The organism is Actinoplanes solisilvae (assembly GCF_003999975.1).
GTDB classification, from domain to species: domain Bacteria; phylum Actinomycetota; class Actinomycetes; order Mycobacteriales; family Micromonosporaceae; genus Actinoplanes; species Actinoplanes solisilvae.
On the sequence record NZ_RJAC01000024.1, the window covers coordinates 1 to 110,267 of the forward strand.

Annotated in this window: 87 protein-coding genes; 34 read left to right on the forward strand and 53 right to left on the reverse strand. The window is 71.1% G+C overall.

The window, feature by feature from the left end:
* Positions 1-562: 562 nt before the first annotated feature.
* From EER30_RS37890 to EER30_RS37945, 11 genes are all read right to left on the reverse strand, one after another.
* The gene (locus tag EER30_RS37890; RefSeq protein ID WP_127506128.1) at positions 563-1,729 is read right to left on the reverse strand and encodes a dihydrodipicolinate synthase family protein; all 1,167 of its coding nucleotides are present in this window, start codon (positions 1,727-1,729) and stop codon (positions 563-565) included.
* The gene (locus EER30_RS37895) at positions 1,729-3,336 is read right to left on the reverse strand and encodes a GMC family oxidoreductase (RefSeq protein ID WP_127506130.1); all 1,608 of its coding nucleotides are present in this window, start codon (positions 3,334-3,336) and stop codon (positions 1,729-1,731) included. Before EER30_RS37895 ends, EER30_RS37890 begins: the two co-directional genes overlap by 1 nt.
* Before the next feature lie 15 nt (positions 3,337-3,351).
* Positions 3,352-5,037, reverse strand: coding sequence for an acyl CoA:acetate/3-ketoacid CoA transferase (locus EER30_RS37900; RefSeq protein ID WP_205650593.1), 1,686 nt, complete (start codon positions 5,035-5,037; stop codon positions 3,352-3,354).
* Entirely contained in the window at positions 5,034-5,768 is a 735-nt protein-coding gene (locus EER30_RS37910; protein WP_127506132.1) for an SDR family NAD(P)-dependent oxidoreductase, read from the reverse strand. Before EER30_RS37910 ends, EER30_RS37900 begins: the two co-directional genes overlap by 4 nt.
* The gene (locus EER30_RS37915; protein ID WP_127506134.1) at positions 5,765-7,288 is read right to left on the reverse strand and encodes an aldehyde dehydrogenase family protein; all 1,524 of its coding nucleotides are present in this window, start codon (positions 7,286-7,288) and stop codon (positions 5,765-5,767) included. The genes EER30_RS37910 and EER30_RS37915 overlap by 4 nt, the downstream gene beginning before the upstream one ends.
* Positions 7,285-8,076: an enoyl-CoA hydratase/isomerase family protein gene (locus EER30_RS37920; protein WP_127506136.1), complete on the reverse strand. Its 792-nt coding sequence runs from the start codon at positions 8,074-8,076 to the stop codon at positions 7,285-7,287. The genes EER30_RS37915 and EER30_RS37920 overlap by 4 nt, the downstream gene beginning before the upstream one ends.
* A gap of 30 nt (positions 8,077-8,106) precedes the next feature.
* A complete protein-coding gene (locus EER30_RS37925) occupies positions 8,107-9,102 on the reverse strand; it encodes an ABC transporter permease (RefSeq protein ID WP_127506138.1) in 996 nt (331 codons plus the stop codon).
* Between the two features lie 30 nt (positions 9,103-9,132).
* Positions 9,133-10,620 carry a sugar ABC transporter ATP-binding protein gene (locus tag EER30_RS37930; protein WP_127506140.1) on the reverse strand — a complete coding sequence of 496 codons (1,488 nt, stop codon included), beginning with the start codon at positions 10,618-10,620 and terminating at the stop codon, positions 9,133-9,135.
* A 7-nt stretch (positions 10,621-10,627) separates the two neighbouring features.
* Positions 10,628-11,707 (reverse strand): sugar ABC transporter substrate-binding protein, encoded by a 1,080-nt coding sequence (locus tag EER30_RS37935; RefSeq protein ID WP_127506142.1) that lies wholly within the window; start codon positions 11,705-11,707, stop codon positions 10,628-10,630.
* A 78-nt stretch (positions 11,708-11,785) separates the two neighbouring features.
* On the reverse strand, positions 11,786-12,880 hold the full coding sequence (locus EER30_RS37940) for a LacI family DNA-binding transcriptional regulator (RefSeq protein ID WP_164842628.1): 1,095 nt from the start codon (positions 12,878-12,880) through the stop codon (positions 11,786-11,788).
* 280 nt (positions 12,881-13,160) lie between these two features.
* Positions 13,161-13,553: a VOC family protein gene (locus tag EER30_RS37945; RefSeq protein ID WP_127506147.1), complete on the reverse strand. Its 393-nt coding sequence runs from the start codon at positions 13,551-13,553 to the stop codon at positions 13,161-13,163.
* A 112-nt stretch (positions 13,554-13,665) separates the two neighbouring features.
* Between EER30_RS37945 and EER30_RS37950 the strand changes: the two genes are divergently transcribed.
* On the forward strand, positions 13,666-14,004 hold the full coding sequence (locus EER30_RS37950; RefSeq protein ID WP_127506149.1) for a VOC family protein: 339 nt from the start codon (positions 13,666-13,668) through the stop codon (positions 14,002-14,004).
* 318 nt (positions 14,005-14,322) lie between these two features.
* On the forward strand, positions 14,323-15,015 hold the full coding sequence (locus tag EER30_RS37955) for a DUF4389 domain-containing protein (RefSeq protein WP_127506151.1): 693 nt from the start codon (positions 14,323-14,325) through the stop codon (positions 15,013-15,015).
* A 142-nt stretch (positions 15,016-15,157) separates the two neighbouring features.
* Here the strand turns inward: EER30_RS37955 and EER30_RS37960 are convergent, their stop codons facing one another.
* The 3 genes from EER30_RS37960 to EER30_RS37970 all read right to left on the reverse strand — a co-directional run bounded on the left by EER30_RS37960 (position 15,158) and on the right by EER30_RS37970 (position 33,399).
* Positions 15,158-15,370, reverse strand: a complete 213-nt coding sequence (locus tag EER30_RS37960; protein WP_127506153.1) for an MbtH family protein — start codon at positions 15,368-15,370, stop codon at positions 15,158-15,160.
* Positions 15,367-31,938 (reverse strand): non-ribosomal peptide synthetase, encoded by a 16,572-nt coding sequence (locus EER30_RS48155; protein ID WP_127506155.1) that lies wholly within the window; start codon positions 31,936-31,938, stop codon positions 15,367-15,369. The genes EER30_RS37960 and EER30_RS48155 overlap by 4 nt, the downstream gene beginning before the upstream one ends.
* 63 nt (positions 31,939-32,001) lie before the next feature.
* Positions 32,002-33,399: a lysine N(6)-hydroxylase/L-ornithine N(5)-oxygenase family protein gene (locus EER30_RS37970; protein WP_127506157.1), complete on the reverse strand. Its 1,398-nt coding sequence runs from the start codon at positions 33,397-33,399 to the stop codon at positions 32,002-32,004.
* 202 nt (positions 33,400-33,601) lie between these two features.
* Between EER30_RS37970 and EER30_RS37975 the strand changes: the two genes are divergently transcribed.
* On the forward strand, positions 33,602-34,549 hold the full coding sequence (locus EER30_RS37975) for a methionyl-tRNA formyltransferase (protein WP_127506159.1): 948 nt from the start codon (positions 33,602-33,604) through the stop codon (positions 34,547-34,549).
* Positions 34,550-34,682: 133 nt separating this feature from the next.
* Here EER30_RS37975 and EER30_RS49495 read toward each other — a convergent pair whose 3' ends face one another.
* The 7 genes from EER30_RS49495 to EER30_RS38005 form a co-directional block, all read right to left on the reverse strand.
* The gene (locus tag EER30_RS49495; protein ID WP_255437087.1) at positions 34,683-34,808 is read right to left on the reverse strand and encodes a hypothetical protein; all 126 of its coding nucleotides are present in this window, start codon (positions 34,806-34,808) and stop codon (positions 34,683-34,685) included.
* Entirely contained in the window at positions 34,805-35,185 is a 381-nt protein-coding gene (locus EER30_RS37980) for a BlaI/MecI/CopY family transcriptional regulator (protein ID WP_240670558.1), read from the reverse strand. Before EER30_RS37980 ends, EER30_RS49495 begins: the two co-directional genes overlap by 4 nt.
* Before the next feature lie 109 nt (positions 35,186-35,294).
* A complete protein-coding gene (locus tag EER30_RS37985; protein WP_127506161.1) occupies positions 35,295-35,939 on the reverse strand; it encodes a DedA family protein in 645 nt (214 codons plus the stop codon).
* A gap of 121 nt (positions 35,940-36,060) precedes the next feature.
* Complete coding sequence (locus tag EER30_RS37990) at positions 36,061-37,245, reverse strand: ABC transporter permease (protein ID WP_127506163.1); 1,185 nt, start codon at positions 37,243-37,245, stop codon at positions 36,061-36,063.
* Positions 37,242-37,928, reverse strand: coding sequence for an ABC transporter ATP-binding protein (locus tag EER30_RS37995; protein WP_127506165.1), 687 nt, complete (start codon positions 37,926-37,928; stop codon positions 37,242-37,244). Before EER30_RS37995 ends, EER30_RS37990 begins: the two co-directional genes overlap by 4 nt.
* Entirely contained in the window at positions 37,925-39,019 is a 1,095-nt protein-coding gene (locus EER30_RS38000; RefSeq protein WP_127506167.1) for an efflux RND transporter periplasmic adaptor subunit, read from the reverse strand. The genes EER30_RS37995 and EER30_RS38000 overlap by 4 nt, the downstream gene beginning before the upstream one ends.
* Positions 39,016-39,582 carry a hypothetical protein gene (locus EER30_RS38005; protein ID WP_127506169.1) on the reverse strand — a complete coding sequence of 189 codons (567 nt, stop codon included), beginning with the start codon at positions 39,580-39,582 and terminating at the stop codon, positions 39,016-39,018. Before EER30_RS38005 ends, EER30_RS38000 begins: the two co-directional genes overlap by 4 nt.
* A gap of 128 nt (positions 39,583-39,710) precedes the next feature.
* On the opposite strand from EER30_RS38005, the gene EER30_RS38010 reads away from it, so the two are divergent.
* From EER30_RS38010 to EER30_RS38030, 5 genes are all read left to right on the forward strand, one after another.
* Entirely contained in the window at positions 39,711-41,024 is a 1,314-nt protein-coding gene (locus EER30_RS38010) for a sensor histidine kinase (RefSeq protein WP_127506171.1), read from the forward strand.
* On the forward strand, positions 41,021-41,686 hold the full coding sequence (locus EER30_RS38015; RefSeq protein ID WP_127506173.1) for a response regulator: 666 nt from the start codon (positions 41,021-41,023) through the stop codon (positions 41,684-41,686). Before EER30_RS38010 ends, EER30_RS38015 begins: the two co-directional genes overlap by 4 nt.
* A gap of 78 nt (positions 41,687-41,764) precedes the next feature.
* Positions 41,765-42,373 carry a PadR family transcriptional regulator gene (locus tag EER30_RS38020; protein WP_127506175.1) on the forward strand — a complete coding sequence of 203 codons (609 nt, stop codon included), beginning with the start codon at positions 41,765-41,767 and terminating at the stop codon, positions 42,371-42,373.
* Entirely contained in the window at positions 42,370-43,092 is a 723-nt protein-coding gene (locus EER30_RS38025) for an ABC transporter ATP-binding protein (RefSeq protein WP_127506177.1), read from the forward strand. The genes EER30_RS38020 and EER30_RS38025 overlap by 4 nt, the downstream gene beginning before the upstream one ends.
* A complete protein-coding gene (locus EER30_RS38030; RefSeq protein ID WP_127506179.1) occupies positions 43,089-45,515 on the forward strand; it encodes an FtsX-like permease family protein in 2,427 nt (808 codons plus the stop codon). Before EER30_RS38025 ends, EER30_RS38030 begins: the two co-directional genes overlap by 4 nt.
* Positions 45,516-45,850: 335 nt before the next feature.
* Here the strand turns inward: EER30_RS38030 and EER30_RS38035 are convergent, their stop codons facing one another.
* Positions 45,851-46,333: a hypothetical protein gene (locus EER30_RS38035; RefSeq protein ID WP_127506181.1), complete on the reverse strand. Its 483-nt coding sequence runs from the start codon at positions 46,331-46,333 to the stop codon at positions 45,851-45,853.
* Positions 46,334-46,496: 163 nt separating this feature from the next.
* Between EER30_RS38035 and EER30_RS38040 the strand changes: the two genes are divergently transcribed.
* From EER30_RS38040 to EER30_RS38050, 3 genes are all read left to right on the forward strand, one after another.
* On the forward strand, positions 46,497-47,078 hold the full coding sequence (locus EER30_RS38040) for a hypothetical protein (protein ID WP_127506183.1): 582 nt from the start codon (positions 46,497-46,499) through the stop codon (positions 47,076-47,078).
* A gap of 158 nt (positions 47,079-47,236) precedes the next feature.
* Positions 47,237-47,989: a class I SAM-dependent methyltransferase gene (locus tag EER30_RS38045; RefSeq protein WP_127506185.1), complete on the forward strand. Its 753-nt coding sequence runs from the start codon at positions 47,237-47,239 to the stop codon at positions 47,987-47,989.
* A 247-nt stretch (positions 47,990-48,236) separates the two neighbouring features.
* Positions 48,237-49,364 (forward strand): nucleotide disphospho-sugar-binding domain-containing protein, encoded by a 1,128-nt coding sequence (locus EER30_RS38050; RefSeq protein ID WP_164842629.1) that lies wholly within the window; start codon positions 48,237-48,239, stop codon positions 49,362-49,364.
* 84 nt (positions 49,365-49,448) lie between these two features.
* Here the strand turns inward: EER30_RS38050 and EER30_RS38055 are convergent, their stop codons facing one another.
* The 3 genes from EER30_RS38055 to EER30_RS38065 all read right to left on the reverse strand — a co-directional run bounded on the left by EER30_RS38055 (position 49,449) and on the right by EER30_RS38065 (position 55,705).
* Positions 49,449-49,805, reverse strand: a complete 357-nt coding sequence (locus EER30_RS38055; RefSeq protein ID WP_127506189.1) for a response regulator — start codon at positions 49,803-49,805, stop codon at positions 49,449-49,451.
* 57 nt (positions 49,806-49,862) lie between these two features.
* A complete protein-coding gene (locus EER30_RS38060) occupies positions 49,863-55,235 on the reverse strand; it encodes an AAA family ATPase (protein WP_164842630.1) in 5,373 nt (1,790 codons plus the stop codon).
* 71 nt (positions 55,236-55,306) lie between these two features.
* The gene (locus EER30_RS38065; RefSeq protein WP_127506193.1) at positions 55,307-55,705 is read right to left on the reverse strand and encodes a VOC family protein; all 399 of its coding nucleotides are present in this window, start codon (positions 55,703-55,705) and stop codon (positions 55,307-55,309) included.
* Positions 55,706-55,805: 100 nt separating this feature from the next.
* Here EER30_RS38065 and EER30_RS38070 point away from each other — a divergent pair, with 100 nt between their 5' ends.
* A complete protein-coding gene (locus EER30_RS38070) occupies positions 55,806-56,762 on the forward strand; it encodes a helix-turn-helix transcriptional regulator (protein ID WP_127506195.1) in 957 nt (318 codons plus the stop codon).
* Positions 56,763-56,962: 200 nt separating this feature from the next.
* Here EER30_RS38070 and EER30_RS38075 read toward each other — a convergent pair whose 3' ends face one another.
* Positions 56,963-57,289 (reverse strand): winged helix-turn-helix transcriptional regulator, encoded by a 327-nt coding sequence (locus tag EER30_RS38075; protein WP_127506197.1) that lies wholly within the window; start codon positions 57,287-57,289, stop codon positions 56,963-56,965.
* A 109-nt stretch (positions 57,290-57,398) separates the two neighbouring features.
* On the opposite strand from EER30_RS38075, the gene EER30_RS38080 reads away from it, so the two are divergent.
* Positions 57,399-58,061, forward strand: coding sequence for an alpha/beta hydrolase (locus EER30_RS38080; RefSeq protein WP_127506199.1), 663 nt, complete (start codon positions 57,399-57,401; stop codon positions 58,059-58,061).
* 88 nt (positions 58,062-58,149) lie between these two features.
* Here the strand turns inward: EER30_RS38080 and EER30_RS38085 are convergent, their stop codons facing one another.
* The 6 genes from EER30_RS38085 to EER30_RS38110 form a co-directional block, all read right to left on the reverse strand.
* The gene (locus tag EER30_RS38085) at positions 58,150-58,686 is read right to left on the reverse strand and encodes a hypothetical protein (RefSeq protein WP_127506201.1); all 537 of its coding nucleotides are present in this window, start codon (positions 58,684-58,686) and stop codon (positions 58,150-58,152) included.
* Complete coding sequence (locus EER30_RS38090; RefSeq protein WP_205650594.1) at positions 58,683-60,770, reverse strand: galactose oxidase early set domain-containing protein; 2,088 nt, start codon at positions 60,768-60,770, stop codon at positions 58,683-58,685. The genes EER30_RS38085 and EER30_RS38090 overlap by 4 nt, the downstream gene beginning before the upstream one ends.
* A complete protein-coding gene (locus EER30_RS38095) occupies positions 60,767-61,930 on the reverse strand; it encodes a glycosyltransferase (protein ID WP_127506203.1) in 1,164 nt (387 codons plus the stop codon). The genes EER30_RS38090 and EER30_RS38095 overlap by 4 nt, the downstream gene beginning before the upstream one ends.
* A complete protein-coding gene (locus EER30_RS38100) occupies positions 61,927-63,441 on the reverse strand; it encodes an ArnT family glycosyltransferase (protein WP_127506205.1) in 1,515 nt (504 codons plus the stop codon). Before EER30_RS38100 ends, EER30_RS38095 begins: the two co-directional genes overlap by 4 nt.
* Complete coding sequence (locus EER30_RS38105; RefSeq protein ID WP_240670559.1) at positions 63,438-64,694, reverse strand: glycosyltransferase; 1,257 nt, start codon at positions 64,692-64,694, stop codon at positions 63,438-63,440. Before EER30_RS38105 ends, EER30_RS38100 begins: the two co-directional genes overlap by 4 nt.
* A gap of 276 nt (positions 64,695-64,970) precedes the next feature.
* Positions 64,971-65,159, reverse strand: coding sequence for a hypothetical protein (locus EER30_RS38110; protein WP_127506207.1), 189 nt, complete (start codon positions 65,157-65,159; stop codon positions 64,971-64,973).
* Positions 65,160-65,412: 253 nt separating this feature from the next.
* Between EER30_RS38110 and EER30_RS38115 the strand changes: the two genes are divergently transcribed.
* Positions 65,413-70,449, forward strand: a complete 5,037-nt coding sequence (locus EER30_RS38115) for a diguanylate cyclase (protein ID WP_127506208.1) — start codon at positions 65,413-65,415, stop codon at positions 70,447-70,449.
* Positions 70,450-70,593: 144 nt separating this feature from the next.
* On the opposite strand, the gene bla is transcribed toward EER30_RS38115, so the two are convergent.
* The 3 genes from bla to EER30_RS47565 all read right to left on the reverse strand — a co-directional run bounded on the left by bla (position 70,594) and on the right by EER30_RS47565 (position 73,708).
* Positions 70,594-71,586: a class A beta-lactamase gene (bla, locus tag EER30_RS38120; RefSeq protein ID WP_127506210.1), complete on the reverse strand. Its 993-nt coding sequence runs from the start codon at positions 71,584-71,586 to the stop codon at positions 70,594-70,596.
* Positions 71,587-71,647: 61 nt separating this feature from the next.
* Complete coding sequence (locus EER30_RS38125) at positions 71,648-73,477, reverse strand: carboxylesterase family protein (protein ID WP_127506212.1); 1,830 nt, start codon at positions 73,475-73,477, stop codon at positions 71,648-71,650.
* A gap of 78 nt (positions 73,478-73,555) precedes the next feature.
* Positions 73,556-73,708, reverse strand: coding sequence for a hypothetical protein (locus EER30_RS47565; RefSeq protein WP_164842631.1), 153 nt, complete (start codon positions 73,706-73,708; stop codon positions 73,556-73,558).
* Positions 73,709-73,971: 263 nt separating this feature from the next.
* On the opposite strand from EER30_RS47565, the gene EER30_RS38130 reads away from it, so the two are divergent.
* Positions 73,972-75,954, forward strand: coding sequence for a hybrid sensor histidine kinase/response regulator (locus EER30_RS38130; protein WP_240670560.1), 1,983 nt, complete (start codon positions 73,972-73,974; stop codon positions 75,952-75,954).
* Positions 75,955-76,036: 82 nt separating this feature from the next.
* On the opposite strand, the gene EER30_RS38135 is transcribed toward EER30_RS38130, so the two are convergent.
* Genes EER30_RS38135 through EER30_RS38155 form a run of 5 tightly spaced genes read right to left on the reverse strand, consistent with a single transcriptional unit; the run spans position 76,037 to position 79,620 of the window.
* Positions 76,037-76,462 (reverse strand): hypothetical protein, encoded by a 426-nt coding sequence (locus tag EER30_RS38135; protein WP_127506214.1) that lies wholly within the window; start codon positions 76,460-76,462, stop codon positions 76,037-76,039.
* On the reverse strand, positions 76,459-77,691 hold the full coding sequence (locus EER30_RS38140; protein ID WP_127506216.1) for a molybdopterin-dependent oxidoreductase: 1,233 nt from the start codon (positions 77,689-77,691) through the stop codon (positions 76,459-76,461). The genes EER30_RS38135 and EER30_RS38140 overlap by 4 nt, the downstream gene beginning before the upstream one ends.
* Positions 77,664-78,332, reverse strand: coding sequence for a class I SAM-dependent methyltransferase (locus EER30_RS38145; RefSeq protein ID WP_127506218.1), 669 nt, complete (start codon positions 78,330-78,332; stop codon positions 77,664-77,666). The genes EER30_RS38140 and EER30_RS38145 overlap by 28 nt, the downstream gene beginning before the upstream one ends.
* Complete coding sequence (locus tag EER30_RS38150) at positions 78,329-78,964, reverse strand: TIGR04282 family arsenosugar biosynthesis glycosyltransferase (RefSeq protein WP_127506220.1); 636 nt, start codon at positions 78,962-78,964, stop codon at positions 78,329-78,331. Before EER30_RS38150 ends, EER30_RS38145 begins: the two co-directional genes overlap by 4 nt.
* Positions 78,961-79,620, reverse strand: a complete 660-nt coding sequence (locus EER30_RS38155; RefSeq protein WP_127506222.1) for a glycosyltransferase family 2 protein — start codon at positions 79,618-79,620, stop codon at positions 78,961-78,963. Before EER30_RS38155 ends, EER30_RS38150 begins: the two co-directional genes overlap by 4 nt.
* A gap of 144 nt (positions 79,621-79,764) precedes the next feature.
* On the opposite strand from EER30_RS38155, the gene EER30_RS38160 reads away from it, so the two are divergent.
* From EER30_RS38160 to EER30_RS38180, 5 genes are all read left to right on the forward strand, one after another.
* Entirely contained in the window at positions 79,765-80,805 is a 1,041-nt protein-coding gene (locus EER30_RS38160; RefSeq protein WP_240670561.1) for an NAD-dependent epimerase/dehydratase family protein, read from the forward strand.
* Positions 80,802-82,100 carry a hypothetical protein gene (locus EER30_RS38165; RefSeq protein WP_127506224.1) on the forward strand — a complete coding sequence of 433 codons (1,299 nt, stop codon included), beginning with the start codon at positions 80,802-80,804 and terminating at the stop codon, positions 82,098-82,100. The genes EER30_RS38160 and EER30_RS38165 overlap by 4 nt, the downstream gene beginning before the upstream one ends.
* Before the next feature lie 65 nt (positions 82,101-82,165).
* Positions 82,166-82,849, forward strand: a complete 684-nt coding sequence (locus tag EER30_RS38170; RefSeq protein WP_127506226.1) for a response regulator transcription factor — start codon at positions 82,166-82,168, stop codon at positions 82,847-82,849.
* Positions 82,842-83,894, forward strand: coding sequence for a sensor histidine kinase (locus EER30_RS38175; RefSeq protein WP_127506227.1), 1,053 nt, complete (start codon positions 82,842-82,844; stop codon positions 83,892-83,894). Before EER30_RS38170 ends, EER30_RS38175 begins: the two co-directional genes overlap by 8 nt.
* Before the next feature lie 128 nt (positions 83,895-84,022).
* The gene (locus EER30_RS38180; protein WP_127506288.1) at positions 84,023-84,571 is read left to right on the forward strand and encodes a DM13 domain-containing protein; all 549 of its coding nucleotides are present in this window, start codon (positions 84,023-84,025) and stop codon (positions 84,569-84,571) included.
* 226 nt (positions 84,572-84,797) lie between these two features.
* On the opposite strand, the gene EER30_RS38185 is transcribed toward EER30_RS38180, so the two are convergent.
* Both EER30_RS38185 and EER30_RS38190 read right to left on the reverse strand, forming a co-directional pair.
* Complete coding sequence (locus tag EER30_RS38185) at positions 84,798-86,432, reverse strand: ABC transporter permease (RefSeq protein ID WP_127506229.1); 1,635 nt, start codon at positions 86,430-86,432, stop codon at positions 84,798-84,800.
* On the reverse strand, positions 86,429-87,319 hold the full coding sequence (locus tag EER30_RS38190; protein WP_127506231.1) for an ABC transporter ATP-binding protein: 891 nt from the start codon (positions 87,317-87,319) through the stop codon (positions 86,429-86,431). Before EER30_RS38190 ends, EER30_RS38185 begins: the two co-directional genes overlap by 4 nt.
* 413 nt (positions 87,320-87,732) lie before the next feature.
* On the opposite strand from EER30_RS38190, the gene nhaA (EER30_RS38195) reads away from it, so the two are divergent.
* On the forward strand, positions 87,733-89,004 hold the full coding sequence (gene nhaA / locus EER30_RS38195) for a Na+/H+ antiporter NhaA (protein WP_127506289.1): 1,272 nt from the start codon (positions 87,733-87,735) through the stop codon (positions 89,002-89,004).
* Positions 89,005-89,268: 264 nt separating this feature from the next.
* On the opposite strand, the gene EER30_RS38200 is transcribed toward nhaA (EER30_RS38195), so the two are convergent.
* Positions 89,269-89,688: a nuclear transport factor 2 family protein gene (locus EER30_RS38200; protein ID WP_127506233.1), complete on the reverse strand. Its 420-nt coding sequence runs from the start codon at positions 89,686-89,688 to the stop codon at positions 89,269-89,271.
* Between the two features lie 67 nt (positions 89,689-89,755).
* Here EER30_RS38200 and EER30_RS38205 point away from each other — a divergent pair, with 67 nt between their 5' ends.
* Positions 89,756-90,367 carry a TetR/AcrR family transcriptional regulator gene (locus EER30_RS38205; protein ID WP_127506234.1) on the forward strand — a complete coding sequence of 204 codons (612 nt, stop codon included), beginning with the start codon at positions 89,756-89,758 and terminating at the stop codon, positions 90,365-90,367.
* 306 nt (positions 90,368-90,673) lie between these two features.
* Positions 90,674-91,360, forward strand: coding sequence for a hypothetical protein (locus tag EER30_RS38210; protein ID WP_127506236.1), 687 nt, complete (start codon positions 90,674-90,676; stop codon positions 91,358-91,360).
* 14 nt (positions 91,361-91,374) lie between these two features.
* On the opposite strand, the gene EER30_RS38215 is transcribed toward EER30_RS38210, so the two are convergent.
* Complete coding sequence (locus EER30_RS38215) at positions 91,375-91,680, reverse strand: BON domain-containing protein (protein WP_127506238.1); 306 nt, start codon at positions 91,678-91,680, stop codon at positions 91,375-91,377.
* Between the two features lie 725 nt (positions 91,681-92,405).
* On the opposite strand from EER30_RS38215, the gene EER30_RS38220 reads away from it, so the two are divergent.
* Both EER30_RS38220 and EER30_RS38225 read left to right on the forward strand, forming a co-directional pair.
* Positions 92,406-92,690: a GlsB/YeaQ/YmgE family stress response membrane protein gene (locus EER30_RS38220; RefSeq protein WP_127506240.1), complete on the forward strand. Its 285-nt coding sequence runs from the start codon at positions 92,406-92,408 to the stop codon at positions 92,688-92,690.
* 115 nt (positions 92,691-92,805) lie between these two features.
* The gene (locus EER30_RS38225) at positions 92,806-93,279 is read left to right on the forward strand and encodes an STAS domain-containing protein (RefSeq protein ID WP_127506242.1); all 474 of its coding nucleotides are present in this window, start codon (positions 92,806-92,808) and stop codon (positions 93,277-93,279) included.
* Between the two features lie 43 nt (positions 93,280-93,322).
* Here EER30_RS38225 and nhaA (EER30_RS38230) read toward each other — a convergent pair whose 3' ends face one another.
* A complete protein-coding gene (gene nhaA, locus EER30_RS38230) occupies positions 93,323-95,188 on the reverse strand; it encodes a Na+/H+ antiporter NhaA (RefSeq protein WP_127506244.1) in 1,866 nt (621 codons plus the stop codon).
* 206 nt (positions 95,189-95,394) lie between these two features.
* Positions 95,395-96,660: a cation:proton antiporter gene (locus EER30_RS38235; RefSeq protein ID WP_127506246.1), complete on the reverse strand. Its 1,266-nt coding sequence runs from the start codon at positions 96,658-96,660 to the stop codon at positions 95,395-95,397.
* 597 nt (positions 96,661-97,257) lie between these two features.
* On the opposite strand from EER30_RS38235, the gene EER30_RS50255 reads away from it, so the two are divergent.
* A complete protein-coding gene (locus EER30_RS50255) occupies positions 97,258-97,419 on the forward strand; it encodes a DUF8730 family Cys-rich protein (RefSeq protein WP_489884463.1) in 162 nt (53 codons plus the stop codon).
* Positions 97,420-97,773: 354 nt separating this feature from the next.
* Here EER30_RS50255 and EER30_RS38240 read toward each other — a convergent pair whose 3' ends face one another.
* Together EER30_RS38240 and EER30_RS38245 are read right to left on the reverse strand one after the other, a co-directional pair.
* Positions 97,774-98,136 (reverse strand): carboxymuconolactone decarboxylase family protein, encoded by a 363-nt coding sequence (locus tag EER30_RS38240; protein WP_127506248.1) that lies wholly within the window; start codon positions 98,134-98,136, stop codon positions 97,774-97,776.
* Between the two features lie 357 nt (positions 98,137-98,493).
* Positions 98,494-98,763, reverse strand: a complete 270-nt coding sequence (locus EER30_RS38245) for a metal-sensitive transcriptional regulator (RefSeq protein ID WP_127506250.1) — start codon at positions 98,761-98,763, stop codon at positions 98,494-98,496.
* 260 nt (positions 98,764-99,023) lie between these two features.
* Here EER30_RS38245 and EER30_RS38250 point away from each other — a divergent pair, with 260 nt between their 5' ends.
* The gene (locus EER30_RS38250) at positions 99,024-100,382 is read left to right on the forward strand and encodes an MBL fold metallo-hydrolase (RefSeq protein WP_240670562.1); all 1,359 of its coding nucleotides are present in this window, start codon (positions 99,024-99,026) and stop codon (positions 100,380-100,382) included.
* Positions 100,379-101,290, forward strand: coding sequence for a sulfite exporter TauE/SafE family protein (locus tag EER30_RS38255; protein WP_127506254.1), 912 nt, complete (start codon positions 100,379-100,381; stop codon positions 101,288-101,290). The genes EER30_RS38250 and EER30_RS38255 overlap by 4 nt, the downstream gene beginning before the upstream one ends.
* A gap of 402 nt (positions 101,291-101,692) precedes the next feature.
* Here the strand turns inward: EER30_RS38255 and EER30_RS38260 are convergent, their stop codons facing one another.
* The 3 genes from EER30_RS38260 to EER30_RS38270 are packed head-to-tail and all read right to left on the reverse strand — an operon-like array spanning position 101,693 to position 103,467.
* Entirely contained in the window at positions 101,693-101,938 is a 246-nt protein-coding gene (locus EER30_RS38260; protein WP_127506256.1) for a thioredoxin family protein, read from the reverse strand.
* Positions 101,939-101,959: 21 nt separating this feature from the next.
* Positions 101,960-103,033 (reverse strand): permease, encoded by a 1,074-nt coding sequence (locus EER30_RS38265; protein ID WP_127506258.1) that lies wholly within the window; start codon positions 103,031-103,033, stop codon positions 101,960-101,962.
* Positions 103,033-103,467: an ArsR/SmtB family transcription factor gene (locus EER30_RS38270; RefSeq protein WP_127506260.1), complete on the reverse strand. Its 435-nt coding sequence runs from the start codon at positions 103,465-103,467 to the stop codon at positions 103,033-103,035. The genes EER30_RS38265 and EER30_RS38270 overlap by 1 nt, the downstream gene beginning before the upstream one ends.
* On the opposite strand from EER30_RS38270, the gene EER30_RS38275 reads away from it, so the two are divergent.
* Positions 103,438-104,277 carry a hypothetical protein gene (locus tag EER30_RS38275; RefSeq protein ID WP_127506262.1) on the forward strand — a complete coding sequence of 280 codons (840 nt, stop codon included), beginning with the start codon at positions 103,438-103,440 and terminating at the stop codon, positions 104,275-104,277. The two genes, EER30_RS38270 and EER30_RS38275, sit on opposite strands and share 30 nt — an antisense overlap.
* A gap of 77 nt (positions 104,278-104,354) precedes the next feature.
* Here the strand turns inward: EER30_RS38275 and EER30_RS38280 are convergent, their stop codons facing one another.
* Positions 104,355-105,884, reverse strand: coding sequence for an NAD(P)-binding domain-containing protein (locus EER30_RS38280; protein ID WP_127506264.1), 1,530 nt, complete (start codon positions 105,882-105,884; stop codon positions 104,355-104,357).
* A gap of 280 nt (positions 105,885-106,164) precedes the next feature.
* Entirely contained in the window at positions 106,165-107,601 is a 1,437-nt protein-coding gene (locus tag EER30_RS38285) for an FAD-dependent oxidoreductase (RefSeq protein ID WP_432417588.1), read from the reverse strand.
* 83 nt (positions 107,602-107,684) lie between these two features.
* On the opposite strand from EER30_RS38285, the gene EER30_RS38290 reads away from it, so the two are divergent.
* From EER30_RS38290 to EER30_RS38310, 5 genes are all read left to right on the forward strand, one after another.
* The gene (locus EER30_RS38290) at positions 107,685-108,047 is read left to right on the forward strand and encodes an ArsR/SmtB family transcription factor (RefSeq protein WP_127506266.1); all 363 of its coding nucleotides are present in this window, start codon (positions 107,685-107,687) and stop codon (positions 108,045-108,047) included.
* A gap of 65 nt (positions 108,048-108,112) precedes the next feature.
* Positions 108,113-108,802 (forward strand): arsenate reductase/protein-tyrosine-phosphatase family protein, encoded by a 690-nt coding sequence (locus EER30_RS38295; RefSeq protein WP_127506268.1) that lies wholly within the window; start codon positions 108,113-108,115, stop codon positions 108,800-108,802.
* 106 nt (positions 108,803-108,908) lie between these two features.
* Complete coding sequence (locus tag EER30_RS38300) at positions 108,909-109,643, forward strand: aquaporin (protein ID WP_127506270.1); 735 nt, start codon at positions 108,909-108,911, stop codon at positions 109,641-109,643.
* Positions 109,644-109,672: 29 nt separating this feature from the next.
* Complete coding sequence (locus tag EER30_RS38305; protein ID WP_127506272.1) at positions 109,673-110,086, forward strand: arsenate reductase ArsC; 414 nt, start codon at positions 109,673-109,675, stop codon at positions 110,084-110,086.
* The coding region (locus EER30_RS38310; RefSeq protein WP_127506274.1) for an NAD(P)/FAD-dependent oxidoreductase at positions 110,083-110,267 on the forward strand (185 nt) is incomplete at its 3' end. The genes EER30_RS38305 and EER30_RS38310, both read left to right, overlap by 4 nt.

Below are 110,267 nucleotides of genomic sequence, written 5' to 3' on the forward strand. Positions count from 1 at the left end.
GAGCGCACGGCCGCGCCCGCAGAGCTCCGGAACCTCGTCCCCATCCATCAACCCAGTGTAGGTCGAATACCAGGTACCAGTCCGGCCGGTATCGCCAGGCATACCAAGTCATCTCAAAGCGCCCTCTTGTCGGTCCTGTTTTCCCGATGCAGTATCGCCTTGATACCAGGTACGAGAGGGGAACTTTAGAAATGCGTGCTGTGGGCTTGTCCGACTTCGGTGGCCCCGACGTCCTGCGGGTCGTGGAGCTTCCCGAACCGCACGCCGGCTACGGCGAGATCCGGATCCGGGTACGCGCCGCGGCGGTTCGCGACCAGCTCCACCGCGTCCTAGCTGGTCACCCACGGCGGACCGGCGGCTCCGGCCCTTGTCCACGGCTACTCGGCGGCCTACTGGCTCGCGGCCGCCTTCGTCGTCGCGGCCGCCGTGGTGTCCGCGGTCCTGGTCAACGCCGGCGCCCCGAAGCACTCACCCGACTCGGACGCCGTTCCCGTGTCGGCCCACTGAACTATCCCGCCGGGCGAGATCCGCGGGACCTGAAACCGGAGCACACGCCCTGACCTCAGTTCGCCCAGCCGGCCACCGCCAGGAACTGCCGCATCCGGTGGACCGCCAGCCCGGGGTCGGCCAGCGCGCCGGCCTCGTCGGCGAGTTCGAAGAGGCGTACGAGGTGGCCGACCGACCGGGCACTCTGGGCGCCGCCGAGCAGGTGGAAGTGGCGCTGGTGGCCGTTGAGCCAGGCGAGGAAGACCACCCCGGTCTTGTAGGCCGAGGTCGGGGCCGCGAACAGGTGCCGGGCCATCGGGACGGTCGGCGCCAGCACCGCGGAGAAGCCGTCCGGGTCGCCGGCGTCGAGCCGGGCGATCGCGGCCCGGGCCGGGGCCGCGATCGCGTCGAAGACACCGAGCAGCGCGTCGCTGTGGCCGAGCTCGTCACCACGGATCAGGGTGTCGTAGTGGAAGTCGTCGCCGGTGAGCATCCGCACGCCGGGCGGAAGGCGGCGGCGCAGGGCGACCTCGCGTCCGGCGTCCAACAGGGACACTTTTATCCCGGCGACCCGGCCCGGGTGCGTGCGCATCACCCGCAGCACCGTCTCGGTGGCGACGTCGAGGTCCGCGTCGCCCCAGTAGCCGGTCATGGCCGGGTCGAAGGCCGCGCCGAGCCAGTGCAGCAGCACCGGGCCGCCGGCCTGGCCGAGCACGCGGTCGTAGACGTACAGGTAGTCGTCGGGACTTTTGGCGGTGGCGGCCAACAGGCGGCTGCCCATCAGTACGGGGACGCCGCCGGACTGCTCGATGAGTGCGGCCTGCTCCAGGTAGGCGTCCGCGATGTCGTCCAGGCTCCATGCCGTGAACGGGTCGAGCTGGTCGGTCGCCGCGCCGAAGGCCAGGGCCGCACCGCTGCCGCGGGCCTCCGCCCCCGATCGTACGATCAGCTCTCTGGCTTGTGGCCAGGTGAGGCCGCCGCCGCGCTGGGCCGTGTCCATGCCGTCGGCGACGCCGAGACCCAGGCTCCACACGTGGCGCCGGAAGGCCAGCGTGGCGTCCCAGTCGATGACCGCGGGCGTGCCCGGCTCGGCCTCGGCGAACGGGTCGATCACCACGTGCGCCGCGGCGTAGACCGTCCGGGACACCGGCGGCGGGCCGGTGAAGTCGTGCAGGGCGAGGCGCTCGCGAGTCCGGTGGGTGCGGGCGCCACCGCCCGGCGACGGCAGGCTCAGCTCGGGCATCAAGAATGCTCCTCGCCGAGCACGAGGGCGGCGCCCTTCTCCCCGATCATCATCGACGGCGCCTGCGTGTTGCCGCTGATGATGTTCGGCATGATCGACGAGTCGATGACCCGCAGCCCGGCCAGACCGTGCACGCGCAGCTCCGGATCCACGACGGCCATGTCGTCGATGCCCATCTTGCAGCTCCCCACCGGGTGGTAGTCGGTCTTGCCCCAGGTGGTGATGAACTCCCGGATCTGTTCGTCGGTCTCGACGTCCGGGCCCGGCATCCGCTCCTGCTTGAGGTAGGGCCGGAACGCCTCGGCGGCGAGCACCTTGCGGATCCACCGGAAGCCCTGCACCGCGACCGCCATGTCGTCGGGGTGGGACAGGTAGTTCGGGTCGACCGACGGCGGCACGGCCGGATCGGCGCTGGTCAGCTTCACCTCGCCCCGGCTGCGGGGCCTGATGTGGCAGGCCAGGATCGTGATGCCGTGACCCGGCACCTTGTCGGCGCTGCGCGCCAGATCCTTCCAGACCACGTACGCCGGAAGCATGTGCAGTTGAATGTCGGGGTACGCGACATCGTCGCCGCTGCGCACGAACGCGCCCGCCTCGGTGATGGTCGCCGTGGCTGGACCCGTGCGGTAGAGCAGGTATTGGAGCCCGTGCAGCGCCGCCCGATATGGACGGTCCTCGCCGGTGTAGGTGACCGGCTGGGCGGCCTCCGCCGTGATGTAGACCTCGAGCTGGTCGTGCAGGTTCTTGCCGACGCCGGGCAGTTCGTGCACGGGCTCGATGCCGACTGCCCGCAGCTCGTCGGCCGGGCCGATGCCGGAGAGCAGCAGCAGTCGCGGCGAGTTGATCGCGCCGGCGCTGAGGATCACCTTCCGGCGCGCGGTGACGGTGACCGGCTTGCCCGCACGGCTGTAGGTCACCCCGGTCGCCCGCCCGTCGGAGACGTTGACTCTGGTCACCTCGGCGCCGGTGCGTACGGTCAGGTTGCGGCGCTTGCGCACCGGGTGGAGGAACGCCGTGGCCGCACTCTCGCGGCGGGCCTTGCGCTGCGTGACCTGGTGATAGAAGACGCCCTCCTGCTCGGCGCCGTTGGGGTCCGCGGAGAAGGGGACGCCCACCTGCTGCGCGGCCCGGACGAAGGCCTGCGACATCGGGTTGTGCTGCACCTGGTCGGCGACATTGAGCTCGCCCGAGACGCCGTGGTAGTCGTCGCCGAGGCGCTCGTTGCGCTCGTGCGTTTTGAAGTAGGGCAGGACGTCGTCGTAACCCCAGCCCTTGTTGCCGAGGTCGCGCCAGGTGTCGTAGTCACCCCGATTGCCTCGTACGTACAGCATCGCGTTGACCGACGTGCTGCCGCCGAGCAGCTTGCCCTGCGGCAGGAACATCCGCCGCCCGCGCATGAATCTCTGCGGGACCGTGTCGAACAGCCAGTTGGCCTTGGTGCCCATCAGCATGCCGAAGCCGGCCGGGATGTGCACCAGCGGCGACACGTCACGCCCACCGGCCTCGAGCAGGAGCACCGAGGTGCCCGGGTCGGCGCTGAGCCGGTTGGCCAGCACGCATCCGGCGGCGCCCGCTCCGACGATGATGTAGTCGTATGTCTTGGGCACGGAGGTCCCTCCTTCTCAGGTCCGGCCGGGGCGCCAGTCAGCGCCCAGAGCCCGCTGGTCGAAGATGGCGCGGTCCATCGTCCGGACGTCGGCGGCCACCTCGACCTGCCGGTCCAGCAGCTTCAGGACGTCGGTCTCGAGGTCGATGCCCGGGGCCACCTCGACGAGCACGAGGCCGCGAGGTCCCAGTTCGAAGACCGCGCGCTCGGTGACGTAGAGGATCCGCTGGCCGCGCCGGCGGGCCTCGTGCGCGCTGAAGGTGATCTGGTCGACGGCCGGGACGAACTTGCGGTTGCGGCCCTCCTGGCGCAGGGTCAGCCGGCCGTCACCGGGCACGGCGTCAAGCCCGCCCGCGGTGAACGTGCCGCAGAAGACGACCGTGCTCGCGTTCTGCGAGATGTTGACGAAACCGCCGGTGCCGATCACCCGGCTGCCGAACTTCGACACGTTTACGTTGCCCTCACGGTCGATCTGAGCGAAGCCGAGAAACGCGATGTCGAGGCCGCCGCCGTCGTAGAAGTCGAACTGTGCGGGCTGATCGAGGATCGCGTCGGCGTTGGTGGCGACCCCGAAGATGACGCCGCGGGCCGGCACCCCGCCCACGAGGCCCTGCTCGATGGTGAGCGTGAAATGCTCCGACCAGCCTTCCTCGGCGGCGACCGCGGCCACGCCGTCGGCGATGCCCACCCCCAGGTTGACCACGTCACCGTCACGGATCTCGGCCAGCGCGCGCCGGGCGACGACCTTGCGCTGGTCGAGCGGGAAGACCTCGAGCGAGCTGAGCGCCGCCTTGAGCTCGCCGGAGAAGGCCGGGTTGTAGGCGTGCGAGACGACCTGCCGCTGCTCGGGGTGCACGACCACCACGTCGACGCAGATGCCCGGGACCACCACCAGGCGAGGGTCCAGCGAGCCGCGCCGGGCGACCTGTTTGACCTGGGCGATCACCAGACCACCGCGGTTTCGGGTGGCCTGGGCCATGGCCAGCGTCTCCAGGCGGGCACCCTCCTGCTCCAGCGAGATGTTGCCGTTCTCGTCGGCGGTCGTGCCGCGGATGAAGCAGACGTCGAGATCCATCGACGGGTAGAACAGCCATTCCCGGCCGGCGAGCTCCACCACCTGGACCAGGTCCTCGGTGGTGACGTGGTTGAGCTTGCCACCCTCGACCCGCGGGTCGCAGAAGGTGCCGATGCCGACGTGGGTCACGACCCCGGGACGACCGGCGGCGATCTCCCGGAACAGCTGGCTCAGCACGCCCTGCGGGAAGTTGTACGCCTCGAAGGCTCCCTGGTCGGCCAGTTCGCTCATGCGCGGGGCCATGCCCCAGTTGCCGGCCACGATCCGCCGGGCCAGGCCGGGCTGGGCGAGGTGGTCCATCCCGCCGCCGGCCCGGTCGCCGATGCCGGTCGTGTGCACCAGCGTCAGAGCGGCCGGCGCCGCGGTGTCGCGGAAGCGGCGGCCGAGCGCCTCCAGCAGCAGATCGGGTTCGAGCAGGCCGCCGCCGGAACCACCGATGGCCAAGGTGTCACCCGGCTGGATGCGGGCGACCGCCTCGTCGGCGCTGAGGAAGGCGGGCCCGCCGCGGATCCGGCGCGACGGGGTGGTCGGCGCGGTGCCGGGCGCGGTGGTCGGCGCGGTGCCGGGCGCGGTGGTCGGCGCGGTGCCGGGCGCGGTGGTCGGCGCGGTGCCGGGCGCGGTGGTCACAGCATCACCCCGCCGCCGTTGAGGTGCAGGGTCTGCCCGTGCAGCAGGGTGGCGCCGGGGCCGGCCAGGAAGACCACGGCCGGGGCCACCTCGTGGGCCTCGCCGAGCCGACGGATCACCAGGTCGCGGGTCCGCTGGTCGACCCACTCGGGAGTCTTGTCGGGAGCGATGAACGGGGTGTCGATCGGGCCGGGCGCGATCGCGTTGACCCGGACGGCCGGGCCGACCTCGCGGGCCAGGGCCCGGGTCAGGCCGACCACTCCCGCTTTGGCGGCGCAGTAGCTGACGAAGTCGTGCGCGCCCTTGAAGGCGAGCTGACTGGACATGTTGACGATCACTCCTTCGCCGCGCTGCAGCATGCCGGGAATCACGTGCCGGCAGGCCAGGAAGACGCCGGTGAGGTCGGGTTCGACGGTGCGCCGCCAGTCGGCCAGCGACAGTTCGGCGAAGCGCCCGGCCCGCTGGTAGCCCGCGTTGTTGACCAGGACGTCGACCGTTCCGACCTCGGCGACCATCCGTTCGACCTGGTCCCAGTCGGTGATGTCGGCCTCGACGGCAACGGCGTCGGGCAGCCGCTTCACGGTCTCGGCGGCCAGGTCTGGCTGGCCGAGGTGATGCACCGCGACCCTTGCTCCGGCGGCGGCGACGGCCTCGACGATGGGGGCGCCCAGGCCGCCCAGCGCGCCGGTGACCAGGACCGTCTTGCCCGCCAGCGGCTTGTCCACGCTCATCGGGCGTACCAGGCCGGGGCGGCGGCGCGGCGCATCTGGACGGTCTTCAGTTCGGTGAAGAACTCCAGGCCCTCGCGTCCGAACTCGGCGGCGTAACCGCTGTCGCGGCGTCCGCCCAGCGGTAGCTCGGGGAACGCGTCGGTGGACCCGTTGACCCACACGGTGCCGGTGCGCAGGGCGAAGGTGAGATCCAGGGCCTCGTCGAGGTCGGTGGTCCAGACCGAGGCGGCCAGGCCGAACGAGGACCGGTTCGCCCGCCGGGCCACGTCCACCACATCCTCGTACGGCTGGACCACGACGACGGGACCGAACAACTCCTCCCGTACGCCGTGATTGGTGTCTTCCTCGCTCCAGAGCACCGTGGGACTCAGGAACGGAGCGGCGGCGGTGCCGGCCACCTCCGCGGGCGCGCCGCCGGAGACCAGGGTGGCACCCTGCGAGACGGCCTTGCCGACGCCGGCGAGCACGCCCTCGTAGTGGGCGGCGGAGACCAGCGGGCCCATCTCGGTCGCGGCGTCGTAGGGGTCGCCGAGCCGCATCGTGCTCGCCCGGGCGGCCATCCGGGACGTCAGTTCCTCGGCGATGCGCGCGTCGGCCAGAATCCGGGAACCGGCGACACAGACCTGGCCCTGGTTGAAGAACGACGCGAACAGAAGTCCTTCGACGGCCTCGTCGAGGTCGGCGTTGCGGGTGACGATCACCGGGGTCTTGCCGCCGGCCTCCATGGCGACGCGTTTGAGCCGCTGCGAACCGGCTGCCGCCGCGATCCGGCGGCCGGTGCCGGTGGAGCCGGTGAAGCTGATGACGTCGCTGTCGGGGTGCGCGACCAGGGCGGCCCCCGCGGCCCCGTCGGCGACGACCACCGACATCACCCCGGGATCGAGCCCGGCCTCGGAGAGCAGCGCTGCGACGGCCAGTGTGCTCAGCGGGGTCAGCGGGCTCGGCTTGACGACGACCGTGCATCCGGCGGCGAGCGCCGGCGGCAGCTTCTGCCCGAGAATGGCGAGGGGGAAGTTCCACGGGATGATCAGCCCGGCGACGCCCGCCGGTTCGCGGACGGTGAACGCGAACAGGTCGGGGCTGATGTCGCGCAGGGTGCGGCCGTTGAGGTCGCGGGCCAGGCCGGCGAAGTACTCGAAGGCGTTCACCGTCGCGGCGACCTCACCGCGGGCCTCGCGGATCGGCTTGCCCGTCTCGAGCACCAGCATCTCGGCGAACCGCTCGGCGCGCTGCTCGAGCAGCATCGCCGTCCGGGCCAGCACCCGGCCCCGGTCGCGGCCGGTGGCCCGGCCCCAGGGGCCGTCGTCGAACGCCGCACGCGCCGTCGCGAGGGCGTCCTCGACGCCGCCTTCGCCTTTGTCACCGCCGTGGAACAGCACGGTCCCGGTGGCCGGACTGATCCGCGGGTCCAGCTCGTGCTCGGCGGCGACACCCCGGCCGGCGATGAGCGAGCCGATCACGGGCACCCCGTCGCGCTCGGCGACGACGGCGGGTCCGATCAGGTCGGTCCAACTGGTCATGACGCGGCTCCGATGCGGGTGGTGGTAACGGCCCGGCCGCGGCGGGCGGCGGCTCTGCGGTCGAGGAAGGCCTGCTTGCGACTGCGTGAGGACTCCAGCCCGGCGGTGAAGGCGGCCAGCGCCGGTTCCAGCGGCAGGTCGTGGTGGTAGCCGGCCAGCACCTGTTTGGCCAGCGTCAGCGCGGTCGGCTCGCAGGCGAGGAAGCCGTCGACGACCTCGGCCAGTTTCCGGCTCAGCCCGTTCGATTCGGCGACGGCGGTGACGATGCCGAGAGCACCGGCCCGCTCGCCGTCGACCAGCTCTCCGGTGAGCAGCAGGTGCCGGGCGACGCCCAGACCGGTGATCTCGACCAGGCGGGCGAGCCCGCTCCAGGCCGGCAGGTTGCCCAGCCGCAGCTCGGGGAAGCCGAGCAGAGCGTCGTCCGCCGCGACCCGCACATCGCAGGCCAGGGCCAGCTCGAAACCGCCACCGACGGCGGCGCCCTCGATCAGGGCGACACTGGGCACGGGCAGCGCGGCGACGGCGGCGAAGGCCGACCGGCCGAGCCGGGACAGGTCGGCGGCCACCGGGCCGCTCGGGTTGACCCACTCGGCGATGTCGGCGCCCGCGCAGAAGGTTCCGCCGGCGCCCCGCACGACCACGGCGCGTATGTCGCCGCGCCGCTCGAGATCCGAGGTCACGTCGAGCAGGGACTCGAGCATCGGCCGGTCCAGGGCGTTGCGTTTGGCCGGGCGGTCCAGGGTCAGGGTGGCCACCGAGCGGTCGTCGACCTCGAGGGTCACTGGCATGACGTACTCCTGTTTCTGCTTCGGCTTCGGTCAGGCCCGGCGGCGTTTGGTGAGCTGATCGATGACCAGGGCCAGGATGATCGCGCCGCCGACCGCGACCTGCTGATAGAAGGCCTGCACGTTGAGCGTGGTCAGCCCGGCGGTCAGCGTCGCGATGAGCACGGCCCCGAAGGCGGCGCCCACCATGCTGGCCTCGCCGCCGGCGAGCTTGGTGCCGCCCATCACCGTGGCGGCGATGGCGGTCAGCAGCAGGTCGCCGCCGAGGGTGGGGTCGGCGGCGCCGAGGCGGGCGGTGAGGACGGCGCCGGCCAGGCCTGCGGTCGCGCCGGCCACCACGTACGCCATCGCGGTGTTGCGGCCCACCGAGATGCCGGCCAGCCGGGCCACCTCGGAGTTGCCGCCGATGGCGGTCAGGTATTCGCCGAAGGTGGTGAATTTGAGGACCAGCGCGGAGCCGACCGTCAGCAGGATGAACAGCAGCACCGGGATCGGGATGCCCACGACACCGCCGGCGAGCAGGTCGGCGAAGCCGGTCGGGATGCCGTAGACGGCCTGGCCGCCCGCGATGATCAGGGCCAGGCCGGCGAAGATGCCCATGGTGCCGAGGGTGATGATGAACGGGGTGATCCGGGTGATGGTGATCAGCACCCCGTTCGCCAGCCCGCAGAGCGCGCCGACGGCGATGGCCCCGAGGACGGCGATTCCCGCCGGCAGCGTGTGCGACATGAGTCCGCTGCACACCGCGGCCACGGCGACCACCGAGCCGATGGACAGGTCGATGCCGCCGGTGAGCAGCACATAGGTCTGACCCAGGGCGAGGATGCCGACGACGGACGCCTGCAGCAGCACGTTGAGCATGTTGCCGCCGTCGAGGAACAGCGGCCGGGCGATGCCGAACCCGAGGCCCAGGACGACGATCACCCCGAGCAGTCCGGCCTGACGGGCGATACGGCTGATGAAGTCACGGGCGGGCGTGACCGCGCTGGGTGGTGGCAGGGTCTCCGGAAGTGTCTCGGTGGTGCTCATGGGCGTTCTCCTTGGGTGCGGTGCAGGCCGTCACTCGGCGGCGGCATGACGGACCACCGTCTCCTCGGTGGCCTCGGAGCGGGCGAGCTCGGCGACTATCCGGCCGCGGCGCATGACCAGGACGCGATCGCTCATGCCGAGGACCTCAGGCAGGTCGGAGGAGATCATCAGAATGGCCTTGCCCTCGTCGGCGAGGTGGCGCATCAGCGTGTGGATCTCGCCTTTGGCGCCGACGTCGATGCCGCGGGTGGGTTCGTCGAAGATGAAGACGTCGCTGTCGGAGAGCAGCCAGCGGCCGAGGACGACCTTCTGCTGAGTGCCTCCGGAGAGCTTGCCGACCGGCATCTCGGCCCGCATCTTGGTGTTCAGCGGTCGCAGGACCTTCTCGGTCATGCTGCTCTGGCGCCGGCGGTCCAGAAAGCCGAACCGGGTGGGCGGGCGCATCAGCGTGGTGTTGGACGCGGTGGTCATGCCCAGCACCAGGCTCTGGTTCTTGCGGTCCTCGGTGAGCAGGGCGATGCCGGCCTTGATGGCGTCGCTGGGCCGGCGGATCGAGGCACGCTTGCCGCGCACGTAGATCGTGCCCGCGCTGGGCCGGTCGGCGCCGAAGATGGCCCGGGCCAGTTCCGTGCGCCCGGCTCCGACCATCCCGGCCATGCCGACGATCTCGCCGCGGCGCAGCACCATCGAGCAGTCGTGCAGCACCCCGGGACGGCACAGCCCCTCGACCCGCAAGGCCTCCTCCCCCACCGGCGCGTCGCCGCGGGGCACACCGATCGCCGCCAGCTCCCGGCCCACCATCAGACGAACCAGGTGCTCCTCACCCGAGACCTGCGTACGGGTGAGCGAGTCGACGCGCTTGCCGTCGCGCAGGACGGTGACCCGGTCGGAGAGGTCCATGACTTCCCGGAGCCGGTGCGAGACGTAGATGATCGCCTTGCCGGCGGCCCGGAGCGAGTCGATGATCGCGAACAGCCGGTCGCACTCCTGCGTGGTCAGCGAGGCCGTCGGCTCGTCCATGATGATGATCCGGGCGTCCACGCTCAGCGCCCGGGCCAGCTCGATCATCTGCTGGTGCGCGACACTGAGCGTGGACACCGGAACGTCCGAGCGGGCGTCGAAACCGAGCCGGGACAACGCCGTACGGGCCCGCCGCCGCGCCTCGGCCCAGTCGATGACCCCGGCCTTGGTCCGCTCCTGGCCGAGCACGACGTTCTGCACGGCCGTCAGCTGGGGCACCAGGTTCAGCTCCTGGTGCACCATGGCTATCCCGGCGCGCATCGCGTCGGCCGGCCGGCCGAAGTGGGCCGCTTCGCCGTCGACCAGGATCTCGCCCGAGTCTGCCGGCTGCACCCCGAAAATGATCTTCAGCACGGTGGACTTGCCGGCGCCGTTCTCACCGAGCAGGGTGTGCACCTCGCCCGGGTGGACCGTCAGGCTGACATCTTGCAGGGCCTTGACCCCGGGAAAGGTCTTGGTGATGTCCCGGAGCGCGAGGACCGCGGCGCGGTCGGACATGGTGCTCCTACTTGTAGAGAGTGGTCAGGACCTGGCCCTGCGCGTCGTAGTAGTCGTCAACCGTGTCCTTCGTGATCAGCTGGGCCGGGGCGACGACCCACTGCGGGACCTGCTGGCCTTCGAGCAGCCGTACGGCCGACTCGACGGCCCAGAAGCCCTCGTAGTACGGCAGCGGGCTGACGGTCGCGGTGATCGCGCCCGACCGCACACTGGCCACCGCTTCCGGGACACCGTCGGTGCCGATCACGGCGATCTTCTTGCCGGAGGCCTGCACGGCCTTGGCCACGCCGATCGCCATGGTGTCGTTGTTGGCGTAGATGCCCTTCAGGTTCGGGTTCTGCCGGATGATCTGCTGGGTGGCGGCATAGGACTTGTCCGCGTCCCAATCGCCGGGCACGCTCGCCACGAGCTTGAGCTTGGCGTCCTTGGCCACCCCCTCCTTGAAGCCCTTGATACGCAGGATCGCCGCGCTGGAGCCGGCCTGCCCCTCGATCTGGGCCACCTCTCCACCTTCGGGGAACAACTTCGCCAGTTCCGTCGCCGCCTGGCTGCCGTCGAGCTCGTGGTCGGGGCCGACATAGGTGGTCGCGGCGATCCGGGCGTCGTCGACGTTGACGACCGGTGCGCCCTGGCCCTGCATCTGCATGAGGGCGGGCGTGAGGTTGGAGGTGCTCTCCGGAGCGATGACGTAGGCGTCGAACTTCTGTCCGACCAGGGTCTGCGCGATGGTGAGCTGCTCGGTCTGGGCACTCTCGCTGCTGGCCGCCTGCACGGTGATGTCGACCCCGAACTGCTGGCCGGCCGCCTGCGCGCCCTTCTGGATGCCCTGCCAGTACTGGTTGGTCAGCGACTTGAGGACGATCCCGACGCGGTACTTCTTCTGGGCGGTCAGGTCGCCGAGCTGGCTGTTGAGCTTGACCCCCTCGACCTGGCTGACGCCTTCCTTGTCACTGCCGTACGAGTACTTCGCCGTGGTGGTGTTGGCCTGCCCCCCGCTGGCGACCTCGCTGGCCGAGCTGCACGCGCCGAGAGCCAGGGCTGCCGTGGACGCTACGGCGACGGCCACCGTTCCTTTGGAAATCCTCATGTCGGTTCCGTTCTGCTGAAGTTTTCTACCTTTACGCTTTGTTTCGGCAATGGTGCCGGAAACCGGTTTCCGACACGGTCAAAAAAAGAGTGGAACAATCTCGTCGTCGTCATTTTCGGTCGATTCACAACCGCACGAGCGGCGAACGACGAGATCCGGTCTCAGCACCACCCGCTCGGGCGGCGCGACCACCGACTGGTCGGCGTGCCGCGCCCGCATGCGCCGGGCCAACGTCTGGGCGGCGGTGCGGCCGACCGCCCGGGCCCGGCTGTCGACCGAGGTCAGCCCCACTCCCGACAGCCGGCCGACCCAGATGTTGTCGAAACCGACCACGGCCAGGTCGGCGGGGACCCGGATGCCGCGAGCGGCGCAGAACTCGAGCACGGCGATCGCCATGCGGTCGTTGGCCACGAACACCGCGGTGGGCGGATCGGGAACGGCGAGCACCGCGGTCATCGCCGCGGCGGCGCCGGACTCGGTGGTGGCGTCGCACACCAGGCGCTCGTCGACGTCGAGCCCGGCCGAGCGCAAGGCTTCGAGGTAACCGTCGCGACGCAGCCGGAACGGCACGACATTGAGAGGCCCGGCCAGGTGGGCGACGCGACGGTGGCCGTGGCCGAGCAGATGCTCGACCGCCAACCGCGCGCCCAGGACGTTGTCGATCACGACGGTGTCAGCCGGGGTGGCGTCGAGGGCCCGGCTGGCCAGCACGACGTCGACGTCCGACTCGACCAGGCGGGCGACGGCCTCGTCCTCCATCGTGACGGCAGCCATGATCAAGCCGTCGACCTGCCGCTGCAACATGGACCGCACCAGGTCGGCCTCTTTGGCCGGCCGCCCGTCGGTGCTGCCGAGAAGCAGCGTGTATTCGCTCTCGCCGATGACCTCCTCGACCCCGGCGATTAGCTCCGGATAGAAAGGGTTCGTGATGCTGGCGACGATGACGCCGACCGTGTTGCTGCGCCTGTTCGAAAGGCCCTGGGCGATGGCGTTGGGCTGGAACTCGAGCTCGCGGACCGCCGCCGCGATCCGCTCACGGGTCTCGGCGGAGATGTAGTAGCCCTTGTCGCCCAGGAATTTGGAGACGGTCGCCTTGGACACCCCGGCGGCGGCGGCGACGTCACTGATCGTCGCGCGCTGCGTGCCGCGTCGTGTCGGAAACCGGTTTCTCACGCCTCCGATCGTGCCGTCGCACGATTCACATGTCAAGACCGTTGCGGCCATGTTTCCGCTGCTCAGCCGCTTGGCCGAGCCGGTCCGGCACCGACCCATCCATCAATGACGATGCAGCCGTCACCAGGTTCACCGCCGTGCGACCGAGGTTCGGCGGCTGTCTCCGGACCGGACCCCGTTGAGCTTGAGCGCGTCGACCACGAGATGGAACCCGTTGGTCACCACCGGGGGAGGCCGGACGGGTACACGGGTCATTTGACTCGGGGAGGCGTGACAGCGGTCATGAGCCCCCGGCTTCGCCGGATTCGCCGCTCACGTCGGGACGACCTCCGGTGACCACGACGAGTTCGTAGACGTTCCCGTCCGGGCCCCGGAAGTGCTGCCACGTCGGGCCGCTCTCGCCGAGAAGCTCGACGCCGGCCGTCCGCAGCTCGGCCACCGCGGCTGCCAGATCACGTACGGCGAAACCGGCGACCGGACCGGTGTCGAAATGCTCCTTGCCCGCGAAGCCGACGCCGAAGATCTCGACGTTGCTGCCGTCGGGAAGCTGGAACACCCGGAACCCCGGCTCCTCGTGTATCAGACGCAGGCCCAGCACCCGTGCATAGAAGTCGGCCAGCGCGTCGGCCTCCCCGGTCCGCACGCCGAGCCAGCCCAAGCCCGTGATCTCCATGACCACCTCCCACCGCCCATGGAACACCTCTGTCGCCCGGTGTCGCCGTGCGGCCGCGACGTGGTGGCGCGAAAATGATCCGTTCGCCGAGCGGGCTCGTAGAGTTGGCGGCATGACTGTGAGCTGGTATGCGGTCGAGTTCGACTGCCGGGACGCCCGCAAGGTGGCCGAGTTCTGGAACGCGGCGACCGGATGGGCGATCGTCGAGGACGCCTCGGTCAAGGGCCACCTCGTGGTGCGGCCCGGTGGTGGGCTCCCGCAGATCACGTTCAACGAGGTGCCCGAGCCCAAGACGGTCAAGAACCGCGTGCACCTGGACATCACGTCCGACGACTTCGACGCCGACGTGCGGCGGCTGCTCGAGCTGGGCGCCACCCGCCTGCACGACTTCGACGGCTGGACGACGTTCCGGGACGTCGAGGGCAACGAGTTCGACCTCGTGGCGGTCTGAGGGCCGCGCCCGCACGGCCGAAAGGGCTCGACGGACAAGCGTGACGAGCGACGCTGCCGGAACTCGGTACCGCCGAGCGCCTCGAACGAGCGTAGGCTCGGTGGCGGATCAGTTCGTCAGTGCGTTGACGGGCCAGCGCCCACCGGGCGTGCTGCCCCCAGACCTCGGCAGTCCCACAGGGCCACTCTCTGAGTCAAGGGCCGAGCGCTGCCAGACGATCCGTTCGCGAGTTTCGTCATTGACGTCATCCACCGGGTGACCGGGCCTACGCCGTGTCCCTCCCGGGCGACCACGGTCGCCGGTGGAAGGTGAACCGTCATGACCGCGACAACGAGCTATCCCGTACGCGTGAACGCGCGCATGGACCCCCACCTGTCACGTTGGCTGTGGCTGGTCAAATGGATCCTGATCATCCCGCACTACATCGCGCTCGTCTTCCTGTGGATCGCGTTCATCGCCCTGTCCGTGGTGGCGTTCTTCGCGATCCTGTTCACCGGTAGATACCCCCGGCCTGTGTTCAACTTCAACCTCGGGGTGATGCGCTGGACCTGGCGTGTCAACTACTACGCCTACAGCGCCCTGGGCACCGACCGGTACCCGCCGTTCACCCTGGCCGAGGTGCCCGACTACCCCGCCCAACTGCACGTGCCCTACCCCGAACACCTCTCCCGCGGGCTGGTCCTGGTCAAGTGGTGGCTGCTCGCCATCCCGCACTACCTGATCGTCGCGTTCTTCGCCGGCGGCGGCACGTGGCTCGCCACCCGTGACGACACGCAGAACTACACGTGGGCCAGCAACGGCCTCATCGGACTCCTGGTCCTCATCGCCGCGATCATCCTGACGGTGACGGGCCGCTATCCCGACGGTCTCTACAACCTGATCCTGGGCCTGAACCGGTGGGTGCTGCGGGTCGCCGCGTACACGTCCTTGATGACCGACGCCTATCCGCCGTTCCGGCTGGACACCGGCGGCACCGACCCGGGCGAGCCGCTCATCGTCCCGGCACGCTGACCGAAAGCGGTGTCCTCTCCGGTCCACCGCCGGGCGGATCCTGGAGACCGGCACCCACGCCGAACTGCCGACCCGCCCGGACGGCCACTACGCGGCGGTGTGGCGCGCCCGGGCGGACCACCGACCCGAGAGCTGGGACGGCTCAGGTCGTGCTCATCCACTCCCGCAGCGACCGGGGGCGCAGGTCGGTCCAGGTGCGCTCCACGTAGTCGAGGCACGCGGCGCGCGACTCCTCGCCGAACACGACCGTCCAGCCGGCCGGCACGTCGACGAAGGAGGGCCACAGCGAGTGCTGGTCCTCGTCGTTGGTCAGCACCAGGTAGCGGCCGTCGGGGTCCTCGAACGGGTTGGTCATCGGGTCGTCCTCTCCACATCGTCGATCAGGTCGGTCAGGGGTCGATCGGGGTCGGCCACGGCCGCCGTCAGCAGACGCCGGAACCGCTCGCCGAACGCGGCCGCGCTCGCGTGGTCGAACAGGTCGGCGTCGTACTCCACGTCGCAGTGGACCGGGCGGTCGCCGGCCGGTTCGTAGAAGCTCAGCGTCAGGTCGGCGCGGAGCGCCCCGGTGGTCAGCGACGCGATCCGGACGCTGTCACCGCCGAGCGGCGCCAGCCGGGCCTCCTCGTGGTGCACGATCATCACGGGTGGCGGCGTCAGCCCGTCCACCTCGGCCAGCAGCGCGTCGAACGGCAGGTCCTGCCGGTCCAGCGCCCCGAGATCGGTCTCCCGCACCCGGCCCAGCAACTCGGCGAACGTGGGGTTCCCGGCGGTGTCGGTGCGCAGCACCACCGTGTTGAGGAAACTGCCCACGAGGTCGGCGAGGACCGGTTCGGCCCGGCCGGCGACCAGCGCGCCGATGGGCAGGTCGGTCCCGGCGCCCGAGCCGGTCAGCAGGGCCGCCATCGCGGCGTGGAAGATCATGAACATGCTGGTGCCGGTACGCCGGGCCAGCTCGTCCACGGCGCGGTGGGTCGCCACGTCGAGCACGATCGGGACCAGACCGGCGCGGTGGGTCGCCTCGGCCGGCCGCGGCCGTGCTCCGGGCAGGTCGACCCGGCTGGGCATCCCGGCCAGGGTCGAGCGCCACTGGCCGAGCTGACGGGCTCGCCGACCGGCCGGATCGGCGGGGTCGCCGAGCAGCGCGTACTGCCATCGCGTGTAGTCGGCGTAGTCGACCGGCAGCGGCGTCCACTCCGGTTCCCGGCCGGCAAGCCGGGCCTCGTACGCGGTGGCCAGATCGCGGATCAGCGGCACCACCGACCATTCGTCGACCGCGAGGTGATGCAGCGTCAGCAGCACCTCCTGCGCGCCGGAGCCGTCGGTGAGCAGCCGTGCCCGCAGCGGTGCCCGCCCGGCGACATCGACCGGTTCCCGGCTGAGCGTGTCGAGCAGCTCGTCCAGCGAACCGCCGGTCGCGGCCGTGCGTTCCAGCACCGGCCGGTCCACGTCCACGCGCCACAGGTCTCCGTCGGCCCAGCGGTATCCGGTGCGCAGCGGCGCGTGCCGTTCGACCACGTCGTCAAAGGCCGCCGCGAAGGCGTCACCGTCCAGGCCGTCGCCACTGATCGCGAAAGCGAGATCCCAGCCGCCGTGCGGTGCCGTCGCCTCGTGCGCCCGCCACAGATACCGCTGCACCGGCGCACCCCGGCGGTCGGCTTCCGGCCCGGCCGGGCGCGCGGCCAGCTCGGGCCGGTCAGCCGCCGGCCGGTCCACCAGCCGGGCCAGGCCGGCCACGGTCGGCGTGTCGAAGACGTCCCGGACCGTCAGGTCGGCGCCGAGCGCGGACCGCACGCGGCCGATCAGCCGCATGCACGACATCGAGTGCCCGCCGAGGGCGAAGAAGTTGTCGTGCACGCCCACCCTGGGCAGCCCGAGAATCTCGGCGAACAGCTCGGCCAGCCGCGTCTGCGCCTCGGTGATCGGCGCCGCGTCACCGACCAGCGCCGTCCAGTCCGGAGCGGGCAGCCTCCGCCGGTCGACCTTGCCGTTCGGGGTGCGCGGCAACCCGCCCTCCACGGCCACGACCAGCGCCGGAACCAGATAGCTGGGCAGGCGGGCGGCCAGGTCGGCGCGCACCGCGGCCGGGTCGACGGTGCCGGCCGCCGCGACGACGTAGCCGACCAGGCGCGTCGAGTCGCCGGACCCGTCCACGACGACGACCGCCTGCGCGACGTCCGGGTGGGCGGCGAGCGCGGTCTCGACCTCGGCCGGCTCGATCCGGTGGCCGCGGATCTTGACCTGGTCGTCGACCCGTCCGAGGAAGTCGATCAGGCCGTCGGCGCGCCATCGCGCCCGGTCACCGGTGCGGTACATGCGTGCGCCGGGCGGACCGTACGGGTCGGCGACGAACCGCTGCGCGGTCAGCTCGGGCCGGCCGAGGTAGCCCCGGGCCAGGCCCCGACCCGCGATGTAGAGCTCGCCGACCGCGCCGGGCGGCACCGGGCGCAGGCGGCGGTCGAGGACGTAGGCCACGGTGTTCGGGTCGGGCCGGCCGATCGGCACCGCACCGGTCCAGTCCGGCTCGGCCCGCCACAGCGTCGAGTTCACCGTCGCCTCGGTCAGGCCGTACGCCACGAACAGCCGCAGCGTGGCCGCCCAGCGCGCGATGACCTCGGGCGGCACCTGCTCGGTGCCGACTAGCACGGTGAGCCCGGCCGGCAGCTCGCACCCCGGCGGCAGCGCGGCCACCAGCGACGGCGGCAGGATCGCGTGGCTGACCTCGTGTTTGGTCAGCAGCTCGGTCAACGCGGGCCCGGGCGTCCGCGCCTCGTCGGGGGCGATCACCAGCCGCGCCCCGGTGCACATCGACATCGCCAGCTCGAACGCGAACACGTCGAAGCCGATCGAGGCGAACTGCAGGATCCCGCTGGCCGCGGTCACCCCCATCGGGTCGACGGCGGTGGCGACCAGGCTGCCGATCCCCTCGTGGGTGACCGTGACGCCCTTGGCCCGGCCGGTGGAGCCGGAGGTGTAGATGACGTACGCGGCGTGGTCGAGGCTCTCCGGCGCCGCCGGGAACGGGGCAACCGGCTCGTCGGAGTCCACCAGCACCCGGGCGACCCCGTCGACCGTGGGCAGCGCGCAGGCCACCGCTTCGGTGGTGAGCACGTGCCGGGTGCCCGAGTCGGTGAGCATGAACGCCAGCCGGTCGGCCGGGTGCTGCAGGTCGAGTGGCAGGAACGCGGCGCCGACCTCCAGCACGGCGAGCACCGCCACGATCGTTTCGAGCGACCGGGGAGTGGCCACCGCGACGACGTTTTCGTGCCGTACCCCGCGGGCGGCCAGCACTCCGGCGAGCCGGTGGGCCCGGTCGGCGAGCTCGGCGTAGGTCAGCGTGCGGTCGCCGTCGACCACGGCGAGCGCGTCGGGCCGCTCGGCGACCCGGGCCGCGAACGCGGCGGAAAGGCTCACTTCCTCGACCGTACGGGCGGTGGTGTTGAACTCGCGTAGGACCCGGCGCCGTTCGTCGTCGACCAGCACGTCGAGCGAGCCCAGCGGGACAGCCGGCGTGGCAACCGCGGCGGACGCGAGCGCGACCAGGCGGCGGGCCAGCAACTCCACCGTCGACCGGTCGAACAGCTCGGTCCGGTAGGTCAGGCGGCACGTCACCGCGTCGCCGCCCCGCTCGGCCAGCTCGACCACCAGGTCGAAACGGGCCGTGCCGGCGTTCAGCGGCTCGTCGGAGACCTCGAGCCCGGCGAGCGCGAAGGCGTCGGCCACGTGGTTGCGGTGCACGACCATCACCTGGAACAGCGGATGGCGCGACAGCGACCTCGGCGGGTTGACCACCTCCACGACCGACTCGAAGGGCACGTCCTGGTGCGAGAACGCGGCCAGGTCGCCGTCGCGGACGCGGGCCAGCAGGTCGGCGAAGCTCGGCTCCCCGCTCAGGTCGGTCCGCAGCACCAGGGTGTTCACGAAGAACCCGACGAGGTCGTGCAGGCTCTCCTCGGTGCGCCCGGCGATCGGCGCGCCCAGCGCGATGTCGTCGCCCGCCCCGATGCGGTGCAGCAGCGCCGCGGTCAGCGCGTGCGCGACCATGAACGGGCTGGCGCCGGCGTCGGCCGCGAGCCGGCGCAGACCGCGGACCACGTCGGCGGGCAACTCGACGCTCACCTCGTCGCCGGCCACGCCCGCCTCGGCCGGTCGGGGCCGGTCGAACGGCAGCGACAGCTCCTCCGGCGCGCCGTCCAGGGTGGTGCGCCAGAAGGTGTGCTGCTCCTCGGCGACCTGGTCGAGCAGCGCACGATGCCACAGGGCGTAGTCGGCGTACTGGACCGGCAGCGGCGCCCAGTCCGGTTCCCGTCCTTCGCGCGAGGCCGCGTACGCGGTGGACAGGTCGGCCAGGAACGGCGCGTCCGACCACTCGTCGGTGACGATGTGATGCAGCAGCAGGACCAGCACGTGCTCGTCGTGTCCGGCCCGGATGACCGTCGCCCGCAGCGGCAGGTCGGTGCTCAGGTCGAACGGGCGGCCGGCCACGTCGGCCACGTCGGCGTCGTCCAGCACCTCCAGCGGCGGGCGGGCCTGGTCGACCGGCAGAATCCGCTGGTACGGCTCCCCGTCCGCCGACTCGATGACGGTACGCAGCACCTCGTGCCGGCCGACGACCGCGTGCAGCGCGTCGTGCAGGAGGGCGACGTCCAGCGGGCCGCGCAGCCGCAGCGTCAGGGGGAAGTTGTAGGCCGCCGACGGGCCCTGCATCCGGTCGAGGAACCAGAGGCGGCGCTGCGCGAACGACAACGGCAGCCGCTCCGGCCGAACCGCGGGCCGCAGCACCGGACGGGAACCGGCGGCCTGGGTTACCCGGGAGACCAGTTCGGCGACGATCGGCGCCTCGAACAGGTCGCGCAAGGACAGCTCCGCCCCCAGCACCGTACGGGCCCGGCTGACCAGCCGGATCGCCAGCAGCGAATGCCCGCCGAGCTCGAAGAAGCTGTCGTCGATGCCGACCGCCGGCACACCCAGCAGGTCGGCGTAGATCTCGCAGAGCGCGGCCTGGGCCGGAGTCTCGGGCGGCCGGGTGGCCGCCGAGGTCTGCACGGTCGCGGCCGGCAGTGCCCGGACGTCGAGCTTGCCGTTGACGGTGAGCGGCAGCCTGTCCACCGCGACGAGGGCGGCGGGCACCATGTAGTCCGGCAGGCGCTCCTTCAGATGGGTGCGCACCTGCCGCAGCACGGCGTCGTCCTCGGACGGGCTCCACCCCGGGCCGCGGACGAGATAGCCGGCCAGACGCTTCGCGGTGTCGACCACCACGGCGGCGTGCGTCACCAGCGGGTGCCCGGCGATCGCCGACTCCACCTCGCCCAGTTCGACCCGGTAGCCGCGGATCTTCACCTGGTCGTCGGTGCGGCCGAGGAAGTCCAGGTTGCCGTCCGGGCGACGGCGGACGAGGTCCCCGGTGCGGTACATCCGCTCCCCCGGCTCGCCGTACGGGTCGGCGACGAACCGCTCCGCGCTCAGTCCGGCCTGCCGGTGATAGCCGCGGGCCAGGCCGATCCCGCCGATGTACAGCTCGCCCGGCGCTCCGGGGGCGGCCGGCCGCAGGAACGGGTCGAGGATGTAGGCCCGGGTGTTCCAGATCGCGGTGCCGACCGTCGGGGTCGCGCTGTCCTCGGTCCCCCCGCCCAGGGTGTTGATCGTGTACTCGGTCGGGCCGTACAGGTTGTAACCGGTCACACCGTCGGTGTCGCGCAGCGTCGTCCAGACCTGCTCGGGTACGGCCTCCCCGCCGAGCAGCACGAGCGGCGGCCGGTGCCGGCCGGGACCGGTCTCGAGCAGGCCCTGCTCGATGAGGTGGTGGGCGTAGGTCGGCGTCACGTTGACGACGTCGATGCGGTGGGTGTCGCAGTAGGCGACCAGCCCGGCCGCGTCCCGGCGCAACTGCTCGTCGCAGACGTGCACCTCGTGGCCCTCGACGAGCCAGAGCAGCTCTTCCCAGGACATGTCGAAGGCGAACGAGACGGTGTGCGCGATGCGCAGCCGCCGCCCGGCCGCCGCGACCACCGGGCCAAAGATCGCCTCGCGGTGGTTGAGCTGCATGTTGGTCAGGCCCCGGTACGGGGTGACGACGCCCTTGGGCCGGCCGGTCGACCCGGAGGTGTAGATGATGTACGCCGGGTGGTCGAGACGCCGCCGGTCGCCGCGCAGGAACATGGGTGTCTCGTCGGCCGCGAGCGGGCCCCCGGCCAGCTCGTCAAGTTCCGCGACCACCTCGGCCGCGTCCAGCACCACCGCCGGCACGGACGACGTCGGCAGCAGCCTGGCCGCGGAGCCGACGGTGAGCACACACATCGGCTCGGTGTCGGCGAGCAGCAGGCCGAGCCGTTCCGCCGGCAGGTCCAGTTCGAGCGGCAGGTAGGCAGCACCGGTACGCAGCACCGCGAACAGTGCCGCCACCATGTCCAGGCTCCGCGGCAACGCCAGCGCCACCACGGTCTCCGGCCCGGCGCCGCGGGCCAGCAACAGCCGCGCGATCCGGTTGACCCGCTCGTCGAACTGGGCGTAGGTGAGCCGCTGCTCGCCCGCCACCAGCGCGACCGCGTCGGGGGTCCGCGCGGCCTGGTCGGCGAGCAGGTCCGCGACGGTGTCGGCGCCGACCGGGTTCCGCGTGCTGTCCCAGTCGTCGCGCAGGGCCCGCCGGTCGTCGGCGGTGAGCAGGTCGAGCGACCCGACCGGCCGCCGCGGGCCGGCCGCGATCCGGTCGAGGACGTCGGCGAGACGGTCGAGCAGGGCCCGTGCGGTCGCGCTGTCGACGACCTCGGGCCGGTGGTCGAGGGCCAGCCGGAACCGGGTGCCCGGGGTGACGACCAGGGTCAGCGGGTAGTGGGTGGCGTCCACGCCCTCGACGGCCTCGATGCCGTGCCGGCTCTGCAGGTCGGCCGACTCGGTCTCGTCGACGAAGTTCTGCATCACGTAGAGGGTGTCGAACAGCTGGGGGTGCCCGGCCGCCCGCTGGATGTCGGCCAGGCCGAGGTGGTCGTAGTCCATCAGCGTGAGGCGCTGGTCCCGTACGCGCAGCAGCAGGTCGAGCACGGACTCGCGGGGATCGGGCGCCACCCGCAGGGGCACGGTGTTGAGGAACAGCCCGATGATGCTGTCGACCAGGGGGACGTCGCCGTGGCGTCCGGCGACCGTCATGCCGAAGACGACGTCGCCGCGTCCCATCAGGCCGCCGAGCACGAGACCCCAGGCCGTGCTGAACACGGTGTTGAGGGTCAGTCCGTGCGAGCGGGCGGCGTCGCGCAGCCGGTCGCCCAGCGCCGCCGGCAGCTCGATCGTCTGCCGGTCGGGCAGCGCGGGGGCGAGGCTGCGGTCGGCCGGTCCGACCATCGTCGGCTCGGTGAGCCCGGCCAGCGCGGCACGCCACTGCTCGATCGCGGCACCGGTCTCCTGCCCGGCGAGCCAGGCCAGGTGGTCCCGGTAGGAGCCGGCGGGCGGCAGTCCGGTGTCGTCGCCGTCGCGTTCGTAGAGCGTGAACAGCTGCTCGACGAACAGCTCCTCGGACCAGCCGTCCCAGAGGATCAGGTGGTGGCTGACCACGAGCCGGTCCCGGCCGCCGGGCAGCCGGATCAGGGTGAGCCGGCACAGCGGCGGGTCCGCGAGGTCGAACTGGCGGGCGCGGTCGGCCGCCATCACCTCGGTGAGCGCCGCGGCACACGCCTGGTCGTCGAGGCCGCTCAGGTCGACCTCGGTCACCGGCAGCGCGAGGCCGTCGGCGACGAACTGCGCCGGACGGCTCAGCCCGTTGCTGGTGAACCCGGCGCGCATCCCGTCGTTGCGGGCCAGCAGCGCGGCCCCGGCGCGGCACAGCCGCTCGACGTCGACCCGGTAGGCCAGGTCGAAGGCGTCCTGGCCGGTGTAGACGTCGAGGGCGCCAGTGTCGTAGCTCGCGTGGAAGTACAGGCCCTCCTGCAGCGGCGACAGCGGCCAGATGTCGCTGACCGGTGCCGGGCTGACCTCGCGGACGTGGGCGACCTCGTCCGGTGAGAGCGCGAGCAGCGTGGGAGCGCCGGCGCCGGCCAGTTCACGAAGGGTGGCGGCCCAGCCGTCGGCGACGGCGGCGATCTCGTCCTCGGTGAGGTGCCCGTCCGGCCAGGTCCAGGTGGCGACGAGCTGCGGGCCGCGGTCGGTCTCGGCGCACACGACGTCGACCTGCAGCAGGTGGGCCGGCGCCAGTCCGCCGTTGACCTCGGTGACCAGCTCGTCGCCGGCCGGCGTCCACGGTTCGCCGGTGCCGGCGGGGAACCGGCCGTAGTAGTTGAACAGCACCTGCGGCGCGGCGAGGCGGGCCAGGATCGGGGCGGTCTGGGCGTTCAGGTGGCGCAGCAGGCCGTACCCGAGACCACCGTCGGGCGCGGCCCGCAGCAGGTCGCCGGTGCGGGCGGCCAGGGTGGCCAGGTCGCCGTCGGCGCCGGACAGTCGGACCGGCTGGACGGCGGTGAGCCAGCCGACCGTACGGGCGAGGTCGAGACCGGGCTCGATCTCCTCGCGGCCGTGCCGTTCGATCTCGACCAGCAGGTCGGCGCCCTCGTCGCGGCCGGTGGCACGTCGCCACCCGTGGACGCCGCGGTGCAGGGCCGCGAGCAGGACCGCGGTGATCTCCGCGGGGGCGGCGGCGAGCAAGGCGCGGGTCTCGGTGACGGTGAGCCGGCTGGTGTGCCGGCGGGCCACGGCGGCCGGACCGGTCACCTGGCCGGGCAGCAGTTCCGCGCCCGGGGCGAGCACCCGGATCCAGTGCTCCAGCTCGGCGAGCCGATGCGGCGCCTGGGCCTGGGCCTCCACGGCCTCGGCGTACCGGCGCAGCGACGTGCCGACGGCGGGCAGCGGAGTTCCGGCGGCGGCCACCGCGAGGTCGTCGAGCAGGATCCGCCAGGACACGCCGTCCACCGCGAGATGGTGGGCGGCGAGCAGCAGCCGGCCCGGCCGGTCGCCCGCGTCGAACCAGACGGCCTGCAGCATCCGCCCCTCGTCGGGGTCGAGCCGGTCGGTGGCCGCGGCCGTCTCCGTGGCGACGACGTCGGCGAGCCCGTCCTCGGCCAGCGCCGACACGTCGACGCGGCGGATCAGGTCGCCGGCGGCAACCGTCCCGGCCGGTGTGGTCTCGAGGCTCCACAGCACCGACGCGATCCGACGCAGTCGCAGCCGCAGACCGTCGTGGCGGTCGAGGACGGCTTGCAGGACGGCCGTCAGTGCGGGCAGGTCGGTTGTTCCGGGCACGGTCAGCAGCACGGGCAGGGTGAACCGGTCGATGGGCGCCCCGGTGTCGCGCAGCCAGTGCACGATCGGCAGCAGGGGCACGTCGCCGACGCCGTCGGAGTCGGCCGGAGCCTGCGGGACCGGCGCCGGGGCGGCGTTGGCCGCCAGCGCCCGGGGTGTGCGCAGGGTGAGCACGTCGCGCGGCGCGATGGGCAGGCCGAGGCGACGGGCCCGGCTCGAGACGGTGATGGAGAGGATGCTGTCCCCGCCGAGGGCGAAGAAATCCCCGTCCGCGTCCACCCGAGGCAGGCCGAGAACGGCGGCGAAGACCTCGGCGATCGCCTGTTCGCGGGGGTCGACCGGCCGGACGGCGGCGGCCGGCGCGGCCGGGACGCCACCGGTCGCCGGCCCGCGGGTGATCGCGGCCCGGTCGACCTTGCCGTTCGGGGTGAGCGGCAGCGCGTCGAGGACGATCACCTCGGACGGGACGAGGGCCGCGGGCAGCGCGGCGCGGGCCGCGGCGATCAGGGCCGCGGTGTCGGGCGTGGGCGCCCCGGGGGTGGGCACGACCCCGCCGACCAGCCGGGTGGCGCCCGCACCGGTGACCTTCACCGCGACCGCCGCCTGAGCCACACCCGGCTGGGCGGCCAGCCAGGACTCGATCTCGGCCGGGTCGATCCGGGCGCCGCGCACCTTGATCTCGTCGTCGGCACGACCGAGGTACGTCAGTGTGCCGTCGCGGTCGCGGCGGACGAGGTCGCCCGTGCGGTACATCCTCGTCCCGGGCGCGCCGAACGGGTCGGCGACGAGCCGCTGCGCCGTGGAGCCGGGCGCGTCGTGATAGGCGCGGGCCAGTTGTTCGCCGGCGACGTACAGCTCGCCGGCGACGTCCTCGGGCACCGGCTGGAGGCACTCGTCCAGCACATAGAGGCTGGTGTTGCCGACCGGTCCGCCGATCGGTACGGCCGAGCCGTGCTCGCCGTCGTTCGGCCACCAGGTGACCTGCACAGCGGTCTCGGTCGGACCGTAGAAGTTGTCGAGCCGGGTGCCCGTGGCTGCGTGCCACCGCCGGGCGAGGTCGCCGGGGAGCGCCTCCCCTCCGCAGGACACCCAGCGCAGCGTGGCCGCCCAGCTCGGGTCGTCGCGCACCTGGTCGGACAGCAGGAAACCGGAGACCAGGGACGGCACCAGCGTGATCGCGGTGACCCGGTGGCGCCGGATCAGCGCGGCCAGGTCGGCCGGGTCCTGGGCGGCATCCGGCGGCGGGAGGACCACTGCGGCCCCGGCGTACAGGGGCCAGAAGATCTCCCAAACCGAGACGTCGAAGCCGACCGGGGCGAGCTGCAGCATGCGGTCGTCGCCACCGAGCCGGAACTGCCGCTGCGACCACTCCAGCTGGCTGACGATCGCCCGGTGGCTGACGACCACACCCTTGGGACGCCCGGTCGAGCCGGACGTGTAGATCAGGTAGGCGGCGTGCTCCGGCGACACGGCGACCGGCGCCGGCGCCGGGCCCGCGACCGGCCGGTCCCCGACCAGCACATACGACAGTCCCTCGCGTCGCGGAAGACGGGCGACCAGGTCGGCGGTCGTCACGACGATCCGCGCCCCGGAGTCGTCGAGCAGCGCGGCGAGACGGTCGTCGGGATGGGCGGGGTCGAGCGGCAGATAGGCGGCGCCGGACCGGAGCACACCGGTCAGCGCGACGACCAGCTCCGCGCGGCGCGGCACCGCCACGGCCACGATCTGCTCGGCTCCGGCGCCGCGAGCTCCCAGCCGGGCGGCCAGCTCGGCGGCCCGGTCGTCCAGCTCGCGGTAGGTCAGGCTGCGCTCGCCGGCCAGCACGGCGACCGCGTCGGGGGTCCGTGCGGCCTGCGCGGCGATCGCCGCGGGCAGAGTCGTTTCCGGTACGTCGAACCGCGTCCCGGTCAGCGCGGGCACGGTGGCGTCGTGCAGGGCGACCCGTCCGACCGCGCCGGTCGGCGCGTCGGCGAGGGCGGTGAGCAGCCGGGCCAGCCCGGCCCGCATCCGCTCGACGGTGGCCGGCGCGATGCGGGCGGGGTCGTACTCGAGGGTGAGCCCGAGCCGGGGCCCGGGCGCGACGAGCAGGCTGACCGCGTAGTGGGTGGCCTCGCGGAACTCCACGCCGGCGACACGCACCGAGCCGCTGGGATCCCGCAGACCGCTGTGGTCGGGGTAGTTCTCCAGGACGACCAGCGAGTCGAACAGGTCCCCGGTCCCGGCCAGCCGCTGGATCGCCGCGAGCCCGAGGTGCTGGTGGTCGAGCAGGGCCGCCTGCTCGTCGGCCAGCCGCCGCAGCAGCGTCGCGAACGGCTCGTCCGCGCGCCACCGCAGCCGCACCGGCACGGTGTTGATGAACAGACCGATCATCGACTCGATCCCGGCGACGTCGGCCTGCCGGCCCGAGACGGTGCTGCCGAAGGTCACGTCCCGCCGTCCGGTCAGCCGGCCGAGGAGCAGGCCCCAGGCCCCGTGCAGGGCGGTGGCGAGGGTGATTCCGTGGTCGCGGACGCGCTGGGGCAGTGCCGTCGCGACGGCGCCGGGCAGCTCGACGGTGACCCGCCGGACCGGCGCGGTCCCGGTCGCGGGCTCGGGCTCGGGCTCGGGCTCGGGCTCGGGCTCGGGCTCGGGCTCGGGCTCGGGCTCGGGCTCGGCGAGCAGGGTCGGCCCGTCGAGGCCGGTCAGGGCCTGCCGCCAGGCGTCGGTGGCCGCCTGCTGGTCGCGGCCGCCCAGCCATTCCAGGTAGCGGCGGTAGGGGGTGACCGCGGTCAGCCTCGGCGGTTCCCCGTGCACGGTGTACGCGGCGAGCAGGTCGCGCAGGAACACCGCCACCGACCAGCCGTCGGTGACGATGTGGTGGTGGGTGAGGACCAGCGTGTGCCGGTCGTCGGCGTGCCGCACCAGCAGGCACCGCAGCAGGGGCGGGGCGGCGAGGTCGAACCCGGCGGCGCGTTCCTCGGCCTCGACGTCCACGGTGGACGCGTCGACCACCCGCCACGGAAGTTCGGGGCCGTCCACGATGAACTGCACGACCCGGCCGTCGGCGAGCTCCTGGAAACCGGCCCGCAGCGGGGCGTGCCGGTCCAGCACGGCCTGGGCGGCCCGGCGCAGCGCGTCGGTGTCCACCGGCCCGTCCAGGGTGACGAGCTGCTGCACCTCGTACCGGTCGTCGGCGTCACCGGCGTGGGCGTGGAAATAGAAGCCGAGCTGCAGCGGGGTCGCCGGGAGCACGTCGGCCAGTCCCGGCGCGGTGGCCGTCAGCGTGTCGACGTCGTCCTGCCGCAACGGCACGAGCGGGAAGTCCGACGGGGTGTGCCCGCCCGCGCCCGGCGCCGCCGCGTGCTCGACCAGCGCGCCGAGCGCGGTGAACCAGCCCTCGGCCAGCTCGGCCACGCTCGCGTCGTCCAGCAGGGCGCCCGGGTAGGCCCAGGTCACGCCGAGCCTCGGCCCGTCCGGGTAGTCCTCGGTGAAGGCGTTGACCTCCAGCGTGTACGGCGCGACGGGCATCTCGGCGTCGTATCCGCCGGCCAGCACGCCGGCGCCGGGAACCGGGGTCCATGGGGAGTCCTGGCTGGTGGCGACCGCGAACCGGCCCAGGTAGTTGAAGCTGATCTGCGGGGCGGGCAGCGCGGCGAGGGCGGCTGCGGTCTCGGGGTTGAGGTAGCGCAGCAGACCGAAGCCGAGGCCGTGGTCCGGCACCGCGTTCAGTTGCTCCTTGACGCGCTTGAGGGCCGCGCCGGCGTCCGGGCCGCCGGCCAGCGCCACCGCGACGTCGGTCGGGCCGAGGTCGAGGCGTACGGGGAAGATGCTGGTGAACCAGCCGAGCGTGCGCGACAGGCGTACCTCGGGGTCGATCTGCTCCTCGCGGCCGTGCCCCTCGAGGGCGAGCAGTGTCGGGGGCGTGTCCATGCCCCGGCGGCGGCGCCAGTCGGTGACCGCGAGCGCCAGGGCGGTCAGCAGCACGTCGTTGACTCCGGCGTGGAACGCGGCCGGGACCGTGGTCAGCAGCGCCGCGGTGCGGTCGGCGGGCAGTCGCAGGGTGAGCCGCCGGACGGTGTCGAGATCGCCGACCGGGTCGAGCGAACGGCTCCCGAACGCCGGGTCCGGGCAAGTGAGCTGCCCGGTCCAGTGCGCCAGCTCGGCGATTCGGTCGGGGCGGTGCGCGTCGGCCGTGGTGATCTCGGCCCAGCGCCGCAGCGGCGTGCCGATCGGTGCGAGCGCGGGGGTCCGGTCGTCCGCGACGGCGGCGCCGGCTTCGGCGAGGTCGGGCAGCAGGATCCGCCAGGAGACGCCGTCGACCACGATGTGATGGACCGCCAGCACCAGATATCCGGGACGGCCGGCGCCGGTGTCGAGCCAGACCGCCTGCACCATGACGCCGGCCTCGGGGTCGAGCCGGGCGCCCGCCTCTCGCACGGCGTCGTCGGCCAGCGCGCGGATCCGGGTCTCCGACAGACCGGCCGCGTCGATCCGGTGCAGCCATTCTGCCGCCGCGACGGTGCCGCGCGGCGCGATCACGAGCCGTCCCGCGGTGGTGGCGGTGGCTCGCACGAGCCGGGAGCGCAGCGCGTCGTGCCGGTCGGCGACCGCTTGCAGCGTGCGCGCCAGGCTGTCCTGATCGGCGCCCGACGGCACGCGCAGCAGCAGCCACTGGTTGAACGCGTCGAACCGGGCGCCGCACTCGTCCAGCCAGGCCATGATCGGCAGCAGCGGCATCTCGCCGACGCCCGCGTCCGGGTCATCGATCACGTCGGTGGCGGTGGTCGTGACGACCGGGGCCAGCGCGGCGACGCTGCGGTGCTGGAACACCTGCCGCGGGGTGACGACCAGCCCGGCCTGGCGGGCCCGGATCACGAGCTGGATCGACACGATGCTGTCGCCGCCGAGCGCGAAGAAGTCGTCGTCCACGCCGACCTCGGGCAGGCCGAGCACCTCGGCGTAGAGCGCGCAGAGCACCTCCTCACGGGCGTCCCGGGCGGCGCCACCGGTGGTCAGCGCGGCGAAGTCGGGTGCGGGCAAAGCGGCGCGGTCCAGCTTGCCGGCGGTCGTCATCGGGATGCGGTCCAACGGCACGAACGAGGACGGCACCATGTAATCGGGCAGCCAGCTGCGGGCGTGCGCGCGCAGCACGGTCATCAGGGCGTTGGTGTCCCGGAAGGGCGCCGGGCGGTTCGCGTGGAGGGCCGGGTCCGCTCCGGTGCGCCCGGCCCGGTACGCCGGCGGGGGCTGCACTCCGGGCGGGGTGAAGACGGCGTCGAGCCGGCCGTCGCGGGCGCCGGCGGTCCAGGTGACCGCGACCTGCCAGCCGTGCCGTTCCCCGAGCTGGTAGAGGTCTTCCGGGTCGACCGCGGGCCATGCGGGCGCGGTGTCCGGGCTGGGGTCGAGGGTGTTCAGCACGGCGACATCGGCGGTGAGCCGGGCGTTGGGGAGTCCGGTGACCCGCACCGGGACGGAGGTGTCGGTCGCGAGCCGATCGGCCAGCTCGTCCCCGCTGATGTCGTCCGGTCCGGTGCTCGGCGTGGCGGTGGTGCGCAGCACGACGTCGTAGCGGTAGCGGGTCAGTTCGTTGTGGAACCTGCCCCGCTTGACCCGCACGTCCGCGGCGGCGACGCCGGGCAGGGCCGTGAACAGGTCGGGGTCGACCAGCAGCTCCCCCTCCCACAGCACGGCGCGTCGCACCGCCGGCCAGGCGACGGCCGGATCTCCGTCCGGGTGGCGCAGCGCCTCGACGCCGGCCCGCAGCGCCGGAAGCAGACGCAGGTGCCGCACGTCACCGAGGAACACCGATCCGCCCGACGCCAGCAGGCCGACGGCCTTGCCGAGCACGTCGAGGAGGTAGTCGACGCCGGGGAAGTATTGCGCCACCGAGTTGATCACGATGGTGTCGAAGTAGCCGGTCGGGAGCCCGTCGACCTCGTCGGCCGGTCGTGCCGACAGCTCGACCCGGCCCGCCAGCTCCGGCACCCCGGCGACCTGGCCGCGCAGGGTGTGAATGGCCTCCTCGGACAGATCGGTGCCCCAGTACGCCTCGACCTGTGGCGCGATGCGGGAGAGCAGCAGGCCGCTGCCGACACCGATCTCCAGCACCCGGCGCGGACGCAGCCCGAGGATCGCGTCGACGGTGGCCGCTCGCCACTCGCGCATCTGCTCGACCGGGATCGGCAACCCGTCGTAGGTGCTGTTCCAGCCGGTGAAGTTCTCCACGAACGACTCGGTGCGGCCCGCGGTGTACAGCAGTTCGTGCAGCTGCTTCCATTGCCCGACCTGCTCGGCGGCGGCGCCGCCGGCATCGGCCGGGCCGTCCAGCCGGGGCACGACGTACGCGGCGAGCCGCACATCGCCGAGCCGGTCCTCGCGGGCGACCACGGCGACCTGCGCGACCGCCGGGTGCTGGCCGATCACCGTCTCGATCTCGCCCGGCTCGATCCGGTATCCGCGGACCTTGACCTGGTTGTCGGCGCGGCCGACGAACTCGAGCTGCCCGTCCTCGCGCAGGCGCACGAGGTCGCCGGTGCGGTAGAGGCGTCCGCCGGCCGGGCCGAACGGGTCGGCGACGAAGCGTTCCGAGGTGAGCGCTGGGCGGCCCAGGTAGCCGCGGGCCAGGCCGGGTCCGCCGAGGTAGAGCTCGCCGACCCCGCCGACCGGCGTCGGGCGCAGCGCGGCGTCGAGGACGTGGCAGCGGGTGCCGGGGTCGGCCACACCGATGGGCACGGTGGCGCCCGACGGGGTCGCCGGGTCGCAGCGGCCCAGGGTCGAGTTGACGGTCACCTCGGTCGGCCCGTACGCGTTGAACATCGGCCGGCCCTGGGCCCAGCGGGCGACGAGTTCGGCCGACACCCGCTCGGTGCCGGCCAGCAGCGTCGCCCCGGCCGGGAGGTCGCAGCCGGCCGGCATCGCGGCGAGCAGAGCGGGCGGAAGGATCATGAAGGTCGCGCCGTGCTCGTGGGCGTACTCGGTGAGGGCCGGTCCGGGCACCCGCCGGTCGGCCGGCACGACGATCAGCCGGCCGCCGGTGAGCAGGCCCAGGCACAGGTCGAAGAACGCGACGTCGAAGCTCGGCGACGCGAACTGCAGGACCCGGCTGTGCGGGCCGACCGCGAGCCGCTCGACGGCCGTGGCCAGCAGTTTCGCGACGCCGGTGTGCGAGACGACTACACCCTTCGGGCGCCCGGTCGAGCCGGAGGTGTAGATGATGTACGCGGCGCCGGCCGGAGTCGACGCCACCGCGGGCTCGGTCGCCGGGCGGCCGGCCAGCTCGTCACCGAACGCCTGATCGTCGAGCAGCACCGTGGCCGTCGAGTCCAGGACGGGCGCGAGCTCGGTCGTGGTGATGACGCAGGTCGGAGCGGCGTCGGCGAGCAGGTAGGCGATCCGCTCGGCCGGGTACTCCGGATCGATCGGCAGGTAGACGCCGCCGGTCTTGAGCACCGCGACCTCGGCCACGATCAGGTCGGCCGAGCGGGGCAGGCAGAGCCCGATCACCCGTTCCGGTCCGGCGCCCCGGGCGATCAACGCGTGGGCCAGGCGGTTGGCCCGCGCGTCGAGCTCCGCGTACGTCAGGGCGGTGTCCTCGTAGACCACGGCCACCGCCTCGGGCCGCAGGCGCACCTGGGCCGCGAAGAGTTCGGGCCAGGTCGCCAACGGTGTCGCGACTGCGTCGTCCGACGTCAGTTCGTGGGCGCTGGTCGGGTGACTTTCGGGCACAGCGAAGTACCGCCCCTCAGTGGGTGACGTGATCTGGTGGTTCGGCGCCGGTCGGCGGCCGCGCTACTTGGACAACAGGGGTACGAGCTCGTCCACCGACACCGGACGGCGAGCGGCGACGCCGATCGGGTCGGCCGCCGGCTCGTCGTGCGACACGATCGAGTCGAGGATCTCGGCGGAGCGGACCGACGTGTTGGACAGCAACGACGACGAGATCCCGTGGGTGTGCTCGGTGCCGCCCTGCAGGTAGACGCCGGCCCGCAGCCGTGACGTGGTCTCGATGCGGTAGTCGCGGGCCACGACGACCTGTCCCGTGTCGTCGCGGCGGAACTCGGCGGCGATCTCGCCCAGCAACCAGCTCGGGTCAGGCGTGCGGTAGCCGGTGGCGAACACGACGGCGTCCACGTCCAGCGCGGTGCGCTCGCCGGTGATCATCGACTCGACCACGGTGCGGACCCGGTCGCCCGAGCGCACCGCTTCCTCCACCCGCGACACGTTGAGCAGCCGGAGCCGCTGTTCGCCGCGCACCTTCTCCTGGTAGACCCGGCGGTAGAGGTCCTCGATCAGATCGTGGTCGACGACCGAGTAGTTCGTGTTGCCGTGATAGCTCATGATCATTTGCTTGACCTGCGGCGACGCCACGAAGTAGTCGTCGACCGCGGCGGGATCGAAGACCCGGTTGGCGAAGGCGCTGTCGTCGGCCGGGCTGTAGCCGTACCGCGTGATGACGGCGCAGACCTCGGCCTCCGGGAACTCCCGGTGCAGATAGTCGACCGCCTCCGCGGCGCTCTGACCGGCACCGACGACCATGAACCGGGACGGCGCCGGCGACATCGTCCTCAGCCGCTCGGCGCTGGGCAGCAGGTCCCGCGTGTGCCAGATGCGGTCGTCCGCGGACACCCCGTCGGGCAGGTGAGGCACCAGGCCGGTGCCGAGCACGAGGTTGCGGGTCCGGCGCACGAGCGGTTCACCCGTCCCGGTCGCGTCGCGGGCCACCACGTCGAAGGAGACGATCTCGCCGCCCCGGACGACCGGGTGGATCGCGACCACCTCGCGGCCGTAGGCGACGTCGCCGTCCACCCGGTCGGCCGCCCACTGCAGGTAGTCGTGGAACTCCATCCGGGACGGGAAGAAGTTCTTCTGATTGATGAAGTCGATGAGCCGATCGCGGCTCTGCAGATAGCTGAGGAAGCTGAAGTCACTGCGGGGATTACGCAGGGTGACCAGGTCTTTGAGGAAGGAGACCTGCATGGTCGCGTCGGCGAGAAGCATGCCCCGGTGCCATCCGAACCGCGGCTGGCGCTCGACGAAGGCCGCGTTCACGGCACGTGCGCCGGGTGTCCTCCGCAGCTCCTCGTTGTGCTCGGCGATCGCGATCGCCAAGGCCAGATTTGACGGTCCGAACCCGACACCGACGAGGTCATGAACTGACCGCTGACCACCGGAAGCTTCCTCAGACATACATGTCCCATCGAGTGGGCCGGGGCCGAGAAACCCCGGGTATGGAAACGATCGACGCCTAGCGGCAGGTACACCGACGAGCACCCTGCGTGGCAGGTTAGGCAAGGCTAACTATAGTACGATCCACAGCTGCCGGGGAACACTGGGCAGATCGGCGCACGCCAGGGTCCACCTCGGACCGGCGAGAGGGAGGACATCGTTCATGCGGGTCATCATGTTCGGGTATCAGACCTGGGGGCATCGCACCCTGCAGGCCCTGCTCGACTCCGAACACGAGGTGGTGCTGGTCGTCACCCATCCCAAGAGCGACCACGCCTACGAGAAGATCTGGGACGACTCGGTCGCCGAACTGGCCGAGAAGCACGGCGTGCCGGTCCTGCTCCGCAGCCGTCCCGACGATGACGAGCTTCTGGAACAGCTCCGCGCGGCCGACCCGGACATCATCGTGGCCACCAACTGGCGCACGTGGATCCCGCCGCGGATCTTCAACCTCCCCCGGCTCGGCACCCTCAACGTGCACGATTCGCTCCTGCCGGCGTACGCGGGCTTCTCGCCCTTGATCTGGGCTTTGATCAACGGCGAGAAGGAGGTCGGCGTCACCGCGCACATCATGGACGAGACGCTCGACGCCGGCGACATCGTGCTGCAACGGGCGGTGCCGGTCGGGCCGCGGGACACCACGACCGACCTGTTCCACCGCACGCTCGAGCTGTTCGGCCCGATCACCGTGGACGGCCTCGCCTTGATCGCCTCGGGCCGCACCGACTGGGTCGCCCAGGACCGCTCGCGGGCCAGCTTCTTCCACAAGCGCGCCGACGAGGACTGCCGGATCGACTGGACCTGGCCCGCCGAGGACCTCGACCGGCTGGTCCGCGCCCAGTCCGCGCCCTACCCGAGCGCGTACACCTACCACCGCGGCAAGCGGCTGGCCGTGCTGGCCGCCGAGGTGTCACAGAACCGGTACGGCGGCACGCCCGGGCGCATCTTCTATCGCGAGGGCGACGGCGTGGCGATCGTCGCCGGAGCCGACGCGCGCCACGGCCGCAACCCCGGCCTGCTGATCACCCGGGTGCGCACCGAGGACGGCACCGAGCTCGCCGCGCAGGACTACTTCACCACCATGGGCGGATATCTGACCGGCCGGCCGTGACGCGTCAGCCGGCCTCGGCAGCGACGTCGCACGGCCGGGCCGAGGTCCGTTCCCCGGTCGGCGTCCGAGCGACGAACGCGGACCGGGCTTGGGCCGGCGGGGTCAAGGTCTGCCGAAAGCGCGGGCTTGCCCCTCAGAGCCAGGCCTGGGCCAGGGCCATGACTGGACGGTGGTCACCGTCGCCGCGGCGAGCAATCCGCCAGGCCAGGAGAGCGAGCGGCAGCGCCATCAGCAGCAGCAGATAGACGGCGATCGTCATGTGTCGGCGCTGCGCCGGGTGTCGGACAGCAGCCGGCGCAGCATTTCGGCGTCGGCGTCGTCGAGCGAGGCGGCGAACCGCTGCAGCACCGCGTGCCGGTCGGGCCGGTCGGCCAGGGCGGCACGCATCTGGGACGCCGCGGCGGTGGAGGCGTCCTCCGTCGGCCAGTAGACGTGACCCCGGCCGGCCCGGCGGCGCTCGACGGCCTTCTTCTCGTGCAGCCGGATCAGGATGGTCTGCAGCGTGTTGTAGGCCAGATCGCCGCCGATCTCGCTCTGCACCTCGGCGGTGGACATCGGCCGGCCGGCGGCCCAGAGGATCGTCATGACCTCGGCCTCGAGCGTCCCCGGCGCCCGGCGCCCATCCTTCGTCGTCACTGTCGCTGACCTCCGCGCTCAGGATAGCCCGCGGGAAACCGGCCATCAGGAGCCGACGATGGTGGTGCTGAAGGCGGGTCGGTCTGACGCCTGCCGGCCGGGATCGCGGTCAGCGCCCGCCGGATTCCGTACGGCGGTTGCGGCGTCGTGCTCTCAGCAGCTCGATGCCGATCGGGATGACCGACACCGCGACGATGCCGACGAGGATGAACTCGATGTTCGATTTCACGAAGGCGATCTGGCCCAGGAAGTAGCCCAGAATGGTCACGCCACAGCCCCACAGGGTGCCGCCGATGACGTTGTACACCACGAACGTCCGGTAGTGCATGTGGCTGGCCCCGGCCACGATCGGCGTGAACGTGCGCACGATCGGCACGAAGCGGGCCAGCACGATCGATCGCGCGCCGTACTTGCGGAAGAAGCCCTGCGCGCGGGTCAGGTTCTCTTGCTTGAACAGGCGCGAGTCGGGCCGGCGGAACAGGCTCGGCCCGAACCGGCGGCCGAAGAAGTAGCCGACCTGGTCGCCGGCCACCGCGGCGATCGAGACCAGCAGGCACATCAGCCACAGCGGCTGGTGCAGGTAGGTGCCGTCGGCGACCAGCAGCCCGGCGGTGAACAGCAGCGAGTCGCCCGGCAGGAAGAAGCCGATCAGCAACCCCGACTCGGCGAACACCAGGACGAGGATGCCGATGAGGCCGAAGGTCGAGATCAGCCATTCCGGGTCGAGGAACTGCGGGCCCAGCGCTGACGTCATCACATACGTCCTTCTCGTTCGGCGGCGCCCGGATCAGACGGGCACTCCAAACCTACATGTTGTAGGTCTTAGGATGGCCGGGCCGGCCCCGCGCCGCCCTCCTGACGGGATCGGCCGTCCGTCACAGCGTGCGCAGCGCCTCGGTGGGTGAGAGCCGCGCGGCGCGCAGGGCCGGGTAGAGGCCCGCGCCAGCGCCGATCAGCACGGCCGCCGCCAGGCCCGCGCCGATCGCGGCCGGTGGGACCAGCGCCGGCCAACCGCGTCCGGTCGCGGTGGCGTACGTGATCAGGGCGCCGAGGATCACCCCGGCGGTGCCGCCGGCCGCCCCCAGCAGCAGGGATTCGACCAGGAACTGGGCGCCGACGTGGCCTCGGGTGGCGCCGAGCGCCCGGCGCAGCCCGATCTCGCCGCGGCGTTCCAGCACCGAGATGACCAGGACGTTGGCGATGCCGATGCCGCCGACCAGCAGAGCCACCGCGCCGAGGCCGAGCAGCAGGACAGTCGTCGCGTCGGTGACGGCGAGCCGCGCGGTGAGCGCCTCCGACGGCCGGCTCACCGCGACCTCCTCGGGGTGGGCGGGGTTCGCCGCGCGGCCGAGAAGACCGGCCACCTCGTCGGTGCGTTCGGTCTGTGCCCGTACGAAAATCCTGGTCGGATTTCCCTCGTAGCCGAAGTCGTCGGTTGCCGTGGCCGCTCCGATCAGTGCCGCGGTGTCGAGCTCGGGCGCGAGGTCCACCGGCGCCATCACGCCGACGACGGTGTACCAGTGATCGCCGAGATAGACCCGCGGGCGGTCGGTGACGTCGCGGATGCCCAGCGTCGTGGCGGCGTAGTGGCCGAGCACCACCGCCGGGTAGCGACCCAGGGCCGGGTCCAGGAACCGGCCGTGCAGGAGCGCGCCGTCCAGGGTGGTGAGCAGCCCCGGGTCGGCGACCCGCACGGACAGTCCACCGGTGCGGCCGGCCGGGATCCGGTCGGTGCGGTAGACCCGCACCGGGAGGGTCGCGGTGACGGCCGCGGAGAGCACCCCCTGCGTACGCGCCACCGCCTGGCCCGCGGTGACCGGCAGCCGTGCCTCCCCGCCACGGAGAGTCTTGCCGTTGGCGACGGTGAGAAGGTTGGTGCCGACCCGGTCGATCTCGGTAAGGACGTCGGCCTGGCTGGAGCGGGTCACGCCGAGAACGGCGACCATGGCCGCGATCCCGATGGCCACGCCGAGGACGGACAGCGCCGCCCGGCCCGGCCGGGACCGCAGGCCGACAGTGCTCACCGGCAGCAGGTCGGCGAGGCGCAGGTGAGACCTCACGACGCCCTCCCGCTGTCGTGCACGACCACACCGTCGCGCAACTCGACGCGGCGGCGCATGGCGCCGGCGATCCGCTCGTCGTGGGTGATGACCACGATGGTGACGCCGTCGGCGTTGAGTTCGTGCAGCAGCGCGACGACGCCCTGCCCGGCCACCGAGTCCAGGTTTCCGGTGGGCTCGTCGGCGAGCACCACGGCGGGCCGGCCGACCAGGGCGCGGGCGATCGCCACCCGCTGCCGTTCGCCGCCGGACAGGTGCGCGGCGGGAAAGTTCTCGCGGTGGCCCAGGCCGACCCGGTCCAGGGCAGCCCGGGCGGCCTGCCGACGTTCAGCGGCGGGCACTCCGCGATAGATCAGGCCGGTCGCCACGTTCTCGGTCGCGCTCAGCCGTTCCAGCAGGACGAACTGCTGGAAGACCACGCCGAGGCGGTGTGCGCGAACGCCGGAGAGCTGCCGGTCGTCCAGCGTCTCGACCGGATGGCCGGTGATGCGGACCGAGCCGCTGGACGGGCGGTCCAGCCCGGCGGCGAGGTTGAGCAGCGTCGTCTTGCCGGAGCCGGACGGGCCGGCCACCGCGACCAGTTCGCCGCTGTCCACGGTGAAGGTGACGCCGCGCAGCGACTCCACCGGCGGTGTCCCGGGGTAGACCTTGTGCACCTCGACCAGTTCCAGGACCGCGCTCATGAGGCCGGCACCTCCACGGACTGGCCGGCCGCGAGTCCGCGGACGATCTCCACGCGGCCCAGGTTCTCGTCGAAGCTGCCCGGCTCGACCGGCACCAGCCCGCCGCCGGCCAGGCGCACCTGGTAGCCGCCGCCAGGGCGGGCGAGCAGGGCAGCGATAGGCGCCAGCAGGACGTTGTCCCGGCTGTCGGTGGTGATGTCGACCGTGACCGGCGCCTCGTCCAGGCTGAGTCCGCGCGGCGGACGGATCGCGATGGTGACCGGCACCGTCGCCAGTTCCGGGTCGGGCGGCGGGGCGTCGTTGCCCGCGGGCGAGGACGACGTCGCCGTCTGTCCGATCTCGGTGATCCGTCCGCGGATCGGGTCGGTTCCCGGCAACGAGACGTCCACCTGATCACCGACGTGCACAACCCCGCGGTCGACAGTGTCCAGCCGGGCGATGACCGCGTGACCGTTGGAGGTGCCGGTGAGCACGGTCGTTCCCGGCGTCACCGCGGAACCCACCCGCGTCTGCTGCACGGCGACCCGTAAGGGCGTAGGCAGGAAGACGATCTGTCCCTGGGCCAGCCGGCCGGTCCGCTGGTACGCCGGCCGCCCCCAGGATTTCTCCCAGCGCCTGATCGCGGCGGCGGTGGCCGCGGTGAAATGCCGATCCACCGTCATCCGGCGGTCCGGGTCGAAGCCCAGGTCGACGAGGTTGAGTTCGAGCTGCCGTACGTCGGGGCCGTCGCTCATGCCGTACCGGAGATCCCGATAGGCCGGGACCGGCCCGACCAGTAGACGTACCGGCGCGTTGGAGACCCGGTACAGGACGCCGCCCCTGCCCACAGTTTCGCCCGGGTCCGCCGCCGCGGTCAGCACACCCGGCGCGCCCAGATGGCCGACCGTGTACGAACCGGTGTAGCCGAGCGTCCCGCTGATCTGGATCTGCTGGCTGAGCGTGCCCCGGGTCACCTCGGCGGTTCCGGTGACCACCCGGGCGGCGGGCTCCTCGGCCGAACCCGGATCGGCTCGGGCCACATAGGTGAGTCCGGCGGCGAGCGGTGCGGTCACCGCGACCGCGAGGATGGCGCCCGTGCCGCGACGGCTCATTTCTTGCTCCCGCTGCCGCCGGTGATGCGGACGTCGCCGTCCCAGATCTGGCGGCAGGCGGACTCGGCCTGCTCCCGCAGCCGGCCCGACATGCCGTTGGCCAGCGGGGTCCCGGTGACGTCGAACTCGCCGGCCGGGTTGGGGTCCGGGAAGTCCGGGATGCCGTTCGCCCGCACGCACTTGGCGAACTCGGCGAGTTTGCGCAGGTCGTCCGCCGTGAACTGCTGCCGGGGCCGGAACGCGTTGGGCGGGTAGCGGTCCTCGATCGGCTGGCACGCGTCGATGATCGACTGTTGCCGGCGAAGGTCGTCCTTCCAGTTGTAGCCGTTCGTGGCGGGGAACTGGAGGTAGCCCTCCTGGGAGAGCTCGGCGTCCGGCATCCGGGTCAGGCCCTTGTTCCGCAGGCATCGCACCCATTCCTGCCCGAGGGCGAGCAGTTGATGACGGTCGGCGGAGGCGGAGGCCGACGGGTTCGCCGGATCGGGCGAACCACCGGGAGTGCATCCGGCGATTCCCGCCGCGAGCAACGCGGTCAGTAGCAAGGTGGCCGTGGATTTCGTCATGTGTCCACCGTGGCGGCCGCGGCGATCGAACTCGTCCGACCGTGGTCGGTGCTTCGGCGGCCTGCGGCACCCGCGATGTAGTACCGCAGTCTGACGCGGGCCGCTCCAGCTCTTCCTACGATGGAGGCGTGTCCCGCTTCGCGCCACGCACACTGCTCACCGACGCCTCCCTGGCGCTGGTCCTGCTCGGGCTGACCATCGGGCCCGCCCTGGTGAGCCGATCGCTGGGCGTGCAGAAACCGACCATGCCGACCGACGTCCCCTGGTGGCTGCTCGCCGGGCTGGTGGTCGCCGGCTTGTTGATCAGACAGCCGTATCCCTTCGTGGCGCTGGCCCTCACCGGGGTGGGAACGCTCGGTCACCTGGCGGGCCACACCAAGTTCCAGCTCCTCGACCTCGCGCTGCCCCTGACGCTCTACACCGTGGCCACTGTCGCCCGGCGCCGTCGCGTCGCCCTCGCCGTGCTGGGCGTCGTGATGGCACTGACCTACGCGGCGATGCTGAGCGGCCGGATCCTCGAACAGCAGGCGGCGGAGCGATCCGACAAGGCGGTCCGGCTGGAGGCGGAGTTCGGGCCGGCCGGCCAGCCGGTCAAGAAGGCGACCGCGGCAAGGGTCGGAGGTGTGCTCACCGACATCACGATCGACACGAGCCAGGCGGTCCTCGAGATGTGGCTGCTGCTGGTCGCGGCGTTCGCCGTCGGCGACGGGGTGCGGAGCCGTCGTGCGCACCTCGCGGCCGTCGAGCAACGCACCGCCGACCTCGCCCGGCAGGAGCGGCAACGAGCCGCTTTGGCGGTCGCCGCCGAACGGGCCCGCATCACCCGCGATCTGCACGACGTGGTGGCGCACGGAATGTCGGTGATGGTGGTTCAGGCGCAGGGTGCGGCCGCCGCCCTCAACCGGCACCCCGAGCGGGCCGCGACCGCGCTGGAGCACGTGATCGACACCGGCCGGTCATCGCTGGCCGAGATGCGCCGGCTGCTGGCCGCCGGGCGCACCGAGCCGGCCGATGACGTGCGGCTCGCCCCGCTACCCGGAGTCGGCGCCGTGCCGTCGCTCGTCGACCAGCTGCGGTCCGCGGGCATGCGGATCAGCCTGTCGATCGAGGGCGTGCCCGATGTGGTGCCGGCCGCGGTCGACCTGTCCGCCTACCGCATCGTGCAGGAGGCCTTGACCAACACCCTCAAGCACGCGGGCCGTGACGCCGGCGCACGGGTTCGGCTGGAGTTCGATCCACGTTGCCTGCGTGTCGAGGTGGCCGACGACGGCGCCGGGCCGGCCGAGCAGTCCGAGACGCACGGCAACGGATTGCGGGGCATCGCGGAGCGGGTCGCCATGCTCGGCGGTGTTCTGGAGAGCGGGCGCGGCGACGGGTCCGGGTTCCGGCTGTCCGTGACGCTGCCCCTGCCGGCGCCCGCCACCCTCGCGGTGGACCGATGAGCTTGCGGGTGGTCGTGGTCGACGACCAGACGCTGGTCCGCACCGGGTTCCGGCTGGTGCTCGACGAGACCGACGACATCGAGGTGGTCGGCGAGGCCGCCGACGGGGCGCGGGCGCTCCAAGTCGTGGCGCTCACCCGGCCCGACGTGGTGCTGATGGACGTACGCATGCCGGGGTTGGACGGCATCGAGACCACCCGCCGCATCCGGTCCGGCGCGCATCCGGCCAAGGTGATCATCCTGACCACCTTCGACCTCGACGAGTACGTGCTCGCGGGTCTCCGCGCCGGGGCGAGCGGCTTCCTGCTCAAGGACGCACTCGCCGCCGACCTCGTCTCGGCGGTACGGGTCGTGGCGGCCGGCGAGGCGGTGGTGGCGCCCAGCGTGACCCGGCGGCTGATCGCGCACTACCTCGGCAACACGCCCGTCCGGCCGGCCGCCGATCAGCGGCTGGCCGTTCTCACCGAGCGCGAGCGGCAGGTGCTCGCCCTGGTCGCCCAAGGTCTGTCCAACGCCGAGATCGCCACATCACTGGTCCTCTCCGAGAGCACAGTGAAGACGCACATCAGCCGCGTCCTGGCCAAACTCGACCTTCGCGACCGGGTGCAGGCGGTGATCCTCGGCTACGAGTGCGGGCTGGCCGGCAACCACTCGAGTCGCTAGTCCGTACGCGACAGTGCCGGCCTGGCCAAGTCGCTATATACTGAGTATTATTCTCGGCATGATACGTAGGATTTCGTCATGAGCGTCCGGCACGCTCTGCTGGCATTGCTGGCTGAAGGGCCGAAATACGGGCTTCAGCTGCGCGAGGAGTTCGAGGCGCGCACCGGAGAGGTCTGGCCGCTGAACGTCGGGCAGGTCTACACCACCCTCCAGCGCCTGGAACGCGACGGCCTGGTCGAGTCCGACGGCGAACCCGACGCCGGCCCGCAGAAGAGCTTCCGCATCACCGAGGGCGGCGAGGGCGAGCTGACCGGCTGGCTGCGGACCCCGCCCGACCTGTCCAGCCCACCCCGTGACGAGCTGGTCATCAAGGTGCTTGTCGCCGTCCGCGTCCCGGGCGTCGACGTGCACGAGGTCATCCAGTCGCACCGGCGCTACCTGGTCGAGCTGATGCAGCAGTGGACCCGGCTCAAGGACGACGAGGCCGACTTCGACCTGAGCGTCGCCCTCGTGGTCGACGCCGAACTGTTCCGTCTCGACTCGGTCATCCGCTGGCTCGACACCGCCGACGGACGTCTGCGCCGGGCCGCGGCCGACGGTCCGGCCCCGGCCCCGGCCCCCGCCGCTGCCGCTGCCGCAACCGCAGCCGTGCCGAGGCTGCGCCGCCGGATCGGGGCGCGGCGATGAGCGTCCTCGAGTTACGCGACGTGTCCAAGATCCACGGCAGCGGCGCCGCCCAGGTCACAGCCCTGCGCAACGTCGACCTGAGCGTCGGCCCGGGTGAGATGGTCGCGGTGATGGGCCCCAGCGGCTCGGGCAAGAGCACCCTGCTGACGATCGCCGGCAGCCTCGAGTCCCCCACCGACGGCGAGGTGCTGATCTCCGGCAACGCCCTGTCCACGATGTCGGCCGACGAACTGGCCGCCCTGCGCCGCCGCTCGATCGGCTATGTCTTCCAGGATTTCAATCTGCTGCCCGGCCTGACCGCGGCCGAGAACGTGGCGCTGCCGCTGGAGCTCGACGGCACCTCCGCCCGCCGCGCCCGGGCCGCCGGCCTGCTCGCCCTGCAACGCCTCGACCTCGCCGACCGCGCCGGGCACTTCCCCGACCAGCTCTCCGGCGGCGAGCGCCAGCGGGTCGCCATCGCCCGGGCCGTGGTCGGTGAACGCCGGCTCCTGCTCGCCGACGAGCCGACCGGCGCCCTCGACTCGTCCACCGGCGAGGCGGTGATGCGGCTGATCCGGTCCGCCTGCAAGCAGGGCGTGGCCGCCGTCGTGGTCACCCACGACGCACAGGCGGCCTCCTGGGCCGATCGGGTCGTGTTCCTGCGCGACGGCCGGGTCACCGACGGCACGGCCACGCCACCCGGTCCCGAGTCGCTGCTCGCCCCAGGACCGGGCCGATGAACATGGCTGCGCGGCGGGCGATCGTACGGTGGGCCTGGCGTTTGCTGCGTCGTGAGTGGCGCCAGCAGGCACTTGTGCTCGCGCTGCTGACGGTGGCCGTAGCGGCGACCGTGTTCGGCCTCGCTGCGGCCGCGAACACGCCGGCCTCCCCCGCCGCCACCTTCGGCGACGCCACCTTCCGGGTCGGACTCGACGGCTCCGATCCCCACGTCGCCGCCCTGCGAGCGGCCTATCCCCTCGCCGAGCTCATCGAGCATCGCAAAGTCGCCGTTCCCGGGTCGGCAACCCCTCTCGACGTACGCGGCCAAGCGCCGGACGGCCCCCTCGGCGCACCCATGCTGCGGCTGACCGACGGCCGTTACCCAAGCGGCGCGGGCGAGGTCGCGATCACCGCCCGCACGGCGAGCCTGCTCGACCTGCGGCTGGGCGAGGTGTGGCGGCCGTCCGGCCAGAACTGGACGGTGGTCGGCGTGGTGGAGAACCCGCTCGACCTGCTCGACAACTTCGCCCTGGTCGCCCCCGGACTGCCCGGCCCGCTCAACCGCGCCGTCCTCCTGGTCCAGGCCACCCGCGCCCAGTTCACCGCGGTTCCCCGGCCGGACGGGGCAACCGTCGACTTCCGCCCTGCCGAAGAGACCACCGCGGCCGCCCTGGCCGTCCTCGTTCTCGCCACCGTCGGGCTGCTGTTCGTCGGCCTGCTCGCGGCGGCCGGCTTCACCGTGCTGGCCCAGCGCCGCCTGCGCGCCCTCGGCATGCTCGGCGCCATCGGCGCCCGCCCCCGCCACCTGCGCCTGGTGACACAGGCCAACGGCGCGCTGGTCGGCCTGGCCGCGGCGCTCGGCGGCGGCCTTCTCGGCCTCGCCGCCTGGCTGGCCCTCAGCTCCAGCATCGAAGGCATCGTCGAGCACCGCATCAATCGTCTTCACCTGCCCGGGCGCGAGATCGCGGTCGCCCTGCTGCTGGCGTTCGTCACCGCCGTGCTGGCTGCCTGGTGGCCGGCCCGTGCCGTGGCGCGGGTGCCGATCGTGGCGGCGCTGTCCGACCGTCCCCCGCAGCCGCGCCCCGCGCATCGGTTCGCGCTCGTCGGCCTCCTTCTCGTCGCGGCCGGCATCGCCCTGCTCGTCGTCTCCCGGCACAACCGGCCGCCGCTGATCGTCGGCGGGATCGCCGCCACCGCCGTCGGCATGCTCCTGCTCGCGCCGCTCGGCGTGGTGGCGCTGGGCACGATCGCCCGCGCCTGCCCGGTCGGCGTCCGGCTGGCGCTGCGCGACCTCGGGCGCTACCGGGCCCGGTCGGGCGCCGCGCTGGCGGCGATCTCGCTGGCCACCGGCATCGCGGCCGCCGTCGTGATCAGCGCCGGCGCGTCCCAGGCCGCCGACGCCGCCTCGCCGGAGAGCGGCAACCTGCCCGTCGACCAACTCGTCGTCTGGCTCTCCCCCGAGAAGATCCAGGGCCCGGTGCCTCAGCTCACCGGCCCCGATCTGAGCGCCGCCGAAGCCGGAGCCCGAGCCGTCGGCAACGCCGTGCAGGCCGGACCACTGCTGCCCCTGACCGGCGCACTCAGCCCGGACGCGCGGGTCCAGACCGGCTCCGGTAACACCGTGAGCGGCAAATCGGTCGCCGTCCTGGCCATCCCCGACCCGGTGGAGGGCGGTGGCAACCAGTACCGCGGCGACCGGATGATCCCGCTCCTGGTCGCCACCCCGGAACTGCTGCGGACGTACGGCATCGACCTCGCCACCATCGACCCGGCCGCCGAAGTCCTCACCTCGCTGGCCGACCTGTCCGGCTACGAGCTGCTCGACGGCGCCGCCCGGCCACGTCAGTGGCAGCCGAGAACGCAACGGGTGACGCTGCCCGCCTACACCTCGGCGCCGACCGTGCTGCTCACCGACCGCGGCATGCGGGCGATGCGATTCGGCCCCACCACCGTCGGATGGCTGCTCCAGGCGCCGCGACCGCTGACCGCCGCCGACATTGACAAGGCGCAGGCGACCGCCATCGCCACGGGCCTCACCATCGAGACCCGGCCGCTCGCGTCCGACCTGTCGAAGCTGCGGGCCGGCGCGACCGGTATCGGTCTCGCCGTGGCGCTCGGCGTGCTGGCCATGACCGTCGGCCTGATCCGCGGCGAAGGCGCCCGCGACCTGCGCACACTGACCGCCAACGGCGCCGGCCGCCGCACCCGCCGGATCCTGGTCGCGTCGACCGCGGCCGCGCTCGGTGTCGTCGGCGCTCTGCTCGGCGCGGGCGGCGCCTATGCGGCCCAGATCGCCTGGCACTATGAGCACCTGCGCCGGCTGGCCGAGGTGCCGTACACCCCGCTGGCCATCCTGGTCGCCGGTCTCCCGCTCGCCGGCGCCGCAGCCGGCTGGCTGCTGTCCGGTCGCACTCCCCCGGTAATCGCCCGAACGCCGCTGTAGGAACGCCACCATCTCACCGAAGCCCGCGGCGCTCGACATCGGACAGGACACGGTCGCCGGTCACACCTACAAGATGTAGGATGTGTTCAGGTCGGTAGCGTCTGAACCCGGCGGTTGTAAGTGGTCGGCTCACCCCAGAGAACCGCTCCAGATGGGCCGGCCCACCCGCCGACGGCACGGATCAACCAGCGACGGCGCCGCCCGGCGATCAAACTACGGCAAGGCAGACCGCCTCGGCGTCGGTGATCGGCCTGGCCACCTTCCCGATCGTGGCCGCCACCGGCCTCCTCGTACTCGCCCGGACGCTGGAGCTATCGGCGCACCTTCGCCTGACCTCAGGACGGCGAGTTCACCGGCCCGGCGGACACCAGCTTGCCGAACTCGGCCGACAACACGGTGCCGGCGTGACCATTGACGGCGAACGTCTGGTCCGGCTCGTCGGCCAGCGCCAGCGCGACGGTGACCTCACCGTCGGTCACCGTACTCCGCGCCCCGGCGATCGACGACGCCAGGATGGTGGACGTGCGTTCGCCGCGATCCCGGGCGGCGAGGACGAGCCACCACGCCCCGCCACCGACGACGCCGACCAGCACGACCACGGCAGCGGCGATCCAGAAGCCGAGCCGCACACCGTCGAGGCCGCGGCTGCCCGCGTTCACGGCGATCGCGGCGAGGCTGGCACCGAGCAGCAACCCACCGGCACACGTCCGCGCCGCGCGTTGCCGCACGGCGTTGATCTGCTGCACCCGCACCCGGTCCGGCATGAACCGCAAGTTCACCAGGTTCCCGGCTCCGGTCCGCACGTTGGCCACTCTCACCCGGACCACGGTAGACGACCGACCTGCCACCACCGCAAACGCCTGAACGCGACGTCTTCTCGCATTTGACGTGACACCTGTGACTGGGGGCACAGCGACGCACCTGACATGCTTGCCGCAGTCGCGTCATTGCCTGACGGCCGAACCGGATTGTGGGCAGCGGATGCTCAACCGCGATCGACGCATCGCCGGCGCAGCCGACCTCGTCGGCGCGGGCTCGGCGATGGCCGTCGGCGTGTTCGGCTGGCTAGCGGCGCACACCCTCAACTTCTGGATCATCGCGCACAGTCACCACGGCGCACTCAGTACGACCGAACGACACGTCCACCAGGCCACGGCCGCGGCAACAATCGTCGCCGGCGGCCTGGCGACGGCGGCATTGGTCACCGCTGCCCTTGTCGGCGGTCACCGCGCCGCACCCCGCCGCTCCACCGTGCACGTCGCTGTCGGCCTTTCCGCCGCGGCGTTCCTCGGCGCCGACACGATCGAGCACACGCTGCTCGGTATCGACAGCACCCCACCCCAGGCGATCCTGCTCGGCCTGCTCCTGCACGCGGGGTTCGGCGCCGTCTCGTCGCTCTACTGGCTGCGGTTCACCGACAGCGTCTGTTCACTGGCCACCCCCGCGACGACAAGTCCGGCCGAACCGGCGGCGCGTCCCGAGCCCGCCGAGCACGAGACCCCGCGCCGGCGGCGACTCGTCTGGGCGTACGCGGTCGCCGGTCGCGCACCTCCCGCCTGCTGACGTCATCCACCTTGAGGTCATCCCGCGGCATGTCGCGGGAGGGCTGAACGCCTGCGTCCCGCCATTGCGGCGGGCACGCCGTTCGACGTCATCCGGCGGCAGCCGCCGCCATCCTGCCGACCGCCGTGGCCCTCGAGCGCCGCGGCAGAGGAGCAGACATGTCAGCACAAGCACGTTCTTCCCGAGCGCAGCGCGCCCAGGTGGTGATCCGCCGCCGCGCCGGCACCCTGACCCGGGCGATCCAGGTCGCACTTCAGCGCGGCGGCTGGCTCGCCGCCGCCCGCGAGGGCGCCCACCTCGCCGGCGAACTCATCTCCCGCCCGGCGCACCGATGGTACGAGCAGCGTCTCGAACGCACCTGGACCCTCGACACCCGCACCGACACCGGCGTACCCCACGCGACCCCGCTCGCGAGTTTCGACGACGCCGTCGGATACTCGCCGATCCCGATCCACCACTTCCGGCGGCTGCTACGCCGCCTGCCGCTCGACACACCACAGGACTACACCTTCGTCGATCTCGGCTGCGGCAAAGGCCGAACCCTCGTCCTGGCTGCCCGGCACGGCTTCCGTCACGTCATCGGCGTCGAACTGGACACCCGGCTCAGCGACATCGCCCGCACCAACGCGGCCGCGGCTCCCACCGCCGACACCGACGTCACGGTGCACAACCTCGACGCCGCCACCTACGACTGGCCGGCCACCCCAACGGTGATCTTCCTGTTCAACCCGTTCGGCGCCGACACGCTGAACGCGGTCGTCACGAACGTCGTCAAGTCACTCGACGCGGCGCCGCGTCAGGTGGTCATCGCCTACTTCAACCCCGTTCACGATGAGGTCCTCGAGACGTACCCGACGCTGCGCCGGACCGCCCACGCACGACATTGGACGATCTACGAATCGGTGATCTGACCGGGACGCGCCCCCGCGTTCCGCGAGTTCGCGGGGGCGCCCTCTCCTCATGTCAGCGCCCAGCGATCGGTATCTCGATCGGCGCCGCCCGCGGGCACCCGGATCAGTCACCGGGCAGGCGAATTACCGGGTGGCCGGGCCGCGGCGGCAAATGTCCGGCGGTGGCTCGGGATACATGGTGGCGGCCGAGGTGAGGTCCGGTTACAAATGGTCTGAGATTCGCGACGGCCGGACGGATCGGTGTGCGATGAGAATTCTGACAGCGACTATTGACGCGGGTGGCAACACGCCGCCGACGGTGGCGATCACCGCCGAGCTGATCCGCCGAGGCCACGAGGTCCTCGTGCTCGGTCATGGCAGTCAGCGGGCGGCCTTCGCGGCCACCGGTCAACGCCTGCGAGAGTGGTCGAGCGCCCGCACGTGGAGCCCCCGAGCCGACCACCCCGATCTGCGCACCATGCTCTCCTGGCTGCCGCTCGCCTCCGACCCCGGCTACGGTCGCGACATCGCGGCAGCAGTCGGCACGGATCGCGTCGATCTGGTTCTGACCGATTGCATGATTCCAGGGGCGCTGCGGCAGATCCGCGCCACCGGCGTCCCCGTAGCCATGCTGGTACACGCATACTCCGGCTACTGGCGTACGCAATGGTCTCGCAAGAGCCCGATGGGCACGTGGCTCCGTCTGACCGGCGCACATCCGGGGCGGCGTGGGGCGTTGCCCGATCGGCTGGTGGTGACGACACTGCCGCAGCTTGACGTCATCCCGCAGGACCGTGGGCTTTTGCCGGCCCCGACGGTCCAGACCGGCCCGGTCTTCGGCTCGGCGCCGACATCAGCCGCCCGGGCCGACGGCGACGCTCCCCTGCTGATAAGCCTGAGCACGATCAGTTACCCGGGTCAACAGGCATGCCTCCAGCGCATTCTCGACGCTTTCGACGGCATGCCCGTACGGGCCGTGGCCACGGTCGGCACGTCGGTGAACGCCCGCGGGCTGCGGCCGCCGTCGAACGTCACGGTGCGCGCGTTCGCCTCCCACACGGAGATGATGCCCCGGATGAGCGCGATCATCGGCCACGGCGGGCACGGCACGACGATGCTCGCCCTGGCTCACGGGCTACCGGTCCTCATGTTCCCGCAGAGCGGCCACACGGACCAGCCGCTCGTCGCCGCTTCGGTGGCGGCGGCCGGTGCTGGTCTGACCCTGCCCCGCGAGACGGAGGTGGCCCAGATCAGAAGCAGCATCCTCCGGTTGATCACCGATCGGGAGCTCCGCCGTCGAGCCGCCCGGCTCGGCGAGCAGTTACGCGCGGTCGACGGCGCGACCGCCGCCGCTTCCGCTCTGGAAAGCCTGGTCAAGGAAAAGGCTGGGCCCTGATCACCGGCGATATCGAGCCCTCAGTACGCCCCCTCGCCGGTTCGGCTTCGGAAGGATCGGTTCGATGCCGCGATCGTGGCAGCCTTACCCGCCGAGCACACGGCGCACGGCCGCGGCGGACAGCTCCGTCTTGGGGACGAATCCGGCCACGGGCGCCTCGGCGATCAGGTCGGCGTAATCGGCCTCGGCATACGAGGAGATCATGACAATGCGAACCGCGTGCCCGTCGGCGACCAAGTCCCGGGCCACGTCGAACCCGGACTCCCCGCCCAGGCGGATGTCGACCAGGACCGCGTCCGGGCGCAGTTCCGCCACGCTTCGAAGGGCCGCGGCGCGGCTGCCGGCGACCCCGGCCACGATCAGGCCGTCGCGTTCCAGGGCGGCTCGGGCGACAGCGAGGAAGTTCTCGTCGTCGTCCACGATCACGCACCGCAGCTGCACAACGCCATCGTTCCAGCCGGCCGAACCCCGCGCATTGAAGGTAGCAGGGGGGGTAGATCATCCCCGCCGGGCGGAACTGGCATCGGCGGTGGCGATCGGAAGCTCCGCGGTCAGGCTTGTCCCGCCGCCTTCCGGGCTGTCGAGCCGCAGGCTCCCGCCGAGCGCCTCGACCCGGTCCTTGAGCCCGCCCAGGCCGGTGCCACCGGCCAGCGTGGCGCCCCCGATGCCGTCGTCGGTCACCGTGACACGCAGCAGCCGGTCCACCAGCTCGGCGCGGATGCTGACGACCGAGGCGCGCGCGTGCTTGACCGCGTTGGTCAGTGCTTCGGCGACGAGGTAGTAGGCGCTGACCTCGACGTGCTCCGGGAACCGTTGGTCGACGAGCAGGTCCAGTTCGACCGGGAGCAGCGAGCGCCGGGCGAGCCCTCGAAGCGCGGGGCGCAGGCCACCGCTGGACAGGACGGCGGGGTGGATACCGCGGGCGATCTCGTGCACCTCCTCCAGGGCATCGGTGGCCGCGGTCACCGCGTTCCCGAGCTGAGCCCGCAACTCGTCCAGCTCGCGCGGAACCGTCGCCTGCACGTCGCGTAACCGCAGTGCCAGCAGGACCAGCCGCTGCTGGGCGCCGTCGTGCAGGTCTCGCTCGATGCGCTGGCGCGCCTGGTCGGCGGCGGCGACGATCCGCGCTCGGGAGGCGGCCACCTCGCCTCGCGCCTCGGCGTTCGCGATGGCGGTCGACACCAGCTCGGCGAACGCGGTGAGCCGGTCCTCGCTGTCCGGGGGCGGCACCTCGTCGCTGGTGGACCCGGCCAGCAGAATGCCCCACAGGCGGCTCTCGGCCCTGACCGGCACGCCCACCGCCGCCTGCAAGCCCCAATCGCGTACGGCGACCTGGCCGATCGCGCCGGTGGCGTCGGCCCGGTACGTTCGCGCCGGCTGATGCGTACGGTGGACAAGGGTGCTGACGTTCACTCCGCCGAGCGGCAACCGGGCGCCCAAAGGCATCGGCGACGCACCCCAGCGGCCGACGATCTCGATCATCTCGGCCTCGTCGTCGTACCGGAACAGGGCCGCGAAATCGACCGCGAGCAGCTGCCCGGCCTCCGCGGCCACCGCGGCGAACACCGACTCCGGCGGCTCGGCCCGGGCGACCCGGGTCGCCACCCGCCGCAGAGCCGCTTGCTCGTCGGCGATGCGCCGGTATTCGGCGTACAGCTGGGCGTTGTCGAGGGAGACCGCGAGCTGCCCGGCGATGAGGCCGACAGCCTCCAGCCGTTCGGTGGTGAAGGCGCCGCGAATGAGGCGGTTCTCCAGCAGGAGCACCGCACGCAGCGCGCCTCGTCCGAAGACCGGCACGGCCAGCAGCGAACAGCAGGTGACGCCGTCGAAGTACGGGTCGCGGGCGAACCGGTCGTCGCTGGTGGCGTCGCTCACCGCCAGCGGTTCCTGGGTCCGCCGCAGGTAGCGCAGGACCGACATCGGTGCGTCGGGACTGCCCGCCGGTCCGGAGAGCACCCAGTCCCGCTGGGCCTCGTCCCACAGCACCAGGTCCACGCCGGTGGCGCCGGCCATCGCGCTCAGCACCTCCGCCACGCGGGCATGCAGTTGTTCGAAGCTGGTTTCCGAGCTCAGGGCTCGCGCGGCCGACATGATGCCGAGGAGGTCGGTGGCGCCTGTGGTCATCGGCACCCACGGCGGACGGTCGCCTTCGCCATCGGCGGACGGGTTCAGCCCCGGGTAGGCCCATTCCATCTGCTCGGATTTAGCCACCGCGCCCCAGGCGAGGTATTGCCCATGGGCCTGGGCGAGGAGCTCATAGCCGGTGTGTTCCAGGCCGTGGGCGAGCGAGAAGCGGCCGGCGCGCTCGGTGATCAGCGCCTTGTGCCACGGGCGCTGCCGCCTTTCGACCTCCCTGCGGGCGGAGTCGAACGCGAAAGCCGCAGCACGGAAGTCGCCCACCGTCCACGCCTGCTCGGCCTCCACGAGCCGCAACAGGTGCAGGAAGTTGTCGGGCGCGTCGGCGGCACGGGCGCCCAGCCACCGCAGCACGCCGTCGAGTTCGGTCAGCAGGACGGCGCGATCGGCGCCCTGCGCGGACCGGGCCTGCCCGGCCAGGCCGTACAGCGGATAGGCCAGGGCGCTCATCGAGAAGCCGGTGATGACCGGCAGCAGCCGCACCGCCGCCGCCCCCTGCCGCGCCACCTCGGCCGGGTCGCCGAAGATGGCCGCGGCGATCGCCCGGCACAGGTGGACGTGGATCACCACGAGCGGGTTGCCCGCGTACTGGTCCACGGGGATCACCGCGGGGGACGCGGCCGAGCCCTCCCGGCGGAGCACGTCGGCCAGCCATTGATAGCTCGCCAGCCACTGCGACGTCGGCTCGGTGCCGGTGCGCCGCGCGAAAGCCTGGGCCGCGGTCACCTGCGCCATGCAGGTGTCCAGGACCGGCCCGCAGTCCAGCAGCCCCACCACCGTCTGGTGGTAGGTGTAGCCCGCGTTCGTCAGGTCGCCGCCCGCGACCAGCCCCTCGCGGGCACGCAGGCTTTCCTGGACGCTCTTCTCCACCGGCTCGAACCAGGACTCCAGGAACGACACGACCAAGCGAGCATGCGAGGTTTCGGGCTCGAAGGGCCGGGTCTCGGCCAGGGCGAGAATCCGCCGGGCCACGCGGTACGCCGCAGCGTAGTCACCTCGCTGGGTGATGGCGTGGAAGGCGGCGTTGGCGGCCGACCCGACCAGGGTGTGGCCCGGTCCGTGTTCGGTCCAGATCCGCAGCGCCTCCAGGCCCACCCACGAGAACATGGCCTGGTCGCCGACGAAGTACACCGGGGAAAGCATCGCACTGAGCAGGCTGCCCGCCGTCAGCAAGGCCGGGTCGGTGAGGTCGGGGCGGGTCGCGTCGACGTGATCGGCGCGGTCCAGCCACTGATACATCCGGGTGAACTGCCGGTCGACCGCCGACGGCATGTGCTCGGCGTCCGGGACGTCGATGCCGCACTCGCGCAGCGATCTGACCACCAGAGCGATGGCCTCGGGAAAACGATTCCGGTGGGTCAGGCCCTTCACCTGAAGCGCCGTCGCGGTGGAGCGGTCCAAGATGGACGTGGCCAGTCCCTCCAGCACGCGGTAGTCCTCGTCCGCCTCCTCCAGCCGCCCCAGGCTGTAGAGCGCGGCGTGATCCAGGGTGTGCAACTCGATGAGCGCCTCGGTGCCGGCCTGATCGGCCAGGGTGAGCGCGGCCGCCAGCAAAGCGTGCACCAGCGAGAATTCCCCGATCTGGGTCACCTCGTCGGCGGCCCGCCGCAGCAGCGTGGCCGCGGCCCGGCGCTCGGCGGGCTCGGTGACCGCACCGGCCACCGGGAGGTACTGCTCGGCCGCGACCGCGAAGAGGCCGGGCACCACCGCGAGCCGCCGCGCCATGGCCAGGTGCAGTTCAGCCCGGCGATCCGGCCCGAGCCCGCTCAGCACGTCCTCCCGGATGCGGTCGTGCCGGAACCGCACCGCCGCCGCGGCCCCGGCCTCCGTCACCAGAATGCCTTCCCGCAGGGCCGGCGCCAGGACATCGCCCAGGTGGGGTTCGGCGGTCGCGATCTCGAGCACGCTCAGCTGGGCGCGCCCGCCGAGGCAGGCCATCGCCTCCACCGCCTGCCGGGACCGCACGGGCATGGCCGCGATCCTGGTGGCCGACAACCCGCCGGCCTCCGCCCCGGCCAGATGCTCCCGTACGGCCTCCGTCTTCCACCGCCAGCCGTCCGGCCCGGCGCTCAGCACTCCGCCACGTCGGAGGGCGTTGAGCAGTTCCACGGTCTCGTACGGGTTGCCCCGGCAGTGCGGCTCCAGCACCGCGCCCAGCTCCGTCACCGCGTCGGCGGGCACGTGCAGCGTCTCGCCCAGCAGGGTGAGGAAGTCATGCCCGGTGAGATCGGCCAGACTCAGGTGCGGCACGGCGGCCTCGCTCCACCGGGACAGCATGGCGGCCAGGGGGTGCGACGGATCCACCTGCCCTTCCCGGTACGCCGTGACCAGCAGCAGTCCCTCGGTTCCCTCGTTGCTGAGCACCATGTCCACGAAACCGAGCGGCACGCCTCCGCCCCACTGCAGGTCGTCGATGAAAACCACGAGCGGGCGCCTGCGGGAGGCCACCGCGCGTAGGGCTCCGGCCGCCACGAGTTGTGCCCGGACCCCCGCCGTCAACGGGTCGCCGAGCTCGCCCGGCCCCAGCAGTGTCGCGAACTCCGGCACCACCGTGGCGAGCAGGCCAGCGTTCGCGCCGAGCGCCCGCAGCATCCGTACGCGGATCGCGGCCACCTCGTCCTCGGGTTCGGCCAGCAGCAGGCGGCCGAACGACGTGAAAGCCTGTTGCACCGCGTTGAATTCCTGGTCGCGGCGGTACTCGTCGAACTTGCCCGAGACGAACCAGCCGCCCGCGGCGGTGACCACCGGGCGCAGCTCGTCGGCCAGCGCCGTCTTGCCCACCCCGGACGGGCCACTGATCATCACCCCCGCGCATCGCCCGGACAGCGCGAGTGAGAAGGCCTCCGTCAAGGCGGCCACCTGCTTTTCCCGGCCCACCAACCGGGACGGCGGCAGCAGCCGTACGGGAAAGTCGTGCTCTCCGACCAGGAACTCGCCGGGCTCGGGGGTGTCGCGCTGCTGCTCAAGATCGTGGACCACGCCGTCGGCCGACTGGTAGCGGTTGTCGGGCTCCTTCTCCAGCAAATGAAGGATGATCTTCGACAACGTCTCCGGTATGTCGGGATTGACGGCCCTCGGCGGAACCGGCAGCCGGGTTAGATGGTCATGCACCAGGCGGAAGGGGTCACTGGTGCCGAACGGCGGCTCGCCGGTGCCGAGCTCGTAGAGGACCGCACCCAACGCGTACAGGTCGGCCCGCTGGTCCACCGCCCGGCCGGTCCGTCCGGTCTGTTCCGGCGCGAGGTATGCCAGTGTCCCTGGAATCTCGGTATGGTGCGTGAAGGCCGGGCGAATCTCGGCGATCGACGTGGCGAGGGCGAAATCCACGAGGGTGAGCGTGCCGTCCGCGTCGACCACGACGTTGGCCGGGGTCAAGTCACGGTGGATCACCTCGCGGCGGTGCAACTCGGCTATGGCGCGGGCCAGGCCGAGCGCGAACCCGGCCAGATCGCGCGCGGGCACCGGTTTCGGCAGATCCGCCAGGGTGCCGACGCCGGCGTCGGCCAGCATGATGGAGCCCTCGTGCGGTGGTTCGTCCCCCAGCTGAGCCACTCCCGCCGCACCGCGCAGTCGCTCCAGGATGGCGGTCTCATGCCGCAGGCGGGACTCGGCCTCCGGGCCCAGCGGTTCCTTCGCGACCAGCGTGCGACCCGCACGGAACAGCCGGACGACCCGCGTGTGGTTACTTTCGTGCACGACCGCGAACCGCACGGACGGAACCAGGCCATCCGCCATCCCGCACCCCCACCCCTGGCCGAAGATCCTCCTCATCCTTACGCCCATGGAGCCACGAAAGCGACCGGCATTCAGCAGTTGAACCTGGCGATCGCCTCAGGGGTCACCGGGGTGAAGAAGTTGACCATGTTGCCGTCGGGGTCGCGGAACAGCATGGCCCGGTTGCCCCACGGCATCGTGGTGGGAACCTTCACGAAATCCGCTACCACGCTCCGCAGGTCGTCGTAGAGCGCGTCGACGTCGTCGACCAGGAATTCGATGATCGCGGTGTGGTTGTCGGCGGCCCGGGCCGAACCGGGTGCGAACAGCGGGACCGTACGGGTGCTGCCGATCGCCAGGGTGCCGTGGGCGGTCCGCAGCTCGGCGAAGTCCTCATTGCCCCACACTGCCCGCACCCCCGTGACCTTCTCGTAGAAGCCGACGAGGCGGTTGATGTCACCGGTGATGACGCGGATCGAGACGAAGTCCATGGTTCTCTCCCTGCTCAGCGGGTCCGGGTGGACCGTCGCGACCGAGGCTAGGAGTAATACTGGACAGAATCGGTCCAGTATTGCCGGTAGAGTTCGTCGCATGGCGCGACCGACGGCCCAGGTGCTCACGCTGCTCGAACTCCTGCAGTCCGGTGGCACCCGTACGATGGCCGAGCTCGCCGACCGGCTCGGCGTCGACCCACGCACCGTGCGGCGCTACGTCGATCATCTGATCGACCTCGACGTCCCGGTCGAGTCGGTGCGCGGCCGCTACGGCGGATACCGGCTGGCCCCCGGCTATCGCCTGCCGCCGCTCATGCTGAGCGACGACGAAGCCCTGGCCGTGCTCCTCGGCCTGGTAGCCGGCCGGCGCACCGGGCTGGCCACGGCAACGGGCACGGCAAGCGAGACGGCCACCGCGAAGATCCGTCGCGTCCTGCCGTCACGGATCGCGGACCGGCTGGATTCCGTACTCGAATCCCTGGCCTTCACCGGCGAGCCCGCCGACCTCCCCCCACCGCGCACAGGTGTCCTGCTCACCGTCGCCGACGCGGTTCGCCACCACCGGCCGATCTCGATCCACTACACGTCGGGCGATGCCCGCACGCTGCATCCGTACGGGCTGGTCAACCACGCGGGCCGCTGGTACGTCACGGGCACCGATCCGGGGGTCGGCGAGGAACGGACCTTCCGGCTCGACCGCATGGCGGACGCGAGGACGCTGCCCGGCTCGTTCGAACCGCCCGCCGATTTCGTGCCGGCGGAACGCCTGCTCACCGCGATGGCCCGGGCCCCCTACCGGCACGAGGTGACGCTGCGGATCCAGGGGACGCTCGAGCAGATCCGCCGGCGGCTACCGGCCAGCGTCGCCGAGATGCGACCCGATGCGGACGACGACTGGCAGCGTGTGGACATCCGGGCGGAGAGCCTGGACTGGCTGCCCGCGGTGCTCGCCGCGCTCGACCTGCCGTTCGTCGTCGAACGCCCGGACGAGCTGCGCGACCGCGTCATCGCGCTCGCCGACCGGCTCGCGGCCTCGGGCCGACAACTGCCGTAGCGGTCATCCGGTGAGCGGGTCGTGCTCAGCCGAGCAGACCCGCGACCGAATCGCTTCCGCCGCCGTCCCCAACAGACTTTGGTCTGTCGGCCGTCGTCTTCAGACCAATGCGATCGTGCTCCGCACGGGCCCAGCGTCACCGATATGACCGGCATCCGAGCGCGTGCCCGCCGCCTACTGCTCAGTACCGGCAGGGCGATCTAGGCGCGGACGTCGTAGGCGGCGCGGGCGGCCTCCACCCGGTCCACGTTCTCGTGCCCCCAGGCGATCATCGGCTGGACCGCGCCGAGCAGGGAGGCGCCCATCTCGGTGAGCCGGTATTCGACGTGGGGAGGCATCACCTCGAGCACCGTCCGCACGAGCATGCCGTCCCGCTCGAGATTGCGCAGGGTGACGGTCAGCATTCGTTGACTCACGCCGTCCAGACCACGTTTGAGCTCGCTGAACCGTCGAGGGCCGGCGCCCAGCATGGAGATCACGAGCAGTGACCACTTGTCCTCGATCAGCGGGCGACAACCGCTGCGCATGGTTACCTCCAGAGAACCGGGGCACCCGAATGTGCCTTATTGCCCGATACGTGTCGCCGGTCCGATCATGGCAGTCCAGACAGAGAAACCGTCACCACGAAGGACAGGCATGTCGACCTACGTTCTCGTCCATGGAGCTTGGCACACCGCGGCGGCGTGGGACCGCGTCGCCCCGCTGCTGACCACGGCCGGCCATCGCGTCCTCGCACCGACCCTGACCGGATACGGTGAGGTGGGCGCCGAGGTCGGGCTCGATACCCACGTCGACGACATCGTCGGCCTGCTCGGCGACGAGGACGCCGTCGTCCTGGTCGGACACAGCTACGCCGGAATGGTCATCACGGGAGCGGCGAACCGCATGCCGGAGAAGATCTCGCACCTCGTCTTCCTCGACGCCATGGTTCCCCGGCAAGGCGAGAGCGCCCTCGACGTCATGCCGGTCACTCAGCACCTGATCGACCAGGCTTCCCGGAGCGACGACCCGAGGCGCATCCCGCCGATGTCCCGCTCGTTCGGGGTCACCGATCCGGCCGACCTCGCCTGGCTCGACACGATCCTCCGCGACCACCCGGTTCGCTGCCTGCAGCAGCCGGTCGCCTTCGACGACCCGGTCGCGCGGGCGATCCCGCGCACCCACATCCACTGCACCGTCGGCGCCCCGCCGCGCCGCCCGGTGCCGCCTTCAGAACCGGTCTGGGAGCTGCCGACCGGCCACGACTGCATGATCACCATGCCGGTCGAACTCTCCGAGCTGCTCCTCAAGGTGCCGTGACAACACTCGTCACCGGGACGTGCAGAGTCGCGCCGCCCTTGTGCGGCATCCACCCCGCTCCGGGCCGGGAACCGGCATGACCTCACTCTCAGGAGTCACAAGCGATGCCGTTGCCGTCGAGGTCGAGGCGGTGGCGGTCGGGGGCGCGGACGGTCAGGCCGGTGAAGCCGTTGGCAAGCAGCCAGGCGCACTTGTCCTTCGCCGAGGCCGGGAAGGTCGTCGGCACGCACTGGGTGCGGGTGCCGTAGGCGCGGTCGCAACCGTCGACGTTCGGAGGGATCGAGAGTTTCGCGGTCGGTGACGGGCGTGCCGGCAGGGGTTTGACGCCGGGTTGGGCGGCGAACGGCTGGACGAACGGCGCGGGTGACCCGCCGGCCTCGGCAGTGGCGGCCACCGAGGCCGGCGGGCGGGCGGTGTCCACCGGCGGCGCGACCGGCGGCGTCGCCGGCGTCGCGGCGGAGGTGCTCGGCGGCGCCGGGGCACCGGAGGTCGCGACCGGTCGCGGTGGCGCGGAGGCGCCCGAGGTGGCCGCCGGCACGGCCCGGCCGGGGCGCAGCAGCACGGCCGCGACGAGCGCCGCCACCAGCGCCCCGACCACGGCGATGGACACACGGCGGGCGGTCATCCGACCTTCACCCACTTCGCCACCGACGGGACGCCGTTGGCGCCGACCACGAACAGCATGTACCAGCCGGGCGGGGCCAGGTTGGGGTTGCTGGTCAGGTTGAGGCTGATCGTGGTGCCGGTGACGGTCATCGGCAGGTCGACGAAGCGCTGGTTCGGGTCGCTGGAGTGGGTCACCGCGGCCGGCCGGATCAGTTCGGCCTTGAGGATCGGGCCGTCGACCGTGATGGTGTTCGCGGTGCCGTAGTCCCAGGTGTTGTCGGGCAGTGTCAGGATCTGCGGGCGGCCGCCCTTGAACAGGTAGGGCGGCGAATACACCGACACCCGCATGTCGAAACTGCCGTCGCCGGGGTTGTTGCCGACCGCCATCACCCGGCCGTCGGGCAGCAGGAAGGCCGACGAGTGGTAGCCGCGCGGCACCGGGTCGGTGGCCAGCCCGGCCGTGAAGGTGTTGGTCGCCGGGTCGAACATCGACGCCTCGTAGACCGGGTCGGCGCGGTTGTGCAGGCCGCCGCCGGTCTCGAATACTTTGCCGTCGGGCAGCAGCACCGCCGACACGTACATCTTGCCCTGGGCCGCCGTCTGGGGAACGCCGCCGGTGAGGGTGCCCGTGGGCAGCAGCGGCCCGGCCGTGTAGGTGGGGTTGGCCTGTTTGAGGTCGATGAGGTCGGTCAGCCGGTTGGCGTCGGGGTTGCTGTCGATGTTGCCGCCGCCGAGGGTCAGCACCCGCTGGTCCTGGGCCGGTGGCAGGAGCACGCTCATCGACTGGTCGCGCTGGTCCTTGTTCTGCAGGCCGCTGACCGGGGTGATGGTGTTCGCGCCGTAGTTGTAGATGGAGGCGCCGGTGCCGGGCAGCCCGTTGCCGAAGACGTGGCTGCCGGTGTAGAAGAGCCGCCCGTCCTGCATAAGGATCATCGACGGGTAGAGGCCCCAGAAGCTCCACGTCTGGTTGGCCTCGCCGAGTCCCAGCCACCGCTGCTGGGCGGCCGAGAAGTATTGCGTGGCCACCATGCCCGACGAGTCCTCGTTGAGCCCGCCCAGCGAGATCACGTCGCCGTTGCCCAGGACGGTCGCCGAGGGATACCACGATCCGGCGCTCATGTCGTTGACGCGGGTGTAGCTGTTGGTGGCCGGGTCGAAGATGAAGGAATCGCGCAGCCCCTTGTAGCCGTGCGAGCCGTCGGCGGCCGGGTAGTCCTTGTTGCCGCCCATCACCAGCACCCGTCCGTCGGCCAGTTGCACGTGCCCGGCGCAGAACAGGTCGGCCGGCGTCGGCACATTCGTGAAGGTGCCGGTGGAGGGCCGGTAGACGGCGGTCTTGAAGGTGCCGGCGGCGAAGTCGTCCAGGTTGTTGCCCGAGCCGGCCACGAGCAGCACGTCGCCGTTGTGCAGCACGACCGCGTGGATGGCCCGGACCGGCGTGTTGAACGGCATGACCTGCCAGGCGCCCTCGGTGCAGGCCGGTCCCGCGCTGCACGACGTGCCGGGCGCGGGCTGGGTGACGTCCTCCATCGTGTAGTCGTCGGTGCGCAGCGTGCCGGCGCCGTAGATCGTGATGCCCCAGACGATCTGGTCGGTGCCCGGCGGCACAGGCGGGGTGCGTACGGTCCGCTGTTGATAGGTCGTCGTGACCGGGAGCGTGGCCAGGTCGGTCCAGTAGACCCAGCCCTGGGCGACGTCGCGCCGGAACACGGTCAGCACCGTGTTGGGTGTGGTCGTGGTGTACCAGGCGCCGAGGTCGTACTGGTGGCCGGGTGTGACATTCGGGGCGCAGGACGGGTTCTCGAGCATCATCGCCTTGCGGTCGCCGGGGCCGGTCGCGCTCAGCGTGATCTGCATGGCCTTGGTGCCGGTGTGCGCCTGGGTGGTGACCCCGAAGGTGTACGGGGTGTCGCCCCACCCGGATTTCTCCCAGCAGACCGGGAAACCGTCCGCGCCGACGGCTTCAAGACCACCGTTGACGATCAGGTTGGCGCCCGCGGCGGCCGGGGGTGAGGGCAACGCCAGCACGATCAGCAGCGCCAGGACCAGCGAGAGGCCGAGGTCGCGGCGGTTGCGGCGGGACAGCCAGGGCCGGGGCGTCACGAGCGCCGTGCCCGATAGATGATCCCGTCCAGGACCAGGAAGCGGACCACGAACGAGATCAGCAGGGTGGCCAGGTTGGCGATCAGCACCCCGACGTGCAGGCCGGAGACGAGCAGCGCGAGCAGTGGCACCCGCAGCAGCAGGTCGGCGTTGCCGAGCAGGAAGAACCGGCTGATCCGCGAGGCGAAGCGGCGATGCTGGCGGCGGTTGCGATAGAGCAGGGCGTCGGTCAGCGCGAAGTTCCAGCCGACTGCCACCAGGTTGGCCAGCACTGCCGCCGGCAGGTAGTGCACGCCGATTCCGTCGTGCAGGAACCACAGCACGGCTTGGTTGGGCAGCAGGCCGGAGACGCCGATGAGGGCGAAGACCAGCATCCGCGCGCGCTTGGCGCCGAACCGCAGGATTCCGAGGTGCTTGAGGAAACGTACGCCCTCGGTCAGGCTCGATTTGGACTCGCCGGCATGCCGGGGCTGGAACGCGTACGGCACCTCGACGATCCGGCCGGGCCGGTTGCGGACGACGAGCTCGAGCAGGATCTTGTAGCCGAGCGGCTGCAGTTCCTCGGTCTCCAGCGAACTCGTACGGATCGCGAAGAGCCCGCTCATCGGGTCGCTGACCTGAAACAGCGCGTTCCGGAAGAGCACCTTCGTGACCACCGTCGAGCCGCCCGAGATCAGCCGACGGTAGCCGCCGTCCAGCCCGTCCCGGCTGCTGCCGCCGCCCGAGTAGCGGCTGCCGACGACCAGGTCCGCCCCGTCGCGCCGCCCCGTCGCGATCAGCGAGGGCACCACCTCGGGCGGGTGTTGCAGGTCGGCGTCCATCACGACGATCCATTCGCCGCGGGCGGCCCGCAGCCCTTCGACGACCGCACCGCCGAGCCCACCGACCGCCTGCTCGCGGTGGATCACCCGTACCGGGAGGGGGCAGGGGGTCGCCCGGATCACCGCCGGAGTGTCGTCAGTGCTGTCGTCGACGAAGACGATCTCGGTGTCGCCGGCCGGGAACGCGGCGGCGAGCCGGTCGAGCAGGGTGACGACGTTGTCGCGTTCGTTGTAGGTGGGCACCACAATGGTCTGCTGAACGGCGAGGCCGACCCGCAGCTCACCCAGCGTGCCTCGCAGCGTGGCCCGGACCGGGCCGGGACCAGCGGTGATGGTCATGATGGCTCCTTGTCGACCTGGCGGATCTCGATGACGCCGTCGGCCGGGCCGAACGACGCGATCACGGTGGAGTTGCGCAGCAGGGCGGTCACGGTCGGGAGGGTGCCCGGGTCCTGGCGTACGGCCGGGCTGGAGACGATGTAATCGACGTCGCGCCAGCCGCCGCGGAGCCGGGCCGCGACCTCGGTGTCGAGGTCGAGCTTGTAGAACCAGAGGACGCGGTCCTCGGGGTAGCCGGCGTTGACGCAGTCGAGCCAGAGGACGTCGTCGACGACGATCGTGGACGGCGGTTGGGCCCGCAGGTACTGGGCGGCTTGGACGTACGCGGCGTTGTCGTTGGCGGTGAGGGCGCGCCGGTCGCCGACGTACCAGCGCGGGGCGACGACGGTGGCGGCGAGGATGACGGCCAAGACGACGGCGGCCGTACGGCAATGGCCCCGCAGGTTCGTGACCGTCCAGGCGATCACGCCGGCGATGGACAGCGCGAAGAACGGCAGGACCTGCACGACGTACATGGCCGGCAGGTAGCCGCCTGGGCGCAGTGCCACCACGATGAGGATCGCGCCGGCCACGGCGACCGGCCTGAGCCGTCGCGAGGTCAGGCCGGCGACCGTGGCGGCCGCGCCCGCGACGAGCAGGACGCTGTCGTAGTAGAGCCACGACTGCAGCAGCTCGTGCGCGCCGGAGCCGTCGGTGAAGATGCTGCCGGAGCCCGAACGCGAACCGAGCTGGAACTGGATGGCGCCGATCAGCGACACGTGCCCAGCGCCGGGGAAGAGTTCGCCGCGCAGCAGCGCGTACAGCGGATAGAAACCACCGACCAGCACCAGACCGCTGGCGAAGGCGCCGATCGCCCACGGGCGGGTACTGCTGCGAGCCGTGTTCTGCCAGAGCGCGACCAGCACGGCGGGCAGGATGACCAGGATCGTTTCCTTGGACAGCACGGCGGCCGCGGCGGCCGCCCCCGCGGCGGCGAAGTGCCACAGGTGTTTACGCGGGGTGAGCGCGAGGGCCAGGGCGGCGAGGGTCCAGACGACGGCGAAGCTGTCCAGGTAGATCTGCCGGCCCATCGTGAGGAACAGCGGCGACAGACCGTACGTGAGCAGGCCCAGCCCGGCCGCCCAGCGCGGCAGGCCGATCCGGCGGCCGACGACGTAGACCAGCAGCAGCCCGGCCGCCTGCAACGGCAGCATGGCGATGCGGCCGGCGGCCACCGCGAGCAGGCTGGGCGCGATCAGGCCGGGCAGCCAGGAACCGGCGGCGAGCTGGATCCAGGCCAGCGGCGGATGGTCGTACCAGTAGGTGTAGTGGGCCAGGCCCTTGCCGTGCTGCACCGCCCAGGCCTGGGCGAGGTAGGTGCCCTCGTCGTCGCTGGCCGTCGGGAAGCCGGTGATGTTCCAGGCCAGCAGAGCGAGAACGACGGTCGTGAGGCCGACGGAGACGTACAGATCGGTGTGGCTCCGGGTTTTGACCTCGGCCGGCGCGGTTCGTTCGAGCTCCAACACCGTCATGCCGCCGCCTCCGCGGGCAGGTGCGCTCCGACGTGGGCGGTGAGCTCCCAGTTGCGCCGGCCGGTGTGTTCGCGCCACACCGCGCGCAGCGCCGCCGTGGACAGGACCAGGGCGTACGGGAAGGTTCCGAGCACCAGCTTGGCGTAATGGTGCCACCGGACGCGCAGGTCGTACTGACGGCCGAAGTCGTGCAGGCCGACGATCTGGAACATCAGCGTGGCGGCCATCGGCAGCACCGGCAGGAAGGTGATCAGCGCGACGAAGACCGGGAGCTGCGCCCAGATCGCGACCGCCACCCCGACCGGGATGACGACGCCGGAGAACGCCTGCAGGAACGGGCTGGTGAGCGTGTAACGGGCGAGCATCCGCGACCGCCACGTCGGCAGCCGCCGCCACTCCCCCTTGCGCAACACCTGCAAAAAGCCCTGATGCCACCGCGTACGCTGCCTGATCAGGGCGGCCACCGAATGCGGCGTCTCCTCACGGGTGACGATCGTCGCGTCGTAGGCCACGACGACCTTCGCGCCCCGGCTGGACAGTCGCACGCCCAGGTCGCAGTCCTCGGCCAGGCAGGTGCCGTCCCAGCCGTTCGCCCGGCGCAGCACGTCGGAGCGCACGAAGACGGTGTTACCGCCGAGCGGGATGAAGCCCTTCTTGGCGTGCAGGTGCAGCCGGCTGCGGAACCAGAAAAAGTACTCCAGGCAGTTCTGCAGGCTGTACCAGCTGGAATGGAAGTTGATCAGCTGCACGCCGCCCTGCACGACGTCGGCGCCGGTGGCCCGGAAGGCGTGGTCGACGTGCTCCAGCAGCAGCGGATGCACCTGATCCTCGGCGTCGAAAACCCCGACCACATCACCGCGTACGTAAGGGAGCGCGGTATTGAGGGCCCGGGGCTTGTTCTTGTGCTCGTTGTGATCGGTGACGACCAGGATGCGTCCGGGCGCGGTGGCCGCTGTTTTATGTGCGACCGCAGCGGTGTCCGGGTCGTCGTGCCCGACGATGATGATGATCTCGAAGCCCTCGTGGGTCGACCGCAACAGCCGCTCGACGGTGTGCTCGAGGACAGCTTTCTCGTGCCGGGCGGGCAGGAGAAGGGAAAAGGTCAGGTGCTGCTCCCCGTCGGGCGGAGCGAAACGGGTGCCGGCCAGGGTCTCCGGCGTCCGCCAGGCGTGCATGGTCCACCACAGCGTCACCGCGGCGAAGGCCGCGAGCACCAGGGAAACGAAAATCATGATGACGGCAGCCAATGTCATGGCGCTTCCCCGTTTTCTCCGGCGGGCTTCTGGAAAGACCCTATCGAGGTTTGCCTCGTATCCATCAAGGGGACTGTCGTGGGTTTTACAGGACGCCGACGACCTTTATCGAGTTCGAAATGGAAGCGCAACACGGATTCGGGCATGTGCGGCCCTATCCTGCCGGAACGGCCTCGCGCGGCTCGTATCACACCAGGTCAAGACGGTGCAGCTAATTGGATAGGTCCAATGTGTTAACGGATTGACGCACTTACGGGACCACTGTGGACCAGCAATTCACGCGAGGGCCGGAAGCCCTGCGGAGGGAACGAGTGGCATTGCGCCCTCGCCGTCCTCGCCGGTAAACGCAGGACGGCGCCGTTGACGGTGATGCGGGCGGTGCCGGCTCGCCGCCTCCAGATGGCTGAGGTTCTCCGGCTTGCGGCCGACGAGGTCGACGTCGGCCGCATGGACGCGGATCCGCACCTGGCAAGGTTCGACTTGCGGTACGGAGACGTCGCGCAGCCCGAAAGCAGCTGCAACTTTTTCACCCAGCAGGTCATTCTGACGGCAACCATAAAGTCCGACATATCAGCATCCCTGATCCAGCCGGACCGATAACGAGTCCTCAAAACCGGCAAATCACACCGATGGGTAGGCGCCGGTGCTCTACTGACAAGGACTCAGCGTGTCGCGGTATGACACCGCGGCGCATCGCTGGATTCACGGGTGAGGCAACATGACGACGCCGAAGTTGGACAGCACCACTGGATCGCTCACCGCCCGGAGGGCCACCTCGCGTCGCCGGGTACTCGTGCCTTCCGGCTGCCGGCAGCAGGTGTTGGCCGAGAACGACCGGTCCCAGGTGCGCCGGCTGTGGCTGCCGGACGGCAGCACAGTTATCTGGAAGGAGTCGATCGGCGAGGGCTCGGTGGCGCGCCGGCGTCACGAGACGGAGGTCCTCGATCGGTTGGACGGCGTACCGGGAGTGGCCCGATTGGCCGAGTACAGTCATCCGGACGCCGTCGTGCTGGCCGACGACGGCGGGATGCCGCTGGCCGCGGCGGCGGTGGAGGAGGAGCCGTTCGAGCCGGCGGCGGTGGCCGCCCTTGCGGTAGCGCTGTCCCGGACCATCGCGGCGATGCACGCTCGCGGTGTCGTGCACAAGGACATCAACCCGGCGAACATCCTGTTGAACGACGCCCGGCAGCCCGTCCTGATCGACTTCGACGTGGCGAACACATTCGCTGAGGACCGACCCGGGTTCGTCAGCCTTCGGGAGATCGTCGGCACCCTGCTTTACCTGCCTCCGGAGCAGACGGGCCGGACCGGGCTGCCGGTCGACCACCGGGCCGACCTGTACACCCTTGGCTCGACGTTGTACGAGCTGCTCGCCGGTCGCCCGCCGTTCCAGCAGGACGACGAACTGAGCCTGATCCACGACATCCTGCTCAAGGTTCCCACTCCCCTGGCCGAGCTGCGGGCGGACGTGCCACCGATGTTGTCGCAGATCGTCGCCCGACTGCTGGAAAAGGAGCCGGGACGCCGCTATCAGAGCGCCGAAGGCCTCGCCCACGACCTGTCCCGCGTGGTGCAGCAGCCGGACGAGCTTTTCCCGCTCGGTGAGTGGGACTTCCCGCTGCGGTTGGCGGCCCCGTCGCGTCTGGTCGGCCGGCACGACGAGACCGCTGTGCTGCACACCGCGCTGGAGAGAGCGATCGCCGGCGCCACCCGCGCGGTGCTGGTCGCGGGTGCCCCCGGGGTCGGTAAGTCCGCGCTGATCAATGAGCTACGACGGCCCGCGGCAGCCGCCGGCGGCTGGTACGTGACCGGCAAGTCGGATCAGTATCAGCACGAGACAGCGCTCGGCTCAGTGCTGCAAGCGGTCCGTGGTGTCGGCCGGCTGCTGCTCGCCGAACCGAAGGAGGTGCTGACCCCGCTGCGTAACCGTCTGGCCGAGGTGCTCGCCACCAACATGGGTCTGATCACCACCGCGCTGCCGGAGTTCGCCATGCTGCTCAGCGACGGCCACCCGGCGTTCGAGGACTACCCAGCCGAAGCGGAGCCGCGGCTGCGGCGGGCTCTGGTGGAGCTGCTGCGGGTGGTGGTCACCCCACAGCGACCGCTGGTACTCGTCGTCGACGACCTGCAGTGGGCCGACCCGACCTCGCTCGGCCTGTTCGACGCCCTTCTCACCGAACCGGGGCTGCCCGGCCTGCTGGTGGTCGGCGCCTACCGGGCGCAGGAGGTGGACGCCGCGCACCCGCTGTCGGCGATGGCGGCCCGCTGGCAGCGGCTGGGTGTGGTGTCAGAGCCGATGAGCCTCGAGAACCTCCCACCCGGCGACTCCGCCATCCTGCTCGAGGACATGCTCCGGCTGCCCGCCGGGCGGGCCGCGGAACTCGCCGGCGCGCTGCACCGGTGGACGCATGGGAACCCGTACGACACCCTGGAACTCATCAACGCGCTGCGCCGGGACTGCGTCCTCGCGCTCGTGCAGCGGGACTGGCAGTGGGACGTGGCGGCGATCCGCGAGCACGTCGGGCAGAGCGACGTGGTGGGCATCCTGCAGGCGCGCATCGCCCGCCTGCCGGAGAGCTCCCGGACGCTGATGCAGGTGATGGCGTGCCTCGGCGGGGAACCAGACGTGCGGCTGCTGGCCCATGCCGTCGGCCGTCCCGTCACCGCCGTGATCGAGCAGCTGACGCCGTCGCTGGAGGACGGGCTGCTGGTCATGGCGAACGGCCGGAGGATCGACGCCGCCGTGGACGGCGTCCAGGTCAGGTTCCGCCACGACCGCGTGCAGCAGGCCGTGTCCGTCGGTCTGGACGACCCGGCCCGTACGCTGTTGCGGCTCACCGTCGCCCGTCGGCTGGCCGGCTCTTCCGACACCGCGGTGCCGGCTGCCGAGCAGTACCTCGGCGCCGCCGACGCGGTCCACGACCCCTCCGAGCTGCGCGCGGTGGTGGGCCTGTTCACCACCGCCGCGGACCACGCCTGGCGTGTCGGCAACCACCTCACGGCGGAACGTTTCCTGACCACCTCGACGAAGATCCTTGCCGGGCTCGACGCCCCCGACGACGATCCACGACTGATCAGCCTGCGGATCCGCCGGCACGCCGCCCTGTACGCCCTCGGGCGGCTTGACGAGGCCGACGACGTGTATGCGGCGATCGAACGCGGCAATCCGAACCCGGTGCACCTGTCCGTTCCGGCGAACACGCAGCTCAACAGCATGGCCCAGCGAATGCGCCACCACGAGGCGTTGAGGTTCGGACTCGAACTGCTGGAACGGCTCGGCCAGCCCGTCCCCGGTGAGCAATTCGCCCAGCAGCTTCCCGCCCAGTGTCGAGAGCTGGCGGCCTGGGCCGACACCCTCGATCTGACGGCCGACCTTGTCCGCCCGGAAACCACCGACGAACGAGTGCTCGCGGTGACCTGCCTGTTCAGCCGGCTGCTACCCACCGCGTTTCAGCTTCACGAGCGGCTGATCGGGGCGTGGATCCTGCTGGAGAGCCGACGGCTGTGGGACCGCCACGGACCTTCGGCCATGCTGGCCGCGACGCTGCCCACGGTCGGCCCGCTACTGGCGGCGATTCTCGGTGACTACCGCACCGGCGGACGGATCGGTCGGCATGTCCTGGCGGTCAGCGAGGCCCGGAACTACGAACCGTTCACCTCGCTGCTGCGGCACCGCTATTCGATGCAGCTGATGCCCTGGATGGAGCCACTGGAAAACAGTGTCGAACAGGCCCGGCAGGCGCACGAGGGTCTGGTGCGCGGCGGCGACCTGCAGATGGCTAGTGCGACCAGTTTCACCGTGCTCGCCGGCCAGCTCGACTGTGCCCGGTCGTTGGAGTCGTACGTCGGTGAGATCGAGAGCGCCGCGGCGTTCGACGCCCGGACCGGTAATCGTTATTCCGGCCGGGTGACGGTGGCCCACCGGCAACTGGCACGGGCGCTGCTGGGCCGTACGGCCGCTCCCGGCCTTTTCGACGACCAGGGCTTCTCCGAACGCGAGCATCTGTCCCAGGTCGACAAGCACCCGTTGGCGGCCGGCAATTATCACACTTTCCGGTCCGTCGCGGCCGCCATCTTCGGCGATGCGGCGGCGCTGGAAAAGCACACTGCGGCGGTGATGCCCTTGCGCGCGGCGGTCATCGGATATGCGCAGGCACTCATCCCATTGGTACGGGCCTTGTCGCTGGCGGAGCAACTGCGCCGCGAGCCCCGGCCCGATCCGGAGCGTCTGCTCGCCGAACTCGACGAGTGCCGGGACTGGCTGGCGGCGCGGGCGGAGGACGCACCGGTCAACTTCCGGCACCTCGTCGGGCTGGTCGACGCGGAGCGGGCCTGGGCCACCGGTGACGAACTGGCGGCCTTGGCCGCGTTCGACCGGGGAAACCGAGAGGCGGAGGCGGTGCAGCGTCCGTGGCACCGTGCCCTGCTGGCCGAGCACATGGCGTTGTTCCACTTGGCGCACGGCTTCGACTGGGCCGGGCGGGGGCTGCTGGCCGAGGCGCGACAGGCGTACCTGGACTGGGGTGCCACCGGCAAGGTGTTGCAGCTCGACGCCGCGTACCCGTTCCTGCGCGTTGCGGGCCGTGCACGGATCGCCAACAGCCGCAACGGGTCGATGCTGCCCCGGACCAGCAGCATCAGTGCGGACGCGATCGACACGATGGGCATCCTGCGCGCGTCGCAGGCGCTGAGCTCCGCAACCAGTCTCGACGGCCTCCAGGTCGCCATCGTGGAGCAGCTCACCACCCTGACCGGGGCCGCCGATGTGGTGCTGGCCGTCCGCGACGACGATGCTGGGGACTGGTACCTGCCGGCGAGTCCGCACACCGGGCCGACGGTGGACGTGGAGACCGCCGGACAGCGTGGCCTACTGCCGCTGACCGCGTTCCACTACGCGGCTCGCACCCGCGAACCACTGCTTGTCGAGGACGCTACCCGAGACGACCGGTTCCACCGTGACCCGTACCTCACCGGCGCTCAACGCTGTTCCCTGCTGGTCGTACCGGTGCTGCACCACGACGAGATACGGGCCATGCTGGTCCTGTCCAACAAGCACACCAGCGGCGTCTTCACCACCGACCGCCTCGATGCCGTCGTTCTCATCGCCGGACAACTCGTCGTCTCCCTCAACAACGCGCTCCTTTACGCCTCACTCGAACACCGCGTCGACGAACGGACCCGCGAACTCGCCGCCGCGAACCGTCAGCTGGAGATCCTCAGCGCCACCGACGCCCTGACCGGCCTGGCCAATCGACGGCAGTTCGAACGCGCCATCGACGCCGAATGGCGGCGGGCCACGCGTACCGGTCAGCCCTTCTCGGTCGTCATGATCGACGTCGACTTCTTCAAGAAGTACAACGACCACTACGGCCACCAGGCGGGCGACCACTGCCTACGCCAGATCGGCGACGTACTCGCAGCGAGCGTGCGCGGCGCCACCGACCTCGCCTGCCGTTACGGCGGGGAGGAGTTCGTCCTCGTCCTCGGCGAGACCGGCCCCGACGGAGCCGCTACGACGGCCGAACGGACCCGCAGCGCGGTGGAGGCGTTGCGGCTACCGCACGTGGCCGGCGTCGACGGCCACGTCAGCATCAGCATCGGGGTCGCCACCTCGCCCGGCGGCCCGTTGGCCGAGATCGCCGAGGAACTGCTCGCCCGCGCCGACACGGCCCTTTACCGGGCCAAGGAAGAGGGCCGCAACCAGGTACGCTGCGCACCGTCAGCCGAGGCGCTCACCACAAACCCTGAACGGTAGTGCCCCGGCGAAGACGTCGAATCTGGTTGTGCCTCGACCGTGGCGAGCTGGGGTCGGCGGCGGACTGGGCTCGGGCCGGGAGGCCCCACGACTCTTGGTGGTCGAAGCCATCACCCCTCTCCTGGGTGATGTAGCCGGGGCTGGTCACCGCAGCGCCGCGATGACGACCTTGGTCGCCTCGGCGATCAGGCTGTCGGCCGAGGGAGCATCCGGCATACCCCGGTCCGACTGGACGGCGATGACGAGCGGGCTGCCGGTGGGCGGCCAGACGACCGCGATGTCGTTGCGAGTGCCGTACCCGCCGGCGCCCGTCTTGTCGCCGACCTTCCACCCGGCCGGAACGCCGGTCCGGATGTAGGGGCCGCCGGTCGTGTTGCCGATCAGCAGGTCGGCCAGTTTCTGCCGCCTCGGACCGGGCAGGACGTCACCGAGGACGACCTTGCGCAGGTCGGCGCCGAGCGCTCGCGGGGTGCTCGTGTCCCGCTTGTCCCCCGGGGTCGCCCCGTTCAGGGTCGGCTCGGTGCGGCTGACGACGGTGGTGTTGTCGTTGATCTTCCGCAGTTCCCGCTGCAGCCCCTTCGGGCCGCCGATCTCGGCGAGCAGCAGATTAGCGGCCGTGTTGTCGCTGTACTGCACCGCGGCGGCGATGAGGGCCTCGACCGGCATCCCGGTGGCCACGTGCTTCGACGTGATCGGCGCGTGCTCGAGCAGGTCCGCCTCGGTGTAGTGGACCACGCGTCGCAGCTCGGCGTCGGACAGCCGGCGAAGCAGGACCGCGGCCAGCAATGCCTTGAAGGTCGAGGCGTACGCGAACCGCTCGTTGCCCCGGTGCGAGACCGTACGACCCGTCCCCGTGTCGACCGCGTAGACGCCGAGGCGTGCGCCGAACCGGCGTTCGAGCTCACCGAACTCGCGGCTCACGACGTCCGCCGACGGGGCAACGGCCGACGGGGCGACCGCCGACGGGGCGACCGCCGACGGGGCGACCGCCGACGGGGCGACCGCCGACGGGGCGACCGCTGTGTGGGAGATGGTGGACTGCGGGTCAGCCGGTTTCGGGCCGCAGCCGGTGAGCTGTCCGCCGACGAGGACCAGCGGGAGTACCGCGACGACCGGCCGCCGAGCAGCGCGAATCATGTGTTGTCTGCCTTTCGTCCAGCGATTCAAACCGTGTTGCGGCCGCCCGGTCAAGCCGGCCTCAGGGAATCGGCCCGGTGTAGCTCATCCAGAAGTCGATGGCCGCCGCCCGCGGGCGGGGCGCAAGCACGGTATCGTTCCCGAACTCCATGACCTGTTCGGGTGCCCGCTCCACGGTGGGCCACTGCGGCAGCCCGGTCGCGTTCGGGTCGCCTTTCCGGACGAAGTTGATCCAGTACGCGCTCATGTGGTCGCGCAGTCTGTAGTCGGCCTGCTCGTAGTCGGGGCTGCCGTCCTTGCCCAGGTTGTCGTAGGCGTACATGACCTCCGCGCCGTGGTAGGCGCCGAACTTCTCGAGTCCGTCCTCGGGCGGCACGCGTGTGAAGTAGTAGAGGTAGGCCGCTGCTTCACCGGACCGGGTCTGCAGGTGGGCCCACCGGTACATGGCTCGCGTCATGACCCGGTCGGTCTCGGCGCGCAGCGTCGACTCGAGCACCCGCTCCGGCGACCCGCCCGGGTACAGGTTCAGGAACGTCGCGGCTTGCGGGCCGTACTTCTCGCGTACCGACTTCTCGTAGGCGGCGGGATCGTCGTCGGGCGGGTCGGCCAGGGCGAGGGAGGACTCGTCGGCATTGCTGCCGACCAGGATCGGGACATCGAGCTGATCCCCGGAGGCGTAGATCTGCGTGGGCGGCCGGCTCAGCACATGACCGTCGATGGAGGGTTGCCAGTGCGGGTCGAGCGACTTCGCCGCCTCCCGGATCCGCTCGACCGGCATGGCCCGCATGTCCTCGATCGACGCGCCGCCCAGTTCCCGGCTCAGCCGCTGCCCGGCGTCCTCCGCCACGGCCCGGGTGTCGTTCTGGTGGTCGTTCCCGGCGTCCCCGGTAGTGCCCATGCACGCGCCGCTGCCCGCGATGATGCCGTCCACCAGGCCCCGCGCCAGCGGAGTGGCTCCCAGGATGCAGACGGCCTGCCCACCGGCGGACTCCCCGGCGACCGTCACCCGGTCGGGGTCGCCACCGAACGCCGCGATGTTGTCGCGGACCCACCGCAGCGCCGCGATCTGATCCATGATCCCGTAATTGCCCGACGCGCCCTCGGCCGACTCGGCGACAAGCTGCGGATGGGAGAGGAAGCCGAGCACGCCAAGACGGTAGTTGAACGTGACGGTGATGATCTCCCCCCGGGACGCGAGGGCCTCACCGTCATAGATCGGCAGGGCGCCCGAGCCGGTCGCAAAACCTCCACCGGCGATGTAGACGAGCACGGGGCGATTCGTCGCGCCCACTGTCCGCCAGATGTTGAGCGACAGGCTGTCCTCATTCACCGGGTACGGGTTGAGGAAGGTGCCCTCCAGCGGAACCTCGACGACCCGGGACAGCGCCCGGCTGAAAAAGGTGGAGGTCCCCTGGACGGCGACGTCGGAGAACTCGTCGGCCGCCAGCACCTGGCTGCGCGGCGCCGCCGGCCGTGGAGGGCGCCATCGCAGGTCGCCCACCGGTGGCTCGGCGTACGGGATTCCGGCGAAGACCTCGACCGTACGGTCGTCGTTGTAGACGCCGGTGACCGGCCCTTCCCGGGTCGGCACCGCCGCGGTCGGGCGACGGTCCTCGCCACCGGCCACCCGGTTCTGCGGCGGCGGATGGGCGACGACGGCGATGGCGCCGGCCAGGATCGTGGCGAGCAGCCAAGTGGCCACGCGGAACACGACCCGTCCCCGCATCCACCAGCGCGTGGTGAGGGCGAGCGTGACGAGCAGCGCCGTGACGAGCGCCCATCCCCACCACGGGCTCCGGTTGAGCCACGTCAGGGCGTACGCGATCACCGCCGTCGGCACGAGGGCGAGCCAATGCCGTCGTCGCCGTCGATCATCACTCGTGTGGCGCATGCGGACAGCCGACACCGTGTTCTTGCGACACGGTCAAGGTCCGGTGGCTGTGTCCTCGCCCTTGTTCATGGGAAAGCTTTAATCCTCGGCGCCAACCTCTACGTCGACGGCGGCGAGAACGCCCTCAGAGCGACCGTTGACGGCCTGCACCGTGAGGCCGAACGCGATCGTCATGATGTAACGGCTGACCGCATCGTACCCCTCGGTACAGAAGTTGCCGAGCCTTTCCATACCGATCGGTTTCCATCAGGCCCGGCGGCGGCCGACGGCTTCGGGAGCAGCAACCCGGGCGCAGATGGGGGGTCGCGACCCCGCGGTGGCCCCGTGCCTGCTGGCGGCGCTGACGAGAATCTTCACGGTCGTCGCTCCCTTCTCGTGGTATCGCAACGGTTCGAGTCCAGGCTGGTGGTCATTCGTCAGCTGATCCGGCCGGATTTCCTCGAGGTCGAACGTCAGACCATCGCGGCACTCATTCGGCGGTCGAACATACCGACGTGACAGATGTGCTGAATCAGGTGTTCCTTGCCGCGAATCTGGTGATCATGGTCGCGTATGCCGCGATCACTGTGGCGATCGTGGTGCCGGTCCTTCAGACCGGGCAGTTGCGCACCAATAAGCTGGCCACGGCGACAGCCATGATCTTCTTCAGTTGTTCGCTGGGCCACGGGCTGCACGCGGTCATGGCGCTGCAATCGGCGACCGGTTCGCCGGGCACCGCCCACGCCGGTATGGCAGGGTCAGACACCTTCGCGATGTCAGCCGCGTGGGACATCGCGACGGCCGCGATCGGCGTCTACTACTGGACGTTGCGCCGCGCCTACGGGGTCCTGTTGAGCGCGGGCGCGATCTATGTCGATCCTGCGGGTAAACAGGTGCTCGACGCGGCCGGCGCACGGGAACGGGCCGCCCGCGATGCCGCCGAGGCCCACCGGGCGACCCTGGCCACCGTGGTCGAGCACAGCAACGACGCCGTGATCGGCGCCAGCCCGGAAGGCGTGATCACCGCGTGGAACCACGGCGCCGAACTCCTGTTCGGCTACCAGGCGGACGAGGTCATCGGCCGGACGGCCGAAATCCTGGCGGACGGCCCTGGCAGTGAACAGCAGAGTAAGGTCCTGGCCCGCCTCCGCGACGGTGAACGCACCATCAGCTACGAAGGGCAACGGCTGCGCAAGGACGGCACCCCGGTCGACGTGGCATTCAGCATCAATGCGATCACCGACCACGCCGGCCGGACCATCGGCGTGTCCCTGATCGCCCGCGACGTCACCGCCGCCCGGGAATTGGCCGAACGCCAGCAGGCGATCGCCGACCGTACGAACCAGGCGCAGCGCATGGAAAGCCTCGGCAAGCTCGCCGGCGGCGTCGCCCACGACTTCAACAACATCCTGGCGATCATCGCCAACTACACCGACTTCGCCATCGAGGGATGCGACGACAAACCCGAGGTCCAGGCCGACCTGCGTCAGGTACGCGGCGCCACCGACCGGGCCACCAACCTGACCCGGCAGCTACTGACCTTCACCCGGGGCGACGCCATCCAGCCTCAGAACGTCGATCTCAACATCGCGCTGGGCGAGGTACACACCATCCTCGAACGCACCATCGGCGAGCACATCACCCTGCTCGCCCAGCCCTTCCCGGACACCGTGACCGTGCACGTCGACCCCGGACAGCTGCAACAGATCCTGCTCAACCTGGCGATCAACGCCCGCGACGCCATGCCCGAGGGCGGCACCATCGTCCTGGAAGCCGGCACCACCGATCTCACCGGCGACGAAGTCGACATCCAACCGCCACTACCGGCCGACGCGTACGCCCGGCTGCTGGTCAGCGACACCGGACATGGCATCCCCCACGAGGTGCTCGAGCACATCTTCGAGCCGTTCTACACCACCAAACCCCGCGGCAAGGGCACCGGACTCGGCCTGGCCACCGTCTACGGCATCGTCACCGAAGCCGGCGGCGGCATCAACGTCTACTCCGAGCCCGGCATCGGCACGACATTTCGCATCTACCTCCCGCTGATCGTCACCACCGGCCGCGAAAACACCCCTACCACGACCACACGCCCCGCCGAGCCGCCCGGCGGCCAGGACCGCACCGTTCTGGTCGTCGAGGACGAACAGCCCCTGCGCCGGGTCATCACCCGCATCCTCACCACCGGCGGATACCACGTCATCAGCGCGGCCAACGGCCTCGAAGCGCTCGATCAATTCCACCGCCACGGATGCGACATCCTGCTCACCGATGTCATCATGCCCGAGATGTCCGGCACCCAGCTCGCCCGCCGACTGTTGGAACACCGCCCAGACCTGCCGGTCGTCTTCATGTCCGGATACAGCAACGGCCTCCTGGGCACCACCCACATCCTCGACGACGACGTCAGCTTCGTCGAGAAGCCGTTCACCGCCAACGTGCTCCTCACCAAGGTCGCCGAAGCATGGTTCTCGCACGCCGCGCCCACCAGCCGATAGTGATGCCGGACCGCTCCGGCCACGCTTGCGCCGCAGTTTGTCCGGGACAGAAAGGATGGCGGCGTACACACGGGCGACCCGGCTACGGCGCGCTCGGTGTCCGCGCGGGCCGCTCCTTCCAGGCCCGCGCTGCGGCGGCCAACGCTGCCGACACCCAGATGGCGCCGTAGATACCGAGCAGGCCGCGGCCGTAGTTCAGCGGCAGCAGGGACGGGTTGTCGGCGGCCCGGCCCGCGCCGAGAACCAACGGCACGGCCACGATGGTCACCGCCAGGGTGATCAGCAACGCCGCGCGGACCAGGGCGCGCCGCCGCAGCGGGACGAACCGGCCGATCAGCGCTCCGACCCCGACGACGAGCGGCAGCAGGATCGCGTCGTGAGCGATGAGCACCCCGATCAGGAAGAGCAAGGCGCCGCCTTTGACGTCCGGGTCGGCGAGCGCGCCGATCGCCGCGTACGTCATGCTGAGCACACCGGCCCCGATCAGGGCTCGTCGCACGGTCTTCATGGCGCACTCCGTGCCGTGATCCGGCTGACCCATTTGGTCTGGAGCACGCCGGGGCGGTTCGGGGCGATCAGCCGGGCCGGGTACCCGTGGTCCGGGTGCAGCGGCTCGCCGCCGAGCCGCATCGCGATCAGCGTGTACGGATCCCGGACGTGTGTCGGCGGCACCGTCGTGGCGCGATACCGGCCGCGGGCCTCGAGAGACTCGACGTACGCCTCGGCGTCGTCCGGATCGGCGCCGGCCAGCACGACGAGGTCGCGCAGCCGCACCCCGGTCCACGTCCCGATGGAACTCCAGCCCTCCACACAACTGATCGGCAGCGCCACGGTGTGCTGCGGCAGCGCGGCGAGGTCGGTGAGGGCGAGCCGCACCGTACGGGCCGGACCGGCCACGGTCAGCCGATAGGCCGGATCGAACAGAGCGTTGCGGACTCCGGCGTCGCCGGCGGTCTTGTTGACCGGAACGTTCTGCGGCCCGCTTCTTGGCCGGCGAGGTGCGAGCACCGAGACCGGCGCGAGCGGGGCGATCGTCTGCCCGGCGGTGGCCAGGGTGATGATCCCGGCGGCCGCGCCGGCCGCGCCGAGCAGCCCGCGGCGGGTCAGCCCGCCGTCGATGACGCGGTCCGGGGTGGGCCGGGTCAGCGCCGTCCGGATGATCGGAAGTTTGACGCCGATGTGGGTCAGCAGGGCGCCGATCGCCAGCCAGGCCGACCAGTAGTGTCCGGCGGTGAAGAAGAACGGCATCGGCGCGTACCAGCGGGCGATGTTGAGGATGCCACTGATCAGCTGGAACAGGGCGGCGGCGACCAGCGCGGCGATGCTCGCACGTTCGATCATGTGGGCGAGGTTGCGTACCGGAGGCCAGCCGAACAGCCGCGGATAGACCGACCACAGCTTCGCGCCGAGCAACGGCACCGAGGCCAGACCGGTCGCCACGTGCACGCCCTGGGTGACGCGGTAAAGGTTGACCGGCCGCGACGGCCAGACGAACCAGGACGGCGGGTGCTGGATGAAGTGACTGATCAGCCCGGTCACGAAACAGACCGTGAAGGCGACGGCGAGAGCCGATCCGAGCAGGCTGGTCAGCCGGGGTGAACGCAGCCGGGACTCGAACGCGCCGCGCCGCAGCGGCCCGCGGCGCAGGGTCGCCGGTGGCGGGGGTAGGGGCGTGTTGAGCCAGGCGTGTCCCCGCCGTGCGAGCCCCACTATGCCGGCTGCAAGGTCGCGAACCATCGGTTCGCCTCCGTCCAGGTCGTCAGGGTGCGCAAAGCCGCCGCCGAGGCGATTGCCGGTAGGTCGTCTACACCGAGCACGGCCCACCGGAACGGTTCGCTCGGCCGGGCGTCGTCCGCGCTGAGCCGGGCCCGGCCCGACCAGCTGGGTGTGCCCGGCCCGGCGACCTCGACGTGCAGCCGGCCGTCCGCGGCGAGCAACTGCCGGCAGCGGCGCAGCAACCGGGCCGGGTCGCCGCCGATACCGATATTGCCGTCGGCCAGCAGGAGGTGCCGCCACCTACCTTCGCCGGGCAGGGGTGAGAAGACGTCGCGGCGCAGTGCGGTGGCGCCGCGGGCCCGGGCCAGCCGGATCGCCTCGGCGCTGATGTCGATGCCGAGGGCCGGGTGACCGAGACGCCCGAGGGCGTAGGTGAGCCGGCCCGGGCCGCAACCGACGTCCAGGGTCGGTCCGGAGCACCGGTCGAGCAGCCGGCGATCACCGGGAAGGTGGGGCCGGTTCCAGGACGCGGCGTCGACCTGCTGCCGGGCCCCAGTCTCGTCGTGGACCGTCAGGACCACGGGCCGGCCGGCGGCGGCGCCGGCGAGGGCCCCGTCGAAGACCGCCAGGGCGCCGGGGAGCGTCGTGGACGGGGCGGTCATGCGCCGAGCTCCGCGGTCACGGTGGCGGTGAACCTGCTGCCGGGTGGGCACAGGGCGGCGACCACTCGCGCCGCGGCGACGGTGTCGACGTCGGTCAGCGAGGGGAGGGCGGCGACCCGCAGGCCGCGGTCCGCCAGCGCGACCAGGGTGCGCGCGCCGGTCTCGGCGGTCGACATGGGCACCTCCGGCAGCACCTGCGCGTGAGACGGGTCCTTCAGCCCCAGCGCCCACCAGCCGCCGTCCTCGGCCAGGCCCAGCACGGCGTCGACGTCATCCCCGCCCAGGGCGGTGATTGCCCGTGCGAGCAGCCGCGGGCCGGCCTGCGGGGTGTCCATGCCGATCAGCAGAGCGGCCCGGCCCGGCACTGCGGTGTCGGCGTAGGCGTACGCGAGACGTTCGCCGAGCCGGTCGCCGCGCTGGACCACCCGGCTCCAGCCCGGCGGGGCCGGGAGATCACCGTCGACGACCAGGGTTCGCCCGGCCGCCGGGGTCGCCGAGACCGCGTTCACGGTGTCGACGAGAGCCGCGGCGGCGATCCGGGCCGCCTGGGCCGGCGTGCATGGTGGACACAGCCGGGTCTTGACCCGGCCGGGTACCGGCGTCTTGGCCAGGACCAGGATCTGGGCGGTCATCGGGCCAGCACCGCGCTCATGTCGCGGATCGCGCGGGCTGTTCCTCGCACCGTACCGGTGACCTTGGATCTGGTTCCCGCGGTCCGGCGGTGATACGCGACGTCGACCTCGGCAACTGTCCATCTGGCGCGGGCGGCGGCGATCAGCAGTTCCAGCGGATAGCCGAAGCGGCGGTCGCGCAGGCCGAGCGAGAGCAGGTCGTCGCGCCGGGCGGCGCGCATCGGGCCGATGTCGTGCACGTTCAGCCCCGTGGTGCGGCGCAGACGGCGGGCCAGCACGGCGTTGGCGAGCCGGGCGTGCGCCGGCCAGGCGTCGCGGTTGACGGGGCGGCGCCGGCCCACGGCGAGCCGCACGGCCCCGGCCCGCACGGGGTCGGCGACGAGCGGCAGGTCGGCCGGATCGAACGAGCCGTCGGCGTCCATCACGCAGACGACCCCGTCGGTGGGGTCGGCGGCTAGGAGCCCGGCGTGCACGGCCGCGCCGTAGCCAGGCTGAGGCACGGTCACCACGGGCACGCCGAAGTCCCGCGCCACCTGGGCCGAGCCGTCGGTCGAACCGTTGTCGGCCACTATCGCCCGATATCCGGCCGGCATCCGGCCGAGCAACCGTCGCAGAGCGGGAGCCTCGTTGAGACAGGGCAGTACGACATCGGTCATGACCGACGAAGTTAGCGGCGCCGTGGCGCCCGGAACGACGGTTCGGCATTACCGATCGCTTACGTCCACGGCAGTCCTTACGAACCGCTGACATGTTCGTCCACGGTGGCCTCCGGGAGCCGCGAAGCGCCTACGGTCGTTCGCGTGACCCACGTACTCGTGACCGGCGGCGCCGGTTTCATCGGCACCCACGTGACTGCCGCCCTGCTCGACGCCGGACACCAGGTGCGCCTGCTCGACTCCGCCCATCCCGCCGCACACTCCGGCCCGCTCCCCCTCGACATTCATGGCATTCCCGTGCTGCGGGCTGACGTCCGCGACCGTACCGCCGTGACAGACGCGCTGCGCGGGATCGACGCCGTCGTACACCAGGCCGCCATGGTTGGCATGGGCGTCGACCTGGACGACCTACCCGACTACGTCGGCTGCAACGACCTCGGCACCGCCGTCCTGCTCGCCGCGATGGCCCGCGCCGGCATCCACCGCCTCGTGCTGGCCAGCTCGATGGTCGTCTACGGCGAGGGCGCCTACACCTGCCCGGCCGACGGCCCGGTCCGCCCGGCGGCGCGGGACGTCGCGGATCTGGCCGCGGGCCGCTTCGAACCGGCCTGCCCGGCTTGCGGACGGGAGCTGGTCCCGGCGCTCGTCGACGAGGACGCCGTGCTCGATCCGCGCAGCGTGTACGCGGCCACCAAGCTCGCCCAGGAACATCTGAGCGCGGCGTGGGCCCGGCAGACCGGCGGCTCGGTGGCCGCGCTGCGCTACCACAACGTCTATGGGCCGGGCATGCCGAAGGACACCCCGTACAGCGGGGTCGCGGCCATCTTTCGATCGGCGCTGCAGGCCGGGCGGGCCCCGGCGGTCTTCGAGGACGGCGGCCAGCGGCGCGACTTCGTGCACGTGTCCGACGTGGCCCGGGCCAACGTGGCCGCCCTGGACGCACCGGCCGGGTTCCGCGCTTACAACGTGGCGTCCGGTCGGCCGGCGACGGTCGGTGAGATGGCCACGGCGCTGGCCGAGGCCGTCGGCGGGCCCCGTCCGGTCGTCACGGGCGACTTCCGGCTCGGCGACGTGCGGCACGTCGTGGCCTCGCCCGCCCGGGCCACCACCGAGCTGGGTTTCACGGCCAGGACAGACCTGCGGATTGGGGTCGCCGAGTTCGCCCACGCCGCGTTGCGCGGATGAGGGTGCGCGGCGCCGACCTCGCCGCAGCGGGCGCCGCACTCGGCCTGGTAGCGCTGTCCGGGCTGGCCGGCGGAATCCTGTATCTCGCCGGGCACCCGGTGCACGCCAGCTCCGCCCCGTTCACCGCCCACTGGCTGCCCCACCTCGGCCCCGGCACACCGCTCGCGGTGGCCACCGCCGTACTGGTGATCTGGCACGGCCCACGCCTCGCGGCGGCCCTGCCCTGGCGACGCCTGCTCGGTCTCACCTACGCGGTGGCCGCGGTCTGGATTCTGTCGCTCGCACTGGTGGACGGATGGCGCCGTGGTGTCGCGGACCGGCTCACCACCCGCCACGAATACCTCAGCGAGGTCGGCGGGGTCATCGACGTACGCGCGATGCTGCGCGGCTTCACCGGCCGCATCCTCGACTTCCAGCCGGACTCCTGGACCACCCATGTCGCCGGGCACCCACCCGGCGCACTTCTCGTGTTCGTCGGCCTCGACCGGGTCGGCCTCGGTGGGGGCGGCTGGGCGGCGCTGACCTGCGTGGCGGTCGGCGCGCTGTGCGCGGTCGCGGTACCGGTCACGCTCCGGGCCCTCGGTGACGAGGTCGCCGCCCGCGCCGCCGTCCCGTTCCTGGTGCTGTTTCCCGGCGCGGTGTGGATCGGTGTTTCCGCCGACGGGCTGTTCGCCGGAGTCACCGCCACCGGCCTGGCCTTACTCGCCGTCGCCGCGCGCCGGAACAGCCTGGTCATCGGCCTCGGCGCGGGGCTGCTCCTCGGAGGGGGCCTCTTTCTCTCGTACGGTCTGGTCCTGCTCGCCGTGCCTGCGCTGGCCGTCGTGCTCCTCGCCGGCCGTCTCCGGCCCGTGATCGCGGCGTTGGCCGGGGCTGCCGTCGTCGTGACAGCATTCACCCTGGCCGGCTTCTGGTGGCTGGACGGCTACCACCTCGTCACGGTCCGGTACTACCAGGGCGTCGCCAGTGTCCGCCCGTACGCGTACTGGATCTGGGCCGACCTCGCACTCGTGGCCGTCTGCGCCGGACCGGCCGCCGCCGTGATCCTGCGCCGGGCCGCGATCAAGCGTCCCTGGCCGCGGCCGGTCGTTCTGCTGCCGGCCGCGGCGCTGCTGGCGATCCTGGCCGCCGACGTGTCCGGCTACAGCAAGGCCGAGGTGGAACGGATCTGGCTGCCGTTCGCCGTCTGGCTGCTCGCCGGCGCCGTCCTGATCCCCCCGGCCGGGCGCAGGTTCTGGCTCGTCGCCCAGGCCGCGGTCGCCCTGCTGGTCAACCATCTGCTGCTGACCACCTGGTGACGATCGTAAGAATCTGGAAAGGTCTCCGAACCGATCACACGGCACTGGTTCGGTAGCGTCAGAACGTGGCCCATGTGCTGGTCGTCGACGACGACCCGACCGTCAGCGACGTCGTCCGCCGCTACCTCGAGCAGGACGGCAGCCGCGTGCGCCTCGCCGCCGACGGCCTGACCGCCCTGGCCGCGGTCGACGAGGAGCGGCCCGACCTGGTCGTCCTCGACCTGATGATGCCCGGCCTGGACGGCCTCGAGGTCTGCCGGCGGCTGCGGGACCGGATGCCCGACCTGCCGGTGGTGATGCTGACCGCGCTCGGCGAGGAGTCCGACCGGGTCCTCGGCCTCGAGGTCGGCGCCGACGACTACGTCACCAAGCCGTTCTCGCCGCGGGAGCTCGTGCTGCGTGTCCGCTCGGTGCTGCGCCGCAGCGCACCCGCGGCCGAGCCGGCCCGGCTGCGCGACGGCGACCTCACCGCCGACACCGGACGCCGGCTGGCCCACCTCGGCGACCGGCCGCTGGCGCTGACCGTCCGCGAGTTCGACCTGCTCGTCTTCCTGCTGCGCCACCCGGCCCGGGCCTGGTCGCGCGCCGAACTGCTCGAACAGGTGTGGGGCTGGAACTTCGGCGACCAGTCGACGGTCACTGTCCACGTCCGCCGGCTGCGCGAGAAGATCGAGGCCGATCCAGCGGCGCCCCGGCGCATCCTCACCGCCTGGGGCGTCGGCTACCGATACGAGCGCACCCATGACTGATCTGATGCTCATCGCCCTGTACGCCCTGTTGGCCGGGGGGGCAGTCGGCGCGGCCGGAATGGTCGTCCTGCGCCGGCTCACCGGCCGCTCGATCGCGGTACACATCGCGGTCCTGCTCGTCGTCACCGTCACCGCTGTCGTCGCCGGCGTCGTCACGGTCGCCCAAGCCATGTTCCTGTCCCCGCACGACCTTCAAGTCGTACTGCTCACCGTGGTCGCCGCCGCCCTGGTCAGCCTCGCCGTCGGCGCCACATCCGGCCGGCGCCTCGCCGCGTCCGCCATGTGGTCGGCCCAGGCCCGCGACCGGGAACGCCGACTCGAGGCCGGCCGCCGGGAACTGGTCGCCTGGGTCTCGCACGACCTGCGCACACCGCTGGCCGGGTTGCGCGCGATGGCCGAGGCCCTGGAGGACAAGGTCGTGGCCGACCCCGCCGCCGTCACCGACTACCACCACCGGATCAGGGTCGAGACCGACCGGATGACCCGCCTCGTCGACGACCTGTTCGAACTGTCCCGGATCAACGCCGGCGCGCTGCGGCTCGCCCTCGCCCAGGTCCCGCTCGGCGACGTCGTCTCCGAAGCGATCGCCGCCACCGCGCCGCTCGCCGCGCACCGCCGCATCCGCCTGGTCGCCGCCGAGTCTGGCTGGCCGACCGTGCTGGCCAGCGAGCCCGAACTCGCCCGGGTGGTCACCAACCTGCTGGTCAACAGCGTGCGATACACCCCGCCCGACGGCACCGTGCACATCGAGGCGGGTCACGACGACCAGGACTGCTGGCTGGCCGTCACCGACACCTGCGGCGGCATCCCCGACGCCGACCTGCCCCGCGTCTTCGACGTCGCGTTCCGCGGCGAACGCGCCCGCACCCCCACGCCCGCGGGAACCTCCGGCGGCGGCCTCGGCCTGGCCATCGTCCGCGGACTGGTCGAAGCACACGGCGGTCAGGTCGGCGTCGGCAACACCGGCACGGGCTGTCGCTTCCTCGTCCGCCTGCCCAGCACGCCGGCCCAGGTCACCCGGCGCCCGGCCCACCCTGTCACCTGACGGCAACGCCGTCCTGGAAAGGCGCGCCGCGCAGTCCCCCTTCGTCCGGCCTACTTCCGCTTCTCCCGTAAGCGAATCGTAAGCCGATTCGTCTGGCGGCCAACAGGTCGTGCGGCTTGACTGAAATCGTGATTCGCCGTCTTCTCCGCAGGCCCGCCACCTGGATCATCGTTGTAGCGCTCGGCATCAGTGGCGCAGGTGCGTCGTACTGGTTCCAGCCTTGGCGGTTGTTCACCGACACGGTCGTGGCGGACACCCTTTCCTCTGCCCCGCAGCCGTCTCGGTCCCTCGCCGCATCTGCGAGCGATCCGGCGGCGTCGGCGGTCGTCGCGGAGGGTACTTTCGTCACACACGAACACGACACCAGCGGCACGGTCCGGATGGTTCGCAACCCGGACGGCAGCCACCAGCTGGAGATCGCCGGATTGGACACCAGCGACGGCCCCGACCTGCGGGTGTGGTTGTCCGACCAGCGGGTTCGGACAGGCACGGCCGGCTGGCGGGTGTTCGACGACGGCCGGTACGTGGAGTTGGGCAAGCTCAAAGGCAACCACGGCGATCAGGTGTACCGCCTGGCCGCCGGTGTCGACCCGGCGGCGTTCCGCAGTGTCAGCATCTGGTGCAAGCGATTCGCCGTCTCCTTCGGTGCCGCGGAACTCGCCTTCGGCTCGTCGTAGGATGTGTTCCGCCTGGTCAAGGCCAGCAACGGAAGGCTCAGCGTAGCGAAGCAGCGGCCAGGTCGGCGTCCGGCGGCGGGTTGCCGCAGCCGGCTCGGCACCCGAGACCTCCGGCATCGACGAGACCGTTAACGCCTACCTTATGGCCCGGCCCGGCCGGCCCGTTGCTGCGCTGGCCCAGCAGGATCCGCTGCGAGCAGCGCACGAGGTCTTCGCGCGGCACGAGTCAGGTGGCAAGGTCCCGGCGTCCGTAGGTTGCCAAGCCGACAACGCAGCCGATGCCGCCCAACAACAGCATGATCGCGGCCGCGGTCACCTGTGGTCCTTCAGCCGGCACCCGGGCGAGGTGGGCGAACGGGGACAGCTTGGCGATCCATGCCGGGGCGTCGATGCTGTCGGCGAGGATCAGGAGGAGGAAACCGCCGACGGTGGGCAGGGCGGCGATCCATCCGATGAACTGTGGCGCCACGCCGAGCGCGAGCACGGCCGCACCCAGTCCCAGCAGGGCGACCGGGAGTACGTTGAGTGCCCCGGCCAACGCTTCCGTCAAGCTCAGCGGTGCCCCGGACACGACGGCGCCCGCCGCGACGGCCGCGCCGGCCACCAGCGTCAGGGCGACCGATCCGGCCGTTGTGATCAAAACTTCCGCGCCCGCAGCGGAACGCCGGGTCCTAGGACCGGCGCACAGCAGCGTCCAGCGGCGACCGGTCTCGTCGGCGTGCAGGGCGGTGATGCGGGCGGTGGCGAAGCCACTGACCGGCAGGGCGAGCAGCGCAAACAGGGTGGCCGCGTAGCCTTCCACGGCGTCCAGACCGGCGAAGCCCGCCCGGGCGGCGAGGTCGGCGAAGTGCGGGTTGTCGGCCAAGAAGGTAATCATCGACTCGGCGATCAGCCCGATGAGCAGGAAGTACGCGCCGATACCGGTCGCCCAGCCGGCCAGCGGCCGCAGCATCCGGCGCAAGGCGAAAGCCGGCACCGAACCGAGCAGTGCGAACCGGGGTGGCCGGCCTGCGGCCGGGGTGACCCATCCGCCGCGCACGTCGCGCCGGCCCGCGAGGACCGCGGCCACAGTTACAGCAGCGGTCGCCGCGGCGAGCACGAGCAGGGGCAGCCACCGGTTGGTGTCATAGGGGCGGCTGAGCCCGGTCAGGCCGAACGGGGTCAGCCAGCGCACCCAGCCCAGCTGGGGGGCGCCGTCACCGACCATCCGCAGCATCAGTCCGACGGCCAGCACGGCGACCGCGCCGCCGGTGGCAGCGGATCTCGCGGTGAAGACCTGCGCCGTCAAAGCGCCGGTGCCGGCGAAGAACATGCCGATCAAGGCCAGACCGCTGCCGTGCACGACGGCACCGGCGGGGTCGGTGCCGGCGACGAGCAGCGCGACGGTGGCGGCGGCGCCGGCGATTGCGGCGGCGGTCAGGAGCACCACGAGTTGGCGTCGCAACAGGTGGCGGGCGGTGAGCGGACCGGACAGGAGCAGGTCGACGCGGCCGGCGTCCTCCTCGCCGCGGGTGATCCGGGTCGTGGCGAGCAGAGTCCAGGCGCCGATCAGGACGGCCAGGAAGATGCCGGTACGCCAGACGGTGAAGCCGCCGGGGTCGGCCAGGTCGGTAGGTTCACCGAACAGGGTGCGGATAGCCGGGTTGCCGGCCAGCGCGGCCAAGGCCTCGGCCTGAGCCGGGCTGCTGACCGTACTGGCGTGGGTGCCTGCCACCAGTGCGGACATGGCGGCGGCCAGGACTGCGACCAGGGCCGCGCCGCGGCGTACCTGCCGAACGGTCAGCGCGGTGGCCGTCCGCCCTGGCCGGGAGACCATGTCGGTGAGGTTCGTAGTGCTGGGGGCGGTGTCGATGGTGGTCATCGGCCGGCCTCGCCGTAGTAGCCGAGGAAGATCTCCTCGAGGGACGGCTCCCGGACGCTCAGCGTGGCCACGTCGGCGGCGGCGAGGGCCTTCAGGGCCGGGGCGGGTGGACCGGTCAGGGAGAACCGGATCCGTCCCGCGGCGACGGTGTCGATGTCGTCCACTCCGGTCACCGTACTCAGGTCGGGCTGCGCGCCCGTGAAGCTGACTTCGATCTCGGTGCGGTGCAGCCGGCGCAGGTCGTTGACGGTGGCGACCTCGGCCAGTTGCCCGGTGCGCAGGATCGCGACCCGGTCGCAGACGGCCTCGACCTCGGCCAGTTGGTGGGAGCTGAGGAAGACGGTCTGGCCGCGGTCGCACGCTTCGCGTACGGCGGTGCGGAATTCGCGTTCCATCAACGGGTCGAGGCCGCTGGTCGGCTCGTCGAGGATCAGCAGTGGGGCGCGGGTGGCGAACGCCGCGACCAGGGCCACCTTCTGCCGGTTGCCGGTCGAGTATGTGCGGGCCGGCTTGTTCGGGTCGAGACTGAACCGGTCGACCAGTTCGGCCTGATAGGCCCGGTCGGTGCCGGGCCCGGTGCGGGCCAGCAGCTCGAGGATCTCCGCGCCGGTCAGTTGCGGCCACAGCGCGACATCGGCGGGCACATAGGCCAGGCGCCGGTGGGTGACCGCGACGTCGGAGGACGGGATGCCGAACAGGTGCGCGGTACCGGCAGTCGGCCGGGCCAGCCCGAGAAGCAGTCTGATGGTGGTCGATTTGCCGGCGCCGTTGGGGCCGAGGAAACCGAACACTTCCCCGGCGGCGACGTGCAGGTCGAGCTGGTCGAGGGCGCGAACCGCACCGTAATGTTTGGTCAAATTGTCGGTGCGCACAGCAGCGGCACTCATGGCGGCGGCCTTTCGAGGGCAGGAACGGACTCAACTGCCGACCAGGCTTCCCGGCGCACCTGAGGCTGACCGTACCCCTCAAACCCGACCGGGGAAAGACACGACGCGCCGCTCAGATCGTGCAGGGCACGTTGGAGCAGGGCTGCCCGTGGCGGACGCGTCGGCCGTCGCCAGAGCTGCTGTCCTTGGCGTCTCGGGTCGTCCTGGCAGTACGACGGCAGGGCCATACCCGGCATTGGGGTTCCGGCCAGGACCGTAGTGACCATCGCAACTCCTGCGCCCCTGCTGCAAACCGGGCGCATGCCGGGAACTTCCACTATCGTGATCGGTAGGTGTGCCGGGAAGTCTGGTCGGCGATTCTGTCAGCGACCCCTGCCGAGGAGACCCCTGTGCCACCGACCAATCCGTTTCGCATGTTCGCCCGCGGCAGCTGGGCCGAGGCCCGCCGCGTCGCCGACATATTGCGAATGGAGACCGTCGGCGGGGTATTGCTGCTGGTCGCCGCGGTCGCCGCGCTGATCTGGTCCAACACGCCCTGGTCGGACCTCTACCACCGGTTCTCCGAGCTGCGGGTCGGCCCCGCTGCCCTGCATCTGGACCTGGCCCTGGCGACCTGGGCAGCCGACGGGCTGCTGGCGATCTTCTTCTTCGTCGCCGGGCTCGAACTCAAACGGGAGTTCGTCGCCGGTGACCTACGTGAGGCCCGCCGGGCCGCATTGCCGGTCGCAGCGGCGGTCGGCGGTATGGCCCTGCCCGCCCTGATCTTCACGCTCATCGCCGTCCGAGCCGGCGGGGACGCTCTGTCCGGCTGGGCCATCCCCACCGCCACCGACATCGCGTTCGCCCTGGCCGTGCTGGCCGTGATCAGCACGCACCTGCCCAGCGCCCTGCGCACCTTCCTGCTCACTCTGGCCGTGGTCGACGACCTGCTCGCCATCACCATCATCGCGCTCTTTTACTCCTCGTCGCTGCACCTCGGGTTTCTGGCTCTGGCCCTGGTCGCCATCGCCGCCTTCGGGTTCCTCGTTCAGCGGGGCATCACCCGCTGGTGGCTGCTACTGCCGCTGGCCGTGGTGGCGTGGGCGCTGGTGCACGAGTCCGGGATTCACGCCACCGTCGCCGGGGTGCTGCTCGCCTTCACCGTGCCGGTCCGCGGCCGCCGCGGCGAGCACGGCCTCGCCGAGCACATGGAGCATCGGTGGCGGCCCATCTCCGCCGGCTTCGCCGTTCCCGTGTTCGCGTTCTTCGCCGCCGGGGTCACCATCGCCGACGCCGGTGGGCTGGGCACAGGGCTGACCAACACCATTACCCTGGCCATCGTCGCCGCCCTCGTCGTCGGCAAGGCCATCGGCATCACCGGGTCCACCTATCTGGTGCAACGCTTCACCCGCGCCCAGCTCGCCGAAGGGGTCAGCTGGTGGGACGTCCTCGGCGTCGCCCTGCTCGGCGGCATCGGCTTCACCGTCTCCCTGCTGATCGGCGAGCTCGCCTTCGGCCTCGGAACCGCCGCCGACGGGTACGCCAAGATCGGCGTCCTGACCGGGTCGCTGCTGTCCGCCCTGCTGGCCGCGATCGTGCTGCGCTCCCGGAACCGCCACTACCGGCGATTGCACGAACAGGAGTCCGCCGACACCGACGCCGACGGTGTTCCCGACGTCTACCAGCAGGAACACCCGACCGCGTGAGCCCAGCTCGCAGGCCGGCGCCGTCCTGACCGGCCGACCCGGGCTCGGCCCAGGTAAATCGTCGGCCTCCTCGATGGTGAACGGGTCCCGGGAGTGGCGCTGTCAGGCCCGTACGTCGTCGGGGGTGGCGGCCTCGTCAGCGGTAGCCGGTCCGCGCGGTGATCGGGCAACGCTGACGGCTGGTCGGCGGCGGCCAAGTCTAATGATCAACTTGCCAAGGATTACCTGCATAATACCGATGTCCGGATGTCGGACGGGGCTCTTTTACGCCGGTTGCTCTGCGCTGCTCGAGTCTTTCCTCGAGACGTCTCGCGACAGTTGCTCCACCCTGCACAGGCGGCCATCCGCGGCGAGCTGACCGAACATGTGGATCTCTGTCGTGATCACCTGGCCCCGACGCATCACGGCGGTCAGGGTGTAACGAGCGGCGACCTGCCCGCCAGAGGCCAGCGCATCGTGCACCTCGACATTGACCTGCGTGGCGTTCCGACGGCCGACCTCGACATGGGCAAGCAGCCGCTCCCTGTCGAGGCGGACGCCATCATTACGGAGCACGAAGTCGTCGGTGTGATAGCGACCGAACACGGCCGCCGGGTCCTCGTCGCCGAACGTGAGTTCCTGCGGATACCGAGTCAAGTAGCCAATCAGATCATCACCGGGCGTACGGGAGAATTGCTGACGCATGTCGGCCCCTCGAAACTTATCTTGGACATCAATGTCTAAGATAAGCCCGACCTCTAAGCTTGGCAATATGGCCGAACCCGTTGCTCAGCGAAGCCGCAAGCGGCGACTGGATGCCGAGCGCAGCCGTGGTGCAGTGCTGGACGCGGCGATCACCGTGCTGGGTCGGCAAACTGACGCCAGCATCGAAGACATCGCCGCGGCGGCCGGAGTGGTGCGGCAGACGGTCTACGCGCACTTCCCGTCCCGCACGGCCTTGCTGGCCGCCGTGGTCGACCACCTCACTGCCGAAACGGCAAGTGTGCTGGGTGCACTCGACTTGACGACACCGCCCCCGGGCGAAGCACTACGCCGTTGGCTGGAAGCGAGCTGGGCAATCGTGAAACGTTACCCGGTCCTGCTCAGCCCGATCATCGCCGACGCTGCGCCACCGGCCGACAAGCACGACCTACACCAACCTGTCACCACCCGACTTAGCGAACTGGTCCGGCGCGGCCGGCAGGCGGGCGTGTTCGAGGCACGCTATTCCGAAGACTGGATGATCAGCGCCACCATTGCTCTCGGCCACGCCGCAGGCCGGCAAGTCACCGCCGGTCGCATGGGCCCGGACGAGGCCGGAGCGGCCTACCGCGACAGCGTCTTGCGGCTCGTTCTCAGCCAACCGCTCACGAAGGAGGGCTAACCTTCGGAGCCGCCCCGCCAGACGCACTGACCTCCGCGGATCGATCGGCCGCTGTTCCGTGTCCAGATCCGCAGCGATGCGGGCGCCATCTCGCGTCCACCGATGACCCATCGTGGGTGGCGGACGTGCACTGGAACCCGTACGCCGACACGGGGCGTCCCGTCTCGAGCCGGAACCGGAGCCGGTTGCCGTTGGGCAGCCGGTCGCTGTCGCAGCGTTCTGGCGGTCCAGCCCGGCGCTCAAGGCGGAAGACCTGCCCGGCCGATCGACCCTGCCAGCGGTGACGACGGATGCCAGACTTGGGCAGTGGTCCTCACTGACGACTTGGCCGCGACCGCGGCGCAGACGCTGCCAGTGTTCGCCTTCGCGGCCTCGATCGAGCTCGCGGTGCACTCGCGGATCGTGTCGAGCCGCTTCAAGGAGATAGAACAGCTCTCGACCATGATGGTCGATGTCGTCGTGACGGCCTATGAGGAAAGACGCCGGACCCATGAGGAGAAAAGTGCTGACCCGCCCCGCTCTCTCGCCGAATTGATCCGCGACGATCCGAATCTCGACGATGCCGCTCGCGCCAAGTTGGTGAAGGTGGTCAGTCCCGAATTCATCGAATCGCTGGCCGCAACCGGCTCCGTGCCTGGGGTGTCTTACCTGCTGCTCCGTCTGATTCCCACCCTGGCCTTCACTGTGGTGATGCTGTTGGTTGTTCTGGCCGAGAGCATGTCGGTGCTGCACCTCGCAGATGTCACCGTTCCGCAGTGGTCCGCTGCGGTGATCGTCTGGGCGATGATCTCGGCGATGATTCTGCTGGTGGCCATCCCGGCCGTAACCGGCCCATTCCTGTTCTTCCACCGGTTCTCCACCTGGCCGATCACCGTCGCCCGCAAGGTCCTGACGGAACATCCGGAGTTGCGTGACGAGATCGTGGCGGCGATGGCCGAGTCACGGTGGAGAGGTTTGGGCCATCGTCTCGTACGGTGGATCAGCCGCCCCTGAGCCGCCAACCGATCTCAAATGCCGGATGTGACGGTAAGGCGGTTGCAGACGTCGTAGACCTCCGGCACCGCCCAGGCCACTAGGCCGGCCGCCATCCGTACGTCCTCCGACTCCACCTCGCCGAGCAGAATCACCACCTGGTTCTGAACCAGCACCTCAAGACGACGGCCGCGCACGGTGACGTCATACGCCAGGGCCGCCGCGACACCGTCGACGATCCGGATGTCAGCTTCGACGACCTCGTCGAGCGGCAGGATCGCCGGCTCTTCCTGGTCGTAGGAGGACCAGTCGTCATCGGGAGACGGGCCGTAGGACTTCATCGAAGCATCACCTTTCCACACACGCACCGCAGGTCTCGACAATGCCGATCTCGTACGGCGACCCTCCTTCCGAGGTATGACAGTCGTGTGACAACGCCGGGCGTTTCACCCGGCCGGGACCGCTCCCGGGTGCGCCACGTCGACATAGAAGAGACCGACGTCAGGACCGATGCGGAACGGCAGCCCCGGCTCCGTGACAGCCACCGATGTGCGGGAAGTGCCATCGACCGCTGGAGCGCGGCGGAATGACCATGGCGATTCGCTTCAAGTGCCGTGCCACGCCGGGGGCCTCGTCTTGTCGTCGAGGCCGTGCGCGACCACGACATCGAACGAGGAGTGACGTCTCGAAGCCGAGCGGGTACTGCCATTCCGCCGACGAGGAGTCAGGCGTCGCTGTCGCCCTGGACGGTTGCGAGTGAGGCGCCGTGCGAGCACGACACCCACGGCCACGGCCGAAACGGCTACGAACGCACCAGGCCAGCCCCAGACGACCATGAGGACGGACAACCCGGCCCAGGCGAACGCGGCCAGGATGATCAGCACAACTCGGGCCAGTTTGTTCCACTCGAGCGGGGTGCGGGTTGCCGCCTCGAAGGACGGATCCTCGGCTGCGCCCTTTTGTCATCCGACTGTCACACGCTCGGCCAACGACCGCCGCGCGCGCCCGGCATGCTGAAAGTCGTTACCGGTAAGGCCATAGAACCGGAAGGCGAAGGATAGCGCTCATGACTCTCAGCAGTCTGGTCACCGCTCTGGCCGTCGGCGTGGTCCTCGGTCTTGCCGGCCGTTCACTTGTGCCCGCTGGGCGCGTCGTGCCGTTCTGGGTGCCGGTGGCCGTCTCCGTCGGAGCGGCCGTCCTGGCCACTGTCGTCGCCCGGCTGGCCGGCGTCGACACCGCGGGAGTGACCGCCGTCGAGGTGGTCCTCCAGGTGATCTTCGCGTCGGTCGGGGTGGCTCTGGTCGCGGCCACGGCCGACAGGTCCCACAGCACCGTTCGGGGGTCGCGGTGACGGTTGTTCCGGCCGGTGAGCGCACCGCCCTGCTCATCTGTGACCGGTGCGGCGCTGAGGAGACGACCACCGCTACCACCTCCGTCGCGGATCTCGTCTGGCCGATGGTCTCGGGATGCGGCTGGACCGGATCGGCGTTTTCCACCGGCCCGCACAGCTGCCGGTCGTGCAGCGCCGCAGACCCGCCCGCCGAGCCCGAGCCGGCGTCACGACCGCGTACCCATGGCCCGTCCTTCCTGATCCGCGCCGACGGCGACACCGCGTTCTCAAACCGCTCACCGACCTCGACGCCGCGCTCAGCGAATGCCTGCGGGACGACCTCATGCACGCGTCGGCGACCTACTCGACGGTGGTGGTCGATCTGCGCGAGGTCGGCTTCATCGACTCGACCGCCCTGGGCTTGCTGGTCCGGGCGCGGCAAGAGGCCCGCCAGCACGACGGCACGTTCGGACTGGTGGCACCGTCGCGCTTCGTCCGTACCGTGCTGCACACCATGCGCCTGGACGGTGCCTTCTCCATCTATGCCGATTGGCCCGCCCCAGAGACCACGGACATCGTGGAGTCGCCTCATCCGGAAGCGCTCAGCTAGATAAACGCAGCCCAGGTGCGTGGTCGTGCACAGGTGAGCGGATTCACTGGGAGCGAGCCGGTTTGGCGAGCGTGCGTTCAACCTCGGCGATCACCTCGTCGATGGTGCCGTCAACGCGGTGGCCGTTGACGAAGAACGTGGGCGTGCCGTCGACGCCGCTGTCGCGGGCGTTGCGCAGGTCGGCGTCGACGCGTGCGGACGCGACGGCCGACGCGCGGTCGGACTCGAACCGGCGTACGTCCAGGCCGGCTTCGCGGGCCAGGTCGGTCAGCGCTTCGTCGTCGACCGCTTCGGCGGTGATCAGCCGGTCGTGCATCGGCCAGAACCGGTTCTGCATCGCGGCCGCTTCAGCGGCCTCGGCCGCTCGCCGGGCGTACGGGTGGACCTCCTCGATCGGGAAGTGCCGCCAGACGTACCGCAGATCGTTCGGGTGGCGGGCGACCAGGCCGGCCACTGCGGGTGCGGCGGCACGGCAGAACGGGCACTCGTAGTCGCCGAACTGCACCAGCTCCACCGGAGCGCCGGCGGGACCCCGGACATGTTCGTCCGGATCAGCCGACGGCTGCAGATCCGACGGTTCGTCACGAGCAGGCCGGGGCCACGGCACCCGGAACAACAGCCAGCCCAGCGCTGTCGCGGCGACGGCCGCGGCCAGGATCCCGACCTTGGCCTCGTCGCGGACCTGCTCATCGGGCAGCGCCAGCTCGGCGATGAACAACGCGACGGTGAAGCCGATCCCCGCGACCGCCCCGACCGACAGCACCTGCGGCAGCCGCACCCCGGACGGCAGCCGCCCGAGCCGCAGGCGGACCACCACCGCCGTGGCGCCCCAGATCCCCAGCGTCTTACCGACCACCAGACCGACGAAAACACCCCAGGTCACCGGCGAGGTCACCGCCCGCGACAGCAGATCCGAACTGAGCGCGACCCCGGCATTGGCCAGCGCGAAGACCGGCACGATCACAAAGCTGGTCCACGGCCGCAGCAGATATTGCAGCCGATCGTTGGACGACACCGAACCCTGCGCCGCGATCGACACCAGCCGGGCCGCCTCGGGCCCAGGTTCCCGCCGCAACCGCCGCATCAGCTTGTCGAGCCGATCGAGATCAGCCGTGCGGGGCAGAAAGGCCGGGGTGAGCAGCCCGAACACCACGCCCACGATCGTCGGGTGCAACCCCGACTCGTACGTGGCCACCCACAGCGCCACCCCGACCACGAAGTACGGCGTGGCCCGCCACACCCCGACCGCCCGCAGCACGAGTGCCACCCCGAGCAGGGCGGCCGCGGTCAGCAAGGCGACCAGGTTCACCGCCTCGGTGTAGACGACCGCGATCACCAGGATCGCCCCGATGTCGTCGACCACAGCCAAGGTGAGCAGGAAGACCCGCACGTTGGCCGGGCAGCTCGGGCCGACCAGCGCCAGCACACCGAGCGCGAAAGCGATGTCGGTGGCCATCGCCATGCCCCACGCGGACTGGGCCGAACTGCCGGCCGTGATCGTCGCGAAGATCACCGCGGGCAGGACCATGCCACCGGCCGCCGCCACGATCGGCACCACCGCGGCCCGCCGATCACGCAGGTCGCCGAAGCTGAACTCCTGCCGGATCTCCATGCCGGCCAGCAGGAAGAAGAACACCATCAGACCGTCGTTGACCCAGTGCCGCAGGTCTTCGGTGATCATCGCGTCGCCGAACCCGACGCTGAACTCCGTGTGCCAGACCGTCTCGTACCCGGCGCCGGGCACGTTCGCCCAGACCAACGCGAGCACCGTCGCCAGAAGCAGCGCGGCGGCGCCACGGGTCTCGGTGACCAGCGTGGTGCGCAGCCGGTGATCCAGACGCAGCGTACGGTCCGTACGGGGAAGCTGACCGCCCTCGGCGATGCGCCGAACCAGCGTGGTGAGACTCATCCGGCGAGACCTCCGTGATCGGGCAGGAGCCATCCACGCCGACCAGGCTTCCCGGCACACCTGGCCTCACCGTACTGGTCATGAGACGGCCAGCGGAATGAGACCGGATCTTCGTCACGCTTGCGTTCCCGGAAACGGCCACTGGTTGCAGCGGACGATTCCGGTCAGGATCTCCCCTTGCGCGACGGACCGATCCGGGACGACAGTCAGGCATTCTCGGATGCTGGCGCCTTGTCACGCGTACGTTCGTTGGCCCGGTCGAGCCGGCGCATCACCGGGGTGGCCGCGACCCCGTGGAGTACGACCGAGACAAGGACGACGAAGCCGATCGTCGCCCAGACCAGGTCGGCGGCCGGGAACTCAGCCTGCGTGAGCGCATATGACAGGTAGTAGAAGGACCCGATGCCGCGGATGCCGAACACCGCAATGACCCAGTGTTCCGCCCGATGCCCCGGTGCCCCTCGCAGCGACAGGACGCCCACCAGCGGACGCACCACGAAGATCAACGCCAGGCCGGCGAGCGCCGCGGGCCAGGTGAGCGGCCCCAGCAGGCCACCAACGACTGCCCCGCCGAACAGCAGCAGCAACAGCACGGTCAGCAGACGCTCGGTCTGCTCGGCAAAGTCGTGCAGCACCTGGTGGTACTCGTGCGATCGCTCCGCCGCCCGGATCGCCCGCGCTGCCACGAACACCGCCAGGAAGCCGTACCCCTGAGCCACCTCGGCCAGACCGTACGCCAGGAAGGTGGCCGCCAGCGCGAGAAAACCCTCGGAGTGACGAGCCAGTCGCAACGCATCGAGCCGGGCCCGGAAGAACAGCCGTCCGAGCAGCTTGCCGACGATCACTCCGGCGACGACACCCACCACGATCTTGTACGCGAGATCCTGCCACGCCCACTCGCCGAGCCAGCCGAGCCCGGCCGCGCCGGCCATCGCGATCGCCGCGTACACGAAGGGGAAGGCCAATCCGTCGTTGAGCCCGGCCTCCGAGGTGAGCGCGAACCTCACCTCGTCCTCGGAGTCCTCCTCGCCGGTCGGCTCCCCCACCTGCACGTCCGACGCCAGCACCGGATCGGTCGGCGCGAGCGCGGCCCCCAGCAGCAGCGCGGTCGCCGGCACCAACCCCGCCCACCACCAGCCGAGGAACGCCGTCACGGCGATGGTCACCGGCATCGCGATCACGAGCAGCCGCCAGGTCGACGCCCAGCCCCGCCGGCTCAACGGCCGGTCGATCTTCAACCCGGCGCCCATCAACGCGACGATCACACCCACCTCGGTCAGGTGCTCGGTGACCTTGGGGTGGGCCAGCGGGTCAGCGTCGGGCAGACCGATCGGCAGACCGAAGACGAGAAGTCCCAGCCCGACGAAGATGATCGGCATCGACAGCGGCCGCCGCTCCAGCAGCCGCGGCAGAATGCCGGCGAGCAAAGCACCGACACCAACGACGGCGAAGATGACGTCTGAAGGCTGCACGCCCGTCTCAGTGCCCGAATCGCGATATTGCATGCATGCATCGCGGGCCAGGCCTTTCAGTTGTCACAGGACTGTGTTCACACAGCAGCCGTCCCTGACCGCCGGCGAGATCAGCGAACAGCTCGGTGTCAGCTCGGGCGCCACACGCGGCAGCCGCGGCGGCACATTCGCGCCAGGTGAGGAAATCGGTGCCTGCACCTCACCCCGGAACGCCCTGACGGACAGTCCATGTACGCCTACGCTGAACAACGGTGTGCCGGGAGGACTGGTCGGCGTCATCGTCGTCGCGTCCCACTGACCGGAACCATCATGTACGCCCGGCCCCACGTACTCGCACCTCCGCCACGCACAAGAGAATCCCGTTGTAGTGCTGACGTGCGTTCTCCAACGGCGAGTTGATGGAAGCCGTCACCGCCGCGTTGCAGCACAGTGCGAAGAACTTCGACCGCTGAGGCAAGAAATTCACCGGTCCGGTTGGCCATCGTGGCGGGCGCCGTATCGCAGTACTGGGTGCGCAACGCCACGGGACGACAGCCATCGCCACATACCCTAGGGGGTATACCCTGGCAGGGAGACCATCTCGAGGAGGACCAGACCATGTGTCGTCAGGTCACATGTCGCAAGTGCGGCAAGACCACCTGGGCCGGTTGCGGCCAGCACGTCGATCAGACTCTGCGGGGAGTACCGAAGGCTGAACGCTGCGCCGGCCACGAGACCGAGCCGTCGACAGGGTTCTTCGCGCGGTTGTTCCGACGCTGACCCCGCCGGACCCACAGCGGGCAACGGCGTTCTCATCCCGGCCGACCAGATGCTGCCACGCGCAAACATGGCGTGCTCACACCCAGCCAGCCGAGCCACGCCTTCAATCTGACCTCGAGAAGTATTACCCGTCGAGAGTGAGGGGCGCCACGTCAGCCTGCCGCGACCACTCGGAGCGGTCAGCACCACCACCGGCATCTCGCGGCCGTCCGCGCCTCGCGCCCGTCGATGCCTGGCAGCCCGAGATCGAGCACCACCAGTTCCAACCCGCCGCCGGTCACCGTTCCCGCAGGCTGCGAGGACGGCGACGTGAGCGTTGGATCGCCCGCTCCGGACCCCTCGCCGTGGACGACGTCAGGCAGCTTCGTCCTTTTGACGCTGCTCGTGGAATTCCTGAAACGCGTCGAACGCCCGTGCCCCGTAGACGGTGGCCGGGCCGCCATTCATCAGGAAGGTCACGCCGATGGTTTCGGCGGCCTCCGCCGGGGTGGCGCCGTGCCGAACGGCGGCGTGCGCGTGCGCAGCGATGCAGCCATCGCATTCTTTGCTGACAGCTATCGCGAGCGCGATCAGTTCTTTGGTTCTGGTGTCGAGAGCGCCGGGGGCGAGCGCGGCGTCGTGCAGCTCCCGGTAACCGTTGTAGACGTCAGGGATGGCCCGGCGTAGGGCGCGGGTGGGCGCTTTGAGCTCTTCGCGTACCGCATTGCCGTGGGTCATTGTTTCGACCCCTTCTCGAGTATCGACCTGGGTTCATGTCGATCCTTGCCCGCGAGCGGGAGCTGCGCCGGTGTCGTTGGTCCCGCGCCGGTGGGCCATTGGTCCGTTGTTTGGCATCAGCTGCGCCGCGGCACTTGGAGAGCAACAGGGCCGGCAGGTCCTCGCCCTGGATCTCTCCCGGGCCGGGGTCGGACGGAGCAGACAGCCGGCGGCTGAACGGGCTCTCTCGACGTGCGGCTGGGCGGTCGAGGACGTGCTGTCGGCTCATTTGCCGGCCGCCGGCTTCGACGGCGCGCTCGTGGCCTATCTGCATCTTCCGGCCCGCGCCGGCCATTCGAAGCGTTCGGCGGGTGAGTCTCAGGCCAGCGACAGGAACAACTTCTCCATCTGCGCCATGTCGACGGTTGGCTTCTTGCCGTCCTGTTCCGCGGTGATGCATTGCCGCAGACCCGTCGCGATAATTTTGAAGCCGGCCCGGTCCAGGGCTTTCGACACGGCCGCCAACTGGGTCACCACGTCGGTGCAGTCGCGGCCGGATTCCAGCATGGCGATGATGCCGCGGATCTGACCTTCGGCGCGGCGCAGCCGCTTGATGACGTCGGTCAGGGTGTCTGTCTCGATCTCCATGCTTACCTCCCGGAACGGCCGACGACCAGAATACCCCGCCGGGTATGCCGGCCGCCGGTGTCATGCCGCCGCCGGCGCGCGCCCAAGGGGTTGACGAACGTCGGAGTGTGCGCGCTATGGTCGGAGGCAGATACCCCCGGGGGTATGCAATCCTCGGAAGGAATAGAGGCTTGCCGCCCGCGCCGGCCACCCGATCACGCGCAGCCGGACTGCCGCCTGACCGAACCCGCTTCTCCCACCTGCGCGAAGGAGTCACCACCGTGTTTCGTGTCCTGCCTATCGACACACCCACGCTCGGCGACCGCAGTTACGTCGTCCACGACGGCACCCACGCGTTCGTCGTCGACCCGCAGCGTGACATCGACCGTGTCCTCGACCTGGCTGCCGCCGAGGGTGTGACGATCACGCACGTCTTCGAGACGCACATCCACAACGACTACGTCACCGGCGGCTACGCCCTCGCGCGGGCCACCGGCGCCGCCTATCACGTCAACGCCGACGACCCGGTCACCTTCGACCGGGTCGCGGTGCGCGACGGCGACGTCATCGCCGTCGGAGACTCCCTGCGGGTGCGCGTGCTGGCCACTCCCGGGCACACCTTCACGCACCTGTCCTACGCCCTGGAGGCCGACGGACAACCGGCTGCCGTGTTCTCCGGCGGTTCCCTGCTGTACGGCTCCGTCGGACGGCCCGACCTGCTCGGCCCCGCGCATACCCACGACCTGGTCCACCACCAGTACCACTCGGCCCACCGGCTCGCCGGCGAGTTACCCGAAACGGCGGGCGTCTACCCGACCCACGGGTTCGGCAGTTTCTGCTCCGCGACACAGTCCGAGGCTGCCGCCTCGACCATCGGAGCCGAGAAGCGGGCCAACCCGGTGCTGACCCAGGCCGAGGACGCCTTCGTCGAATCGCTGCTCGCCGGCCTCGATGCGTGGCCGGCCTACTACGCGCACATGGCCCCGGCCAACAACGCGGGTCCCGCCGCACCCGACCTGAGCACACCGCAGCGCGCCGACGCCGACCAGATCCGCAAACGCCTCGCCGACGGCGAATGGGTCGTGGACCTGCGCAACCGGGTCGCGTTCGTCGCCGGACACGTCGCCGGCACCCTCAACTTCGGCTCCGATGGCAGCTACGCCACCTATCTCGGCTGGCTCATCCCCTGGGGAACGCCGCTCACCCTGCTCGCCGAGACCCCCGAGCAGATCGCCCAGGCCCAGCGCGAACTGGTCCGTATCGGTATCGACCACCCCGCCGCCCACGCCACCGGCGACCCCACCGACTGGGCCGGCGACCACGACCTCGAGTCCTACCCGCGGGCCACGTTCGCCGACCTCGCCCAGGTGCGCCACCACCGCCCCGTCGTCATCCTCGACACCCGCCGCAATCTCGAGGCCGCCGAGGCCCGCATCGACGGCGCCGTGCACATCCCCCTGCACGACCTGCCCGCCCGGCTCGGCGAGATCCCCGACGGCGAGGTCTGGGTACACTGCGCCGCCGGCTACCGCGCCTCCATCGCCACCTCCCTGCTCGCCCGCGCCGGACGGCACGTCGTCGCCATCGACGACGACTTCGCCAACGCCGCGACGGCAGGGCTGGCCGTCCGCACCTCATGACCATGGCTCTCATCGTCACCGTGATCCTCGCCGCCGGCATCGGCGTCACCCTGGGGCTGCTCGGCGGCGGCGGATCCATCCTCGCCGTCCCCCTGCTGGTCTACGTCGCCGACCTGCCCGCCAAGGAAGCCATCGCCACGTCACTGCTGGTCGTCGGCGCTACCAGCGCCATCGGTGTCATCCCCCACGCACGCCGCGGCCGGGTCCGGTGGCGTACCGGCCTGATCTTCGGTTTCGCCGGGATGACCGGCGCGTACGCCGGAGGGCGCGTCGCCGTGTACATCTCAGGCGCGGTGCTACTCACCGCCTTCGCGCTGATGATGCTCGCCACCGCCATCGCCATGATCCGCGGCCGGCGCTCCCGGCCCGATCGGCCCGTGCCGCACGAACTGCCAGTGCTGCGAGTGATCGTCGACGGCGTTGTGGTCGGACTCGTCACCGGCTTGGTCGGTGCGGGCGGCGGCTTCCTCGTCGTACCCGCCCTCGCCCTGATCGGCGGTCTGCCCATGCCCGTCGCCGTCGGGACCTCACTGCTGGTCATCGCCATGAAGTCGTTCGCCGGGCTCGGCGGATACCTGGCTGACGTCCACATCAACTGGGAGCTCGCGGCCGCCGTCACCGTCGCCGCCATCGTCGGCAGCCTGCTCGGCGGCAAACTCGCCGGCCGCGTCCACGAGGACCTGCTGCGCAAAGCGTTCGGTTGGTTCGTCCTCGGCATGGGCGTCTTCGTCCTCGCCCAGCAACTGCCGGCCAGGCTGTGGAGCTCGCCGCAGCTGTGGACGGTGATCAGCGTCCTGGCCGCCGCGACCGTCGGCATCGCCCTTGTCGTGCGGCGGCGCAGGCACCATGCACCCGCGAACCAGCCACGGCACGATGGAGAACGGGTCAGCGGTAGTCACGGTCATTGAGGCCGGCGCGATCCTCGCTGCCCTGAACGGTGACCAGCCTGCGGACGACCACCGACCCGAAGCCGGAGCCAGCCCTTCCCGGGCGTACTGCGTAAAGTCTGCCATCCTGTCGAGCGCTCCGGGCCGCGCGCAAAGCCTCCCGGACGACATCGGCAGACGATTCTTCGAAGGCCCCGCGCCGGCCAGCGATGGCACGGACCCCGGCCTCGGAACTCGAGCGGGCCTGTGCTCGGCTCCGATCTGCAGATTCCGAGCGTGGTTCGCCGACGTGGCGGATCGCGAGTCCGTTGCGGCCGCGGTCGACGGACCGGCCTGCGTGCCGGGCGTCACTCCATGCACCCGGGGCTGCCCCGTGTCCCGCCGGTGTTTCTTGCGGCACCGAGGCCGTCCACCCTGTGACAGTCACTGCTGGGTGTGCGCGGCGAGCAGATCCGCGAGTTGTCCGGCCTGCGGTACGCGGCCGGTCAGCAGCACCTGCTCATCGACGACCAGCGCGGGGGTGCTCATCACGCCGTAACCGGCGATCGCGGCGTAGTCGGTGACGTGTTCGACGGCTGCCTGCCAGCCGAGTTGTGCGAGCGCGGCGTGGGTGGCATGTTCCAGGGCGGCGCAGTTGGCGCAACCAGGGCCGAGGATCTTGATCAGCATGGCGGTCCACCTCCGTGGTGGTTAGAGAATGGCGTTGAACAGGTAGCCGGTGGCCAGGATCGCGGCGGCGACCACGGCGGTGAAGATGGCCAGCAGCGGGGGCTTGAGGACGCGGCGCAGCAGAATCATCTCGGGCAGGCTCAGCGCGACGGTGCTCATCATGAACGCCAGGAGGGTCCCGGTGGCCAGGCCCTTGGCATGCAGGGCCTCGATCAGGGGCAGGATGCCGGCGGCGTTGGAGTACAGCGGCACCCCGATGGCGACGGCAACCAGCGGCGCGAACGGGTTGTCAGATCCGGCGTAGCGCACGAAGAACGCCTCGGGCACCCAGCCGTGGATGATCGCGCCGAGGGTGATTCCGGCGAGCAGGTACGGCCAGATCTTGCGCAGGATGATGGCGACCTCTTCGCGGCCCAGCCGCATCCGGTCGGTGAAGGACAGCGCGGTGCCGGGCGGCACGGGCTGGCCGCGCAGTGTGGTGGTGAAGACGAAGCCTTCCACGTAGCGTTCCAGTCGCATCCGGCCCAGCAGCCACCCTGCGCCGATCGCAATGAGCAGTCCGGACGTGACGTACAGCGCGGCGATCTTGAAGCCGAACAGGCCGTAAAGCAGGACCACGGCGACCTCGTTGACCAGCGGGCTGGCGATCAGGAACGACAGGGTCACCCCGAGCGGCACCCCGGCGGCGACGAACCCGATGAACGCCGGCACCGCCGAACACGAACAGAACGGCGTCGCCACCCCCAGGCCGGCGGCCATCACGTTGCCGACGCCTTCCCGGCGCCCGCCGAGCAGTGCCCGGGTGCGTTCCAGAGTGATGTAGCTGCGCAGCACGGTGACCACGAAGATGATTCCGACCAGCAGCAGGATGATCTTCACGATGTCAGTGAGAAAGAAGTGCACCGCCGAGCCCCACCGGGTCGCCGCGGACAGTCCACCCCAGTGATAAACGACCCGGTCCCACGTTGGCTCGTTGACCAGCAGCGCACCCGCCCACACCAGTGCGGCCAGGCCGAGCGCAACGACCCGGCGGACCCGTCCACGTGGGGTGGCCGGCGGTTGCACGCCAGGCGCGGCGCTGTCCCGGGCCGTCATCACACGCTTCCGGCAGCATGGCAGGACCCGCAGCCGGCATGGGCCACAGCCAGCGGCAGTGCCGCCCGCAGCCGGTCCGCGGCGTCGCTCGCCAAGCTGTAGTCGATCCAGCGGCCTCGCCGGGCGGCGGTCACCAGGCCGGCTGCGCGCAGCACCTTGAGGTGATGCGACAGCGCCGGCGCGGTCACCCTCGCAATCGGCTGCAGCTCGCACACGCACAGCTCCCCTGCCGCCAGTGCCGACAGCAACCGCCAGCGCACAGGGTCCGCCGCCACGCAGAGCAGCGCACACCCCGAGAGGCTGGACAGTTCAACTGCGGTAGAAGTGTTCACGTCCCCATCGTCGGCGTGGACCCGCCGCACGTTCAGGGCCGAACGTCCCGACCCGAACAGGCTGCCACCCAGGTGGAGAATGTCGTGGTGATCCAGTGCCATGGCCTTTTCGTCGGCGTGTTGCTGGTTGCCTCCATGACGGCGGTCGGCACGGCGGTGACCGTCACCGACTTCCGGGCCTTGGCGCGCCGGCGGCTGGTGCTCGGGGTCGCGGTGGTGGTGAACGTGCTCGTGGTGCCCGGCCTCGCGGTCGCTGCGTGTGCGGTAGCGGATGTGGCGGCGTCGGCCACTGTGGGGATCGTGCTGGCGGCAGCCGCGCCTGGCGGCGGGACGGGGGCGCTGCTCACCTTGCATGCTCGTGGTGATCTGGCCGTCAGCGCCGCTCTGCAGGCGGCGCTGGCACCGCTGGGGTTGGCGAGCGTCCCGCTGTGGGCGCGGTTGTCCGGCCACGACGTCGTGCCATCCGGCTGGGCGGGCGCCGGGCTGGTCCTGGGTGCACTGGCCGGGCAGGTAGCGCCGCTGGCGGTGGGCATGTGGCTGCGATATCGCGACAGGAAGCGCGCGGACCGGGTGCATCGCGTCGCGCGGCGGGTCGCCGATGTGCTGCTGGTCGCCCTCGTCGTGTACTTCGCGGTGACGGCCGGTGGCCAGTTGCCGAGCTTGGGCTGGCAGCCGATCGTGGTGATCGCGTTCCTGGTGCTTGTCTGCCTGTCGGTCACCGCGATCCCGTTGGGCCGAACTCCGGAGCGGCGGGCGGTCGGTATGACGACCGCGGTGCGCAATCTGTCGCTGGCTTTGTTCTTCGCCACATCGGTCGGCGACACGGTCGTCGTTGCGCTGTTGGCCTACGGCTTGCTGATGTACGTGGTGTCCGTTCCGGTCGCGGTGCGGCTCGGACGGGCGTCGGTCTGACACTCGGACGAGGAAGGGCCGGCAGGGCAGGCGCAGCACGCCGACCCCAAGAGGTCGGCGTCGTGGTTGGCCGGTTTTCAGCAGCACCTTCCGGCAGCCGAGGGGGTGAGGCTGATCAGCCCGGCGACGCTGGGCAGGGAGCCGGGTTCGTCGTCGAAGGCGGCGATCCGCAGGGCGACTTGCGGGTCCAGTCCGATCTGTGCCGCGGCTTCGCGTACGGCCTCGCCGGTGCCGGCCGCCGTGGGCAGCAGTGCGATGGTGGCGGCTGCGAGGGCGCTGGGCACGTCGGGGTCGAGGCCGAAGCGGGCGGCAATGTCGCGGGCGGCTTGGTCGGCGCCGAGTCCCGTGCCGCACACACCGGTTTCGGGTAGGTCGAGTTGGACGTCGTCGGCGTCGTCGAAGTCGCCGACCAGGGCGGCGGCGATCGAGCGGACCTGTTCGTAGCCGACGGTCATGAGGAACGTCGGGGCACGACCGTACGATTTCATTCCGACGGCGTAGTAGTTCGGTTCGGCGTGGGCGAGTTCGGCGTGGCCGTGTGGGGTGATGGCGCTGCGGGAGTTCTCGTTCGGGTCGATGAGCTCGGCGAGGGTGCGGGTGCAGCCCAGGATCGGGTCGAGGTCGAGGCGGAGTTCGCTGGTGACGCTGTGGTCGGGCCGGAAACCGGTGGCGGCCACGACTCGGTCGGCGGTGATCGTGCGCCCGTCGGTGGCGGTGAGCTGGATGCCGGTTTCGGTGCGGCTGACGGTGTGCACGCCGAAGCCTTCGAGCAGGGTGACGCGGCCGGTGTCGAGCAGGGTCCGCAGTCCGCTGCCCAGAGCACCGCGGTCGGCCAGTTGGTCGGTGTCGTCGTCGCCGCTCAACGCGCGTGCGGCGGTGCCGCGCAGGGCCCAGGTGATGCGGGTGCCGCTGGTGGTTTCGGCGAGGCGGGCGAGAGTGAGCAGGGTGTTGGCGGCGGAGTGCCCGGAGCCGACCACGATGGTGTGCCGGCCGGCGTGGGTGTCGTGGTCGGCGCCGAGTACGTCGGGCAGGGCGTGGTCGATGAGGTCGGCGAGTTCGTGTTCGCCGTGGGCGGGCAGGCCGTTGACGCCGAGCGGGTTGGGGGTGTTCCAGGTGCCGGAGGCGTCGATGACGGCGCTGGCGAACATCTCGGCCCCCTCGGCCAGGCGCAGCACGAAAGGCTGGTCGGCGCGCCCGTCGGTGCGGACCCGGTCGAGGCTGACCCGGCTGATCGCGGTCACCCGGGCGTTGCAGCGCAGGCTACCGGCGATAGCGGGCGTCTTGGCCAGAGGCTCCAGATAGCTCTCGATCAGTTGGGCGCCGGTCGGCACGGCGTCGTCGTCGGGCGCAGCCCAGCCGGCCGTGTCGAGCAGACGGCGTGCGGCGGCGTCGATGTTGTACCGCCAGGGGCTGAACAGCGACACGTGTGCCCAGGCGCGGACCGACGTGGCGACGGTGGTGCCCGCTTCGAGGATGAGGAACGGTAGCTCACGTTCATACAGGTGCGCTGCGGCGGCCAGGCCGACGGGACCGGCGCCGATCACCACGACCGGGAGGTCCTCCAGTGCGGCCAGCGCCGAGGTCACTTCGGGACTTTCGCTGCTCATGAAGGGCTTACTCCCTGAATTTCAGTGGTGTCTGAACGGTACAGCGGCTATCGACGCGCGTAGGCGCTCGTGACCCACAGCGTCATCGCAGCGAGTACGCACAGTGCCGTGGTGGTTGTCAGCACGCTGGTGTGGGTGCCGGCGATGGTGGCGTACCGACGGGGGTCTGGGTGACCGCGAGCGCGGCGACGATCGCCTTCGCTCTCGGCCGGAGCCGAGTCCGCGGTGGCCGCCGATCCTCGGATCGGCGGCCACCGTCTCGGAAGAGGTCATACGTGCATCAGCTGCAGCAGCCGCCGGTCTGCTCCTGGTTGCCGGATGGCACGGTGATCACCGTGAGCGGGGTGCGCAACAGACCGCCGGAGATGCCGGTCGCCAGCCCTCGCCCGACCGGCACCGCTTCGGCCGCGGACGGGGTGCCGCAGCAGCCTCCGCCGGCGTCGATGGTGTCGCTGTCGAGATCCTGGTTGCTGTTGCAGACACCGGTCTCGGGCAGGTCGAGCTGCACGTCGCGGGCGGTGGTCCAGTCGCCGTCGATCGCGGCGACGACCGAGCGGGCCTGCTCGTAGCCGGTGGCGAGCAGGAACGTCGGGGCGCGGCCGTACGACTTGACGCCGATCGCGAAATAGCCGGGCTCGGGGTGGACAAGTTCGTCGGCGCCGTGCGGCGGAACGGTGCCGCAGGAGTGCTCGTTCGGGTCGATCAGCGGGGCCAGCGCCCGGGTCGAGCCCATGATCGGGTCGAGGTCCAGACGCAGCTCGGCGACGATGCCGTGGTCGGGCCGGAAACCGGTGGCCGACACGATCCGGTCGGCGGTGATCGTGCGGGTGCCGTCGGAGACCTCGACGCCGTCCGGGCCCGCGGTGACGGCCTGAACGCTGAAGCCGGTGTACAGGCTGATGGCGCCGGATTCGACGTGCCTGCGCAGCCGGCTGCCGAGCGCGCCGCGGGCGGGGAGCGCGTCGGCGGCTTCGCCGCCGTAGGTGCGGGCCGCAGATGCGGCGCGGACGGCCCAGGTGACCGTGGTGCCGGGTGCCCGTTCGGCGAGTTCGGCCAGCGACAGCAGCGTGTTGGCAGCCGAATGCCCGGCACCGACCACCAGGACGCGGCGGCCGGCGAACCGGTCCCGGTCGCGGCCGAGCACGTCCGGTAGGGCACTGTCGACGTAGCCGGCGGCCTCGGTCTCGCCATGGGCGGCGATGCCGGACGCGCCGAGGACGTTCGGGGTCATCCAGGTCCCGGAGGCGTCGACGACAGCGCGGGCGAGCACGTCCTCGCCGTTGGCGAGGCGGATCAGGTACGGCGTGTCGGCGCGGCCGGCGCTGCGGAGACGGTCGAGGCCGAGCCGGGTGACGGCAACCACCGATGCGTCGTAGCGCACGTGCGGCTTGAGGGCGGGCAGGTCGGCCAGCGGCTGCAGGTAGTCGGCGGCAAGCTGAGCGCCGGTGGGCAGCTTACCGTCGTCCGGGCGCACCCAGCCGGCCTCGGTGAGCAGCCGGGCCGCGGCGGCGTCGATGTTGTACCGCCACGGCGAGAACAGCCGGACATGTCCCCACTGGCGGACCGCCGCGGCGGGCCCGTCGCCGGCCTCGAGAACGATGAAGGCGATACCGCGCTCAGCGAGGTGGGCTGCGGCGGCCAGGCCTACGGGTCCGCCGCCGATGACAGCAACGGGCATCTGGTCGAGCTGGGTGCTCATCGAGGTCCTCCCGAACATGAGTCGGATTCGAGATCAGTCGAACTTGACGTTTATCGAAACCGAGACTTGCACGCGGATTCGACATCTGTCAACCTCGAAGCATGTCGAAACCAGCCGCATCGCTCGCCGTCCTCGACCTCGACGCCATGTCGTGCTGCGCCCCGCTGGCACAGAGCCCGATCCCGCCCGAGGCGGCCGGCACCCTGTCACAGGCCTTCAAAGCCCTTGGTGACCCGATCCGCCTGCAACTGATGTCGATGATCGCGTCCGCGCCCGGGGGCGAGATCTGCGTCTGCGACCTCACGCCGGCGTTCGAGATCTCCGGGCCGACCATCTCGCACCATTTGAAGGCGCTCAAGGAGTCCGGCCTGGTCACCGCGGAACGCCGGGCCAGCTGGGTGTACTACCGGGCCCAGCCTGCGCTGATGCGCCGGCTCTCGGCGCTGCTCGACATCGACGCCTGAGTGGCCACCGTCACAGTGGGCCCCCCGGCTTGACGGACGGGGAACGCTCAGCAAGCATTGACTCAATGAACGGCGATGCTTCTTCCCTGCAGACGCGGGCGCGTGTCCATGCCGCGCTCGGCGAGCCCGCGCGGCTGGCGATCGTCGACGCGCTCACCCTCGGCGACGCCTCCCCCGGCGAGATCGCCCGGGATCTCGCGATGCCGACCAACCTGGTCGCTCACCACCTGAAGGTGCTGCAGGACGCCGGGCTGATCGTGCGGACCCGTTCCGAGGGCGACCGGCGCCGCACCTATCTACGGCTGCAACCGGACGTCCTGGCCTCCCTCACTCCGCCGGCGCTGCAGGACGCGCGGCGCGTGGTGTTCGTCTGCACCCACAACTCGGCCCGCTCGCAGCTCGCCGCGGCCCTGTGGCGCGACCGCATCGGAGGCGCGGTCGCCTCGGCCGGCACCAAGCCCGCGGCCCGGGTCCATCCCCGCGCGGTCAAGATCGCCCACCGGCACGGCCTACGGCTCGACCCGACCGGCACCGCCGACGTCGCCGACGTCGTACACGACGGCGATCTGGTCATCGCCGTCTGCGACAACGCCCACGAAGACCTCACCGGCCCCGTCCGGCCCCGGCTTCACTGGTCGGTCCCCGACCCCGTACGCGTCAACACCGACGCTGCCTTCGAGGCCGCCTACCGCGACCTGGCCCAGCGCATCGACCGCGTAGCACCAGCCGCCCCGCACCGGCCCGAGCAGAACTGAAGAGTTCCGCGCCGCGGCACACACCCGGCCCGATCCCATCGACCGGGCACGCCGCACGCCGCCCGGCTGATCATCCCCACCGCGCAGAGACCGGAGTTTCGCACCCATGCATCCCATCGCAGCCTGGCGACGTCTGCTGGCCGAGTTCGTCGGTACGGCCCTGCTGGTCACCGCCGTCGTCGGCTCCGGCATCATGGCCGTCACGCTGTCGCCTGATGACGTCGGCCTGCAGCTTCTCGAGAACTCGGTCGCCACCGCGTTCGCGCTCGCCGCGCTGATCTTGACCTTCGGCCCGGTGTCCGGTGCCCACTTCAACCCGGTCGTCTCGGCCGCCGACTGGTTTCTGGGCCGCCGCACCAGCACCGGCCTCACCGCCCGAGATCTGGCCGGATACACCGTCGCGCAGACCCTTGGAGCGATCGCGGGGTCGGTGCTGGCCAACCTGATGTTCGATCTCGCCCCGGTGGCCTTGTCCACCAAGGACCGCACCGGCGGGCACCTCTGGCTCGGTGAGATTGTCGCCACCGCCGGCCTGCTCCTGCTGATCTTCGCGCTGGCCCGTTCCGGTCGGGCCGCGGTCGCTCCGGCGGCGGTCGGCGCGTACATCGGGGCTGCGTACTGGTTCACCAGCAGCACCAGCTTCGCTAACCCGGCGGTCACCGTCGGACGCGCGTTCACCGACACCTTCGCCGGGATCGCTCCGGCCTCCGTACCCGGATTTGTCGCCGCCCAGATCGTCGGCCTGCTCGTCGGGGTCGGCCTGCTGCTCGCTCTGTATCCCAGCGCCGGGGAGGCCGCCGACACCGTTGTCGTCGAGCACGACTCCGCCCGTACTGCCTGACTCCCCCTTTGACTGCAAGGAGAAACACCATGAGCGACAAGCCCAGTGTCCTGTTCGTCTGCGTCCACAACGCCGGCCGCTCCCAGATGGCCGCCGGCTGGCTACGCCACCTTGCAGGCGACGCCGTGGAAGTCCGTTCCGCTGGATCCGCGCCCGCCGACACGGTCAACCCGGCCGCGGTCGAGGCGATGCGGGAGGTCGGCATCGACATCACCGACCAGACCCCGAAAATCCTGGAGTACGAGGTTGCGCAGGACTCCGACGTCATCATCACCATGGGTTGCGGCGACGCCTGCCCGGTCTTTCCCGGCAAGCGCTACGAGGACTGGAAGCTCGACGACCCGGCCGGCCAGGGCGTCGCGGCGGTCCGTCCGATCCGTGACGAGATCAAGACCCGCATCGAGGCGCTGCTGGCCGACCTTCTCCCGGCAGGCAAGCCGTGAACCCCGTACGGAATCTGATCATCATCGGCTCCGGGCCGGCCGGCTACACGGCGGCGTTGTATGCGGCCCGGGCGAACCTCAAGCCGCTGGTGATCGAGGGCGTTCAGTCCGGCGGTGCTCTGATGACCACCACCGAGGTGGAGAACTTCCCCGGTTTCCGCGACGGGATCATGGGCCCCGA

What these genes read in the sequence shown, in the direction of transcription:
- EER30_RS38265 (WP_127506258.1), bottom strand. Translation starts at nt 103,033, where the DNA reads ATGACGGCCCGGGACAGCGCCGCGCCTGGCGTGCAACCGCCGGCCACC.
- EER30_RS38305 (WP_127506272.1), top strand. Translation starts at nt 109,673, where the DNA reads ATGAGCGACAAGCCCAGTGTCCTGTTCGTCTGCGTCCACAACGCCGGC.
- EER30_RS38220 (WP_127506240.1), top strand. Translation starts at nt 92,406, where the DNA reads ATGACTCTCAGCAGTCTGGTCACCGCTCTGGCCGTCGGCGTGGTCCTC.
- EER30_RS38030 (WP_127506179.1), top strand. Translation starts at nt 43,089, where the DNA reads ATGAACATGGCTGCGCGGCGGGCGATCGTACGGTGGGCCTGGCGTTTG.
- EER30_RS37925 (WP_127506138.1), bottom strand. Translation starts at nt 9,102, where the DNA reads ATGAGCACCACCGAGACACTTCCGGAGACCCTGCCACCACCCAGCGCG.
- EER30_RS50255 (WP_489884463.1), top strand. Translation starts at nt 97,258, where the DNA reads ATGTGTCGTCAGGTCACATGTCGCAAGTGCGGCAAGACCACCTGGGCC.
- EER30_RS38270 (WP_127506260.1), bottom strand. Translation starts at nt 103,467, where the DNA reads ATGGCACTGGATCACCACGACATTCTCCACCTGGGTGGCAGCCTGTTC.
- EER30_RS38205 (WP_127506234.1), top strand. Translation starts at nt 89,756, where the DNA reads ATGGCCGAACCCGTTGCTCAGCGAAGCCGCAAGCGGCGACTGGATGCC.
- EER30_RS38000 (WP_127506167.1), bottom strand. Translation starts at nt 39,019, where the DNA reads ATGAGCCGTCGCGGCACGGGCGCCATCCTCGCGGTCGCGGTGACCGCA.
- EER30_RS37930 (WP_127506140.1), bottom strand. Translation starts at nt 10,620, where the DNA reads ATGTCCGACCGCGCCGCGGTCCTCGCGCTCCGGGACATCACCAAGACC.
- bla (WP_127506210.1), bottom strand. Translation starts at nt 71,586, where the DNA reads ATGATTCGCGCTGCTCGGCGGCCGGTCGTCGCGGTACTCCCGCTGGTC.
- EER30_RS38075 (WP_127506197.1), bottom strand. Translation starts at nt 57,289, where the DNA reads ATGCGCAGCGGTTGTCGCCCGCTGATCGAGGACAAGTGGTCACTGCTC.
- EER30_RS38060 (WP_164842630.1), bottom strand. Translation starts at nt 55,235, where the DNA reads ATGGCGGATGGCCTGGTTCCGTCCGTGCGGTTCGCGGTCGTGCACGAA.
- EER30_RS37960 (WP_127506153.1), bottom strand. Translation starts at nt 15,370, where the DNA reads ATGACCAACCCGTTCGAGGACCCCGACGGCCGCTACCTGGTGCTGACC.
- EER30_RS38280 (WP_127506264.1), bottom strand. Translation starts at nt 105,884, where the DNA reads ATGAGCAGCGAAAGTCCCGAAGTGACCTCGGCGCTGGCCGCACTGGAG.
- EER30_RS38100 (WP_127506205.1), bottom strand. Translation starts at nt 63,441, where the DNA reads ATGACGGTGTTGGAGCTCGAACGAACCGCGCCGGCCGAGGTCAAAACC.
- EER30_RS37975 (WP_127506159.1), top strand. Translation starts at nt 33,602, where the DNA reads ATGCGGGTCATCATGTTCGGGTATCAGACCTGGGGGCATCGCACCCTG.
- EER30_RS37935 (WP_127506142.1), bottom strand. Translation starts at nt 11,707, where the DNA reads ATGAGGATTTCCAAAGGAACGGTGGCCGTCGCCGTAGCGTCCACGGCA.
- EER30_RS38065 (WP_127506193.1), bottom strand. Translation starts at nt 55,705, where the DNA reads ATGGACTTCGTCTCGATCCGCGTCATCACCGGTGACATCAACCGCCTC.
- EER30_RS37890 (WP_127506128.1), bottom strand. Translation starts at nt 1,729, where the DNA reads ATGCCCGAGCTGAGCCTGCCGTCGCCGGGCGGTGGCGCCCGCACCCAC.
- EER30_RS37920 (WP_127506136.1), bottom strand. Translation starts at nt 8,076, where the DNA reads ATGCCAGTGACCCTCGAGGTCGACGACCGCTCGGTGGCCACCCTGACC.
- EER30_RS38240 (WP_127506248.1), bottom strand. Translation starts at nt 98,136, where the DNA reads ATGACCCACGGCAATGCGGTACGCGAAGAGCTCAAAGCGCCCACCCGC.
- EER30_RS38200 (WP_127506233.1), bottom strand. Translation starts at nt 89,688, where the DNA reads ATGCGTCAGCAATTCTCCCGTACGCCCGGTGATGATCTGATTGGCTAC.
- EER30_RS38290 (WP_127506266.1), top strand. Translation starts at nt 107,685, where the DNA reads ATGTCGAAACCAGCCGCATCGCTCGCCGTCCTCGACCTCGACGCCATG.
- EER30_RS38095 (WP_127506203.1), bottom strand. Translation starts at nt 61,930, where the DNA reads ATGACCATCACCGCTGGTCCCGGCCCGGTCCGGGCCACGCTGCGAGGC.
- EER30_RS37950 (WP_127506149.1), top strand. Translation starts at nt 13,666, where the DNA reads ATGACTGTGAGCTGGTATGCGGTCGAGTTCGACTGCCGGGACGCCCGC.
- EER30_RS38245 (WP_127506250.1), bottom strand. Translation starts at nt 98,763, where the DNA reads ATGGAGATCGAGACAGACACCCTGACCGACGTCATCAAGCGGCTGCGC.
- EER30_RS38105 (WP_240670559.1), bottom strand. Translation starts at nt 64,694, where the DNA reads ATGACATTGGCTGCCGTCATCATGATTTTCGTTTCCCTGGTGCTCGCG.
- EER30_RS47565 (WP_164842631.1), bottom strand. Translation starts at nt 73,708, where the DNA reads ATGGAAAGGCTCGGCAACTTCTGTACCGAGGGGTACGATGCGGTCAGC.
- EER30_RS49495 (WP_255437087.1), bottom strand. Translation starts at nt 34,808, where the DNA reads ATGACGATCGCCGTCTATCTGCTGCTGCTGATGGCGCTGCCGCTCGCT.
- EER30_RS38150 (WP_127506220.1), bottom strand. Translation starts at nt 78,964, where the DNA reads ATGACCGCCCAGATCCTGGTCCTGGCCAAGACGCCGGTACCCGGCCGG.
- EER30_RS38165 (WP_127506224.1), top strand. Translation starts at nt 80,802, where the DNA reads ATGAGGGTGCGCGGCGCCGACCTCGCCGCAGCGGGCGCCGCACTCGGC.
- EER30_RS38015 (WP_127506173.1), top strand. Translation starts at nt 41,021, where the DNA reads ATGAGCTTGCGGGTGGTCGTGGTCGACGACCAGACGCTGGTCCGCACC.
- EER30_RS38260 (WP_127506256.1), bottom strand. Translation starts at nt 101,938, where the DNA reads ATGCTGATCAAGATCCTCGGCCCTGGTTGCGCCAACTGCGCCGCCCTG.
- EER30_RS37945 (WP_127506147.1), bottom strand. Translation starts at nt 13,553, where the DNA reads ATGGAGATCACGGGCTTGGGCTGGCTCGGCGTGCGGACCGGGGAGGCC.
- EER30_RS38175 (WP_127506227.1), top strand. Translation starts at nt 82,842, where the DNA reads ATGACTGATCTGATGCTCATCGCCCTGTACGCCCTGTTGGCCGGGGGG.
- EER30_RS37910 (WP_127506132.1), bottom strand. Translation starts at nt 5,768, where the DNA reads ATGAGCGTGGACAAGCCGCTGGCGGGCAAGACGGTCCTGGTCACCGGC.
- EER30_RS38020 (WP_127506175.1), top strand. Translation starts at nt 41,765, where the DNA reads ATGAGCGTCCGGCACGCTCTGCTGGCATTGCTGGCTGAAGGGCCGAAA.
- EER30_RS38115 (WP_127506208.1), top strand. Translation starts at nt 65,413, where the DNA reads ATGACGACGCCGAAGTTGGACAGCACCACTGGATCGCTCACCGCCCGG.
- EER30_RS37955 (WP_127506151.1), top strand. Translation starts at nt 14,323, where the DNA reads ATGACCGCGACAACGAGCTATCCCGTACGCGTGAACGCGCGCATGGAC.
- EER30_RS38145 (WP_127506218.1), bottom strand. Translation starts at nt 78,332, where the DNA reads ATGACCGCCCCGTCCACGACGCTCCCCGGCGCCCTGGCGGTCTTCGAC.
- EER30_RS37970 (WP_127506157.1), bottom strand. Translation starts at nt 33,399, where the DNA reads ATGTCTGAGGAAGCTTCCGGTGGTCAGCGGTCAGTTCATGACCTCGTC.
- nhaA (WP_127506289.1), top strand. Translation starts at nt 87,733, where the DNA reads ATGTTCGCCCGCGGCAGCTGGGCCGAGGCCCGCCGCGTCGCCGACATA.
- EER30_RS38140 (WP_127506216.1), bottom strand. Translation starts at nt 77,691, where the DNA reads ATGGTTCGCGACCTTGCAGCCGGCATAGTGGGGCTCGCACGGCGGGGA.
- EER30_RS38080 (WP_127506199.1), top strand. Translation starts at nt 57,399, where the DNA reads ATGTCGACCTACGTTCTCGTCCATGGAGCTTGGCACACCGCGGCGGCG.
- EER30_RS38255 (WP_127506254.1), top strand. Translation starts at nt 100,379, where the DNA reads ATGACCATGGCTCTCATCGTCACCGTGATCCTCGCCGCCGGCATCGGC.
- EER30_RS38300 (WP_127506270.1), top strand. Translation starts at nt 108,909, where the DNA reads ATGCATCCCATCGCAGCCTGGCGACGTCTGCTGGCCGAGTTCGTCGGT.
- EER30_RS38215 (WP_127506238.1), bottom strand. Translation starts at nt 91,680, where the DNA reads ATGAAGTCCTACGGCCCGTCTCCCGATGACGACTGGTCCTCCTACGAC.
- EER30_RS38040 (WP_127506183.1), top strand. Translation starts at nt 46,497, where the DNA reads ATGCTCAACCGCGATCGACGCATCGCCGGCGCAGCCGACCTCGTCGGC.
- EER30_RS38155 (WP_127506222.1), bottom strand. Translation starts at nt 79,620, where the DNA reads ATGACCGATGTCGTACTGCCCTGTCTCAACGAGGCTCCCGCTCTGCGA.
- EER30_RS37995 (WP_127506165.1), bottom strand. Translation starts at nt 37,928, where the DNA reads ATGAGCGCGGTCCTGGAACTGGTCGAGGTGCACAAGGTCTACCCCGGG.
- EER30_RS38005 (WP_127506169.1), bottom strand. Translation starts at nt 39,582, where the DNA reads ATGACGAAATCCACGGCCACCTTGCTACTGACCGCGTTGCTCGCGGCG.
- EER30_RS38070 (WP_127506195.1), top strand. Translation starts at nt 55,806, where the DNA reads ATGGCGCGACCGACGGCCCAGGTGCTCACGCTGCTCGAACTCCTGCAG.
- EER30_RS38225 (WP_127506242.1), top strand. Translation starts at nt 92,806, where the DNA reads ATGCGGCTGGACCGGATCGGCGTTTTCCACCGGCCCGCACAGCTGCCG.
- EER30_RS38085 (WP_127506201.1), bottom strand. Translation starts at nt 58,686, where the DNA reads ATGACCGCCCGCCGTGTGTCCATCGCCGTGGTCGGGGCGCTGGTGGCG.
- nhaA (WP_127506244.1), bottom strand. Translation starts at nt 95,188, where the DNA reads ATGAGTCTCACCACGCTGGTTCGGCGCATCGCCGAGGGCGGTCAGCTT.
- EER30_RS38045 (WP_127506185.1), top strand. Translation starts at nt 47,237, where the DNA reads ATGTCAGCACAAGCACGTTCTTCCCGAGCGCAGCGCGCCCAGGTGGTG.
- EER30_RS38295 (WP_127506268.1), top strand. Translation starts at nt 108,113, where the DNA reads ATGAACGGCGATGCTTCTTCCCTGCAGACGCGGGCGCGTGTCCATGCC.
- EER30_RS38135 (WP_127506214.1), bottom strand. Translation starts at nt 76,462, where the DNA reads ATGAAGACCGTGCGACGAGCCCTGATCGGGGCCGGTGTGCTCAGCATG.
- EER30_RS38285 (WP_432417588.1), bottom strand. Translation starts at nt 107,601, where the DNA reads ATGTTCGGGAGGACCTCGATGAGCACCCAGCTCGACCAGATGCCCGTT.
- EER30_RS38190 (WP_127506231.1), bottom strand. Translation starts at nt 87,319, where the DNA reads ATGAGTGCCGCTGCTGTGCGCACCGACAATTTGACCAAACATTACGGT.
- EER30_RS38050 (WP_164842629.1), top strand. Translation starts at nt 48,237, where the DNA reads ATGAGAATTCTGACAGCGACTATTGACGCGGGTGGCAACACGCCGCCG.
- EER30_RS38185 (WP_127506229.1), bottom strand. Translation starts at nt 86,432, where the DNA reads ATGACCACCATCGACACCGCCCCCAGCACTACGAACCTCACCGACATG.
- EER30_RS37985 (WP_127506161.1), bottom strand. Translation starts at nt 35,939, where the DNA reads ATGACGTCAGCGCTGGGCCCGCAGTTCCTCGACCCGGAATGGCTGATC.
- EER30_RS37915 (WP_127506134.1), bottom strand. Translation starts at nt 7,288, where the DNA reads ATGACCAGTTGGACCGACCTGATCGGACCCGCCGTCGTCGCCGAGCGC.
- EER30_RS38125 (WP_127506212.1), bottom strand. Translation starts at nt 73,477, where the DNA reads ATGCGCCACACGAGTGATGATCGACGGCGACGACGGCATTGGCTCGCC.
- EER30_RS38025 (WP_127506177.1), top strand. Translation starts at nt 42,370, where the DNA reads ATGAGCGTCCTCGAGTTACGCGACGTGTCCAAGATCCACGGCAGCGGC.